General features: G+C 64.2%; 116 protein-coding genes, 1 tRNA gene, 2 pseudogenes and 1 riboswitch (2 of these 120 only partly in view). Of the genes and pseudogenes, 52 read left to right on the top strand and 67 right to left on the bottom strand.

What is annotated here, in order from left to right; genetic code table 11:
• The 3 genes from CBI38_RS05735 to CBI38_RS37735 all read right to left on the bottom strand — a co-directional run.
• Positions 1–774: the 5' portion of a sensor histidine kinase gene (locus CBI38_RS05735; RefSeq protein WP_109334880.1), read on the bottom strand. 609 nt of this gene lie to the left of the window's left edge; the window shows 774 of its 1,383 coding nt (coding positions 1–774); it begins with the start codon at positions 772–774; its stop codon lies off the left edge, out of view.
• Positions 775–842: 68 nt separating this feature from the next.
• Entirely contained in the window at positions 843–1,559 is a 717-nt protein-coding gene (locus tag CBI38_RS05730; RefSeq protein WP_204164947.1) for a response regulator transcription factor, read from the bottom strand.
• Between the two features lie 117 nt (positions 1,560–1,676).
• Entirely contained in the window at positions 1,677–1,907 is a 231-nt protein-coding gene (locus tag CBI38_RS37735) for a hypothetical protein (protein WP_204165009.1), read from the bottom strand.
• A gap of 571 nt (positions 1,908–2,478) precedes the next feature.
• Positions 2,479–2,543, top strand: a riboswitch (guanidine-III (ykkC-III) riboswitch).
• A gap of 10 nt (positions 2,544–2,553) precedes the next feature.
• On the opposite strand from CBI38_RS37735, the gene CBI38_RS05725 reads away from it, so the two are divergent.
• From CBI38_RS05725 to CBI38_RS05695, 7 genes are all read left to right on the top strand, one after another.
• Positions 2,554–2,868, top strand: a complete 315-nt coding sequence (locus CBI38_RS05725; protein WP_109327112.1) for a DMT family transporter — start codon at positions 2,554–2,556, stop codon at positions 2,866–2,868.
• Positions 2,869–2,915: 47 nt separating this feature from the next.
• On the top strand, positions 2,916–3,719 hold the full coding sequence (locus CBI38_RS05720; protein WP_109327111.1) for an ABC transporter: 804 nt from the start codon (positions 2,916–2,918) through the stop codon (positions 3,717–3,719).
• A gap of 209 nt (positions 3,720–3,928) precedes the next feature.
• The gene (locus tag CBI38_RS05715; protein ID WP_109327107.1) at positions 3,929–4,279 is read left to right on the top strand and encodes a PadR family transcriptional regulator; all 351 of its coding nucleotides are present in this window, start codon (positions 3,929–3,931) and stop codon (positions 4,277–4,279) included.
• Between the two features lie 2 nt (positions 4,280–4,281).
• On the top strand, positions 4,282–4,674 hold the full coding sequence (locus CBI38_RS05710) for a DUF1048 domain-containing protein (RefSeq protein ID WP_109327106.1): 393 nt from the start codon (positions 4,282–4,284) through the stop codon (positions 4,672–4,674).
• Positions 4,671–5,465 carry an ABC transporter ATP-binding protein gene (locus CBI38_RS05705; RefSeq protein WP_109327105.1) on the top strand — a complete coding sequence of 265 codons (795 nt, stop codon included), beginning with the start codon at positions 4,671–4,673 and terminating at the stop codon, positions 5,463–5,465. The genes CBI38_RS05710 and CBI38_RS05705 overlap by 4 nt, the downstream gene beginning before the upstream one ends.
• A complete protein-coding gene (locus CBI38_RS05700) occupies positions 5,462–6,226 on the top strand; it encodes an ABC transporter permease (RefSeq protein WP_109327102.1) in 765 nt (254 codons plus the stop codon). Before CBI38_RS05705 ends, CBI38_RS05700 begins: the two co-directional genes overlap by 4 nt.
• Before the next feature lie 91 nt (positions 6,227–6,317).
• Positions 6,318–6,668 carry a hypothetical protein gene (locus CBI38_RS05695; RefSeq protein ID WP_109327101.1) on the top strand — a complete coding sequence of 117 codons (351 nt, stop codon included), beginning with the start codon at positions 6,318–6,320 and terminating at the stop codon, positions 6,666–6,668.
• A 58-nt stretch (positions 6,669–6,726) separates the two neighbouring features.
• Here the strand turns inward: CBI38_RS05695 and CBI38_RS05690 are convergent, their stop codons facing one another.
• The 17 genes from CBI38_RS05690 to CBI38_RS05605 all read right to left on the bottom strand — a co-directional run bounded on the left by CBI38_RS05690 (position 6,727) and on the right by CBI38_RS05605 (position 25,054).
• The gene (locus CBI38_RS05690; protein ID WP_109327100.1) at positions 6,727–7,689 is read right to left on the bottom strand and encodes a hypothetical protein; all 963 of its coding nucleotides are present in this window, start codon (positions 7,687–7,689) and stop codon (positions 6,727–6,729) included.
• A gap of 697 nt (positions 7,690–8,386) precedes the next feature.
• Complete coding sequence (locus CBI38_RS05680; RefSeq protein ID WP_109334879.1) at positions 8,387–8,707, bottom strand: MerR family transcriptional regulator; 321 nt, start codon at positions 8,705–8,707, stop codon at positions 8,387–8,389.
• 119 nt (positions 8,708–8,826) lie between these two features.
• Positions 8,827–10,470: an FAD-dependent oxidoreductase gene (locus tag CBI38_RS05675; protein WP_109327097.1), complete on the bottom strand. Its 1,644-nt coding sequence runs from the start codon at positions 10,468–10,470 to the stop codon at positions 8,827–8,829.
• Between the two features lie 4 nt (positions 10,471–10,474).
• A complete protein-coding gene (locus CBI38_RS05670) occupies positions 10,475–11,191 on the bottom strand; it encodes an enoyl-CoA hydratase/isomerase family protein (RefSeq protein ID WP_109327096.1) in 717 nt (238 codons plus the stop codon).
• Between the two features lie 87 nt (positions 11,192–11,278).
• Complete coding sequence (locus CBI38_RS05665; RefSeq protein WP_109327095.1) at positions 11,279–12,856, bottom strand: ABC transporter substrate-binding protein; 1,578 nt, start codon at positions 12,854–12,856, stop codon at positions 11,279–11,281.
• A 220-nt stretch (positions 12,857–13,076) separates the two neighbouring features.
• Complete coding sequence (locus tag CBI38_RS05660; RefSeq protein WP_109327094.1) at positions 13,077–13,721, bottom strand: TetR/AcrR family transcriptional regulator; 645 nt, start codon at positions 13,719–13,721, stop codon at positions 13,077–13,079.
• Positions 13,722–13,742: 21 nt separating this feature from the next.
• Complete coding sequence (locus CBI38_RS05655) at positions 13,743–14,177, bottom strand: nitroreductase family deazaflavin-dependent oxidoreductase (RefSeq protein WP_109327093.1); 435 nt, start codon at positions 14,175–14,177, stop codon at positions 13,743–13,745.
• A gap of 7 nt (positions 14,178–14,184) precedes the next feature.
• Positions 14,185–15,441, bottom strand: a complete 1,257-nt coding sequence (locus CBI38_RS05650) for a cytochrome P450 (protein ID WP_109327092.1) — start codon at positions 15,439–15,441, stop codon at positions 14,185–14,187.
• Entirely contained in the window at positions 15,438–16,223 is a 786-nt protein-coding gene (locus CBI38_RS05645) for an SDR family NAD(P)-dependent oxidoreductase (RefSeq protein ID WP_109327085.1), read from the bottom strand. The genes CBI38_RS05650 and CBI38_RS05645 overlap by 4 nt, the downstream gene beginning before the upstream one ends.
• Before the next feature lie 45 nt (positions 16,224–16,268).
• Entirely contained in the window at positions 16,269–17,492 is a 1,224-nt protein-coding gene (locus CBI38_RS05640) for an amidohydrolase family protein (protein WP_109327084.1), read from the bottom strand.
• Positions 17,489–18,955, bottom strand: a complete 1,467-nt coding sequence (locus CBI38_RS05635; RefSeq protein ID WP_109327083.1) for an aldehyde dehydrogenase family protein — start codon at positions 18,953–18,955, stop codon at positions 17,489–17,491. The genes CBI38_RS05640 and CBI38_RS05635 overlap by 4 nt, the downstream gene beginning before the upstream one ends.
• Before the next feature lie 62 nt (positions 18,956–19,017).
• Positions 19,018–20,220, bottom strand: coding sequence for a thiolase family protein (locus CBI38_RS05630; protein ID WP_109327082.1), 1,203 nt, complete (start codon positions 20,218–20,220; stop codon positions 19,018–19,020).
• Positions 20,217–20,636, bottom strand: a complete 420-nt coding sequence (locus tag CBI38_RS05625) for a Zn-ribbon domain-containing OB-fold protein (protein ID WP_109327081.1) — start codon at positions 20,634–20,636, stop codon at positions 20,217–20,219. Before CBI38_RS05625 ends, CBI38_RS05630 begins: the two co-directional genes overlap by 4 nt.
• Positions 20,633–21,862 (bottom strand): CaiB/BaiF CoA transferase family protein, encoded by a 1,230-nt coding sequence (locus tag CBI38_RS05620; protein ID WP_109327079.1) that lies wholly within the window; start codon positions 21,860–21,862, stop codon positions 20,633–20,635. Before CBI38_RS05620 ends, CBI38_RS05625 begins: the two co-directional genes overlap by 4 nt.
• Positions 21,852–23,438 carry an AMP-binding protein gene (locus CBI38_RS05615; RefSeq protein WP_109327075.1) on the bottom strand — a complete coding sequence of 529 codons (1,587 nt, stop codon included), beginning with the start codon at positions 23,436–23,438 and terminating at the stop codon, positions 21,852–21,854. Before CBI38_RS05615 ends, CBI38_RS05620 begins: the two co-directional genes overlap by 11 nt.
• A gap of 72 nt (positions 23,439–23,510) precedes the next feature.
• Positions 23,511–23,939: a cupin domain-containing protein gene (locus tag CBI38_RS05610; protein WP_230990091.1), complete on the bottom strand. Its 429-nt coding sequence runs from the start codon at positions 23,937–23,939 to the stop codon at positions 23,511–23,513.
• 62 nt (positions 23,940–24,001) lie between these two features.
• Positions 24,002–25,054, bottom strand: coding sequence for a phosphotransferase (locus CBI38_RS05605; protein ID WP_109327071.1), 1,053 nt, complete (start codon positions 25,052–25,054; stop codon positions 24,002–24,004).
• Between the two features lie 278 nt (positions 25,055–25,332).
• Here CBI38_RS05605 and CBI38_RS05600 point away from each other — a divergent pair, with 278 nt between their 5' ends.
• The 6 genes from CBI38_RS05600 (at position 25,333) to CBI38_RS05575 (ending at position 33,843) form a co-directional block, all read left to right on the top strand.
• Complete coding sequence (locus tag CBI38_RS05600; RefSeq protein WP_109327070.1) at positions 25,333–28,602, top strand: protein kinase domain-containing protein; 3,270 nt, start codon at positions 25,333–25,335, stop codon at positions 28,600–28,602.
• 254 nt (positions 28,603–28,856) lie between these two features.
• Complete coding sequence (locus CBI38_RS05595) at positions 28,857–30,401, top strand: AMP-binding protein (RefSeq protein WP_109327069.1); 1,545 nt, start codon at positions 28,857–28,859, stop codon at positions 30,399–30,401.
• A gap of 29 nt (positions 30,402–30,430) precedes the next feature.
• On the top strand, positions 30,431–31,612 hold the full coding sequence (locus CBI38_RS05590) for an amidohydrolase family protein (protein ID WP_109327068.1): 1,182 nt from the start codon (positions 30,431–30,433) through the stop codon (positions 31,610–31,612).
• The gene (locus CBI38_RS05585; protein ID WP_109327067.1) at positions 31,609–33,048 is read left to right on the top strand and encodes a FadD3 family acyl-CoA ligase; all 1,440 of its coding nucleotides are present in this window, start codon (positions 31,609–31,611) and stop codon (positions 33,046–33,048) included. Before CBI38_RS05590 ends, CBI38_RS05585 begins: the two co-directional genes overlap by 4 nt.
• Positions 33,049–33,132: 84 nt before the next feature.
• Positions 33,133–33,363, top strand: coding sequence for a DUF3263 domain-containing protein (locus CBI38_RS05580; RefSeq protein WP_109327066.1), 231 nt, complete (start codon positions 33,133–33,135; stop codon positions 33,361–33,363).
• A 27-nt stretch (positions 33,364–33,390) separates the two neighbouring features.
• On the top strand, positions 33,391–33,843 hold the full coding sequence (locus tag CBI38_RS05575; protein ID WP_109327065.1) for a MaoC family dehydratase: 453 nt from the start codon (positions 33,391–33,393) through the stop codon (positions 33,841–33,843).
• 567 nt (positions 33,844–34,410) lie between these two features.
• Here CBI38_RS05575 and CBI38_RS38830 read toward each other — a convergent pair.
• From CBI38_RS38830 to CBI38_RS05520, 12 genes and pseudogenes are all read right to left on the bottom strand, one after another.
• Positions 34,411–34,920: pseudogene (locus CBI38_RS38830) on the bottom strand (protein kinase domain-containing protein); the annotation flags it as partial.
• A gap of 200 nt (positions 34,921–35,120) precedes the next feature.
• Positions 35,121–36,128, bottom strand: coding sequence for an ABC transporter ATP-binding protein (locus CBI38_RS05565; protein ID WP_109327064.1), 1,008 nt, complete (start codon positions 36,126–36,128; stop codon positions 35,121–35,123).
• A complete protein-coding gene (locus tag CBI38_RS05560; protein ID WP_109327056.1) occupies positions 36,118–37,131 on the bottom strand; it encodes an ABC transporter ATP-binding protein in 1,014 nt (337 codons plus the stop codon). The genes CBI38_RS05565 and CBI38_RS05560 overlap by 11 nt, the downstream gene beginning before the upstream one ends.
• Before the next feature lie 52 nt (positions 37,132–37,183).
• Positions 37,184–38,755 (bottom strand): ABC transporter substrate-binding protein, encoded by a 1,572-nt coding sequence (locus tag CBI38_RS05555; protein WP_418328315.1) that lies wholly within the window; start codon positions 38,753–38,755, stop codon positions 37,184–37,186.
• 62 nt (positions 38,756–38,817) lie between these two features.
• A complete protein-coding gene (locus CBI38_RS05550) occupies positions 38,818–39,714 on the bottom strand; it encodes an ABC transporter permease (protein ID WP_109327053.1) in 897 nt (298 codons plus the stop codon).
• Positions 39,711–40,664: an ABC transporter permease gene (locus CBI38_RS05545; protein WP_109334876.1), complete on the bottom strand. Its 954-nt coding sequence runs from the start codon at positions 40,662–40,664 to the stop codon at positions 39,711–39,713. The genes CBI38_RS05550 and CBI38_RS05545 overlap by 4 nt, the downstream gene beginning before the upstream one ends.
• Before the next feature lie 5 nt (positions 40,665–40,669).
• Positions 40,670–41,617: an NAD(P)-dependent oxidoreductase gene (locus CBI38_RS38825; protein WP_257792482.1), complete on the bottom strand. Its 948-nt coding sequence runs from the start codon at positions 41,615–41,617 to the stop codon at positions 40,670–40,672.
• Between the two features lie 24 nt (positions 41,618–41,641).
• Positions 41,642–42,073 (bottom strand): annotated as a pseudogene (locus CBI38_RS38820) (carboxymuconolactone decarboxylase family protein); the annotation flags it as partial.
• Positions 42,070–43,239, bottom strand: coding sequence for a thiolase C-terminal domain-containing protein (locus tag CBI38_RS05535; protein WP_109327051.1), 1,170 nt, complete (start codon positions 43,237–43,239; stop codon positions 42,070–42,072). The gene CBI38_RS05535 and the pseudogene CBI38_RS38820, both read right to left, overlap by 4 nt.
• On the bottom strand, positions 43,236–44,432 hold the full coding sequence (locus CBI38_RS05530) for an OB-fold domain-containing protein (RefSeq protein ID WP_109327049.1): 1,197 nt from the start codon (positions 44,430–44,432) through the stop codon (positions 43,236–43,238). The genes CBI38_RS05535 and CBI38_RS05530 overlap by 4 nt, the downstream gene beginning before the upstream one ends.
• 16 nt (positions 44,433–44,448) lie before the next feature.
• Positions 44,449–45,654 (bottom strand): CaiB/BaiF CoA transferase family protein, encoded by a 1,206-nt coding sequence (locus CBI38_RS05525; protein ID WP_109327048.1) that lies wholly within the window; start codon positions 45,652–45,654, stop codon positions 44,449–44,451.
• The gene (locus CBI38_RS05520; protein WP_109327047.1) at positions 45,651–47,165 is read right to left on the bottom strand and encodes an aldehyde dehydrogenase family protein; all 1,515 of its coding nucleotides are present in this window, start codon (positions 47,163–47,165) and stop codon (positions 45,651–45,653) included. Before CBI38_RS05520 ends, CBI38_RS05525 begins: the two co-directional genes overlap by 4 nt.
• Before the next feature lie 200 nt (positions 47,166–47,365).
• Between CBI38_RS05520 and CBI38_RS05515 the strand changes: the two genes are divergently transcribed.
• From CBI38_RS05515 to CBI38_RS05460, 12 genes are all read left to right on the top strand, one after another.
• Positions 47,366–48,175, top strand: a complete 810-nt coding sequence (locus tag CBI38_RS05515) for a TauD/TfdA dioxygenase family protein (RefSeq protein ID WP_109334875.1) — start codon at positions 47,366–47,368, stop codon at positions 48,173–48,175.
• A complete protein-coding gene (locus tag CBI38_RS05510; protein WP_109327046.1) occupies positions 48,172–48,876 on the top strand; it encodes an SDR family NAD(P)-dependent oxidoreductase in 705 nt (234 codons plus the stop codon). The genes CBI38_RS05515 and CBI38_RS05510 overlap by 4 nt, the downstream gene beginning before the upstream one ends.
• 63 nt (positions 48,877–48,939) lie before the next feature.
• A complete protein-coding gene (locus CBI38_RS05505; RefSeq protein ID WP_109327045.1) occupies positions 48,940–49,800 on the top strand; it encodes a mycofactocin-coupled SDR family oxidoreductase in 861 nt (286 codons plus the stop codon).
• Positions 49,801–49,879: 79 nt separating this feature from the next.
• Positions 49,880–50,071, top strand: coding sequence for a ferredoxin (locus CBI38_RS05500; protein WP_109334874.1), 192 nt, complete (start codon positions 49,880–49,882; stop codon positions 50,069–50,071).
• Between the two features lie 57 nt (positions 50,072–50,128).
• Positions 50,129–51,496: a cytochrome P450 gene (locus CBI38_RS05495; RefSeq protein ID WP_109327044.1), complete on the top strand. Its 1,368-nt coding sequence runs from the start codon at positions 50,129–50,131 to the stop codon at positions 51,494–51,496.
• On the top strand, positions 51,489–53,192 hold the full coding sequence (locus tag CBI38_RS05490; protein WP_230990090.1) for a thiolase C-terminal domain-containing protein: 1,704 nt from the start codon (positions 51,489–51,491) through the stop codon (positions 53,190–53,192). The genes CBI38_RS05495 and CBI38_RS05490 overlap by 8 nt, the downstream gene beginning before the upstream one ends.
• Positions 53,189–54,112, top strand: a complete 924-nt coding sequence (locus tag CBI38_RS05485; protein ID WP_109327039.1) for an alpha/beta hydrolase — start codon at positions 53,189–53,191, stop codon at positions 54,110–54,112. Before CBI38_RS05490 ends, CBI38_RS05485 begins: the two co-directional genes overlap by 4 nt.
• Positions 54,112–54,621, top strand: coding sequence for a DoxX family protein (locus CBI38_RS05480; RefSeq protein WP_109327038.1), 510 nt, complete (start codon positions 54,112–54,114; stop codon positions 54,619–54,621). Before CBI38_RS05485 ends, CBI38_RS05480 begins: the two co-directional genes overlap by 1 nt.
• 28 nt (positions 54,622–54,649) lie before the next feature.
• Positions 54,650–55,468, top strand: a complete 819-nt coding sequence (locus CBI38_RS05475) for an NAD(P)-dependent oxidoreductase (protein ID WP_109327037.1) — start codon at positions 54,650–54,652, stop codon at positions 55,466–55,468.
• Entirely contained in the window at positions 55,465–56,277 is an 813-nt protein-coding gene (locus CBI38_RS05470) for an NAD(P)-dependent oxidoreductase (protein WP_109327035.1), read from the top strand. Before CBI38_RS05475 ends, CBI38_RS05470 begins: the two co-directional genes overlap by 4 nt.
• Before the next feature lie 127 nt (positions 56,278–56,404).
• Positions 56,405–57,166 carry an SDR family NAD(P)-dependent oxidoreductase gene (locus CBI38_RS05465; RefSeq protein WP_109334873.1) on the top strand — a complete coding sequence of 254 codons (762 nt, stop codon included), beginning with the start codon at positions 56,405–56,407 and terminating at the stop codon, positions 57,164–57,166.
• 155 nt (positions 57,167–57,321) lie between these two features.
• Positions 57,322–58,587 (top strand): amidohydrolase family protein, encoded by a 1,266-nt coding sequence (locus CBI38_RS05460; protein ID WP_109327033.1) that lies wholly within the window; start codon positions 57,322–57,324, stop codon positions 58,585–58,587.
• 79 nt (positions 58,588–58,666) lie between these two features.
• Here CBI38_RS05460 and CBI38_RS05455 read toward each other — a convergent pair whose 3' ends face one another.
• From CBI38_RS05455 to CBI38_RS05440, 4 genes are read right to left on the bottom strand one after another with little or no spacing between them, the layout of a single operon-like run.
• A complete protein-coding gene (locus CBI38_RS05455) occupies positions 58,667–60,091 on the bottom strand; it encodes an aldehyde dehydrogenase family protein (protein WP_109327032.1) in 1,425 nt (474 codons plus the stop codon).
• Between the two features lie 19 nt (positions 60,092–60,110).
• Entirely contained in the window at positions 60,111–61,082 is a 972-nt protein-coding gene (locus tag CBI38_RS05450) for an aldo/keto reductase (RefSeq protein ID WP_109327031.1), read from the bottom strand.
• Positions 61,083–61,101: 19 nt separating this feature from the next.
• Complete coding sequence (locus CBI38_RS05445) at positions 61,102–62,514, bottom strand: acyl-CoA reductase (protein ID WP_109327030.1); 1,413 nt, start codon at positions 62,512–62,514, stop codon at positions 61,102–61,104.
• A gap of 10 nt (positions 62,515–62,524) precedes the next feature.
• Positions 62,525–63,823, bottom strand: coding sequence for a hypothetical protein (locus tag CBI38_RS05440; protein WP_109327029.1), 1,299 nt, complete (start codon positions 63,821–63,823; stop codon positions 62,525–62,527).
• 116 nt (positions 63,824–63,939) lie between these two features.
• Here CBI38_RS05440 and CBI38_RS05435 point away from each other — a divergent pair, with 116 nt between their 5' ends.
• The gene (locus CBI38_RS05435) at positions 63,940–64,620 is read left to right on the top strand and encodes a TetR/AcrR family transcriptional regulator (protein ID WP_109327028.1); all 681 of its coding nucleotides are present in this window, start codon (positions 63,940–63,942) and stop codon (positions 64,618–64,620) included.
• Positions 64,621–64,647: 27 nt separating this feature from the next.
• Here the strand turns inward: CBI38_RS05435 and CBI38_RS05430 are convergent, their stop codons facing one another.
• Positions 64,648–65,265, bottom strand: a complete 618-nt coding sequence (locus CBI38_RS05430; protein WP_109327027.1) for a TetR/AcrR family transcriptional regulator — start codon at positions 65,263–65,265, stop codon at positions 64,648–64,650.
• 4 nt (positions 65,266–65,269) lie between these two features.
• Complete coding sequence (locus CBI38_RS05425) at positions 65,270–65,575, bottom strand: hypothetical protein (RefSeq protein WP_109327026.1); 306 nt, start codon at positions 65,573–65,575, stop codon at positions 65,270–65,272.
• Positions 65,576–65,683: 108 nt separating this feature from the next.
• Here CBI38_RS05425 and CBI38_RS05420 point away from each other — a divergent pair, with 108 nt between their 5' ends.
• Genes CBI38_RS05420 through CBI38_RS05405 form a run of 4 tightly spaced genes read left to right on the top strand, consistent with a single transcriptional unit; the run spans position 65,684 to position 69,744 of the window.
• Entirely contained in the window at positions 65,684–66,985 is a 1,302-nt protein-coding gene (locus CBI38_RS05420) for an acyl-CoA dehydrogenase family protein (RefSeq protein WP_109327024.1), read from the top strand.
• Positions 66,982–67,998: a phosphotransferase family protein gene (locus CBI38_RS05415; RefSeq protein WP_230990089.1), complete on the top strand. Its 1,017-nt coding sequence runs from the start codon at positions 66,982–66,984 to the stop codon at positions 67,996–67,998. Before CBI38_RS05420 ends, CBI38_RS05415 begins: the two co-directional genes overlap by 4 nt.
• Positions 67,995–68,762: an enoyl-CoA hydratase-related protein gene (locus tag CBI38_RS05410; protein WP_109327009.1), complete on the top strand. Its 768-nt coding sequence runs from the start codon at positions 67,995–67,997 to the stop codon at positions 68,760–68,762. The genes CBI38_RS05415 and CBI38_RS05410 overlap by 4 nt, the downstream gene beginning before the upstream one ends.
• Positions 68,763–68,769: 7 nt before the next feature.
• Positions 68,770–69,744 carry an NADPH:quinone oxidoreductase family protein gene (locus CBI38_RS05405; RefSeq protein WP_109327008.1) on the top strand — a complete coding sequence of 325 codons (975 nt, stop codon included), beginning with the start codon at positions 68,770–68,772 and terminating at the stop codon, positions 69,742–69,744.
• A gap of 61 nt (positions 69,745–69,805) precedes the next feature.
• Here CBI38_RS05405 and CBI38_RS05400 read toward each other — a convergent pair whose 3' ends face one another.
• The 9 genes from CBI38_RS05400 to CBI38_RS05360 form a co-directional block, all read right to left on the bottom strand.
• Complete coding sequence (locus CBI38_RS05400) at positions 69,806–70,306, bottom strand: hypothetical protein (RefSeq protein ID WP_109334872.1); 501 nt, start codon at positions 70,304–70,306, stop codon at positions 69,806–69,808.
• Positions 70,303–70,908, bottom strand: a complete 606-nt coding sequence (locus tag CBI38_RS05395; RefSeq protein WP_109327007.1) for a TetR/AcrR family transcriptional regulator — start codon at positions 70,906–70,908, stop codon at positions 70,303–70,305. The genes CBI38_RS05400 and CBI38_RS05395 overlap by 4 nt, the downstream gene beginning before the upstream one ends.
• Positions 70,909–71,014: 106 nt before the next feature.
• Positions 71,015–72,163, bottom strand: a complete 1,149-nt coding sequence (locus CBI38_RS05390) for an acyl-CoA dehydrogenase family protein (RefSeq protein ID WP_109327006.1) — start codon at positions 72,161–72,163, stop codon at positions 71,015–71,017.
• A 13-nt stretch (positions 72,164–72,176) separates the two neighbouring features.
• Positions 72,177–73,322 carry a thiolase family protein gene (locus CBI38_RS05385; protein ID WP_109327005.1) on the bottom strand — a complete coding sequence of 382 codons (1,146 nt, stop codon included), beginning with the start codon at positions 73,320–73,322 and terminating at the stop codon, positions 72,177–72,179.
• Entirely contained in the window at positions 73,315–74,163 is an 849-nt protein-coding gene (locus CBI38_RS05380; RefSeq protein ID WP_109326999.1) for an enoyl-CoA hydratase/isomerase family protein, read from the bottom strand. Before CBI38_RS05380 ends, CBI38_RS05385 begins: the two co-directional genes overlap by 8 nt.
• A gap of 23 nt (positions 74,164–74,186) precedes the next feature.
• Complete coding sequence (locus CBI38_RS05375) at positions 74,187–75,413, bottom strand: CaiB/BaiF CoA transferase family protein (RefSeq protein ID WP_109326998.1); 1,227 nt, start codon at positions 75,411–75,413, stop codon at positions 74,187–74,189.
• Positions 75,413–76,180 (bottom strand): SDR family NAD(P)-dependent oxidoreductase, encoded by a 768-nt coding sequence (locus CBI38_RS05370; RefSeq protein WP_204164876.1) that lies wholly within the window; start codon positions 76,178–76,180, stop codon positions 75,413–75,415. The genes CBI38_RS05375 and CBI38_RS05370 overlap by 1 nt, the downstream gene beginning before the upstream one ends.
• The gene (locus CBI38_RS05365; RefSeq protein WP_109334870.1) at positions 76,180–77,346 is read right to left on the bottom strand and encodes an acyl-CoA dehydrogenase family protein; all 1,167 of its coding nucleotides are present in this window, start codon (positions 77,344–77,346) and stop codon (positions 76,180–76,182) included. The genes CBI38_RS05370 and CBI38_RS05365 overlap by 1 nt, the downstream gene beginning before the upstream one ends.
• A gap of 95 nt (positions 77,347–77,441) precedes the next feature.
• Positions 77,442–77,756 (bottom strand): hypothetical protein, encoded by a 315-nt coding sequence (locus CBI38_RS05360; protein ID WP_109326997.1) that lies wholly within the window; start codon positions 77,754–77,756, stop codon positions 77,442–77,444.
• 371 nt (positions 77,757–78,127) lie between these two features.
• Between CBI38_RS05360 and CBI38_RS05355 the strand changes: the two genes are divergently transcribed.
• Genes CBI38_RS05355 through CBI38_RS05325 form a run of 7 tightly spaced genes read left to right on the top strand, consistent with a single transcriptional unit; the run spans position 78,128 to position 83,772 of the window.
• Positions 78,128–78,661, top strand: a complete 534-nt coding sequence (locus CBI38_RS05355) for a carboxymuconolactone decarboxylase family protein (RefSeq protein ID WP_109326996.1) — start codon at positions 78,128–78,130, stop codon at positions 78,659–78,661.
• A gap of 4 nt (positions 78,662–78,665) precedes the next feature.
• Entirely contained in the window at positions 78,666–79,934 is a 1,269-nt protein-coding gene (locus tag CBI38_RS05350) for an aromatic ring-hydroxylating oxygenase subunit alpha (RefSeq protein WP_109326995.1), read from the top strand.
• Entirely contained in the window at positions 79,918–80,241 is a 324-nt protein-coding gene (locus CBI38_RS05345; protein WP_109326994.1) for a hypothetical protein, read from the top strand. Before CBI38_RS05350 ends, CBI38_RS05345 begins: the two co-directional genes overlap by 17 nt.
• 4 nt (positions 80,242–80,245) lie before the next feature.
• Complete coding sequence (locus CBI38_RS05340; protein WP_109326990.1) at positions 80,246–81,478, top strand: metal-dependent hydrolase family protein; 1,233 nt, start codon at positions 80,246–80,248, stop codon at positions 81,476–81,478.
• Complete coding sequence (locus CBI38_RS05335; protein ID WP_109326987.1) at positions 81,465–81,881, top strand: nuclear transport factor 2 family protein; 417 nt, start codon at positions 81,465–81,467, stop codon at positions 81,879–81,881. The genes CBI38_RS05340 and CBI38_RS05335 overlap by 14 nt, the downstream gene beginning before the upstream one ends.
• Positions 81,878–82,975, top strand: coding sequence for an acyl-CoA dehydrogenase family protein (locus CBI38_RS05330; protein WP_109326986.1), 1,098 nt, complete (start codon positions 81,878–81,880; stop codon positions 82,973–82,975). The genes CBI38_RS05335 and CBI38_RS05330 overlap by 4 nt, the downstream gene beginning before the upstream one ends.
• On the top strand, positions 82,972–83,772 hold the full coding sequence (locus CBI38_RS05325) for an acyl-CoA dehydrogenase family protein (RefSeq protein WP_109326985.1): 801 nt from the start codon (positions 82,972–82,974) through the stop codon (positions 83,770–83,772). The genes CBI38_RS05330 and CBI38_RS05325 overlap by 4 nt, the downstream gene beginning before the upstream one ends.
• Positions 83,773–83,797: 25 nt before the next feature.
• Here the strand turns inward: CBI38_RS05325 and CBI38_RS05320 are convergent, their stop codons facing one another.
• The gene (locus tag CBI38_RS05320) at positions 83,798–84,229 is read right to left on the bottom strand and encodes a nuclear transport factor 2 family protein (RefSeq protein WP_109326983.1); all 432 of its coding nucleotides are present in this window, start codon (positions 84,227–84,229) and stop codon (positions 83,798–83,800) included.
• 138 nt (positions 84,230–84,367) lie between these two features.
• Here CBI38_RS05320 and CBI38_RS05315 point away from each other — a divergent pair, with 138 nt between their 5' ends.
• Complete coding sequence (locus tag CBI38_RS05315; protein ID WP_109326982.1) at positions 84,368–85,135, top strand: SDR family NAD(P)-dependent oxidoreductase; 768 nt, start codon at positions 84,368–84,370, stop codon at positions 85,133–85,135.
• A gap of 71 nt (positions 85,136–85,206) precedes the next feature.
• Here CBI38_RS05315 and CBI38_RS05310 read toward each other — a convergent pair whose 3' ends face one another.
• The 3 genes from CBI38_RS05310 to CBI38_RS05300 are packed head-to-tail and all read right to left on the bottom strand — an operon-like array spanning position 85,207 to position 88,157.
• Positions 85,207–85,989, bottom strand: coding sequence for an enoyl-CoA hydratase (locus tag CBI38_RS05310; protein ID WP_109326981.1), 783 nt, complete (start codon positions 85,987–85,989; stop codon positions 85,207–85,209).
• A gap of 10 nt (positions 85,990–85,999) precedes the next feature.
• On the bottom strand, positions 86,000–87,175 hold the full coding sequence (locus CBI38_RS05305) for an acyl-CoA dehydrogenase family protein (RefSeq protein WP_109326980.1): 1,176 nt from the start codon (positions 87,173–87,175) through the stop codon (positions 86,000–86,002).
• Positions 87,159–88,157, bottom strand: coding sequence for an acyl-CoA dehydrogenase family protein (locus CBI38_RS05300; protein WP_109326979.1), 999 nt, complete (start codon positions 88,155–88,157; stop codon positions 87,159–87,161). The genes CBI38_RS05305 and CBI38_RS05300 overlap by 17 nt, the downstream gene beginning before the upstream one ends.
• A gap of 172 nt (positions 88,158–88,329) precedes the next feature.
• Here CBI38_RS05300 and CBI38_RS05295 point away from each other — a divergent pair, with 172 nt between their 5' ends.
• From CBI38_RS05295 to CBI38_RS05285, 3 genes are read left to right on the top strand one after another with little or no spacing between them, the layout of a single operon-like run.
• Positions 88,330–88,983, top strand: a complete 654-nt coding sequence (locus CBI38_RS05295) for a TetR/AcrR family transcriptional regulator (RefSeq protein WP_109326978.1) — start codon at positions 88,330–88,332, stop codon at positions 88,981–88,983.
• A gap of 46 nt (positions 88,984–89,029) precedes the next feature.
• A complete protein-coding gene (locus tag CBI38_RS05290) occupies positions 89,030–89,845 on the top strand; it encodes an acyl-CoA thioesterase (protein ID WP_109326977.1) in 816 nt (271 codons plus the stop codon).
• A gap of 42 nt (positions 89,846–89,887) precedes the next feature.
• Positions 89,888–90,967, top strand: a complete 1,080-nt coding sequence (locus CBI38_RS05285) for an NAD(P)H-dependent amine dehydrogenase family protein (RefSeq protein ID WP_109326973.1) — start codon at positions 89,888–89,890, stop codon at positions 90,965–90,967.
• Here the strand turns inward: CBI38_RS05285 and meaB are convergent.
• Genes meaB through CBI38_RS05270 form a run of 3 tightly spaced genes read right to left on the bottom strand, consistent with a single transcriptional unit; the run spans position 90,956 to position 94,528 of the window.
• Positions 90,956–91,927, bottom strand: a complete 972-nt coding sequence (meaB, locus tag CBI38_RS05280; protein WP_109334869.1) for a methylmalonyl Co-A mutase-associated GTPase MeaB — start codon at positions 91,925–91,927, stop codon at positions 90,956–90,958. The genes CBI38_RS05285 and meaB overlap by 12 nt on opposite strands.
• Positions 91,928–91,956: 29 nt before the next feature.
• The gene (locus CBI38_RS05275) at positions 91,957–93,096 is read right to left on the bottom strand and encodes a thiolase family protein (protein WP_109326972.1); all 1,140 of its coding nucleotides are present in this window, start codon (positions 93,094–93,096) and stop codon (positions 91,957–91,959) included.
• Entirely contained in the window at positions 93,089–94,528 is a 1,440-nt protein-coding gene (locus CBI38_RS05270; RefSeq protein WP_109326971.1) for a class I adenylate-forming enzyme family protein, read from the bottom strand. The genes CBI38_RS05275 and CBI38_RS05270 overlap by 8 nt, the downstream gene beginning before the upstream one ends.
• A gap of 53 nt (positions 94,529–94,581) precedes the next feature.
• On the opposite strand from CBI38_RS05270, the gene CBI38_RS05265 reads away from it, so the two are divergent.
• Positions 94,582–95,346 (top strand): SDR family oxidoreductase, encoded by a 765-nt coding sequence (locus tag CBI38_RS05265; protein WP_109326970.1) that lies wholly within the window; start codon positions 94,582–94,584, stop codon positions 95,344–95,346.
• A gap of 73 nt (positions 95,347–95,419) precedes the next feature.
• On the opposite strand, the gene CBI38_RS05260 is transcribed toward CBI38_RS05265, so the two are convergent.
• Together CBI38_RS05260 and CBI38_RS05255 are read right to left on the bottom strand one after the other, a co-directional pair.
• A complete protein-coding gene (locus tag CBI38_RS05260; protein WP_109326966.1) occupies positions 95,420–95,980 on the bottom strand; it encodes a nuclear transport factor 2 family protein in 561 nt (186 codons plus the stop codon).
• Positions 95,981–96,046: 66 nt separating this feature from the next.
• Positions 96,047–96,880: a TauD/TfdA dioxygenase family protein gene (locus CBI38_RS05255; protein ID WP_109326965.1), complete on the bottom strand. Its 834-nt coding sequence runs from the start codon at positions 96,878–96,880 to the stop codon at positions 96,047–96,049.
• A gap of 139 nt (positions 96,881–97,019) precedes the next feature.
• On the opposite strand from CBI38_RS05255, the gene CBI38_RS05250 reads away from it, so the two are divergent.
• Positions 97,020–97,943 (top strand): TIGR03564 family F420-dependent LLM class oxidoreductase, encoded by a 924-nt coding sequence (locus CBI38_RS05250; protein WP_109326964.1) that lies wholly within the window; start codon positions 97,020–97,022, stop codon positions 97,941–97,943.
• Between the two features lie 52 nt (positions 97,944–97,995).
• Here the strand turns inward: CBI38_RS05250 and CBI38_RS05245 are convergent, their stop codons facing one another.
• The 5 genes from CBI38_RS05245 to CBI38_RS05225 are packed head-to-tail and all read right to left on the bottom strand — an operon-like array spanning position 97,996 to position 102,981.
• Positions 97,996–98,778, bottom strand: coding sequence for an enoyl-CoA hydratase/isomerase family protein (locus tag CBI38_RS05245; protein WP_109326963.1), 783 nt, complete (start codon positions 98,776–98,778; stop codon positions 97,996–97,998).
• Between the two features lie 6 nt (positions 98,779–98,784).
• Complete coding sequence (locus CBI38_RS05240; protein WP_109326962.1) at positions 98,785–99,552, bottom strand: enoyl-CoA hydratase/isomerase family protein; 768 nt, start codon at positions 99,550–99,552, stop codon at positions 98,785–98,787.
• Between the two features lies 1 nt (position 99,553).
• Complete coding sequence (locus CBI38_RS05235; protein WP_109326961.1) at positions 99,554–100,642, bottom strand: acyl-CoA dehydrogenase family protein; 1,089 nt, start codon at positions 100,640–100,642, stop codon at positions 99,554–99,556.
• Positions 100,629–101,534, bottom strand: a complete 906-nt coding sequence (locus CBI38_RS05230) for an acyl-CoA dehydrogenase family protein (protein WP_109334868.1) — start codon at positions 101,532–101,534, stop codon at positions 100,629–100,631. Before CBI38_RS05230 ends, CBI38_RS05235 begins: the two co-directional genes overlap by 14 nt.
• Positions 101,512–102,981: a class I adenylate-forming enzyme family protein gene (locus CBI38_RS05225; protein ID WP_109326960.1), complete on the bottom strand. Its 1,470-nt coding sequence runs from the start codon at positions 102,979–102,981 to the stop codon at positions 101,512–101,514. The genes CBI38_RS05230 and CBI38_RS05225 overlap by 23 nt, the downstream gene beginning before the upstream one ends.
• Positions 102,982–103,054: 73 nt before the next feature.
• Between CBI38_RS05225 and CBI38_RS05220 the strand changes: the two genes are divergently transcribed.
• Positions 103,055–104,056, top strand: coding sequence for a ferredoxin--NADP reductase (locus tag CBI38_RS05220; RefSeq protein ID WP_109326959.1), 1,002 nt, complete (start codon positions 103,055–103,057; stop codon positions 104,054–104,056).
• Here the strand turns inward: CBI38_RS05220 and CBI38_RS05215 are convergent.
• The 4 genes from CBI38_RS05215 to CBI38_RS05200 all read right to left on the bottom strand — a co-directional run bounded on the left by CBI38_RS05215 (position 104,047) and on the right by CBI38_RS05200 (position 108,160).
• Positions 104,047–105,099, bottom strand: coding sequence for a CaiB/BaiF CoA transferase family protein (locus CBI38_RS05215; protein ID WP_109326958.1), 1,053 nt, complete (start codon positions 105,097–105,099; stop codon positions 104,047–104,049). The genes CBI38_RS05220 and CBI38_RS05215 overlap by 10 nt on opposite strands.
• A complete protein-coding gene (locus CBI38_RS05210; protein WP_109326957.1) occupies positions 105,096–106,052 on the bottom strand; it encodes an LLM class F420-dependent oxidoreductase in 957 nt (318 codons plus the stop codon). The genes CBI38_RS05215 and CBI38_RS05210 overlap by 4 nt, the downstream gene beginning before the upstream one ends.
• Before the next feature lie 87 nt (positions 106,053–106,139).
• Positions 106,140–106,541 (bottom strand): cobalamin B12-binding domain-containing protein, encoded by a 402-nt coding sequence (locus CBI38_RS05205; protein WP_109326953.1) that lies wholly within the window; start codon positions 106,539–106,541, stop codon positions 106,140–106,142.
• The gene (locus CBI38_RS05200) at positions 106,541–108,160 is read right to left on the bottom strand and encodes a methylmalonyl-CoA mutase family protein (RefSeq protein ID WP_418328328.1); all 1,620 of its coding nucleotides are present in this window, start codon (positions 108,158–108,160) and stop codon (positions 106,541–106,543) included. Before CBI38_RS05200 ends, CBI38_RS05205 begins: the two co-directional genes overlap by 1 nt.
• 43 nt (positions 108,161–108,203) lie before the next feature.
• On the opposite strand from CBI38_RS05200, the gene CBI38_RS05195 reads away from it, so the two are divergent.
• Positions 108,204–109,034: an SDR family oxidoreductase gene (locus tag CBI38_RS05195; RefSeq protein WP_109334867.1), complete on the top strand. Its 831-nt coding sequence runs from the start codon at positions 108,204–108,206 to the stop codon at positions 109,032–109,034.
• 192 nt (positions 109,035–109,226) lie between these two features.
• Positions 109,227–109,613 carry a hypothetical protein gene (locus CBI38_RS05190; protein WP_109326944.1) on the top strand — a complete coding sequence of 129 codons (387 nt, stop codon included), beginning with the start codon at positions 109,227–109,229 and terminating at the stop codon, positions 109,611–109,613.
• Positions 109,614–109,661: 48 nt separating this feature from the next.
• Here CBI38_RS05190 and CBI38_RS05185 read toward each other — a convergent pair whose 3' ends face one another.
• Entirely contained in the window at positions 109,662–109,979 is a 318-nt protein-coding gene (locus tag CBI38_RS05185) for a MerR family transcriptional regulator (RefSeq protein WP_109326940.1), read from the bottom strand.
• Positions 109,980–110,469: 490 nt separating this feature from the next.
• Here CBI38_RS05185 and CBI38_RS38335 point away from each other — a divergent pair, with 490 nt between their 5' ends.
• The 4 genes from CBI38_RS38335 to CBI38_RS37725 all read left to right on the top strand — a co-directional run bounded on the left by CBI38_RS38335 (position 110,470) and on the right by CBI38_RS37725 (position 112,202).
• Complete coding sequence (locus CBI38_RS38335; protein WP_204164875.1) at positions 110,470–110,613, top strand: hypothetical protein; 144 nt, start codon at positions 110,470–110,472, stop codon at positions 110,611–110,613.
• A gap of 229 nt (positions 110,614–110,842) precedes the next feature.
• Entirely contained in the window at positions 110,843–111,019 is a 177-nt protein-coding gene (locus CBI38_RS37730) for a hypothetical protein (RefSeq protein ID WP_162603143.1), read from the top strand.
• Positions 111,020–111,109: 90 nt separating this feature from the next.
• Positions 111,110–112,012, top strand: coding sequence for a SigB/SigF/SigG family RNA polymerase sigma factor (locus tag CBI38_RS05180; protein ID WP_230990088.1), 903 nt, complete (start codon positions 111,110–111,112; stop codon positions 112,010–112,012).
• Between the two features lie 31 nt (positions 112,013–112,043).
• Positions 112,044–112,202, top strand: coding sequence for a hypothetical protein (locus CBI38_RS37725; RefSeq protein ID WP_162603181.1), 159 nt, complete (start codon positions 112,044–112,046; stop codon positions 112,200–112,202).
• A gap of 45 nt (positions 112,203–112,247) precedes the next feature.
• Here CBI38_RS37725 and CBI38_RS05175 read toward each other — a convergent pair.
• Positions 112,248–112,319: transfer RNA gene (locus CBI38_RS05175), tRNA-Thr, on the bottom strand.
• Positions 112,320–112,391: 72 nt separating this feature from the next.
• On the opposite strand from CBI38_RS05175, the gene CBI38_RS05170 reads away from it, so the two are divergent.
• Both CBI38_RS05170 and CBI38_RS05165 read left to right on the top strand, forming a co-directional pair.
• The gene (locus CBI38_RS05170) at positions 112,392–112,772 is read left to right on the top strand and encodes a nuclear transport factor 2 family protein (RefSeq protein ID WP_109326936.1); all 381 of its coding nucleotides are present in this window, start codon (positions 112,392–112,394) and stop codon (positions 112,770–112,772) included.
• 22 nt (positions 112,773–112,794) lie between these two features.
• On the top strand, positions 112,795–113,288 hold the 5' portion of the coding sequence (locus CBI38_RS05165) for a threonine/serine exporter family protein (protein ID WP_109334865.1). It continues 940 nt past the right edge of the window; only the first 494 of its 1,434 coding nucleotides appear in the window; it begins with the start codon at positions 112,795–112,797; the stop codon falls past the right edge of the window.

Genomic DNA, 113,288 nt, shown 5'->3' with positions numbered 1-113,288 from the left:
AATTGTGGTCAGCGGGGTACGCAATTCGTGGCTGGCGTCGGCGACGAATTGCCTCATCTTCTCCTCGGAGCGGCGGGCCGACTCCTCGGACGCTTCTGTTGCGGCGAAGGCATGCTGAATCTGGGCGAGCATCCCATTCAGGGCAACCGACAACCGTCCGATCTCGGTGCGGTCGTCGCGCGCGGGGACACGCCGATGGAGGTCGCCGGCGGCGATCGCGGCGGCGGTCTCCTCGACTTCGCCGAGCGGACGCAGGCTGCGGCGGACGACGAAGTACGCGACGACGCCCAACGCAATGAGCACCACCGCGCCGATGCCGAGTTGCAGGACCACCAATTGGTTCACCGTGTCGTCGTTCTCGGTGAGTGTCACCGCCACCGTCGTCTGGGTGCCGCTCGCCGCGGTGGTGGTGAGCACACGCCAGCGGACATCGGATCCGTCGGTGGAGCCGACCGTCATGGGACCCGAAGAGGGATCGGCAGGAATTGCGGGCGCGCTGGTCTCGTCGTTGATCTGGAAGAGCACCGTTCCGTCCGGGGACACGGCGCGGACATAGAACGGGCTGGGCGGTCGTCCCGGGTTCGGCTCGTCCGGGGGCGGGAGCGGACGCATTTCCCGCGGCTTGGCCCACCCTTGCGCGGCCTCGCGGAGTTGGTGGTCGATTCGGCTCGTCAAAGAATTCTCGAGCGCCGACGTCACCGCGACTCCCGACGCCAGGAGACCGAGTGCCGCGAGCAGCAGCACCGCACTTACCAAGCTGACCCGCAACGGCATCGACCGCACCCACCGCCGACCCGCGTGCCCGGCCGGCGCGACAGAATTCTCTAGTGCGGGTGGGGCGGTCATCGCCGCGGTTCGCGCATCACGTACCCGACGCCCCGAAGGGTGTGAATCAGCGGCTTCTCCCCGGTGTCCACCTTGCGACGCAGGTAGGAGACGTACGACTCCACCACCCCGACCTCACCGCCGAAGTCGTAATTCCACACGTGGTCGAGGATGCGCGGCTTGCTGAGAACCGTGCCTGCGTTCACCATGAAGTACCGCAGCAGGGTGAACTCGGTGGGCGACAGCGATACCAGTTCGCCCGCTTTCCATACCTCACGTGTGTCGTCGTCGAGTTCGATGTCGGCAAACGTGATGCGCGCCGACTGTTCCTCGACCGACACCTTGCCGGATCGACGGAGGATCACACGCAGCCGTGTCACTACTTCTTCGAGACTGAACGGCTTGGTGACGTAGTCGTCGGCGCCGAGTGTGAGGCCGCTGATCTTGTCCTCGACCGCGTCCTTTGCGGTAAGGAAGAGAACCGGCGCGTGCACGCCATCCGCGCGTAGCCGCTGGAGCATCCCGAACCCGTCCATCCCCGGCATCATGACGTCGAGAATTACGGCGTCGGGCCGAAAGGTGCGCGCCGTATCGAGACCTGCCGCGCCGCTCGACGCGATCGCGACCTCGAAACCCTGAAAACGCAGGCTGACGGACAGCAGTTCGAGGATGTTCGGTTCGTCGTCGACGACGAGAACTCGGGCTTCGACGGGCTTCTCATTCACGGAACCCATCATCACGCGGAACGCTGGATCATCGCTGTCGGTTCCCTGGGAAGTTCCTGTGAGCGTCCCAGGGAACCGAGCGGGCGGGCGGTGCGCCCGTCGTCAGCAGACGACGAAGCCCCCTTGTCAGTTGACGACGATGTTGAGGTTGAGGACTACGCCACCGAACGTCAGAATCGTGTTGGCCAGACCGAGCGTGACACCGCTGTTGAGTGCGCCGAGTAATCCGAGCATCATGTTCTCCATCATCTCCCCCTGTGCCAGGGCGGACTTCCGTGTCGAGCCGATTACGCGCGTTGCTTGCACGTTGTCGAGAACAATAGGTGAACCGTCGCAAATCTGTGGCGACACTCGCATTGGATTTTCCCGAAATTTCTCACCGAGACTTTTTCGGCGAAAAGAGCCGAGATTCGAGAGCGATGAGCAAGGATGGGAAAGTTGTGCCTTCCGCAGGCTGGGGCGCCCCGGGTACACTGCGGCCCCGCCGCAGGAGACGCGGCGGGGCCGTCGATCGCAGATGTGGTGAAAGTAGGTGTCCTGCTGTCGGTCCGACAGCTGTCGACGTCGACCGGTTTCTCAGCCGACCACGTTCAGGTTGAGAACCACTCCCCCGAACGTCCCGATAGTGTTGGCAATCCCGAGTGTGAACGCGCTGTTGATTGCGGCAAGCAGTCCGAGCATCATGATATGCCTCGTCATCGTCGGTGGAGTGCGCACGGAATTCACGCATTGTGCTCGACAATAAACAAGCAGGCCGCGATCCGCTGAGTTATTCGGCGCATTCGCCGGCGTGAACCCGAACCGATAACAATGCGTTTCCCCGCCGTGTCACAAAAAGGAAATCCGCCGAGACGAGGGAGACTTATCCGGCGTTTTCCTGCACGCGCCGACCACTGCGTTCAGCCCGCGGCACGGGCTTTCGGTACCGTGAAGGTCGTCGATACGACACCCGGACGAGCGCACCGTACCCGGCCAGCGACAAGACGGTGCTCGGGAGAGTGTCATGGCGTGGATCGTGCTGGTGCTGTCGGGCGTGCTGGAGGCCGTTTGGGCCACCGCTCTCGGTCGGTCCGAGGGGTTCAGCAAAATCAGCCCCAGTGTCGTATTCGTCATTGCGCTGGTCCTCAGCATGGCGGGGCTGGCCTTCGCGATGCGTACTCTGCCGACCGGGACGGCATACGCAGTGTGGGTGGGAATCGGCGCTTCCCTTACCGTCGGTTTCGCGATGGCGACCGGCGCCGAAAACACATCGCTCGTCAAGATCCTGCTGGTCGCCGCCATCGTGGCATGCGTCGTGGGACTCAAAGTCCTGCACTGAGTGCCCGAGCCGCGAAATGCTTGTGTGTCGCGGGTTACAGTAATCGTATGAACGTGGTCTCGTTGCTGGCCCTCCCGGTGCGCGCCGGACTTGCGGCGGCCGATGTCGGACTCGGAATCGCCGAGGCCACCTTGGCGACGGTGCGCACAGCGGTAGCAGGCACCGGAGTGGTCACCGGCATGGGCGCTTCCGGCAGCCCGCTGCAGATGATCAGTCAGCTGTCCTCACTGGCGGCGAACGACAGGCCACTCGGACAAGCACTCCAGCCCGGAGGACCCCTCGATCGACTGCTTGCGCCGGGTGGCCCGGTCGACCGGCTGACCTCCGAAGGTGGCACCCTCGAACGGCTCCTCGAACCCGGCGGACCGCTCGACCGGGTGCTCGCGAAGGACGGCCCACTCGACCGCGTTCTCGCCGAGGACGGCACGCTCGAGCGTCTACTCGCCAAGGATGGACTGCTCGACCGCCTCACCGCCGAGCAAGGCCCCCTCGAACGACTCACAGCCGCCGACGGCGCCGTCGAGCGACTCACCGCGCAGGGCGGCATCGTGGACCGCGCCCTGGCCGAGAACGGGATCCTCGACACGCTGCTGTCGGAGGGTGGCGCTTTCGAACGGCTGATCGCCGAGGGCGGACCGCTCGACCAGATCGTCGCGCTCTCGGAAACCTTGACCGCACTGGCGCCGAATCTCGAGCGGATGAGCGCGAGCATCGATCTGCTACAGGACACAGTCGCGGTTTTGAGCGCAGCCGTCGGCCCCCTCGGGGAACTCGCCGGCCGCCTTCCTGGACGCTGGCTCAAGGGCAAGGGCGATCGACCGGGCATCGATTACACGCTGGGTCCTGCCTGACGCGTTCGTGAAAACATCTCGCCCTGCCATCTGACAGGTGCCCGCAGCCGGGCTGCTCTGCGCGTCGAACGTCAACGCCCGCAGCTGCCGGAGCCTCAACGCTCCGAACCCCCTTCTGAATTCGTTGCATCAACCCTCTTGCGCAAACGGTATTCAGCGTTACTATCTAGTGGTAGTCATTAACACTGAGTAGCCGGAAGGAGGGTCCGATGGGCAAGCAGATGACCGAGATGCTCAAGGGCACGCTCGAGGGCATCGTCCTGGCGATCCTGGCCGCGCGGCCGGCGTACGGCTACGAGATCACGGCGCGACTTCGCGAGCAGGGTTTCTCCGAGATCGCCGAGGGCACCATCTACGCCCTGCTGGTCAGGATCGAGCAGCGAGGTCTCGTCGACGTGGAGAAGGTCCCGTCCGAGAAGGGTCCGCCGCGCAAGGTGTACTCGCTCAACCCACACGGTGGCGGGTACCTCCAAGAATTCTGGAAGACGTGGACCTTCCTCGCAGAGCGGATCGACCAGCTCCACCAGCACATCGAGCACCCACGAAGCGAAGGAGAGTAATCATGGCCGCACGATGGATCGAGCAGATCACAGGTTTGTTCGAGGACAAGAAGCGCTGGCGCCGGTACAAAGCTCGCAAGGAACAGCTTCCCACGAGCTACCGAACCGGGATCGACGGGATCGAACGCTACTTCATGTACGCCGGATCGATCGTCAAGGGCGATGTGCTCATCCAGATGCTCGAGGACCTCGCCGACCTGATCGAGCGCGCCGCCGCCGACGGCACCCCGATCCGCGGCATCGTCGGGGACGACCCAGTCGAATTCGCAGACACTTTCATCCAGAACTACTCGGACGGCCGATGGATCAACAAGGAGCGCAAGCGCCTGACGGACGCCCTCGACAAGGCCGCCGACGAGGGCGTGAACGCGCCGGAAACGGAGAACCGGCCATGACCGCCGATCAGGCGCTCGAACCGGCGATCCGAGTGCGGGGCATCGTGAAATCGTTCAAGGACTTGCAGGTGTTGCGGGGAGTCGACTTCGACGTGACCGCGGGGAGCATCTTCGCGCTTCTCGGCTCGAACGGTGCGGGCAAGACCACGCTGGTGCGAATCCTGTCAACGCTGTTGAAGGCCGACGCGGGCACCGCCACGATCCACGGCTTCGACGTCGCTGCGAAGCCCGGCGAGGTACGCGAGTCGATCAGTCTGACAGGCCAATTCGCCGCGATCGATGAAGTGCTCACCGGCCGGGAGAACCTCGTGCTGGTCGCCAAGCTGCGCCACCTGAAGAATCCGGGTGCGATCGCCGACGACATGCTCGCCCGCTTCTCGCTCACCGAAGCGGGGAACCGCAAGGCGACGACGTACTCCGGTGGCATGCGACGCCGGCTCGACATCGCAATGAGCCTGATCGGGAACCCGCCGATCATCTTCCTCGACGAACCCACCACTGGGCTGGACCCGCAGGCCCGGATCGAGGTGTGGCAGACGGTCAAGGAACTCGCCAGGACCGGCACGACCGTACTGCTGACCACCCAGCACCTCGACGAGGCCGAGCAGCTCGCCGACCGCATCGCAATTCTCCACCAGGGCATCATCATTCAGAACGGCACCCTCGCCGAGCTCGAGCAGCTCCTTCCGCCCGCCAAGGTCGAGTACATCGAGAAGCAGCCCTCCCTCGAGGACGTCTTCCTCGCCCTCGTCGGTGACACCACCGTCCCAGCAGGAAAGGAAGCCCGATGACCACCCATGTCCTCGGCGACACCGGCGTCCTCACCGGCCGCTCGCTGCAGCACATCCTCCGCAGCCCCGACACGATCGTCGCTACCGCGGTCACCCCGATCGCGCTGATGCTGCTGTTCACCTACGTCTTCGGCGGCGCGATCAACACCGGATCCGACCAGTCGTACGGCACCTACATGCTCCCCGGCATCTTGCTCATCACGATCGCGTCCGGCGTCGCGTACACCGCGTACCGACTGTTCCTCGACATGCAGGGCGGCATATTCGAACGCTTTCAATCCATGCCGATCGCGAGGTCGAGTGTGCTGTGGGCGCATGTGCTCACGTCCGTGGCCGCGAACCTGGTCTCGGTCACGATCGTCACCGGTGTCGCGCTGATCATGGGGTTCCGCACCGGAGCATCCGTGGCCGCCTGGCTCGCGGTCGCGGGCATCCTGATTTTGTTCACCCTCGCGCTGACCTGGATCGCCGTGATTGCCGGACTCTCGGCGAAGACGATCGACGGCGCGAGCGCGTTCAGCTACCCGCTGATCTTCCTGCCGTTCATCAGCTCGGCCTTCGTGCCTACCGACTCGATGCCCGGACCGGTCGCATGGTTCGCCGAGAACCAGCCCGTGACTTACGTCGTGAACACCATCCGAGCACTGTTCGCCCAGCAACCCGTCGGCACTGACATCTGGATCGCTCTCGGGTGGCTGGTCGGCATCCTCGTTGTCGCCTACGCCTTCGCGACCGCCATCTACCGGCGCAAGATCAGCTGAGCACGAGGTCTTCCGCGGAAGACGCGCCCGCTCCCCGATCGTGGCGAACCGGACGACACGGCGTGGTCGGCAGCTCTGGTATGTATTTCGCATGACCCGAACCATCGTTGCGCTGCTGATCCCTGCCGTCCTGTTCCTGGGAGCGTGCAGTTCCGAATCGACCGACACCGACACCGACACCGAGGTGAGCGCAACCACCGAGGCGGCGGAGGCAGCGGCCGCCGACCTTCCCGCCGTCGCTGACCTGTGCGCGGGCCTGCTCCAGTACGCGAACAGTGCCGAAGCCCGAGCGCAGCAGATCGGCGAACCGTTCGACCGCACGAAGGCTCTGAGCGACCTCTTCGACCAGTCGGCCCTCACCCCGGAATGGAAAGACGCCCCGCAAGAACGTAAGGATCAGATGGTCAGGGCGTACGACGCTGCCAAAACCGGCACCTGCTGACCTCACCGACAATTCCGCCGGCCCCCTGTGGGGACCGGCGGAATTCTTCTACGAATCGTCAGCGGATGCCGGCGACTTCCTGCGCGATGGACGCGAGATGGGTTTGGGCGGCGGAGACGATGCCGTGCCGATTCTTGTGCGCTTCCTCGTAGGCGACGACCGTGCGCACATCGGCGGGATCGGTGAGTTCCCTGACCGCAGCGACGGCCTGCGACACGTTCAGGTCGTCGTAGTCGTCGATCGGAAGCTCGCCCGGATCCACGACACCACCCGCGGCGCGAGCCGAATGGATGGCGTCGGCGACACCGCTCGCGCCTTCCCGGCGGGTCACACTCTCCGCAGTTTCGAGGGCGGCATCCCGCGAGGCGGCCAACGTCTTGACTGCGACATCGCCGGCGTGAGCGCCGCGGCTGAGCAACGCACTGAGCAGGGGCGGTGTGGTGCGGGCCGTGTCCAATGCTCGATCGATTCCGCGCGCCGACCAGGTGACCGGGACGTTGAGCAGCCGAATCGTGCTTCCGGCAGCGGCCTGGAACGGCGTGCGCCGCAGCGCTGCCGGGCCGCCGAGCGCATCCTCGGCCAGAACGGTCGAAAGCCAGTCCACGGTTGCGGAATGCGCTGTGATCAATCGGTCCGCTAGACCGATGACTGCCGGCTCCTTCGCGACGGTGGCGAGCGCCTTGATGTAACGCGCGCGGTCGAGGAGTTGATGTTCGAGGGCCAGGTCGCCCAGCAGTGCCTCGTCGAACGGCTGCGCTTGCTCGGCCATCGCCTTGAGCACGGCAGCAAGCCGACCGAGGAAGGGCCCGATAACCTCGGGAACACCGCCGAGGTCGCGAATTGCGCGTTCGATTACCTCGGCGCGCTGACGTCCGTTTTCGGCGTTCTCCGTGAGTTCGCGGCGAACAGCCTCGGTGCGTGCCTGGGCGATGCGGGTCTCTGCTACCTGGATTTCGGTGTTGGTGAGGTCGAGAACGGCACGCAACTGAGTGATCAGCGTTGCGGTGGTGGTGCTGGTCATATATTTCTCCTTCGATAGCTGATGTGGCGGACGAATATCGGTCAGATCACGCTCGAGATGAGAAATGCGGCCAGAATCACTCCAATCAGTACAGAGGTGGCAGTAGCGGCGGCAAGTACCACCGAACCAGTCACAGTCGCCGCGGGTACGGCTGCAATGAGGCCTGCGGTCAACGCGGTTCCCACGGAGAAGCGCCGGTCGGGCGTTCCGTTAGCAGTCTTTGCGTGCCGGGGAGTATGAGGGCGGAAAACGTCATGTGCGGCGAGAGTCATGGTTCAGGTCCCGTCTTGCGTCGAGTCTGGGCCAGAGGTCTTCGGGCTGACGCACCGGAACTGGCGTTTCCGGTGCGACGCCGGCCGCGGCCTTCTGCAAGGCCAGCGTGTCGCTGTTTCACCGCCGACGCAGTGTTGCTCAGCAATTTATCTGCTCCGGCGGGTATAGATTTTATCGTATCGGTTAACGACAGAAGTTCAACCCCGCGACGCAAACCCAGCGCGACGCCCGGCTGGAGTCGACTCCGAAAACACTGAGTGACCAGGCAGAATAGACAACCCCAGACATCTCAGAATTCGAGATGTTTTTGTGATCTGCAGTGTCATGCATAACGAAAGGGCCGCTGCACGCTCGGAAGAACGCGCCCGCAGAACCGGCCAGTGACGATACTGGTTGTCGATTCGATCGATCGCGTACCGCCTTGTCAGGCGGTTGCCTCTTCACGTTCGACCTTCAGGCGGTCGCCTCCATGTTCGGCCGAGTGCAGACGACCCAGAAGTTCAGCGTTCTCCGCTTCGAGGTCGAGAATCCGCTGTATGCCCGGCAGGTTGATGCCAGCTTCGATAAGTTCGGCGATGCGTCCGAGGCGAACCAGATCTTCCTCGCTGTAACGACGGGTTCCGCCGCTGGTCCGCGCAGGCGTCAGCAATCCGCGCCGTTCGTACAGCCGCAGTGTTTGCGGCCCGATTCCGGTCAACTCCGATGTGACCGCTATTCCATACACCCCACGACGCGACCGGGGCATGACATCGAACACCACGAGTGGCTCCCTTCTTCTTAAGGAACCACACGATGTTAACAGACGAATGAAATGAATCTGCGACCGAGAGCATAGATTTCTGCGCTCCTACGCGTTGCCACCTGTCAATCGTTCGTCGAAGCGACGTCGATGACAGGAAGTTTGACGCGGGGCCGGCCTGCAATTCTTCCTGCGGCCTTCTCCGCGGCGTCGATCTCCCGCCAACGCTCCTTGTCGATCACCTGCGGCCCTCGCCGCTTCACCAACTCTGCCAACGCGGCGCGATCCGCTTTCGGCGCGGGAAGGATGCCGGCCTCGAAATCTTCGAGCAGCATCGCGACGGTCTCCTCGGCATCTCCTCGATTGGTGCCGATGATGCCCCGCGGTCCGCGCTTGATCCACCCCGCGGTGTAGACACCGACCGTTCCGGTCACGCGGCCACGGTCGTGGGGAATGACTCCGCGCTGCTCGTCGAACGGCACGTCGGCGACAGGCTCGCCGCGGTAGCCGACCGACCTCAGAACAAGGGACGTGTCCACACTCGTGGTGGACTCCGTGCCCACCGCATTGAGGTCGCCATCGAGAATGTTGTGGACGAGTTCGACCGATTCCACACGGTCGCCGCCGCGAATATGGCGCGGTGACACAAGGTACCGGAAAACGATTTGTTTGTTACCGGTCGTGCGGGCGCTGTGTGCGTACTCGCGAGCCAGGTCCAGTGCGAGCTTGCGCGATGGCTCGATATCTGGATCGTCATATATCGCCTGGCTGACCGGGTCGAGCGTCAACTCGGCGTCGTCGATGACGACATCGACCCCGGGCAGGTAACCCAGAGCCAAAAACTCCGGCATCGAGTACGCCGCTTGCATGGGCCCACGGCGCCCGAGTACGACGACCTCTCGAATGTTACTGCTACGCAAAGCTTGCAGCGCATGGTCGGCAATATCAGTCTTGGCCAGCTCGTCCGGATCGAGGGTGAGGATGCGCGCGACGTCGAGGGCGACGTTGCCATTACCGACGATTACCGCGCGCTCCCCCGACAGATCGAATGTCCGGTCGGCATAATCGGGGTGACCGTTGTACCAGGCTACGAACTCCGTCGCGGAGTGGCTGCCGGGCAGATCCTCCCCGGGTATGTCGAGACGCCGGTCTCCGGATGCACCGACCGCATACACCACGGCGTGATGGTGCTCGCGCAGATCGGCGAGGGAAACGTGCTTGCCCACGTCGACATTGAGAAAGAACTGCAGGGAGGCGGACCTGAACTCCGATGCGAACATGTCCGCGACGCCTTTGGTTTTGGGATGATCGGGTGCGACACCCCCGCGTACCAGACCCCAAGGTGTGGGCAACCGGTCGAACATATCGATCTCGACCCCACCGCGCCGCAACAGTGCTTCAGCCGTGTAACACGCCGAAGGCCCGGTGCCGATGATCGCAACGCGCAGTGTGACACCCTCTTTCGACGGACGCTTCTTCTTGCCCGGCGAGGGGGTGGTGTCCGTATCGAGTGGGTGCCGCTCGAAGTAGCCCCGATTGACGTCGGTGTACCGGGTCATCGTGGCGGCAAGGTCGAACTCGGAGAAGATCGCATCCACCGGGCACGCACTGACGCATTCACCGCAGTCGATACAGGTGTCGGGGTCGATGTACAGCATTTCGGTAGTGCTGTATTGCGGATCTCCCGGACGCGGGCGGATGCAGTCGACGGGGCACACCGGAATGCAGCTCGCGTCGCTGCAGCAAGGTTGCGTGATCACGAACGTCATGGGTTCACCTGCTACGGCTCATCACTCGGTCTGCCGCCTGCCAGTGTTCGTCGGCAACCCAGAGCCGCGCGAACGCCGTGACCGCCTCGGCTGCGGAGGCGCCCGCCATGACACGCTTGATTTCGCCGGCCGAGCTGTTGGCCAGCGACAGGGCCAGCGAACGCCAACCATCCTCGAAGGACGCCCTGGGCAGGACCAGGTCCACCAATCCGAGACGTTCGGCTTCTGCCGCGTCGAGTACGGCACCCGAGCCGGCCAGCATGAGGGCCTTGCCCGGGCCGACGAGCGCGGCGAGCCGCTCGGCGCCACCCCATGCGGGCATGATCGCCAGTGCGACTTGGTTGAAACCGATTCTGATGTCGTCGGCGGCTACCCGGATGTCGGCGGCCACGGCCACCTCTGCCCCACCGCCGAGAGCGTGGCCGTTCAGCGCGGCGACGACCGGCGCCGGGAAGTTCGCGATCTGGTCGCAGACCGTCCGCATCCGGCGCGCCATGTCCGCCGCCTGCTCCTCGGTTCTCAGCTTGCTCAGCTCTTTGAGATCTCCGCCCGACACAAACGCCCTGTCACCGGCTCCCCTGATCACCAGTGCCTTGGCCCCGGCCGCCGCGTCGAGCGCCTTCTCCAACTGATCCATGGTCTCCGGCGCGATGGCGTTGCGAGCATGTGGTCGATCGATGGTGATGACCGCCAACTCCTGTTCCAGCTCGAGGTCGACCATGCGCTGTTCTCCATTTCGATATTGGCGTTCTTGTCCAGCGAGAATACCATATTCACAACTGGCAGGGGCCGTCGGCCCCCTGAGCCTTCAGCTCACCCAAAGCTCCTCGGGCAGTGGTGAACCCAGCGTGTACATCTCGACTCCCCGTAAGTTGTTTCCGTAGACGACCGCGGGGACCGCGCGGATATACCAGACCCCAGGGATCACCTCTTTGATGCGTTTCTGCGCGGTGTCGTACGCCTCGATACGCTCGGCTTCCGACTCGGAGACCCGCCCCTTGTCGAGCGCTGCATCGAGCTCGGGATCATTTATTCCGACCCAGTTGCCGGGCGACTTGGAGTGAAAAGCTGTCCACAGTGGAAAGTCGGGATCCTGGATGATCGAGGAGGAGATCGTCATGTCGAAGTCCCGACTCGCCGCCGCTGCTGTCGCACGCGAGATATCACGCACGTCGACCTGCACGTCGACGTTCTCGTATCCGCTCAACTGCGCCTGAACTGCCTCGGCCAACATCTTCGATTCACTCGTGGGATAGGCCATGAAAGTGAACGAGACCGGCCTGCCCTCTGCCGCCAGTTCGTTGAACAGTCTTTGAGCTTCCTCCGGATCCGAGTCCTGGAGCTGTACGTCGGCGTGGAAAGGTGAATCCTCGGTGAACAAGGTCTGGGGAACCTCCCCTTCGCCGTTATAGACGGTGGTGTTCAGACTGCCGGTGTCCAACGCCAACTGAACAGCACGACGTGCCCGCACATCGTCGAACGGTGCCCGGCGATGGTTCATGGCGATGATCTGCCCGCCACCGGTGGGGACGATCTCGTAGTGCAGCCCCTGTGCGTCCGCCTTCGCAATACTGGCCATGGTCGATTCTGACGCCAGGTCGGCACCGCCGGTGGCCACTGCATTCAGGCGCTGGTTCGCATCGTGGACGGTAGTGATCGTGATCCGATCCAGGTACGGCTTCGGCGCGTCCCAGTAGTCGGGGTTCTTCTCGAGCTCGATCGCACCTTGTCGAGTCCAGCTGACCAACTTGAACGGGCCCGCACCCGCAGGCTTCTCGTTGAACGAGTCCGACCCTCGCTGCAGTGCGGTCGGCGAGGCGATCCAGTTCATCGCCCCGGCCACCAGCGACTCCGCAAACTGCGGATTCGGCGCGGCCAAGGTGACTTTCAGCTTGACTGGATCGACCACCTCGGAGTTCGCCACCTGCACCGCCTGACGGATCGAGGTCGACCCCAACTGCGGGTCTTTCAGCCTGTCCCAGTTGAATTTGACCGCCGCCGCATCCAGGGGTGTGCCGTCGGTGAAGGTCAGCCCCGGCCGCAGCGTCAGATCGAATGTCGCACCTCCATCCGATGTCGAGAAGTCGGAGGCCATCTTGAACTCGGTGTCGAAGGTTTTGATGTCATTGATCATCAAGGTCCCGTACAAGGCGTTGCCGAGCGATGCCATGTGCGCCCACGTGTTCGACAGGCTTGCGGGATCGAGAGAACGGGGCTCGGCGAGCTGCAGGATGCGCGCAGTTCCACCGGCGACCGGATCACCCTCATTGTCGGGTGCGCCGCCGCTCGTGGTGACGCCTCCGCTTCCACAGGCGGTGAGCAGTACCATCGCTGCCGTGGCAAGGGCCGCGGCTAGGAGCTTTGGGGTACGTGTACGGCGGATCATGTGGACCTCTCCGTGGATGTGAATGGTGGCGGTTAGTGCTCCCGCTCAACGTCGTAGCCGATGCCCGAACATTACGAGCCCGAGTTGATAAAAGGTTCTGGGAGCGAACAGGTTCCGCTGATGCCTACCTGCTGTGATCTACACCATATGCAGAATCGGATATTGAGGACAAGAGCGAATATGTCAGCAAAAGCTTTGAAACATTCATTCTTGCAACGGGCTACGGTTTTGCCACTCCGCCGAGCGCCCTGAGAACGAACTCCCACAGTCGGTCTTGAACATCCTCGGCGTCACCGGGTGCGTAAGCCCAGTAGTGGTAGACCGACCGCACCAGCTCGGAGACGAACCAGGCGTCCCCCGCTGTGTTGGCGGTTTTCAACTGCCCTCGTTCGACGGCCGCCCTGATCTCCGTGTGCAAGAGGTCGACGAACGGCTGCTCGGCTTTGGCGAGTTCTTCCGGAAACACGCGGTGCAACCGCCAGTGGGTGGTGACGATGAACTGGGCGAGTGCGTCGCGGCGAGGCTCCTGCCCCAGCCCGCCCAGAATGGATGTGATGTAGAAATGAAGCCGCTGCAGCGGATCATCGAGATTGGAAGCTGCCGCTGTCCACCGTAAGCAGGCGGTCTCCATCGCGTCGCCCAGCACGGCGAGCAACAACTCGTCTTTGCTCCCGAAGTATCGGTAGAAAGTCTGCAGCGCGACGCCGGCTTCCTTGGTGAGTTCCTGGGTTGTGAACGCGTCGCCCTTGATCTCGATGAGCCGTTGTGCCGCATCGAGAATCGAACGCACCTGATCCGCGATGCGGCTGCGGGAGCGCCGTACCGCCGGTGACCGTTCCGCGGCTCGTTCCTCAGCCCAAGACATGGTGCTCGAGTCTAGTTGGTGTCATGTCGGTGAGAGCACGACGACTGGAATCTGCCTCTCCGTCCGCGACTGGTAGACGTCGTAGTTGGGCCAGAGCTCAGTCAAGATCTTCCACAGTCGCGTCCTCTCCTCCGGCCCGGCGGTATGCCCACGTACCGCGAGCTTCTCGGCTTTGACCTGCACCTCTGCCTCTGGATTGGCACGCAGATTCCGGTACCACTGAGGGTGGGCGGGTGCCCCTCCTTTGGACGCCACCACGAGGTAGTCGTCGCCGTCGCGGGCGAAGATCAGCGCCGACGAGTGCGAACGGCCGGAGCGTCGTCCCGTCACGGTGAGCAAGAGCGTCGGTACGCCGTTCCAGAGATAGCCCACTTCTCCCCCGGTTTCCCGATACACCCGGATGTGGTCGTCGCCCCTCAGGGAGAGGTCGGGTGCTGTGTAGTTCGTCTCGGACATCCCTAACTCATTTCACATCGAACAGCACGGGTATGGCGGTGGCTCCGCGTTCGTACATCCCGACGAAGCTGGGTGGCTCGGCGTCCGGGTCGAGCCTGAGGCCGGGCAGCCGGTCGAGCAGCGCGTTGATCCCGGCGGTCATCTCACCGCGGGCCACATGCATGCCCAGACAAATGTGCGAGCCCTGCCCGAACGCCAACGTGGATTTCAGGGGACGCATGATGTCGAATTCGTCGGGACTGTCCCACCGCGCGGGATCACGATTTGCCGCAGCCACACAGAGATGCATGACGGCGCCCTTCGGGATGCGCTGACCGTGAAACTCGATGTCCTCGGTGACCCATCGGGAGAACATCGGATCGGTCGGCATCCATCGCAACGTCTCTTCGATAGCCGGCCGCAGCAGCTTTCGATCCTCGCGTACCGCGTTCAACACGTCCGGGCGTTGCAGCAGCGCGGTGATCGTCGTCCCCATCTGCTTCCAGGTGGTGCCGGAGCCCGCCGCCAAGAGCAGTAGCGAGAAAGTGTAGATCTCCTCGTCTGTCAGACGCTGCGCGACACCCGCCTCGTCGGTGAGTTCCGCCTGGACCAGGATACTGATCAGGTCGTCCCTCGGCTCCGCACGGCGGGCCGCGACGACCGGCGTGAGGATGTCGATGATCTTCTGGTGATCTCGCGTCAATGCGGCTCGAATGTCGAGTGCTTGCTCCATCGGGATGCCGAAACTGCCCGTGATGGTCAACACCGGAATGGCCGCACAGAAATCGACATTCAATTCCGCGTGCCCGTCCCCAGCGAATCCGTCGACGAGCAGGTGGACCGTCTCCTCGATCCAATTCTTCATCCACCACTCGGCGTTCGAAGGCAGGAACGAGGGCTGGACCAGTCCGCGGTAGCGTCGGTGCTGAACACCCCCCATCGACAACATGCTCTGATGCCCCAGCGAGCCCGCCTCCGGATCCGCGTCCACCGCTTCCGGCGAGGAGGCGAACACCGCTGGATCGCGAAACGCCTCCATACAGGCGTCGTAGCTGAACGCCGAGAAATGCGGCCGGTCCGGGAACGGAAGACCCTGGAAGTACAGAGTCTCCGGCCGGCCGGTGAGCTCGTGGACGGTCCCCGGATGAACCGGACCTTCCTCACGAAGCCGATGCCACGTGGGGTACGGGTCACCGTCGTAGTGGCCACCCGTGAGCTCGTTGTAGGACCCGCGTAGATCGAACAACTCACGCATACGAACACGATCGAGCGATTCGGTGGTCATCGCGCCACATACCCCCCGTCGATCGGCAGCGACACCCCGGTGACGTTCCGGGCGTGATCGGAAGCCAGATACAAAATCGCTTCCGCACAGTCCTCGGCCGTGATGAAACGCCCGAGCGGATGCTGCGCGGCCATCCGGTCAGTGAGGTCGGGATGGGCGTCGAGCGACGCGTCCATCCCCCCTGCCGACATGAAACCCGTCAGCGGCATCGCGGCCGGGCACACCGCGTTGACGCGGATCTGGTGCGGAGCGCCCTCGACGGCCAGGGCTCGAGTCAATTGCAGCACACCACCCTTGGTCGCCCCGTACACCGAACCACCCCAGGCGACGAGACCGGCGACCGAGCCGGTATTGACGATGGTTCCTCCGCCACCCTGCTTCTTGAACTGCAGCACTGCATGCTTGCAGCCGAGAAACACACCACCGAGGTTGACCGCGACAAGCCGATTGAAGTCGTCGAGCGTGTGGTCCTCGAGCAGCGCACCCAGACGGGGCGTCGGAATGCCGACGTTGTTGACAACGATGTCGAGTCGGCCGAACTGCTCGACAGCCGCATCGACCATTCCTACGACCTCGTCCTCACGGGAGACATCGCTCCCGACGGCGACGGCGACGCCGCCGTCGGACTCGATGATGCGCACTGTCTCCTTCGCATGTTGCAGATCGATGTCGGCGCAGACCACGCGGCTGCCCTCGCGGGCGAAGAGGACGGCAGTCGCACGCCCCACACCAGATCCGGCACCTGTCACGATGGCAGTTCTGCCCTCGAGCAGTTCGGTCATCACACACTCCCTTCGGTGGCTCTGCTGGCGGACTGGTACACGAGGTCATGCATTGGCGGTCACCGGGACTTCGGCCGGGGTGAAGCGGTACAGCCGCTCCGCGTTTCCTCGCAGGATCTTGTACTGCAGTTCGGGGGCAAGGTGCCCGATCCTGCTCTTCACCACAGATATGCAATTCGGCCACGTCGAATCCGAATGGGGATAGTCGGTTTCGCACATGATGTTGTCTTCGCCGATCTCGCCCAGGCTCGCGATCCCGTGCACATCGTCGATGAAGCACCCGAAGATGTGCTTGCGGAACACCTCGCGGACGTCGAGTGCATCGAGGTCGAGGTCGGAACCGGCATGCCCGGAGAACTTGGCGCCCCGCTGCACCCAGTAGCGCTGCTTGTCGAGCACTTGCTCGGCACGCTCGAGGAAATAGGGCATCCAGCCGATCTCGCCTTCCGACAATGCGATCTTCAGGTTGGGATAGCGTTGGAACATGCTGCTGAACAGCCAGGTCAGCATCGCGCCCGAGGTTCGCGTTGCCCCCCAGGCCAGATTGGCCATGAACGGTGCATCGGCGGAGATCCGGGGAACGGTGGACGAGGAGCCGACGTGCATGGAGACGACCATCTCGAGGTCATTGGCGGCGGCCATCACCGGATCCCAGAAGCGATCCTTGTCGTGGATGGTGGGCAGTCCGAGCGGTTCCGGGTTCTCGGAGAAACAGAACGCGGTGGCGCCCTTCGCGGCGCAACGTTCCATCTCCTTGGCGGCGAGCGCCGGATCCCACATGGGAATGAGGATCAACGGGATGAATCGGCCCGGCGCGGCGCCCGCCCATTCTTCGAGGTGCCAGTCGTTGTAGGCCTGGAGGCAGGAGAAGCCGAACTCCCGGTCGCTCGCCTCCATGAAGAGCTGCCCGCAGAACCGGGTGACCGTCGGAAATGACAGGGATGCGAGGATTCCGGCTCGATTCATGTCCTCGACTCGGGCCAGGGGGTCGTAGCAACCCGGTCGCATCTCGTCGTAGTTGAGCGGCTCGGGGCTGAATTCCTCCTTGGACTTGCCAGCCACGGCGCTGAGGCCGCTACTCGGCATCCGCTTGCCGTCGTAGACCCAGACGTCCATCCCGCTGTCGTCCTTGATCATGTGGGGAGCACGATCCCGATCCTTGCTCGGCACCCGGTCTACCCAGAGGTTGGGTGGTTCGAGAATGTGGTCGTCCACGGAGACGAGCCAATCAAGGTTGTAGTCCGATGTCGTATTCGTTGTCTTCGTCATTTCAGTTCTCCAATCGACATGTGTTTGACTTCCTGAAACTCTCTGATTCCGTCCGGACCTCGCTCGCGTCCGAGACCGCTCTGTTTGTATCCACCGCTCGGTGCGTACGCACTGAAGACGGTGGTGTTCACGTTCACTGCACCCGTACGGAGCCGTCGGGCGACGGCTACCGCCGCCGCGGTGTCGCCGCCATACACCTGCCCGGACAGCCCATAGTCGCTGTCGTTCGCGATATTGACCGCCTCGTCTAGGTCGCGGTAACCGATCACGCCGATGACGGGGCCGAAAATCTCCTCTCGCGCCGCGGAATTGGTGTTGTCGGGAAGGTCCAGCACGGTGGGCTCGAAGTAATATCCGCGGTCGAAGCCCGCGGCACGGCGACCACCGAACAGGACCTTTGCGCCCTCTTCCTCGGCCAGTCGTACGAACTGTTCGCACTTGTCTCGTTGTGCCGCGCTGATGACCGGCCCCATCATGGCGGATGGATTGGTCGGCAAACCCACCTTGATCGAGTCGTATGCGGCGGACACTGCTTCGAGGACTTCGTCCTTCTTCTCCTGCGGCACCAGCATTCTGGTAGCGGCGACACAGGCCTGTCCGGCGGTACGCGCGACCACGGCGAGCGCACCCGTTCCCACGCGATGGACGGCGTCCGGGAGGTAGATTTGAGCCGACTTACCGCCCAACTCGAGCGAAAGCCGCTTCACCGTCGGTGCGGCCTGCTCGATGATCTTGCGGCCGGCCGCTGTCGAACCGGTGAAGGACACCATATCGATCGCCGGGTGGGTGGTCAGCAGCTGTGCACCGGCGGTACCCGACTCGGCGACGACACTCAGCACGCCGGCAGGCAAACCCGCTGCATCGGCAGCCGAACCGAAGATCAGCGACGAGATCGGCGTCAGCGGGCTGGGACGCAAAATCACCGAATTACCGGCCATCAGTGCAGGAATCAGCTTCTGCAGCCCCATGATCACAGCGGCGTTGTACGGGGTGATCGCAGTGACCACGCCGACCGGTTCGTGCCGCCTGATGCTCAGCGCAACGCGGCCGCGGACGAGGTCGTCGACCGGGACCGGGTTGGACTCCTCGTGTGTCATCGCGAGGTAGAGGTCGATGGTGTGACGTGCGATCGCCACCCCGGCGCGGCATTGTGTTTCCTCCGCGAAACGGGTCGGCTGGCCTGCTTCGGCGACCACAGTGTCGACGAGCGTATTCCGGTTCGACTCGAGGTGGTCCACGAAGGCGTGGAGCGCTTCCGCGCGTGCGCGCGGTGTTCGGTCTGCCCAGTCTCCGTCGTCGAAGCTGCGGCGCGCTGCCACAATGGCACGCTCGATTTCGCGGATCGGCGTGCCGGTCACCTCCGCCACGTGGGTCTCGTCGGCCGGATTCTCGACGGCAATCACATCGTCGCCGGTGATCCAGCTTCCCGCCACGTAGGTGCGGCGTTCAGAAAGGATGCTCACATTTACTCCTATATCCCTGGTGAAAGTAGAACATAGTTCTCGCGTAAGGAATAGTGCTGTTCTCAAAATTGGGTAGCTGAGTACATGACTGCGCCGCCGTAGTGCGGAGACGAGTGGCACGCCAGCGCGGTGACGACTTTTTCCCGTTGTCGTTCGCCTGCCCGACCCGCCAGCTGGAGATAGCATTCGAGCATCTGGGGGATCCCGTGCATTCGACCGTTGCCCAGCGCACCGCCCCCGGACAGCGCCGGGATCGCCCCGGGGCGGTCGCTGTCGATCCCGCCGTCCACCACGAACCGGTGCGCATCGCCCGGCGCGCACAATCCGAGCGCCTCCAGCCAGAACCACACGAACGGCGAGAAGCCGTCGTACACCTGAGGGAGGTCGACCTCGCTCAGGTCGATTCCGGAGCTCGCTCGTAGCCGGCGCACCAGATCCTTTCCGCCGTCGAGGATGTCGTCCAAAGGCCAGTGCAGCGGAAGTCGCCTACGGGACGGTGTGCTGCTTGCGTAACCGGAAACGTAGACGGGGGCATGCGGTAGATCCCGCGCCCGTTCCGCAGTGGTGAGGAGGAACGCCCCGACGCCGTCGACGGGAAGGTCACAGTCGTAGCGGCAGACCGGGTCGAAAAGCTTCGGCGCCGCCAGATACTCGCTGCAATCGAGTGGCTTGCCGTGCCAGTGCGACCACGGGATGCGGGCGCCGTTCTTGCGGGCCTCGGCCACCACGGCGGCCATCGATTCCGGATGCGCGCCGTACCGCTGCAGGTACTCGTTGTACGGCAGGGCGATCATGGCCAGAGGCCCGAAGAATCCCTGCGGAGCCGTCCATTGTTGAAGTCCGTGAACTTCCTGCATCGGGTTGGCGTGGTAGCTGCCCGACGGATTGTGCAACGCACGGTGGAGGAGGACGTAGTCGGCTGCTCCGGCGGCCACAGCGTTGACCGCCATCGCCACCGACCCGGTGAGCTGGCCGATACCATCGAAACCTGCTACGTACCGCGGGTTGCCGCCCAAACGTTGTGCGAGCCAGGCGGAAGACACGACATCGACACCGTCCTCCGTGGCTCGCCCGCTCGAGCTCGGCAAGAGGCTGGAACTGACGTAACCGTCGATCTGATCGACGTCAAGCCCCGCGTCGTCGATCGCGGCGCGTGCCGTATCGAGCGCCAGCGCACCGAGCGTTCGAGGACTGCGGCGCCGAATATCGCTGTGCGCGTATCCGACGAGGGCAACCTTGTTGCGCGCGGCGAACCCGCCGCTCATGGGGCGAGCCCGAACGCCGGAATCGAGACACCGGGTGCCACGTCCTCGAACGAGGCGACGACGGGTAGCCCGATCCGAAGGTCGAGTTCGACGTCGTCGAGCAGCCGGCCGATCATCCGGAGCTCGGCCTGTTCGACGAGTTCGACGTCGACCAGCACAAACGGCAGCATGTCGTCGAAGCCTGGAAGAAAGGATTGCCGGGCTGTCGTCCAGGACCGCACGGTACCCCGCCCACTCGCCGGGACGAACTCGAATTCCGGGTTCGTGGAACCGCAGTGCGGGCACACACTGTCCGGAGGAAGCGCAAAGCTGCCGCAACGGCGACACCGCGCCAGAACGAGCACGTGCTCGGCCGCTGCGGCCCAGTAGGCCTCGGACGCAGCGTCCGGCACCGGCACCGGTCGTCGAGCGTTCACGGGATGACGCCCGCTTCTCCAAGGCCGGTGATCTGCTCCCAGTCGTATCCGAGTTCGAGCATCATCATCTCGGTGTGTTCACCGTGCTCAGGGGCGGGGAGCAGCTCCGGCGGACGCTGGCCGAGCTGAACGGGCACCGTGGGCAGTCTGTAGGTGTTCCCGTCACCGAGCACGACCTCGCCCACGTAACCGTTCGCGCGTACTTGGGGATCGTCGATGAGGTCATGGACGGATTGGACGGGAGCCCACGGCGCGTCGAGGTCGGCGAGGATGGCCTTCCACTCCTCGAGCGTGCGTTCGGCGAACACCTCGTCGAGGACCGCGACGCAGTCGGCACTGTTGGCGCGCCGAGCCGCCATGTCCGCGAAACGCGGATCATCGATCAGATCTTCCCGGCCGACAAGCCGGGCGAAATCCGGCCAGTAGCGGTCACCCTGAAGAAGCATGAGCTGAACGTGGCGGTGGTCCTTCGTCCGATATGACCCGGTCAGCGGATTGACCTGTGGACCTCGATCACTCACCTGCGTCACTTCTCCGCCGTTGAGAGCAGCCAGGACGTCCGAGGACAGCATCCACATCGCGGTGGCGAGGAGTGAGACGTCCACCACGGTGCCGACACCCGTCTTGTGTCGTTCGAGCAGTGCGGTGGCGACGCCGAAGGCCAAGGCCATGGCCGCGTTTCGGTCGCCCATCGCACCGCGCTGGCTGATGGGGTAGTTCCGCTCGCTCGGCGTCAGGGTGTGTCCGACTCCCCCACGCGCCCAGAAGGCCGAGCTGTCGTAGCCCGGCTTCTCGGCGTCCGGTCCACGCATACCGAAGCCGTGACCGCGTGCGTAGATCAACGTGGGATACCGTTCCCGCAGCGTGTCGGCGTCGAGCCCGAGCCGCGCGAGAGCCCCGGGTCGCAGGCTGGTGAGGAACACGTCCGCCGTGTCGAGCAGTTCGTGCAGGATGCGGGCCCCGTCGGGGTGACGCACGTCCACCGCGACCGATCGCTTTCCCCGATTCGCCAGTGTCACCGAGAGATTCGGGCCGGCCGCACCTGCTCCGATACCTTGAGTCGTCAGCGCACGGTAGGGGTCTCCGTCCAACGGCTCCACCCGGATGACGTCCGCTCCCCATTCCGCCAGAAGCGCGCCGGCCACGGGCACGAATACCCATTGGGCCAGTTCGATCACGCGTACTCCGTCGAAGGCCCGTGCCTGGTGTGATCCGTCATCGACCATCGGGGGCGCTCCCTTCATGTGTTGACGTCGTACTCGCACCCACAGCCGGCGACGTGAGCCATGCGCGGACCTGATGCTTCTGCACCTTCCCCGATGCGGTACGGGGATAGTCCTCGACGATGTGCAGTTCCGCGGGCCACTTCTGCCTGGCAGTGCCTGCCGCCTCGAAGTGCTTCCATACCTGGTCCAGGGTGGGCAGGTCCCGTCCTGGCCTGAGTCGGACCACGGCAGCGGCATGCTCGCCGAACCGTGCATCCGGCGCGGCGACGACGACTGCCTCCGCGATCATGGGCATCTCCAGCAGGACATCCTCTACCTCGGCGGCGCCGATGTTCTCGCCTCCGCGAATGATGATGTCGGACTTACGGTCCGTGATCGTGAGGTACCCCTCTTCGTCGATGACTCCGACGTCGCCGGTGCGGTACCAGCCGTCGTCGTCGAAGGCATCGGCCGTCAACGCGCCATCGGTGTACCCGAGGCAGAGATCGGGGCCGCGACTGAGAATCTCACCGTCGTCGCTCAGCCGGATCTCGACCCCGAGTCGCGGGCATCCGTCGGTGAGGAGCCGCTTGTCTTCGGCAGCGTCGTTTCGGGAGCCGGTGATGGAGGGATGCTCCGTACTCCCGTACGAACGTGTCACGATGATGCCCAGATCGGACAGGCGCCGGGTGACCGCGGACGGAACCGCGGATCCGCCGAGCCCGATGTACCCGAGATGCCGTAGGTGATTGTCCGTGAAGTCGGGATGATCGAGGAGACTGGTCACGAAGTACGGTGGCCCACCACCGATCACCACTCCGTGCGACTCGATCAGCGCGAGTACCCGACTGGGATTCCACTCGTCGCACATGTCCACGGGAGTGCCTTCGAGGAGTGGCACGAGGAACGCGCCCAGCATTCCGATGAAATGCCCGACCGGGAGTGCGGTGAGCTGCCGCCCACGATCCGACTCGTAATTCGCGAGCAGTTGCCTCGTTTCGAATGCGAGCGTCTGGTGCGTGTGGATGACACCCTTCGGCTCGCGAGTGGTCCCCGAGGTGTAGGCAATCACGGCCGGATTCCGCGGGTCCACATCGAGCAGACCGGTCATCGGTTCCGGGGCTAGAAGATCGTCGAAATCGACACCGACCACCCCGACGATCTCGACGTGCTCACTGATGACGGGATCATAGGTCATCCGGCCGAAGCGTTCGGCCGTGATGAACACCCGCGGTTGCGCGCCGGCCAGGATGAACGACAGTTCCTTGGGACCGTAGAAATGCACGATCGGCACGACGACGGCGCCGAGAATGGACGAGGCCCAGAAGGTCGCCGCAGCTTCCATCCAATTGGGCAACTGGAACGCGATGACGTCACCCGGACCGACTCCGCGTGCGCGCAACCCTCCTGCAAGTCTTCGGGCTACCAGCTCGACATCGGAAAAAGTCCCGGAGTAGGGATGGGTCACCGAGTGGACTCGGAACTCCAGGTCGGGATGCTCGCACAATCCCTTACTCAGAATTGCGCCGAGCGATTCCTGTGTCCACCAGCCCTTCTCCTCGTAGTGACGACGCAGTGCGTCCGGCACCGTCCGCAATGTTCGAACGTGGATACTTGTAGTCAATGGTCTCACAACACCTTCCAGATCTGAGAGTGACGGAGGCCGACATCACTCCGACGGATAACTCGCCGTCCGCAGAGCGTCCGCCGAATCGGCGAGGCGCTGTATCGCATCCATTAACTGCTGGAGCGCGTACGCCGGGTTGAATTCGAGGTGCGTGGTCGGTTCCGTGTATTTGAGAATGTGGCCCGCCGGGAAGAAGTAGACCTCACCGACGGTCACGACCTCATCCTCCCAACCGGTATTCGGGTAGCAGGCAGTGATCGCCCCGGCGAGGACGTAACCATAGTGGGGGCACATGCAGACTCCCCCCGGAAGTCCACCGGCACGGTACATTTCGGTGCAGTCACGCGGTCCGGCCGTGGTGGTGTAGCCAACCTCGAGGTCCCCCCACTGCACCGAGCGGAAGTGGTTCAAGGCGGCCGGCCAACGGCCGCCCCCGCCGTTGGGGAGATCGGTGGGATTTGCGTGGGGCATAGCGCGCTCCATTCCGATTCGATCGATACTCGCTCAGTCACACGGCATCGAACATCATTGAGCTACAGGGCGTCGTGGTCGGCGACCGCGGTCCCAAGGCGGTGCAACAAGATTTCGATCAAATGTGGTGCAACCTTGGCGGTGATACCCCAGAGAAAGAAGCCGCGCACAATGCCCCGGCTCAGCGCCCGCCACGCCGCGTCCCGCGACGGTAGCGCGATACCGTGCGACGCCAGGCAGTCGAGATAGTGCCAGAGGAGGTCCTTCTCGCTTCGTCGACGATCGTCGACGGTGAGCGCGGTGGCAATATGCGTGCCCACGTCGAGATACCACATGCCGCGTTGCACGAGCTGCCAGTCGACGAGACTCGGCGCGCCCATCGGATCCAGGAAGAGGTTTCCGACGTGAGCGTCGCCGTGAATGACACACCAATCCGAGGACGCGTGCTCGGATTGCAGGGTGCCGACCAGCGCGCTGTATGCCTCGGTGAGCCGGCGAGCGTCGCGAACTTCTGCGGGGACGCGTAGACCGTTGGGCCCGTTCAAATTCTCGTCGATTCGCGCCGTGATCGTGTCGGCTCCCCAGGCCCGGAGCGCACCGTCCAGTTTAGGTTTCAGCCAGGTGGTTTCTGCCCATTGCGCCCTGCCCCAGGTTGTGGCGTGGAGCCTGGCGAACTGGCTGAGACTCTCCGCAGCCTGGTCCGGCGTGAAATGACTGTCCGCATCGAGAAAGACCCCACCCTCGGCGACGACGTCCTCGGTGATCACCACGCCGTGATGGGTGGCGGGGTCGAAGTCCGCGTAGACCCCCCGAAGCGTCCGCACGCCACTGCCGGCAGCGAGATCGCGGTAGAAGCACGCCTCGCGTTCCCCCACCGACCGCGCTTCGCGCCCCTGGTCGTTGAAATATCCTTTGACGCACAGGCTGGACGACAGACCATCCGGCGTGTCCCGCTCACACACGATCGTGAAGCGCGCGTTGGTGGACACGCGGTCCACGACTGGGCCCGGGATCACCTCCCGCACCTCGATTCCCGCGTACCGGGGTTCGAGTGCCGCCGTCAGCCATTGCGGAGACAGTGCCTCTTCCAGAGTGTCCGGGACAGCGATGGTCATGACAGATCCCATCGTCGAGGGCCCTCCGCAGGCATGGAAACCTCGCCGAGATTCGGATCCACACCTTCATATGCAGTGCATACGGTAGAACGTCGTTTCACCATGGGGAGAATGTAATACTGTTCACACAAGAACTCCATAGTTAATTTTCGATTTCGAGGAAGAACCTCTGCGTTACCAACAAGGTCGATGTATCGCCTTCCTGGTCCAGCCGCGGGAAGTGGCAGTATTGGAGGCGGCTCTACCGACGATTTCGGGCTTCGTTCCGGAGGGACGCCATGGCTGACCTGGACCCGCTGGCAACTCAGCGCGCCGTGACTTCTTCACTCACGGCGGAGCTGGAGGCGGCGGGGTTCGAGGACGCCGTCGAGATCGGTCGCGGTGGTTTCGGCGTCGTCTATCGCTGTCGGCAGCCCGCGTTGGATCGGTCAGTGGCTGTCAAGGTCCTCACCGCCGACCTGGACGACGAGAACCGGGAACGGTTTCTCCGCGAACAGCGTGCAATGGGACGGCTGACGGGGCACCCCAACATCGTCAACGTGCTGGGGGTCGGTACGACCAGCAGCGGTCGCCCCTACCTCGTCATGCCCTATTACGCGCAGGACTCCCTGGACGCGATGATCCGCAGGCAGGGACCACTCTCGTTGGAGCAGGTTTTGAGGCTCGGAGTGAAGGTGGCCGCCTCGCTGGAGACTGCGCATCGAATCGGCATCGTGCACCGCGACGTCAAACCCACGAATATCCTCCTCACCGACTACGGTGAGCCGGCTTTGACCGACTTCGGCATCGCGCACATCACCGGGGGTTTCGAAACTGCTACCGGCGTCGTCACCGGTTCCCCTGCGTTCACCGCTCCCGAGGTACTCGCCGGCCGGTCTCCGAGCCCCGCGGCGGACATCTACAGCCTCGGCGCTACATTGTTCTGCGCCGCCACCGGCCACGCTGCCGTCGAGAGACGCCGTGGTGAGCAGGTGGTTGCCCAGTTCATCCGACTCAGGAGCGAACCCATCCCGAACTTGCGAGAGCAGGGACTCCCCGGCGATGTCAGCGCTGCGATCGAACAAGCGATGTCGGCGGTTTCACATCGCCCGTCCGCCGCGGGGCTCGGCGAACAGCTGCAGGAGGCCCAGTCCCGTCATGGATTCCAGGTCGACGACATGGCGTTACAATCGCGAACCGGAGAGCGGCCGGGACTGTATGCGAGCTCGCGCAGTGCACGACCTTCCGCAATGAATCGTGAGGATGACCGCTTGGGAAATCTTCCTGCGGAGTTGACCAGTTTCGTCGGCCGCCGGCGCGAACTCGTAGAGACGAAAACCTTGTTGTCACAGTCGCGACTGGTCACTCTCACCGGGATCGGGGGCGCGGGGAAGACTCGCCTGGCCCTTCGAGTGGCAGCGCAGGCACGGCGTGAATTCCCCGATGGGGTGTGGCTGGTCGAACTCGGCGAATTGCGTGACGGATCACTGCTGATCGATGTGGTGTCGGGGGCGCTGGGTTTGCGGGATCAGTCGGCGCGGCGGGTACAAGACGTGCTTGTGGACTTTCTGGGTTCGAAGCAGTTGCTGATGGTGTTGGACAACTGCGAGCAGGTCGTGGACGCGGTTGCAAAGATGGCGGAGACTCTCCTGCGCACCTGTCCCAAGCTGCAGATCCTCGCTACGAGTCGCGAGGCTCTTGCTGTCGGCGGGGAATCAGTGCTACGGGTGCCTCCGCTCCCCGTCCCGGATACCGATCGGTCCACTTCCCGGGAAGGTTTGTCGAACTCCGAGGCAGTGACATTGTTCGTCGAGCGAGCGAGAACCGCCGTTCCGGGGTTCACACTCACCGAGGAGAATCAGGCGGCGGTGGCTGGAATCTGTCGACGACTCGACGGCTTGCCCCTGCCCATCGAGTTGGCGGCGGCGAGGTTGCGGATGATGTCAGCCGAGCAGATTCTCCAGCGGCTTTCCGATCGCTACGCTCTTCTGACCGGCGGTGCCAGGAGTGCATCGACGCGACAACAGACTTTGCGGCTCTGCGTCGACTGGAGTTACGACCTGTGCACTCCTCTCGAGAAGGTTGGATGGGCTCGACTCTCCGTGTTCGCCGGCAGCTTCGAATTGGATGCTGCAGAGGCCATCTGCGGGTACGACCTCACCTCGCCCAGCCTGCTCGATGTCGTGACCTCGTTGCTCGACAAATCGATCCTGATCCGGGAAGGATCAGCCGATGGGGTGCGATTCCGACTACTCGAGACGCTTCGCAGTTATGGCCGGGAGAAGGCCCAAGCGAGCGGACACTACGACGATCTGAGGACACGTCACCGGAATTGGTATCAGCAGTTGGTAATTGATGCTGCGGACGACTGGATCAGTCCTCGCCAACTCGAGTGGATCGATCGACTCGAACGAGAGAAGTCCAATCTGCGAGAAGCGATGCAGTTCTGCGCGTCCGCGGACCCCGCAACAGGTCTGCGGATCGCGGACGCTCTCCTAGATTTCTGGAACACGCGATCCATGTTCAGGGAAGGGCGGTACTGGCTCGATCGCCTTCTCGAAGGCGCCGACAAGCAGCCCACTCCGGAACGGGTCAAGGCGTTGTACGCCAACAGCTTGTTGGCGGAAACGCAGGGCGATGTCATGAGGGCGAACGAACTGGTCGAAGAAGCACGCCGGCTCGGCAACCAGGGTACGGACCCGAGGATGAGTTCCTATGTCACGTTCGCGGACGGCCTGAATGCCATGTTCAATGGTGATATTGCCCGGGCCTGCTCACTCCTGGAAGTCTCGGTAACGGACTTCGCCGAACAAAAAGACCTCACTGTTCAGATCAAGGCCATGACGCTACTGGGTCTTGCATACGAATCGCGAGGTGATATCGAGAAGGCGATCTCGTGCTTCGAGGGAGTCCTGGCGATCACCCGGTCACGCGGGGAATCGGTTCACCAGGCGTACGCCCTCTGGTCCCTCGGTGTCGCGTTGTGGCGGCAGGGCGATCTCCACCGGTCAGCGATGCAGTTGCAGCAGGCCCTACGCTTGGCTCAGCTAGCGAACAACCAGGTCAGTGCGGGCGCTTGCCTGGAAACGCTCGCCTGGATCGCAAGTGGGGAGGAGGACTTCCACCGTGCTGCAGTGCTTATGGGCGCGACAGAGACGCTCAGTCGGGCAGTGGGAGGTTCCTCGGTCTACCTACCCAAACTCCTCGAGTACCACAATGACTGCGAACAGAACACGCGACGGGCGCTCGGTACGAAGGCATTCGACGCCGCGCGAGAGGAGGGTAATGCGCTGCTTTTCGACGACGCGATCGACTACGCCCTGGGAACTGTCCGATCCGGACGAGCCGACCCGTCTCGAACGACGTCCGGTCTGACCAAGCGTGAACAACAGGTCGCCGAACTAGTGACGCGAGGATTGACCAACAAAGAGATTGCGGCGGAGCTCGTCATCTCCCCGCGGACGGCTCGAGGCCACGTAGAGCACATCCTCGCCAAACTCGGATTCACCTCGAGGGCGCAGATCGCAGCCTGGACCGTCGACCGGTCACGCTCGAGCTGGCGGGGATGAAGCCGTTGTTGCACTCGCTGGTGTCGATTCCGATCAGTCCAACGAGACCGCAAAGCGACCGAGTCGGCTTCGCCTTCTGATCGGACACCAAGCTCCAGCTCGAGGTCGACCGAGCGCTGTTCTCGATTCCGATATTGGCATTCTTGTCTAGCGAGAATATCATGTTCACAGCTGGCAGACGCCGGCCGGAGCGAGTCCCGACGCCGCGGTGCCGACCTCGGCGCGGCTCCGTCCACGGGTATTGGAGCTCTCACATGCGGCACGTCCCCCCCGAACTGATCACGCGCTACGAAGAGGAAGGATGGTGGACGCGCGACACGATCGGAGACCTGCTCACGCGCGGTCTCGACGCGGCCCCGGACGTCGAGTTCCGGATTCACTCGACCGTTCGTCCGTGGTCGGGAACCTTCGGTGACGTCGAGCGTGTTGCCCGTCGGCTGGCGGGCGGATTGCGTTCTCGGGGAGTCGGTCCCGGAGACGTGGTCGCCTTCCAGTTGCCCAACTGGATGGAAGCGGCCGCCGTGTTCTGGGCGTCAGCCTTTCTGGGCGCCACCGTGGTCCCGATCGTCCACTTCTACGGGCGCAAGGAACTCGGATACATCCTCAGCGAGACCAAGCCGCACGTCTTCGTGACCGCCGAACGATTCGGGCGGACCGAGTACCACGCCGATCTGTGCTCGGACGTGCCCGTCGTGGGTGTCGTGGGCCGCGACTTCGACGACCTGCTCGATGAGCACCCGATGCCGGGTACCGTCGAAGCCGATCCGGCGGGTCCGGCGCTGATTGCCTTCACCTCCGGCACCACGAGGGCCCCCAAAGGTGTCATTCACAGTCATCAGACACTGGGTCACGAGACGCGACAGCTCGCGGGCCTCTACCCGCCGGACCGGGGCAAACAGCTCACTGCCGCTCCCGTCGGCCACTTCATCGGCATGGTGAATGCCTTCCTGATCCCCGTTCTGGACGGCACGGCGATAAATCTCACCGACACGTGGGATCCGGCTCAGGCGCTGGCGCTGATGGAGAGCGACGGGCTCACCGTCGGCGGCGGGGCCACCTACTTCGCCACCAGCCTCCTCGACCATCCTGATTTTTCGCCCCGGCATTTGCCGCACATGAAGTACGCGGGCCTCGGCGGGTCTTCGGTCCCCTCGGCGGTGACCACTCGGCTGGCAGAGCTGGGCATTACCGTGTTCCGCTCGTACGGCAGCACCGAACATCCGTCGATCACGGGCTCGCGGTACACCGCACCCGAGGACAAACGGCTGTTCACGGACGGGGACGCCCTGCCCGGAGTGGAGGTCCGGTTGGCGGCCGACGGTGAGATCCTCAGTCGTGGCCCCGATCTCTGCGTCGGCTATACCGATCTCACCTTGACCGAGGCAGCGTTCGATTCGGACGGCTGGTACCACACCGGGGACATCGGCACGATAGACGAAGACGGTTACCTGACGATCACCGATCGCAAGGCGGACATCATCATTCGCGGCGGCGAGAACATCAGCGCCCTCGAAGTCGAGGAAGTTCTACTCGCCATGCCCGAGGTCGCGGAGGCGGCAGTAGTTTCGGCGCCCGACGCCCGCCTCGGGGAGCGGGCGGCCGCCGTACTGCGCCTGCGGCCCGGACACGCCATGCCCTCGATGGACGCCGTCCGCGCTCACTTCGAGCGGGCTGAGATCGCGCGGCAGAAGTGGCCGGAGGAACTGCACCGAGTCGACGACTTTCCACGGACCGCCAGCGGCAAGATCCAGAAGTTTCTGGTGCGTCAGGACATTGCGGCACTCGGCAGAAGAGAATAGTATTCTCGTAAATCGATAAGGAGGATCTCATGCCAGTGAACGACTTGCCGTATCCGCTGTTCGACGCGGACAACCACCTGTACGAGACCGAGGAGGCCCTCACCAAGTTCCTTCCCGAGAAGTACAAGGATGCGATCAAGTATGTGCAGGTCGACGGCCGCACCAAGATCGCTATTCGCGGCCAGATCAGCGATTACATCCCCAATCCCACCTTCGACGTGGTCGCTCGGCCCGGCTCGATGGAGGACTATTTCAAGAACGGCAACCCCGAGGGCAAGAGCCGGCGCGAGATCTTCGGCAAATCGATGAAGTCGATCCCGGCCTTTCGTGAGCCGGCCGCTCGCCTCGAGCTGCTCGACGAGCTGGGCGTGCAGCGGACACTGATGTTCCCGACCCTGGCCAGCCTCGTCGAGGAGCGCATGCGTGACGATCCGGACCTGATCCATGTTGTCGTCCACGCGCTCAACGAGTGGCTCTACGAGACATGGAATTTCAACTACCAGGACCGCATCTTCACCACACCCGTGATCACGCTGCCGAACGTCGACAAGGCGATCGAGGAGCTGGAGTGGGTGGTCGAGCGAGGCGCCAGGGCGATTCTCATCCGCCCCGCACCGGTCCCCGGCTACAAGGGTTCCCGCTCGTTCGCCCTCCCTGAATTCGACCCCTTCTGGAAGCGTGTCGTCGAACTCGACATCCTGGTGGCGATGCATTCCTCAGACAGCGGCTACGCCCGGCACGACGCAGAGTGGGAGGGCAGTGACGGCGAAATGCTGCCGTTCCAGACGAACACGTTCCGGATGGTCAACGAATGGCGGCCCGTGCAAGACACGGTGGCCTCGTGGGTCTGCCACGGCGCGCTGTTCCGCTTCCCCGATATCAAGCTCGCTGTCATCGAGAACGGCTCGAGTTGGCTGAAGCCCCTGCTCGACGTCCTGGCCGACACGTACAAGAAGGCCCCCGAGGGCTTCGGTATGCAAGATCCGGTGGAGGCGATCAAGCGCAGCATCCATGTCAGCCCCTTCTATGAGGAGGGCGTGACCGACCTGATCGAACTGATCGGTGTCGACCAGGTGTTGTTCGGGTCCGACTACCCGCACCCGGAAGGTCTGGCACAACCGCGGCACTTCGCCGACATGCTCGGACACCTGGAAGAGAAGGACCAGGCCAAGATCATGGGTGGCAACCTCGCGAGGTTGATGAATCTATGACGTGGGAGACCATCCCCCAGATGGTCCTGAGCGCGGGCGACCGCTTCGGCACTGCCGAAGCGGTCGTCGACGGGCCGCTTCGGATCACCTTCGCCGAACTCGCCGGCCGAGTTCGGCGAGCCGCAGGGGCATTCGCGTCGGCCGGCATCGACAAGGGTGACCGGGTGGCCCTCTGGGCACCGAACTCGGCCGAATGGATCGTCGCCGCGTTCGGTCTGCTGACCGCCGGCGGCGTGCTCGTTCCGGTGAACACCCGGTACAAGCAGGACGAGGCCGAAGACATCATCCGGCGCAGCGGCGCGAAACTTCTGCTGGTCGAGCAGGGTTTCCTCGGTGTCCAGTACTCGGGACCCGATGGTGTGCCCGTGATCGATCTCAAATCGGGCTTTCTCTCGGACGGCCAGCCCTTCGAGTGTGCGGTCAGCGGCGAAGACATCGCCGACATCATGTACACGTCCGGTACGACGGGCCGCCCGAAGGGCGTCATGATGAACCACCGCCAGACGCTCCGCCTCTTCTCGGAGTGGTGCGATCTGGCGGATCTGCGGGAAGGTGACCGCTATCTGATCGTCAATCCGTTCTTCCACATGTTCGGTTACAAGGCAGGTGTGATCGCCTCCCTTATTCGGGGCGCCACCATCCTGCCCGTGCCCGTGCTCGACGTCGATCGGGTACTCGAACTGGTGGAGAAGGAGAAGGTGACCACGCTGCCCGGTCCGCCGACTCTCTATCAGTCGCTTCTGGCAGCGCAGGGGAACTGGGATCTTTCGTCCTTGCGTGCAGCGGTGACCGGTTCAGCGGACATCCCGGTCGAACTCATCCGGCGAATTCACGACGAACTGCCGTTCGAGACCATCATGACCGGGTACGGCCTCAGCGAGGGTGGGACGGCAACCGCCTCGCGGCCCGGCGACACCTTCGAAGAAATTGCGACGACCGTCGGCACACCCTGCGAGGGAGTCGAATTGCGGATCGCAGCCGACAACGAAGTTCTGATCCGGGGTTACACCGTCATGCAGGGTTACCTCGATGATCCGGCCGCGACCGCGGAAGCCATCGATGCCGACGGTTGGTTGCACACCGGGGATCTGGGGACCCTCGACGACCGGGGCCGGTTGCGCATCATCGGCCGCAAGAAGGACATGTACATCGTCGGCGGTTTCAATGCCTACCCCGCCGAGATAGAGGGATTCCTGCTCGAGCATCCCGCAGTCGACCAAGTAGCGGTGATCGGCGTTCCCGACGAGCGGCTCGGCCAGGTAGGGAAGGCGTTCGTGGTCGCGAAGAACCCTGTCACCGCGGAGGAGCTGATCGCCTGGAGCCGTGAGCGAATGGCGGGGTTCAAGGTGCCGCGGACCGTGAGATTCGTCGACTCTCTCCCGTTGAACGCCACCGGCAAGGTCATGAAGGAGCACTTGAAAGATCTGGTGGGGTAACACCCTCCCGAACCACGCCGGCCGCGCGAAGACTGGGCCCGGCGTAGACGCACAGAACTCACCCTTCGACGTAGGAGGTTCGTAATGGACACCGACAGCGCGATGATCGATTTCGCCGTCAAGTGGCGACATTGGGACGGCGGACCCGACGAGGACATCTTCGTCGAGTTCGGTATTCCCGCATACCAGTTCTTCTTCCGACTGCGCCGGCTCCTGTCTACTCACCGATGGCATCAGCTGACGCCCCACCTCATCACGCAACTGACTGATATCTGTGAGCGCAGATTGCATGTGCCCCAGACCCGAGCGGGATGATGTGGGCGACGCACGAAAGGGTCATACATGAGAGACTTCACCAACTTCGACATGCTCCGCGCGGCCGCCGGAACCGAGATCGGCACCAGTGACTGGATCACCGTCGACCAGGAACGTATCGACCGCTTCGCGGCCGCCACCGATGATGATCAATGGATCCACGTCGACACCGAGCGCGCCGCGAGCGGTCCTTACGGCTGCACCATCGCACACGGATTTCTGACACTCTCTCTGCTTGCTCCGATCATCCAGCAGGTCATGACGGTCAGTGGCGCCCGTATGGCGCTCAATTACGGGCTCGGCAAGACACGGTTCATCACTCCAGTGCCCGTCGGTAGCCGAGTTCGCGGTACCGTCGTGCTCACCTCCGTAACCGACATCCCCGGCGGTGTGCAGGTCGCACGAACCGTCACGATCACCACCGAGGGTGCGCAGCGCCCAGCCTGCGTCGCGGACAGTCTTGCGCGATACCTGGTGTGATGCACCAGAAGGGGTCGGCCCATTCCACGTCGATCTCGGTCAGCAGGTGCTCGACGTGCCCCTGAGCGGTGCGTGGCGAAATCACAAGGCTGGCAGCGATGGCCCTATGGTAAGCCCCTCCGCGACGAGTGCGGCGAGTGCGGCGACCTGACGTTCTCGCTTCGTCAATGTGAGTGATCTTGCGGTCGAAGGCTGCGCCTTATCGTTATCCACAGCTTGTGCGCGGAGCGCGTACGCGAATGAAGCTACCCATCGACCGCGCCAACTCCTCGGCCGCGCCCATCAGTACTGCGGCTCTCTTCACGTCCGATCCAGTTTCCGCGGCCCAGGCAGAAACCTCGAGACACGATGCGGTAGTAAAAGATTCGCTCCTCTTTCGGGTCAGTTGTAAAGACTGCTCGAGTAGCTCTGCCGCGCGACTGGGATTTCCCTGCCGCCCAGATGGCAACGGCCATAGCCCTCAGAGCGTACGACCGATACAGCACTTCGCCGCGGGTTTCGGTGACCGCGAGTATCTGCTGACACCATTCGATCTCTCGCTGCCGAGGTGTCCATACGTCCTCCCCCAGTAACTGCAGCGTAGCGAGGCAGGCCCCGCAGCGACGGTTCCTGATCCAGCTTCGGCGCAGCCAGCGGCGGTACCCGCAATGCGGCATTGCCACCGATCCCGAGAGGCTCGCGGCTTGTCGCGAAAATCCGTAGATGCGGACAGTCTTCAACAGCGTCTCCGCCGACTCCGCACTCGTGTCCAGCACTTGCTCACAATTATCGAGAATTAGCAGCAGCTCCCGCGTCGCAGGAACTCGACCAACCCATCACCCAACAACTCCACCAGCCACACCCCGTCGCGGTACGCACGTTGGCGCTCTCTCGCCCACGCGCCGCGCCAAACGGGCCTTGCCAACACCGCCTACCCCGGTCAAGGGTTGCGAGATGTGACACCGAGAGGATGTGCTTCACGTCGCCGGTTTCAGTACGGCGACTGACGAAACTGGATAGTTCGCGCGGAAGATTTCGCCTCGTACCCCGCGTAGCGTTCGCGGACGACGAGTAGTGCACTAGGTCAGCTTCCTCCACGGAGTCGAGACCGGAGCTGACGGTGTCCTCTCCGGCAGTATGGCCGGCGTGGCGGGCAGCGCCATTTCGTCAATCGCGCAGCCGTTCTTGCGCTTCCCGAAATCTGCAAGCGCCGGCTCACCGTCCCGACCGGACGCTGTAGACCGTGCCCGACAGCGTCCCCTGAGATGTTGCACGGCAGGTGCCGGAGGCAGGTCACCTCATGCGAAAGCTACTTCGTCGGTGCTTGCGGGTAACGGATAATGGCAGGCGACGAACTGGCCGGGGCGCACTTCCCGTACCTCGGGCTCCTCGGTGGAGCACTTTTGTTGAGCTTGTGGACAACGGGTACGGAACCGGCAACCCGTCGGCGGCGCAAGCGGGGAGGGCACATCACCTTCCAACGCCGGACCGGCGAACCCCTTCTCAGGGTCGGTCAGTGGCACGGAGTCGAGGAGAGCGCGGGTGTAGGGATGGGCGGGATCGTCGTAGATTTCGATCGAGTCACCGAACTCGCACACCTTACCGAGGTACATGACCATCACATTGTCGCTGACGGTCCGCACGACACCGAGGTCATGGGCGATGAAGACGACCGTCAGATCGAACTCGGCCTTCAGTTCCTCGATCAGGTTGAGAATCTGGGCTTGGACCGACACGTCGAGCGCGGAGACCGGTTCATCACAAATCAGGAGTCGGGGGCCGAGGGCCAACGCCCGGGCGATGGCAACCCGCTGTGCCTGTCCACCCGACAGCTGACGGGGCAGCATGTCGGCGAACCGATTTCCGGCCAGGCCGACCTGTTCGAGGACGGCAGCGGAGGTGGTGGCACGCTCGGACGATGGTGCACCGGCCACTGCCAATCCCTCGACCACGATGTCCTTGACGGATCGGCGCGGATTGAGCGAGCCAACCGGATCCTGGAAAATCATCTGCATGTCGCGTCGCAGCGCGCGCATGCGTTTCTCGTCCACTTCTTCGATCCAATCGTCACCGAAGCGGATGCGTCCCGCAGTGAGGCGGTCGAGCCGCAGCACGGCCCGCCCCGTAGTGGACTTGCCGCATCCGGACTCTCCGACGATGCCGAGGGTTTCTCCGGGCAGCACGTCGAAACTGATCTTCGACACTGCCTGCACGGTGCCCGCACCTGTCGGGTACTCCACGACGAGATCCTGCACACTGAGCAGTGCCTGCTCGCCGCGGAGGTGAGCGCTACCGCTACCAGCCATGATTTCCACCTCCGGAAGGTACGGATGCCGCGGAGGCAACCGGGTGCACACAGAACACGTGATGGTCCACACCCACGGACTGCCGCTCCGGACCGGAGCTTCGACATTCCTCATCGGCATGTTCGCAGCGGGGTGCGAATCGGCAACCCTCCGGGGGTTGGGTGGGATCTGGAAGTGAACCCGCGATCAGTCGCAGCGGCGCATGCCGTTCGTGGTCGATGGTGGGGGTCGCGCCCAGCAACGCTTCCGTGTAGCGATGCCTCGGGTCCTCGAATATCTCGCGGGTAGAGCCGATCTCGGCGAGCCGACCTGCATACATTACCGAGACGCGGTCGGTGCGGCCCGCAACCACGGCGAGATCGTGGCTGATGAGCATCATCGCCATGCCACGTTCGCGCTGAATCCGGCGGAGCAGATCGAGGATCTGCCGCTGGATCGTGACATCCAGCGCCGTGGTCGGCTCGTCGGCGATCAGAAGGTCCGGTTCGCACGCCAAGGCGATGGCGATCATCACCCGCTGACGCATGCCACCGGACATTTCGTGCGGGTAGTTGCGGAGCCGTCGTTCCGGGTCGGGCACCCCGACCTCCCGCAAGAGATCGAGGGCCCGTCCGTGTGCCTCGGATCGGGTGATGCCCAGGTGCCGGCGCATCCCTTCGGTGAGTTGCCGTTCCACTCGCACTACCGGGTTCAGGGATCGGCCGGGGTCTTGGAAGACCATGGCAATCTGCTTACCCCAAATGTCGAGACTCTCCTTCTTGCTCAGAGCCAGCAGATCTCGGCCCTGGAAGGTCACCTCACCCGAGCGGGCCGAGCGCGGAGGCATCAGGCCCATCACGGCCCGGGCCAAGACGGACTTACCGGAGCCGGACTCACCGACGATCCCCAGTGCCTGTCCCGCGTCCACCGTGAACGACACGTCGTCCACTGCCCGCACGGTCCCACGAGGCGTGCCGATATAGGCACGCAAATTCTTCACTTCGAGCAACGACTGAGTATTCATGACGAGTCCGGCTCCATCCCTTCGGTTGTCAGCTGTTTCCCTCTGCTGCCGACTACTTTGTGGTCCACAGCTCTTCGGGTAGCGGCGAACCCAGGGTGTACAGGTCGATACCGTTCAGAGATTTACTCGCGGTGACAGAAGGCACCGCCCGGACGTACCAGAGGCCTGGATTCAGTTCGACCAATCGCCTCTGCACCGTCTCGTATGCCACCTTGCGCTCCTCCACCGATTCGGCGTTGCGACCGGCGTCCAGCGCTGCGCTGAGTTCGGGGTCATTGATGCCGACGAAATTGCCCGGAGAAGCACCGTGGAAAGCGGTCCATAATCCGAAGTCGGGATCCTGGACCACAGCAGACGAAATGATCATGTCGAAATCCCGCGCGCCGGCCCGGGCCGTCGCGACCGCGAAGTCCACTACCTCGACCTTGGCTTCGACGTTGTCGAAGGCACTCAGCTGAGCCTGCAAACCTTCGGCGAGCGTCTTGCTCTCCGTGGTCGGGTAGGAGAGGAAGGTGAACGAGACCGGCTTGCCCTCGGCTGCCAGTGCATCGAACAATTTCTGCGCCTCCTCACTGTTCGGCGTAGGCAGCGGGATATCGGCGTAGTACGGCGAGGATTCCTCGAACAGCGTCTTGGGAACGACGCCCTCGCCGTTGTAGACGATCGTGTTGATCGCATCCAAGTCCACTGCCAGCCCGATCGCCCGGCGCGCCCGCTCGTCATCGAATGGCGCACGGCGGAAATTCATCGCTACGAACTGACCACCACCTGTCGGTACGACCTCCGTGGGATAACCAGCGGCTTCTACCTTGTTCAGGCTCGCCCAGTTCGTCTCCGACGACAGATCCGCACCACCGGTCATGATGGTGTTGACCCGCTGATTACTGTCACTCACCGTCTTGATCGTCAGACCTTCGAGATAGGGCTTGGGTGCATCCCAGTAACCGGGGTTCTTCTGCAGTTCGATCTTGTCCTGCCGGACCCATTCCACCAGGGTGAACGGTCCCGCGCCCACAGGGTTCGCATCGAAAGCCGCTTGCCCCTTTTGCAGAGCCGACGGTGATGCGATCCAATTCAATGCACCGGCGACCAAGGACTGGCCGAAATGCGGATTCGGCGCGACCATGGTTACCTTCAGCGTGGTGGGGTCGATGACCTCCGACGACGCGATTTGGACTGCCTGACGGATGGTCGTCGATCCCAGGGCGGGGTCGCGCAACCGGTCCCAGTTGAACTTGACCGCAGCCGAGTCGAGCGGGGTCCCGTCGGTGAACTTCAGTCCGGGCTGCAGCGTGAGCGTGAACGTGGCTCCGCCGTCAGTGGTGGAGAATCCGGTCGCCATCTTGTATTCGAGATCGAAGTTCTCGAGATTGTTGATCATCAACGTTCCGTAGAGAGCGTTGCCGAGCACGGGCTGGTGGGCCCAGGTATTGGACAGGCTGGCGGGGTCGAGGTTCCGCGGCTCGCCGGTTTGCAGGACGCGAGCCACACCACCGGCGACGGGTTCACCACCCTCGGACTGGCCGCCGGCGGCAGAACCCGTGCCACCGCAGGCGCTGAAGAGCAGTGCTCCGGCGCATGCCGCGACCATCGCGGTCAGAATACGTCTGGATCGAAACATCATGGACCTCTCGGGAAGGTGGAAGCTGGTAATGCAGATATGGTGTGGCGAAGGACCTCGCCGGTTCAGTCGTGCATGGTCCGGTCGAACTTGGTGCGGAGATGATCGCCGACCTGGTTTAGGGCAAAAACGGTGAAAAAGATGACCAATGCGGGGACGAACACAAGGTGTGGTGACGTGGCGATCGCGTCCTTGCCGTCGTTGATCATTCCTCCCCAGCTCGGTTGCGGCGGAGGAATTCCCAGACCGAGAAAACTCAACGATCCCTCCGCCACGATCAACGCCGCCATCACGATCGGCAGATACGCCGCCAACGGAGCCAACAGGTTCGGCAGGATTTCCCGAAAAAGTATCCGAAAATTACCCGCGCCGATATTGCGGGCCGCCCTGATGAATTCCCGCGACGACCACGACATCGTGTTGGCCCGCGACAACCGAATGAAAGCAGGGATCACCAACAACGTGAGCCCCAGCAATATCGTCGGCACGCTGGGTTCGAGGATCGACGCCAATGCCAGCAGGAGGATCAAGGGCGGGAACGCCAGCATCGCATCGGCCACCAGCGACACGCCGGCATCGAGACGCTTACCGAAGTAGCCAGCGAACAGTCCGATCAATGACCCGATCACAAACCCCACCAATCCGGCTACCGTACCCACCACGAGCGAGACGCGGGCTCCGTAGATGATGCGTGACAACATCGACCGACCCAACGTGTCCGTGCCCAGCAACAGTTCGAGTGAGCCGAATTGCGGTCCCAGTCGCGGTGCCGCCACCGGAGTGGCGAACGGAGCCAACGGCAGTACGCCGGCCAGCAGCGCCGCCGCTATCAACACCACCAGCCACAGCACCGACAGATACACCAGCAACGACCGGCGCTTGCGAACTACCGGAACCGCCGGCAACTCCACCGCCGGACCTGGATCCGTACGTACTGTCTGATTTACCGCCACATCGGTCATGCTCCGGCCACCTTTCGCACCCGCGGGTCGATCACTGAGTAGCTCAGATCGACGACCGTGTTTATCCCCACGTAGACCACCGCGATGAACACGACGATGCCCTGCACCATGATCACGTCACGGGAGGTGATCGACGATGCCACCAGCTGCCCCAAACCCGGTAGTCCGAACAATGTCTCGACGATGACCGTCCCTCCGATCAACCGCCCCAGATTGATCCCCGCCACGGTGATCAGTGAGAACGAGGAGGGCCGCAGCGCATGCCGGAACATCACGTATCCGCGAGGCATTCCCTTCGCCCGCGCCGAGGCGATGAAGTCTTCCCGCAACGTCCCGATCAGGTCGGTACGCAGCAACCGGTGAAACGATGCGATCTCCGTCAACGCGATGGCGATCGCGGGTAACATCGCGCTCTGCAGATTCGGCCCCAGCCCGTCACTGATCTGCGACCACCCCATCACCGGGAACCACTGGAACTGAATCGCGAAGAAGTAGATCAGCACCGGGCCCGCGATAAATGCGGGCACCGACAAGAACACCGCTGACACTGCGTTCGTGCCCCGATCGAGCGCACTGCCCGGCCGCGACGCCGACAGAACACCCATGATGAGGGCCACCGTCAACGCGATGGTCAAGCCCATCGCCGCGAGCTGCAACGTTACCGGCAACCGCTCCACGATCGCCTCTCGCACCGACTGCCCGGTCAACGGTGATGCTCCCAAGTCACCCCGCACCGCGTCGGAAAGCCAGGACACATACTGTGACCACAGCGGGACATCCAGACCGAGCTCGGCATTCATCGCCGCCACCGCCTCGGGTGTCGCATTCTCGCCCAGAATCACCTCCGCCACCGACCCCGGCGCCAAACCGAGGAGCGCCACCACGGCAAATGTCACCAGTAGCACCACCGACACGCTGCGGCCGATCCGCTTCGTAACCGTGAGAACCATGGAACTCACCTTTCGGACAGGGAAGGGAGGGCGTTCTCGTCCAGCGTTACCGCGCTGAGCTTTTCGAGATAGCGCACTACTTCCGTTTGGTCGGCTGCCGGATCGAGATCCTCGACCGCTTCTCCCCACACACGCCCCAGAGCGTCACCGAGGACCGTGGAGGCATCGAGCTGCCGCGCCAGATCGAGGGCAATTCCGATGTCCTTGCGCATCAACCGGGCGCTGAACCCCGACGCGAAGTTTCGGGAGAGGACGAAGTTTTCGTACTTGGTCTCCGTTGCCTGATTTCGACCGCTGCCGGCGTTGATCACGGACAGCAGTGTCGCGGGATCGATGCCGAACTTCCGTCCCACGAGAAGTGCCTCTCCGGCGGCCACCAAACCGTTGGCGGCGAGGAGGTTGTTGAGCGCCTTCGCAGCGTGCCCCGATCCGACCGGCCCGACACGGATGATCTGTCGACCCGTCGATTCGAGCAACGGCAGTACGGTGTCGATCGCCGACTGGTCGCCTCCGACCATCACAGCGAGATCCGCGTTTCTCGCGCGCACTACCCCACCGCTGACCGGGGCGTCCACGACATCAATTCCTCGGACTGCCGCGGCCTTCTCGATCGCCTGGGTGCGGGCGGGAACGCTCGATCCCATGTCGACGAGGATGCTCCCCGGCTTCAGGCAGGAAAGCAGGCCCCCGTCAGCGAGTACGACCTGGTCGACGATGTCGCTGTTGGGCAGGACGAGGACGACTATGTCGCAGTCCGCCAGCTCGGCGGTGGTCGCTGTACTAGTAGCGGTGGGATTGTCGTCGATGAATCGTCGACGGACCTCCCGGTCGGCATCGTGCACGACGATCGGCTGTCCGGCGCTGACGAAATTGCGTGCGATCGGACTGCCCATGGCCCCGAGCCCGACGAAGCCCACCTTGCTGTGTGGCAGCGGAATCTTCGGAGCGTCCACCTCGTCTTCGGCGTTCAAGGGGTCTTCGGCGTTCAGGGGACCGAGATGGGCGTCCAACGCTTCCTGGACGACGCGCATCGCTGCGACTCCCGCCGGTACACCGGCATACGCGGTTCCGTGAATCACGGCTTCCGTGATCTCCTCGCGTGTCAACCCGTTACGGATGCCGGCGCGCACATGAACGGCGAGCTCTCGCGGCTGGTTGAGCGCGACCAGCATTCCGAGAGTGATCAGACTTCGGCTGCGACGGTCGAGACCGGAACGGGTCCACACAGAGCCCCACACGGTTTCGCTGACATATTCCTGCAATGGTGCTCCGTCGGAACCCGCATTCCGGGTGATCGCAGCGTTGACGTAGTCATCTCCGAGCACCTCCCTGCGAACGGCGAGGCCCGCGTCGAAGAGGGTGCGGTGGGCGTCCTCTATCGAGCTGGTATCTGACAGCGTTTCTGTCATCGGTTGGTTCCTCCGGGACCCTCGAGAATGGTGACGGCCGATACCGCCGTCGGACCGCCGACGTTGTGTGCCAATCCGATCCGTGCTCCGTCGACCTGGTTGACCGAGCTGCCACGCAGCTGTTCGAACAACTCCACACACTGTGCGACACCGGTTGCGCCCGGCGGATGTCCCTTGGCGATCAGCCCGCCACTGGGGTTCACCGGTAGTGATCCGCCGACGCTGGTGACGCCCGCCTCGAGGAGTTTGAAACCTTCGAACCGGTCCGCGAATCCGAGGTCCTCGTAGCTGATGAGTTCGATGCCCGTGAAGAAGTCGTGCACCTCCGCGACGTCGACGTCTGATGGAGACAGTCCCGCCATCGCGAAAGCCTGCTTCGCGGCCCGTACCGTCGACGGAAACGAAGTCATGTCCCGCTTGTGTTGCGCCATCACGGAATCGAGGCCGGAGCCGACGCCGCGAACCCATACCGGGCGATCGGTGAACCGGTCGACCACGTCTTCGGATACGAGAACGAGTGCCGCAGCTCCATCGCTTTGCGGGGCGCAATCATAGAGCCCGAAGGGCGTCACCACCGTCGGCGCGTTCAAAGCCTCCTCCACGGTGATCTCGAAGCGCTGCCGTGCCTTGGGGTTATTGATGGCATGGTGGTGGTTCTTCACCGCCACCATCGCCATGTGCTCACGGGTGGCGGGTGACTCGTGCAGATACCGGCGAACGTGGAGCGCGAATCCTGCCGGTGCGACGAGGCCCAGTGGGTAGTCCCAGGCCATGTCGCGCGTCATCGCCTCCCACTCCCAGAGCATGTCCTTCGACGCGGTTTCGCGGAGCTTGTCTGCGCCCATGACGAGTGCCACGTCGAACGCTCCCGAGCCTATCCCGAACAAGGCGTTCCGGATGGCGTCATGACCTGTGGCACAGGAATTCTCGACCCGTGTCACCGGAATGTCGGAGATGTCGAGCGTGTCGGCGAGAATTCCGGACGGAAATCCGTCCGTGGTGCCCATCGAGCCGAACCACGCGGCCTGCAGATCGGACTTGTCCAGCCCTTTGTCGATGCTGCCGGCGCATTCCGCGAACGCCATCGGCAAGAGATCCTTGATTCCCAGAGTGAAGTGTTCGGCGAACGGTGTCATACCGGCGCCGACGATCGCAACGTTTCTCATGCTGCCGCCTCCAGGGCGCGATCGGATGTGGGATCGGGTTCGAATGCATAGCCGTAGTCCGGAACCCCGGACCGCACGGCAACCCGGCGCAGCACCATGCGACCGCGATCGCCGATGTCGACGGTGCCGGGCTCGATACCGGTTACCTTCGCCAACGCGCGAACGCCCACGTCGTCGAGTTCGACGATCACCAGCGAGTACGGGGTCCGGAGGCCGGGTACCGGTACGTGCACGGTCACCTCGGTATAGACGGTTCCAGTGCGGGGCAGGGGCACGAAGGAGTAGTCGGTCCTGAGCGTTCCATCACGGTCGACGCGGTATCGGGGCGGAAAGTCCAACTCGTCGCTGTCGGAGTATTTTCCGGCTTCCCAGCGGACTTTCGCCTCAAATGCCCTCTCGTAGGCGGCGAGGGAAATCGGGATGTCCGCACTGGGGATGTACGCACACTCCGGCTTGGCACGCGCTCGCGGTTCCCTGCGGTTGATGTGCGCCGCACCGTCGGCGACCGTGATGCCGGAGAGGCTGGCCTGCTCAACCCCCACGAGCGGGCCGGTAGACCCCGACTCCACCATCGCGGCGAGTGCGAACAGTCCGGAACTCGCTCCGGTTGTCGGTAATGGCAGTGGAGGGCCCGCGCACAGAGCCGCAGCCTGCTTCTCCTCTACACCTGCCACCGCGACCGGAGTGTCCACCCACGCCGCTGCCAGTGAAGCCAGGAAGCCGCGCTCCTTCAGTAGGCGCGGGTCACCGTAGTCGTGTACCAGACCGTTCGCGGTGCGGGTGCGGACCGGCAGGCTGCGGGCGATACGCGCAGCGGTGCGAACCTGCAGTCCACGCTCCGCGGTCAGCGCCGCTGCCGCTCCTGCTGCATCGATGTCAACACCGATGACCAGCGTGCGCGGACGGGCCGAGCCCAGGGCATCGAGCGTCGCCGGTGCACCACCGAGCCGCTCCGTCACCTCGAGCTCAGGGTCGAGCCCCAGGCCGGCGAGCAGCACAGCAGCGTTGCTGCTTTCCATCAACGGCAGGTCGCGGCTGACGAGCACGACACACTCGACCGAGCCGCCGCTGTCGAGGGCGGCTCGACCAGCTTCGACAGCGAGGGTGATCGCATCCTCGTCGTCACCCGGCACACGGCGCCCGGGTGTTCCCCAGCACGGCAGGTACGTACCTATCGAAGTGATGTATGACATGTGAACTCCCAGCAATCTAGGTAACAGCGCCCGCCGTTTTGAGCGCGATGATGCGATCCCAGTCCAAGCCGAGCTCGGCCAGGATCTCGTCGGTGTGGGCCGCGAACTCGGGACCCGGGCCAAGCTCGGGGGCAGCGACGTCGAACTGCACCGGGTTGGCAGCAAGTTCGAGTTCGCCCGCCTCGACCAGGTATTCGTTGGCGCGGACCTGCGCGTCGACGGACACCTGGAGTGAATCCTGCACCGGCCCCCACGGACCGGACAGCGTGGCGAAGCGCTCCGTCCACTCCGCGAGGGTGCGGGTGGCGAGCACCTCCCCGAGAATCGCCACGGCCTTGTCGGTGTTGGCGGCGATCTGGGCGGCGTCGGCGAAGCGCGGATCATCCGCGAGTTCGGGGCGGTCGATGTGGCGACACACATCTGCCCAGTACTTCGCAGGCTGCAGCATGACGAATGCCAGGTAACGTCCGTCGCCGGTGGCGTATATCCCCGACAGCGGATTGGTCGGCGCGCCGTGGGCGCCAGGGACGGGTGCCACCATGGCCTTGCCGAGATGAGCTGACAACGCAATGCCGTGTCCCATAGCCCACACGCCACTGCTCAGCAGCGAGACGTCGACGATCGACGGTGTGCCCGTGCGCTCGCGGGCCAGGAGCGCCGCTGCGACACCCCCGGCAAGATTCGTCCCCGAAATGGTGTCGCCGAAGGCAGGTCCCGGCGGACTGATCATGCCTTCCACTCCTGGAGGTGTGAGCGTTGCGGCGATGCCTCCCCTCGCCCAGAAAGCGGTCATGTCGTAACCGCCTTTGTCTGCCTCGACACCACGTGGACCGAGGGCACTGCCTCGCGCATAGATGATGTTCGGGTTCACTGCGCGGACGTCGTCCACGTCGATCCCGAATTTGGTGCGGGCCTGGGGAAGGAAACTGGTCAGGAAGACGTCCGACCGACGGACCAGGTCGTCGAGGACCGCCTTGCCCTCCGGTCGGCCCATGTCCAGTCCGATACTTCGCTTGCCGCGATTGGCATGCTCGACATTGGGATTGGGATCACCCTCGACCCGGAGGGGCCCGATCTGGCGGAGCCCCCTCTGCGGGTCCCCGGTGACGGCGTGCTCGACCTTGATGACCTCCGCGCCCCAATCGGCGAGCACGGCACCCGCTGAGGGCACGAAGCCGTACATCGCGACCTCGAGCACGCGGATACCCGCAAGCGGCTTCACGGCTTCACCACGACCGCGAAGGCCTTGGTTTCGAGGAACTCCTCGAGTCCTTCTCGGCCGCATTCACGTCCGATACCCGACTGCTTGTAACCACCGAACGGGACGTCCGGACCGAAGTAATTCCCGCCGTTGATACCCATCGTTCCGGTACGGATGCGCCGGGCTATCGCGATTGCACGTTCGTCGCTCGCGCTCATCACAGCGCCGGACAGACCATAGATCGAGTCGTTGGCGATCCGCACAGCGTCGTCGTCGTCATCGAACGGGATGATCGCGAGCACCGGTCCGAACACTTCATCTTGTGCGATCTCGCTCTTGGGGTCCACGCCCGCCAAGACCGTGGGCTCATAGAAGAAACCTGGATCGACCTTCGTGCCACCCGCCAGCAACTCGGCACCGTCAGCGATCGCGCGCTGCACCATCGCGTCGACCTTTTCGCGCTGACGACCACTCACGAGAGGGCCCATGTAATTCTGTGGGTCAGTCGGATCGCCGAACGGGATGCGGCGGATGATCGCCGCCACCATCTTCGCGATCTCGTCGTGGTGCGCTCGCGGCACGAGTAGCCGCGTGGTCAGCGCGCACCCCTGACCGGCGTGCGAACAGACGGTCCCGGCCGCGAATTTCGCAGCCATCGCGAAATCGGCGTCTTCCAGCACGATCATCGCGGATTTCCCGCCGAGCTCCGTGAACACTTTCTTCATCGTGTCTGCCGCCGCCGCCATGATGCGGCGTCCGGTCGGGGTCGACCCGGTGAAGGTGACCACGTCGACGTCGGGGTGCGTCGTCATCAGCTCACCGGGGGCAATCTCGGAGGAACTGATGACGTTCACGACGCCCGCTGGAATGTCGGTGTGTTGCGCGATTATCTCGCCGAGAGCCAGCGTGACGAGCGGCGTGTCGGGCGCAGCCTTGAGCACCACTGTGCATCCCGCGGCAAGCGCGGGAATGATCTTGGCCAACGCGAGCTGCGTCGGGTAGTTGTACGCAACGATCGCGGAGACGACGCCGGCCGCTTCCTTCTCCACCCACCGCTTGTGGCGCTGTCCGGAAATGTCGATTTCGCCGAGGTCTTCGCTCAGCGGGTACTCGCGCAGGAGGTCTGCGTAGTAGCGCACGATTCGGATAGGTGCCTCCAGCTGGTTGGCGCGTGTGAGCTGGACGGTGGCACCCACATCAGCGATCGTCAGTTCGCGGAGCTCCTCGAGATTGTCGAGCAGCGCCTGGTGGAACTGGTCGAGACACTTGATCCTGAACGCCACGTCGGTAGACCAGCTGGTCGTGTCGAAGGCCCTCCGCGCTGCAGCGATACTCGCTTCGGCTTCCGCGACCCCGGCATCAGGCGCATATCCGACGATGTCACCCGTCGCTGGATTGATCGATGCGAACGTCCGCTCGGTCGCAACAAGCTGCCCGTCGATCAGCAGGCGCTTGTCGACGTCCAGCACGGTCGCAGCCTCCCGGCCTCCGTGACCACCGTTCGCGGCCGACACCGTGTCCTGAGATGACATTCCGTTCTCCTCGCTCAAAGTGAAAATACAATTCTCGCATTTGAGAATTATGCATTGGCTCTGCAGAGAATGTAACAACATGTGAGCCGCGGGGATACCCCCAATTGAGATCGGCGCCACACCTCACCTGGTTGCTGATCGACTGTTGCCACACCGTGTTCTCCGAGAGTATGGTTCTCAAAAACGGAAGGGAGATTCTTGTGATCCAGACTACAGCACTCGGTCCATCGCTCGGAGTGGAAGTCACCGGCGTCGAGAGCCTGGAGGATGAGGCGGTCATCGCCCGGTGCCTGGAGGCTCTGAAGTGGCGGGGCGTGCTGCTCATTCGCGGCCTGCATCTCGACGACGATGCTCAGCTGGCGTTCAGCCGAAGGCTCGGAACGGTGCGCATGACGGCACCAGGCGAGGAGCTCTTCACGGTCTCCCTCGACCCGGCCAAGGCTCCGTCCGCCGAGTACCTTAAAGGGACCTTCTACTGGCACATCGACGACACCACCAATGATGTGCCGGCGAAGGCAACCATGCTCACCGCCCGGCACGTCGCCATGGTCGGTGGCGGAACCGAGTTCGCCAGTACCTACGCGGCCTACGAGAACCTGCCCGAGCACGAGCGCAAACGCTACGAGGGCCTGCGGGTAGTACACAGCTTCGAGGCGGCCCAGCGGCTGGTCCATCCAGACCCTTCCGACGAGATGCTGGCGCACTGGCGTCGACTTCCCACACACGAGACTTCACTCGTCTGGACGCGCCGCGACGGTAGAAAGTCACTCGTCATCGGTGCCACCGCTGACCACATCGTCGGAATGCAGCCCGAGGAAAGCCGGGCACTGCTGGACGAATTGCTTGGTTGGGCGACCCAGGAACGCTACTCGTACACCCACGAATGGAAGGTCGGCGACGTGGTGGTGTGGGACAACACCGGGATGCTGCACCGAGCGCTCCCCTATGACCCTTCCTCGGAACGCCTGATGCGGCGCACCACGATCTCGGGCGACGAGGCCTGGTCGTGAGAACAGCTGTCGTCACCGGAGGTAGCTCCGGCATTGGACGCGCCATCGCCGAACGCCTGCGCAAGGACGGCTACCAAGTCGCCGTACTCGATCTTGCACCGACCGACTCCGCGTTCGAGTACAAGGTCGACGTGACCGACCCTGCCCAGATCGATAGCGCTCTCACCGAGGTTCGAAAAGAGTTGGGCCCGATCACCGTCCTGGTCAACGGGGCAGGACTGGAGCTGTACAAGCGGTTCGGCAACATCGCATTCGACAACTGGCAGCGAGTGATCGACGTCAATCTGAACGGCGTCTTCCACTGCGTCCAGGCGGTGCTTCCGGACATGGTCGATGCGGGCTGGGGTCGCATCGTCAACATCTCGTCGTCCAGTGCGCACTCAGGCCAGCCGTTCATGTCGGCGTACGTATCCGCAAAGTCGGCGGTCAACGGACTCACCAAATCGCTGGCTCTGGAATACGGGCCCAGCGGCATCACGGTCAACGCGGTGCCTCCCGGCTTCATCGACACACCCATGCTGCGCCGGTCCGAGGAGAAGGGCCTCCTCGGCGGCTCGATCGACCAGCACATCAGCAAGACACCGGTCCGGCGCGTCGGCCAACCGGAGGACATCGCCGCCGCTTGCTCCTTCCTCATCTCCGAGGAAGCCGGATACATCACCGGCCAGATCCTCGGCGTCAACGGCGGTCGCAATACCTGAGGCGCATCGCGCACCGCATCGGACGCAAGCACTGACGCCGGCCAATCAACGAAGGGATTCTCAGTGGGACGAGTAGAAAGCAAGGTCGCGTTCGTTACCGGCGCGGCGCGAGGCCAGGGTCGCAGCCATGCCGTGCGACTGGCCGAAGAGGGAGCCGACATCATCGCTGTCGACCTGTGTAGCGACATCGCGGCGATCGGCTATCCGATGGCGACCCCGGAGGATCTCGAAGAGACCGCACGCTTGGTAGAAAAGCACGGTCGACGAATCGTCGCTATACAGGCTGACGTTCGGCAAATCGACCAGTTGCGGGCCGCGGTGGAGCGTGGCATCGCCGAACTCGGCTCTCTCGACATCGTGGTCGCGCAAGCCGGTGTCGCGGGTATGAAGGGCGAACCACAGATCGATGCCTGGTGCGCTGTGGTCGACACCAACCTCATTGGGACGATGAATGCCATTCAGGCTGCGTTGCCCCACCTGGGAGATGGTGCCTCGATCATCGCAACCGGATCGACCGCCGCACTCATGGACGTGAGCAAGGTGGACGTTCCCGGCAAGGACCTCGGTGGCGTCGCCTATGTCTTCTCCAAACGTGCACTTTCCCAATACATCCACGAACTTGCGACACATCTCGCCCCGCGCGGCATTCGTGCCAACGTCGTGCACCCGACGAACTGCAATACCGACATGCTGCAGAGCGAGCCGATGTATCGATCGTTCCGGCCAGATCTGGAACACCCGACGCGGGCGGACGCCGAGCCCGCTTTCGGGGTTCAACAGGCCATGCCGATCCCCTACGTCGAGCCCGAGGACATCAGCAACACCGTCCTGTTCCTCGCCTCCGACGAAGCCCGATACGTCACCGGCATGCAGATGCGTGTCGACGGCGGCGGCTACCTCAAGTGGTACGACTACCACACCTGACCTGCGGCCGGACCGCGGCTCGACGGGATCGAAACAGTATGTGCTCGAGATGGATTCACCTGCGATCAGGAGGAATAACGTGAAGGTGAAGGTCGACCCAGAACGCTGCCAAGGGCACACCCTGTGCGCAATGGCAGCTCCAGACGTATTCGAACTGAGCGACATCGACGGCCACGCGTCGGCCGTCAGCGAATCGGTGTCCGCCGAACACGAAGAGAAGGTGCGCGAAGCCGCCCACTCCTGCCCAGAGCAGGCTATCTCCCTTTTCTGACACGGCTGCCGGTCGGAACTCGCCAATTCACCTCGAACCGCAAGAGAGGACGACGCGATGAGCGTTGATGACGTCGTAGACGACGACAGTCGGAAGAAGAACACCTACGACTTCGACCGGCACGCACCGGAGTACCGCGACAATTTCCTACCGATCACGGAGGAAATGCACGCGAAGTGTCCGATGGCCTGGTCCGATACTCACGGCGGCCACTGGGTCGCCGCGGGCGGCCGCGAGGTGTTCACCTTCGCCCGGTCCGCCGACGTGTCGAACGATCACGACCTGAAGGGCATCCGTCGTGGATACAAGGGCATAGCTATCCCCACAATGGAACGCGCGAGCGGCGTCCGAGGCGGCATCCTCGAAATGGACGAGCCCGAGCATCGTGAATTTCGTTCGCTTCTCAACCCGTACCTGTCGCCCGCTGCAGTCAACAGGTGGATCCCGTTCATCGACGAGGTGGTGCGCGCGTCCATCGACGAGAAAATCGAAACGGGCAGGATCGACTTCGTAGACGAGCTCGCGAACATCGTCCCCGCCGTCCTCACACTGGCGATGCTCGGAATCCCCATCAAGAAATGGACGATCTACAACGAGCCGGTCCACGCCGCGGTCTACACACCACCGGACTCCCCCGACATCCCGCGAATCGGGGAACTGCACCGCGCCATGGGATTGGACCTCCTCACCAATCTCATGGAGATCCGTGAGAATCCCCGTCCAGGACTGGTGGACGCGCTGGCACGCGCCACAGTCGACGGCGAGACACCGGACGATATGGAACTGCTCGGCATTCTCAGTCTCCTCATCGGCGGTGGGTTCGACACGACGACGGCACTCACGGCGCACTCGCTCGAGTGGCTGTCTCAGCATCCCGAGGAGCGCGACACTCTCAGCCGCGAACGCGACACCCTGTTGAACTCCGCGACCGAGGAATTCCTGCGCTACTTCGCCCCTGCACCGGGCGACGGGCGCACGATCTCCGCCGACTGCGAGTACGACGGAATCCAGTTGAAGGAGGGCGACCGCCTCTGGCTGTCCTGGGCGATGGCCAACCGCGACTCGTCGCTGTTTCCGGAGCCGAACCAGATCGATCTCGAGCGCAAGGGAAACCGCCACTTCAGTTTTGGTCTGGGAATTCACCGTTGCATCGGATCCAACGTCGCACGAACCGTGTTCAAGCGGATGCTCGTCGCCGTGCTCGACCGGATGCCCGACTACCGCTGCGACCCGGAAGGCACCGTGCACTACGACTCCATCGGTGTCATTCAGGGTATGCGTCATCTTCCGGCGACGTTCACTCCCGGCCCCCGCTTGGGCGCCGGCCTGGATGACACGCTCGAGAAGCTCCAACTGATCTGTGACGAGCAGGGACTCGCCGAACCGATCACGGCACGAGGTAAGGATGCGCAAGCACGTGGCTGATTCCACGGTGGTCGATCCGGTGGTAGGGGGGAAGGCGGCCGAAGAGTCCGGCCGTCCCCTCCCCCAGATCACGCCGCAGAACCGCTTCTTCTGGACGTCCGGCGCGGATGGCCGCCTGCGGCTGCAGGAGTGTGAGTCGTGCTCGGCTCTCATCCATCCGCCGCAACCGATCTGCCGGTACTGCCGAAGCCATCAGTTGGGTGTCCGGGTGGTGTCCGGTTCCGCGACTCTCATCGGATTCACGGTCAACCACCGCTTCAGCCTGCCCGGGTTGCCGGCACCCTACGTGGTGGCCCAGGTCGCGATCGACGAGGATCAGCGGGTTCGCTTGACGACCAACGTGGTCGAGTGCGACCCTGCACAGCTCGCACTCGGTATGCGGATGGAGGTCGTCTTCACGCAGGACGGCGATGTGTGGCTCCCGCTGTTCCGGCCTGCGGCCGAACAGCCTGCGTCTCTTCCCCTGCCTACGGACGACGTCGATCCGGGCCAGATCAGGAAGTCCGTGCGCCCCATGGTGACGCGCGAAAAGTTCGAGGACAAGGTAGCTCTCACCGGCATCGGGATGTCGGAAATCGGTCGACGGCTGATGGTGTCGCCGATGGCGCTGACACTGCAGGCCTGCGAGCGTGCCGTGGCCGATGCCGGCCTCACGATGGACGATATCGACGGCCTCGCAAGCTATCCCGGCGCCGGCCAGGTCGGCGGTTTCGGCGAGGGCGGCGTGACCGGAGTCGAGGCAGCCCTCGGACTCCGGCCGACGTGGCACAACGGGGGCATCGAAACCTTCGGTCCCGGCGGATCCGTGATCGCCGCGATGCTCGCGGTCGCCAGCGGCCTGGCACGTCATGTGCTGTGTTACCGGACCCTCTGGGAAGCGACCTACAGCGAGCAGATGCGTCGCGGCGAGATCTCCCCACCGGCCACCGGCCGCACTCCCAGCTGGATGGTGCCGTTCGGGGCCACCTCGGCAGCACATACGCTGGCCCAGAACGCGCAGCGGCACTTCCACCGATATGGAACTACCCGGGAAACACTCGGATGGATCGCACTGAACCAGCGGGCCAACGCCGCACTCAATCCCACGGCTGTATACCGCGATCCGATGACGATGGACGACTACCTGTCTGCCCGGACGATCACCACACCGTTCGGTCTCTACGACTGCGACGTTCCCTGCGACGGCTCGATTGCCGTCATCGTCTCGGCGGTGGACGCCGCCCACGATCTCGCGAAGCCGCCCGTGCTCGTCGAGGCCGTCGGCACCCAGATCGTCGAGCGGATCGAATGGGATCAGAGCACGCTGACGCACGAACCTCAGGTTCTCGGCCCCGCCGCCCACCTGTGGTCGCGGACTTCGATGAGCCCCAGTGATGTCGACGTGGCCGAGCTCTACGACGGGTTCACGTTCAACTGCCTGTCCTGGATAGAGGCCCTGGGCTTCTGCGGCATCGGTGAAGCGAAAGATTTCCTCGACGGCGGCACGAACATTGCCCGGGACGGCGTGCTCCCCCTCAACACGCACGGCGGTCAGCTCTCACACGGCCGTACCCACGGCATGGGACTGATCCACGAAGCCGTCACCCAATTGCGCGGCGATGCCGGGGCACGCCAGGTTCCCGGCGCCCGCGTCGCCGTCGCCGCCACCGGAGGCCTCTCCCCCGGCGGCGCCCTGCTCCTCAGGACGGATGCATGACCACCACGGATCCCGATCTGTCGCTACCCGCCGACTTCGACGGCCCTGAAACCACCACGCCGTGCGCGCGCGTGGCCGACATCGACGGAATCCCGATGTCGGCGTTGTTGTCCGAGGCCCCGAATCCGCGCGCGGTGATCGTCGCGCTGCACGGTGGAGCAACGAACTCGGCCTACTACGACTGCCCGGGCCATCCCGAACTGTCGCTGTTGCGATTCGCGTCCGCGCTCGGGTACACCGTGCTCGCGCTCGATCGGCCGGGCTACGGCACTTCTGCACCGTTCGCGGTCGAGATCGCCCCCCACCAACGACGCGTCGACCTCACCTATGCGGCCATCGACCACCACCTCGGGTCGCGTCCGCGCGGCGCCGGCGTCTTCGTGTGGGCGCATTCGGCCGGTTCGGAGCTCGCAGTCCGCATGGCCGCCGACGAACGAGGCACCGACTTACTGGGTATCGAGCTTGCCGGCACCGGTCGCGAACACCAGCCCGTGGCGGCCGAAATCCTGGGCACGCCTCACCAGCCGGCACCGCCGGAGGCAGTGCGCGAGTTGCTGTGGCAACCGAGTCACCTGTACCCCACCGAACTGATCGGGGGCGCACCTATCGCCTCATCGACTCCCCGTTACGAGTCAGGTGTCCTGGCGACCTGGGCGCGAATCGACTTTCCGGCGCTCGCGGCACGGATACGAGTTCCCGTCCACTTCACCGCCGCCGAGTTCGAGAAGGTGTGGCGAATCGACTCCGCTGCACTGCAAGACATCGCAGCCATGTTCACTGCTGCGCCCAGCGTCACCGTCAACGAACAGGCCGGCAGCGGGCACAACCTCAGCCTCGGCCATGGAGCCCCGGACTACTACGCGAAGGTGTTGTCCTTCGTCGAGGACTGCACACACAGCACAACGGGAAAGGACGACTGATGCACGCCGTCGATGTTGCACTGCTACTTGTCAGACTGGTTATCGGAGCGACCATGATCGCGCACGGGCTGAACCATTGGCGCGGCGGTGGCCGTATCGAAGGGACTGCCCGCTGGTTCAGCGGACTGGGTCTGCGGCAGGGCAAGCTGCAGGCGTGGCTGAGCGTAGTCACCGAAATCGGTGCGGGCTTACTTCTCGTCATAGGCCTCCTCACGCCGCTCGCCTGCGCGGCGGTCATCTCGGTGATGCTCGTGGCGGGACTCCTCGCCCACCGGCCCAACGGGTTCTTCGTCTTCAAGGAAGGCTATGAATACGTCCTGGTGCTATCGATAACCGCACTGGCGTTGGCAATGCTCGGCCCGGGAGAGTTCTCGCTCGACGCTGTCACAGGCATCGACATCGCCGGCTGGGCCGGTGGGGGCACCGCACTGGGTCTGGGCGTCGCCGCAACGGCAGGACTGCTTGCACTGTTCTGGCGACCGCAACCGCGAGAGGTCGTGGCCGCATGATGCCCAATCTCGAATCGGAGGAACACTGATGCGCGTCGGATTCATCGGACTCGGCAGCCAGGGCGCACCCATGGCACGCCGGATCATTCACGCGGGCTACGACGTCACACTGTGGGCGCGCCGTCCCGACGCTTTCGTGCCCTTTGCCGACACCGCCGCGACGTTCGCCGACTCCCCGGCCGACCTCGGCGCGGCCAGCGATCTCGTGTGTATCTGCGTGGTCAGCGACGACGACGTTCAGGAGGTGGTCGCCGGTGAGGACGGTGTACTCGAAGGAATGAAGGACGGCGGCGTGATCGCCATCCACAGCACGGTGCACCCGGACACGTGTCACGACCTGGCTGCCAAGGCGCGGGAGCGCGGGGTCTCCGTCGTCGATGCTCCGGTGAGCGGCGGCGGATCGGCGGCTACCGAAGGGCGTCTGCTGGTGATGGTGGGAGGAGCGGTCGACGACTACGACCGCTGCCGGCCGGTGTTCTCGATGTATGCGAACCCTGTCGTCCACCTAGGTCCGCTGGGCGCCGGACAGGTCACGAAACTGCTCAATAATCTGCTCTTCACCGCCAACCTCGCCACGGCGGCCAGCACCCTGAGCCTCGGGCAGTCACTGGGTGTCGACCCCGCCAGACTCGGTGAAGTCATCACCCACGGAACCGCTGACAGCTTTGCACTCAGCCGAATCGTCTCTGCCGGAGGAACTCTCGATCGCATCGCGGCGCACGCCGGCGAGCTGCTCCAGAAGGATGTCGGGCTGGTGGCCGGGCTCGCGGCCGCGGCGGAGGTCCCGACGGGCATCGCGATGGCCGCCGCAGACACCACGCTCACCCTGATGGACCACCTGCGATGAGTCGCGTCGGATTCATCGGTGCCGGGCGCATGGGACTCCCCATGGTGCGGGGGCTCGCCGAAGCCGGTCACGAAGTGCGCGCGCTGGGCCGCTCATCCGAAAGCCGGGCCGCTATCTACGCGTCGGGGGCGGAGGCATTCTCCGATCTTTCCGAGGTCGGCGAGGGAGCCGATCTCGTGACGGTATGCGTATTCAGCGACGACCAGGTTCGGCACGTGTGCCTCGACAGCCCGTTGCTGGCAGCCATGCCGAGCGGCGCCGTCCTGGCGGTGCACACCACGGTGAGTCCCCGCACGGTCGAGGCCGTCGCGGAACGTGCAGCGGCACATGGCATCGACGTGGTCGACGCCGCGGTCAGCGGCGGGCCACCCGACATCGCAGCCGGGTGCTTGACCCTCTTCCTCGGCGGACCCGAGGGCGCTGTGGCACGAATTCGCCCGATACTGCAAAGCTACGGCGATCCCATTCTCCACGTCGGCCCCAGCGGCAACGGGCAACGCGTGAAGCTGGTGAACAATGCACTGTTCGCGGCGCAGATCGGACTCCTCGCCGAAGCCGCCGACCTCGGCAGGCAGCTCGGAATAGACGAGTCCGTGCTGCTCGAGGCCCTTCCCCACGGAAGCTCCGCCAGTCGGGTCATGGGCAGTGTCGCGGCGCGAGGCTCGGTGAGGTCCTTCCGAAGCGCGGTCGGTGAGTTCCTCGACAAGGATGTGGCAGTAGTCCGTAAAACCGTCGCCGAACTCGGCGGTGACCTGGGCATCCTCGACAGTGTCATCAGCGGTGGGCATCCGGTGCGGTACCCCCGATGAGCACTTCCGTACCGTCGGCGCGGCAGGAGGCGTTGTCGATGAACGACGCCGACCCCCCCATTTCGCATATCCGATTGCCGCGGATCTCCCCCACGGACCGCGGAATGACGTCACCAAGGAGGTCCTCGTGGAGGGTCTGACAAATAAGGTAGTCCTCGTCGCCGGTGCGGCCACCGGCCTGGGCGCCGCCTCTGCGCACCGGTTGGCACAGTACGGAGCACGGGTTGTGGTCGGCGACCTGAACTTTCCCGGAGCCGAGAAGACCGCTGCAGCCATCAGCGAGGCCGGTGGTCAGGCGGTCGCCGCACAGTTCGACATCTCCGACGACGAGTCCGTCAAGGAACTGGTCGTGTTCTCCGTGCGGACCTACGGACACCTGGACGCAGTCCACATCAACGCCGGGGACATGGCGGCGGTGTCCAAGGACACGAATATCGTCGATATCGACCTCGAGATATGGGACCGCACCATCGCCGTCAATCTCCGCGGCCACATGCTCGTCACCCGCCACAGCATTCCGGAGCTTCTCGCCCGAGGTGGTGGGACCATCGTGTACACCTCGTCCATTGCGTCCTTCACGGGTGATCCCGAACGCCCGGCCTACTCCGCGACCAAGGCGGGTATCAATGCCCTGGCGCGGCACGTTGCCTCTCGCTGGGGCCGGGAGGGCATCCGCGCCAATGCCATTACTCCCGGATTGATCCTCACTCCTGAGATCGAGCAGGGTGCCTCTCCGGAGTTGCTGCAATCTTTGATCGCCCGATCCCGCAGCCCGCGCGCGGGCAGGCCGAGCGACATCTCGGGAATGGTCGCCTATCTGATGTCCGACGACGGGGCGTGGATCAACGGCCAGGTCGTCAACGTCGATGGCGGCACTGTCCTGCGCTGAACGGTGTCGCTCGGTTCCCACGCCCGACCGGCCCACCGACCGCAAAACGGCCGATTCGAACGCGGGATCTAGATTCTCACAAATGAAAGTACTATTCTCATTAGTGACTGGCGCCACTGCCGGATATTTCTGCGCAGTGCAGGAGAGGATTTCCAATGAACATTGACGACATGGTGATGGTCAGCATCGACGACCACGTAGTCGAACCAGCCGACATCTTCGAAAAGCACTTCCCGAAGAGTCTCATGGACCAGGCTCCCAAGCTGACAGCCCACCCGCGCAACCCCAACGTGCAGGCCTGGATGTTCCAGGACGTCGTGGTCGGCAGCTCGGGGCTGAACGCCGTGGTCTCCTGGCCCAAGAGCGAGTGGGGATTGGATCCGACGGGCTACGCCGAGATGCGCCCCGGTGTCTACGACATGGGCATGCGGGTTCGGGACATGGATGCCAACGGCACCCTGGCCGCAACACTTTTCGCCACCTTCCCGGGATTCGCCGGCACCCATCTGGCCAGCCTGCCGGACAAGAAGCTATCTCTCGCTGCCTGCCAGGCGTTCAACGACTGGGTCGTCGGCGAGGTCCCCAGCACCTACCCGGGCCGCTTCATCCCGCTCGGCATCATCCCGTTCTTCGACATGGACGCGTCGGTCAAGGAGATCCACCGGCTCGCGGCGATGGGCTGCCGATCCATCAGCATTCCCGAAACCCCCTACGGTGTCGGGTTTCCCGACTTCAAATCAGGTCATTGGGACCCGGTTTTCAAAGCGTGCGTGGAGCACAACATTGTCCTCAGCCTGCACATCGGCGGCGGCTTCGGCCTCGTCAAGCGGCCCGAGGGTTTCAACATCGACGACATGATGGTCTTGACGCCGCTCATCTCGACGATCGCGGCGAACGACATGATGCTGAGCGGGGCTTTCCAGAAGTTCCCCGACCTCAAGGTCGCCATGAGCGAGGGCGGTGTGGGCTGGGTGGCGCCGTGGCTCGACCGGCTGGAGCGGCATATCGAGAACCAGTCGTGGACGGGCATGAGCTTCCTCCCCAAGGGAATGGGCCCTACGGACGTGTGGCGAAAGAACTTTCTGGCGTGCTACATCACCGAGCCGAGCGGTCTGAACAACCGTGAGCGGCTGGGCATCGACACCATCGCGTGGGAGTGCGACTTCCCGCACTCCGATTCCACCTGGCCGAATTCGCCGGAGATGCTGATGGAGGAGCTCGCCGCCTCCCGCTGCACCGACGAGGAGATCGATAAAATCACCTGGAAGAATGTTGCCAGGTTCTTCGATTGGGATCCGTTCGAGCACACTCCTCGCGAGCAGGCCACCGTGGGAGCCCTGCGTGCCCGCGCCACCGACGTCGACGTGAGTGAGACGTCCAAGGAGGAGTACCGCCGACGCTACGAACTCGCGAACTCGTAGGTCAGGAAACTTTTACACGCATGATGCCCGCCGACCGGAGTCGGCGGGCATCATGCGTAGAGGGTCGATCCGCTTCACGTCAGAGTTTGACAACAACCGTCTTGGTGGCGGTAAAGGCATCGAGGGCCTCGCACCCTTTCTCACGCCCGTATCCGGACTTCTTGAAGCCGCCGAAGGGAAGTTCCACACCACCACCGGCGCCGTAGGTGTTGACGTACACCTGACCTGCCTCGATGTCCGCGGCCATCCGGTGCGCCCGAGAAAGGTCGGCGGTCCACACCGAGCCGAGCAGCGCATACTCGGTGCCGTTCGCCAGTGCGACCGCCTCCTCTTCTCCGGCGAAAGAGTTGACCACGAGAACGGGCCCGAAGATTTCCTCCTGAGCGATCGGTGAGACCGGATCCACGTTGTCGATGAGGGTGGGCGCGAAGTAGGCGCCGCCGGCGAGCGATTCGTCCTCAGGGACGGTGCCCCCGCACACTATTTCACCCTTGGTGAGATCGTCGACCATGGATTTGACCCGGCCCTGCTGCTTGGCCGACACCAGCGGACCGAGTTCTTTGTCGTCGACACCGGCTCCGATGGTCACGCGGGAGAAGTGTTCGGCGACCCGATCGACCATTTCGGCATGGACGGACTCGTGAACGAGCAGACGCGAACCTGCGGAGCAGGTTTGCCCCGCGTTCTGCAAGATTGCCTTCGCCACCGCCGTGGATGCTGCGTCCAGATCGGCGTCCGGGAAGACGATCTGCGCGGACTTACCCCCGAGCTCGAGTACCACGGGAACGACACGGTCGGCGGCCGCACGCGCGATCACCGCGCCGATCCGGGTCGACCCGACGAACCCGATGTGGTCGACCCCGGTATGCGTGGACAGTGCCGCACCGGTTTCGGCGCCGATCCCGGTGACGACGTTGAACACACCGGGCGGTAAGCCTGCCTCGATAGCCAGCTGCGCGAACGCCACCGCGGTGCGGGGTGTTTCGTCCGCCGGTTTGGCCACCGAGCAGTTGCCGGTCGCAATGGCGGGTGCCACCGCGCGCGCGAGGAGCTGCATCGGGTAGTTCCAGGCCACGATGTGGGCGGTGACCCCGAACGGCTCACGCCGGGTGTACACGTGCAGGTCGGCCGAGAGCGGAATCGACTGACCGTAGTAGGTGTCGATCGCGTGCCCATAGAAGCTGAAGTAGCGTGCCGACACGTCGACGTCGTTGCGCGCCTGGCTGAGAGGTTTGCCCGAATCCTCGCTCTCCATCCGTGCAAGGTGTTCCTTGTCGCGCAGGATCAGGTTCGCGATGCGGGTGAGGATGTCTGCACGATCCTCGGGCTTGGTGCGCCGCCACGACCTGTTCGCCGCACGGGCCGCGGACACCGCGGAATCGACCTGCTGCGCTGTGGCACGTGCGACGGTGCCCAGGGAACGGCCCGTGGACGGGTCGATGTTCTCGTACCATTCGGGGGAATCGACAGATTCTCCATTGATGAACGACCGTGTAATCGCCATGATCGTGGTTCCTTCCCAATCAGGTTGCAGTGTCGGCATCCGACGAGAACATCGCCCGACGCTCGTGCAGGAAGTCGTGCGGATAGCCGAGCCGCACACGTGTGGCCGCGTCGAGCCGCTCCACGTGTGAGTCGTCCAGATGGATACTCAGTGCGCCGAGATTGTCGTGGATCTGGGTCACGGTACGTGCGCCGATCGACGGCATCAGCCCCTGGCGCAGCACCCAGGCCAGCGCTACGCGCGCGGACGTGGTTCCGAGTTCTTCAGCGATTTCGACGGCAGCGTTCACACCCCGTTGGTGAGACGGGGACAGTCGCTCGATACCACCGGGAAGCTTCCCGGCCAGTATCCCGCGTGCGAGCGGACTCCACGCGTAGACAGCCAGGCCGAGTGCTCTTGCCATGGGCAGGAGCTCTCGGTCCGGAGTACGTGCGACGAGAGAGTATTCGACCTGCATGCCGCAAAACGCGGACCAGCCCCTCAACTCGGCAATGGCGGCCGATCGGGAGACGACCCAGGCGGGCGTGTTTGTCACGCCGATCGCGAGGACTTTGCCGGATCGCACCAGGTCGTCGAGTGCACGCAATGTCTCTTCGACAGGAGTGCACTGGTCCCACGCATGTACCCACAACAAGTCGACATAGTCGGTGCCCAGCCGTCGCAGGCTCGTCTCGACGCTGCGACGCAGGCTCTTGCGGTGGCTGCCGCCCGAGTTCGGATCATCCTTGTGGGTCGGCAGTGTGAATTTGGTACTCAGGACGACAGAATCGCGCTCGCCCGCTACCAGTCGCCCGACAATCGATTCGCTCGCGCCTTCGGTGTAGTTGTTGGCCGTGTCGACCACGTTGCCGCCCGCGTCGCGGAAGGCACTGTAGATTTCCCGCGACGTCTCCTCATCCGCGCCGAACCCCCACTCCGTCCCGAATGTCATTGCACCCAGGCAGAGCTCGCTGACACGCAGGCCGGACGAGCCCAGCACACGCATCCCCATTCCCCTCCTGCGATCCGAGTCAGGCATCGTCGTCCACCACCCAGTTGACGAATCGATGGAGGGGATACATACCGTCGTGAGGGCTGCCCATGCTGCCGGTGAGTGCGCTGCCCAGTTTCACGACACGCTGCACGCCCGCCGTAGCGAGATGATCGCGAACCTCGGCCTTCCGGTGTGTCGGGTAGATGCCTACCGTCTGCGTCGCCACCGTCGCGAAGGCGGCGGCGTCGCCCATCGACGCGACCGGCACGACGTTGACAGTCTTGTTCGTCGGGTGGAAGTCGACCGGCTCGGGCGAGCGCACAACCAGGCCGCTACCGTCGTAACCTCCCCAGACCCGATAGTCGGGTTCGAGGAAGCGCATTCCCTCCACCTCCTCACGAATGTCGCTGGGAGTCTTCGGCCCGGTTGCCTCCGCGAAGTCCCGGTCGACACCGAGTCGTGCGGTGAGCGCGGCACAGAACCGGTCGACCTGCCCGATGTCACCCTCGACCGCGATGTGCCGAGCGGCGACGCACGCGTCCTGGTTGAAGATCGTGGCGTCGGCCGCGGCGAGTTCGGCCACCTGCTGCAGGGTCTCCTCCGATGCGAACGCCTCCCTGCCGACGATGGACATCGACACCTTGGGGTCGAACGAGATCAACTGGAACCCCGGCCCGGCGTACTTCGCGGCGTTCGCGATCGCGGAGCCGCCACCCCAGGCCACCAGCTTGTCGAAGTACTGGGAGCGGTACAGCACGTTCTCGACCTGCGCGTCGCCCCCGCGCCAGTAGACAGCCGACATCGACCGGAGAATCGGATGATCGGGCTCGATGTCCGACATGGTTCGAAGTACGGCAACCGTGGTGAAGGGATCAGCAGAAGGCATCTTGAAGACGTTCACCGCCTTGACAAGTGCTGCGTCGGCGATCGAGGTCATGGCTGCGCTCGGTGAGTTTCCTGCGAGCATGTGGACGAGCCGGGGTGGGAAGGCCCGAATCCGGCTCACCCTTCCGTTCGGATCGGTGCGCTCGACCCATCCGTCGAGTAGATTCCGGTCACCGAACGTGCGGTCGAGCCGGTACTCGAGCGCCTCCCTGGTCAGGAACTGCCCGGGCCTGGCGAACGTATTCTCGATGATTCGCCGCGGCAGCGCGCTGACCTGCAGGGTCATCTCTAGCGACTCCTGCAGATATTCGTTCGTTTCGAGCGTGAGATGTTTGGCGGTCTCGACGAGAAAGTCGATGATCTCCGAGAGTGGAACCTCGAATGCCGGGCCCTGCTGGGTGCGCGGAACGAACAGTTCGTCGAGCTTCAGGCGCGGCGTGGCAAAGGGCACGCCGAAGTCGCGGGAGAGATATTCGGTGTCGTCACCCCAGATCAGCTTGCCGCGCACGAAATGGGGTACACGGATCTTGGACGTACTCGGGGTGAGAGTGGTTGTCGTCGTCATGGTTTCGTCCTCAGTCCTCGATGAATCCACGGACGTAAGCATCCGTGGTGCCGGCACAGGTGATCTTGTCGTCGTCGACCAGATCCGAGTACCGAGTGATGTCGGGGGCGATCGAGGGCCCCGATCGGCCGCAGGCGCACGCGTCGAGGTCGACGCTGATCTTGTCGCCGGTGATCGTCCCGCCCCAGCGCCCGTCGACGGTCGTGTCGAAGAATGCGGCACGACCCTCGACCTGTCCGTCCGATTCCGGTGCCGGCGCCTCGCCGTTCTTGTCGAGTACGAAGAGTACGAGTCCGGACGGCACGTGGTAGCGCTCGGCGGAACATCGGGGAAGACGCAGATTGAGCTCCTGCATGGAGTAGTAGTGGAAGAACCTGCTCGGTGAGATATTCAGCATCCGGTAGATCTGCGCTTGATAGTCGGCAGGCAAGGAGTGGCCCTTCAATCCGCCGCCCACCGTCAGCGCATTCTCGCCGGTGATGTCTCCGTCTTTCGCTCCGAGCTCGCGCAGTATCTCCGTGAGCCGAAACAGGCTTGCGAACTGGGAGCTGAAGAAGATTCGCTCCGAACGATGTTCGAGTATCTGCTCTGCCCAGTAGTGCAGGCGCCGCTCGTTCTCCGCCTGCCGCTTCGCGGCCTCTGCCTCGTGCGCCGCGAGCTCGTCCGGTGTGGCGGTCCCGTCGGCCATCGCCTTGCGCACCGCGGACAGGCGCGCCATGTAGGCGTGGTGCCCGGCGGCGGGGGGCGCGGCCGGAAAGAGTGGGATGCCGTCCGGTCGGCCGTAGGAGCCGAGGAGCAGGTCGCGCATGGCATTGTGTCCGCTGAGCCCGGTCTCCGGACCGACAGGAATGAAATGCCACGTGCGTTCCGGCGGCAGACCGAGATCGGTCAGGCCGTCGAGCATGTTCTGCAGCGACACTTCCCGGTCACGCGGAGACTTGTTCAAAAAGGAACTTTTCCCGCTGGTGCCGCTCGAACTCGACACCAGATGTCCAGCAGCTTCCAACCTGTCGATCAGGCCGTCGACGTCCGCGACGCCGGACAGGTCGACGTCGGTGACCCGGTGGGTCGAGAGGGAATCGAGCCAGCGAGTGAGCTGCCTCCAATTGCCCTTCGCGATCAGCGATTCGGGGTAGCTCTTGTAGGCGGTATGCGGGAAGAGCAGGGGAATCATGTCCTCGCGGTACGCGATTCTCTCGATTCCCTCCGCATCGGCCCGCTGCGCGAGAAAGGGCACCTGCCGGCGCCGCTCCTGAAAAAGCGCATCCAGTGTCTCGATGACATTCCGCTGTTTCGTCGTTCCTGACATGGTGCCTCCGGCGTCGTCGCAAATAACTTTACCCTCGGTCAAGTTTCCTTAACTTTACCCACGGTATAGTTATTTTGTCCACAGCAGTCCCGGACTCGGCTGGCAGACTTACCGGCATGACGTCGCCGAAGTCCCGCTCTCGTACAGACGACTCCACGCCTCACCGCGGCGGCCGTCCCACCCGGGAGCAAGCCACGCGGATTGATCGAAGCGTCCGCGAAAGCGCGCTCGAGCTCTTCCTCCAGTACGGCTACGAGGGCACGTCGATGAATGCGATCGCCGAGGCGGCCGGCACCACCAAACCGTCCCTATACGCTCGCTTCCCCACCAAGGAGGCAGTCTTCCGCTCGGTACTCGAATGGGCGATCCAACGCACCGACTGGCCGGTTCCCGAACCACCCGCGCCGAGCCTCGACGACTTGGAGGAGGCCTTGACCGCGATCGCGTCCGCCGCGCTGAGTCGGGCGCTCGAACCCTCGATGATCAGGCTCGAACAGATCGCTATTGCCCATGCTTCGCACTACCCGGAGCTCGCCCGCCGGACTTTCGGGACCGGGTTCTGGCCGCGCAAGCAGCTCGTGGTCGACCTACTCAACCGCCACGCGGCAGACGGCTCGATCGTGGCCGAAGACCCCGACCTGCTCGCGGAACACTTCCTCGGGATGGCCTCGGTCGCGCCGGCGCGCCTCGCGTCCTTCGGCATCGTGCACGACGCTGAGGAGCGGGCACGCCACACCCGTTCGGCGGTGCAGCTCTTTCTTCGCAGCCTGCGGCCCGTCGACGACGAACGGACGTGAACCGGCGAGCCACGGCCGGCCGGCGCATTACCGCCCGGCTGCTCCGGCTCTCAGGCAGAACACGGTGATGCGATCGATGTCGGTCGCGGTCGGCTGAACCCGCCGCCAGAGGTAGTCCGACAACGTGCCGATCATCGCGTGCGCTGCAAGGGAGGCATCGAATTCGGGCGCCTCGATTCCCAACTGCCTGAACGGTTCGTGCAGCAATCCGGCCAGCGGATCGCTGGCCGACCGCAGACCCGACGCCGCGTCCTCGCCAAGACTGCCGGCATTCCACAGGACGGCGCGCGTGGTTTCCGCGACCTCACCGGTGGCCTGGGAGATCACACCCTCGACCCAGCGACGAACCTTTGCCTCAGGCGTGGACTCCTTGTTCATCTGATGCGCAACGTAATTCCGCAGTCGCTCCGTTCCGTCCTCGAAGAGCGCTGCCACCAGCGCATCCTTCGACCGAAAATGACGATAGAACGCCTCGTTCGACAGGCCGGCCGCAGCGACAATGTCCGCGACCCGCGGGCGGGAGGTCGTTCCACACGCCCGCATCACCTCGAGCGCGGCGTCGAGCAACCCACGGATTTCCATGGCATAGATCGCGCCGCGTTTGGCCAACGCGCGCTGGGCAATACGGCTCGCAAGATCCTCCATCGCGTCAGTGCGCTTCGGCTGGGCCGCGCGAAGGCCGCTCGGGGCGGGACCAACACCGCTGAAGCCCTGGCTGTGCCACACGACTCACCAGTTCGATCCGAAGGCCCGTCGTCGTGCTGCGATGGAAAGTGAAGAACGGCTGCCCGTCGGAACCCACCCGGGTCGCCTCGGTCACGACCGGCACAGCCACCGCGATCGGACCACCTATTTCGTCGCCCCACTCGTACCCGAACAGGGCGCGGAGCTCCATCCGGGTCGCTTCCGGTTTGTCGGTGACGATGCCGAGATGAAAGAGATCCTCAGCCTTCATCGGCCGGCCTCGCCCAACTCTCCGCGGCTTCAAGAAGCAAACTCCGAAAAATAAGAATTGCATTTGTGTTCACGAGAACGATATTCTCATGTCGACGAAGGAGGCGCAATGGCATGGGATTTCGAGACGGACGCTGAGTACCAAGCGAAACTGGACTGGGCGGATACGTTCGTACGCGACGAGGTCGAGCCACTCGATCACATCTGGGAGCACCAACAGTTCGTTCCCCTCGACGGGGCGCGACGCAAGGCTATCGACCCATTGAAAGACCAGGTTCGGAAACAAGGCCTCTGGGCCACCCACCTCGGACCCGAACTCGGCGGCCAGGGATACGGAGCGCTCGAGTTGGCGCTCCTGAACGAGATACTCGGCCGATCTTCGTGGGCACCGATCGTGTTCGGGTGCCAAGCGCCGGACACCGGCAACGCCGAGATCATCGCCCATTACGGCACCGAAGCACAAAAGGAGCGCTATCTGCAGCCGCTGCTCAACGGCGAGTTGTTCTCCACCTATTCGATGACCGAGCCCCAGGCAGGCGCCGACCCAGCCCAGTTCACCACGCGAGCGGTCAAAGATGGGGACCACTGGATCATCGACGGCTGGAAGTACTTCTCCTCCAACGCCAGAACCGCATCCTTCCTGATCGTCATGGCCGTCACGAACCCCGACGTCAGCGTCTACAAAGGCATGTCGATGTTTCTGGTCCCGGCGGATACGCCCGGAATCGACATCGTTCGCAACGTCGGCCTGTATGGGGAAGCCATGAACGACGGTACCCACGCCCTCATTCACTACGACGGTGTCCGGGTTCCCGAAGAGGCAATGCTCGGTGGAGAAGGTCAGGCTTTCGCCGTCGCTCAGACCCGCCTCGGCGGCGGCAGGATCCACCACGCCATGCGGACGATCGGTCTCGCGCAGAAGGCCCTCGACATGATGTGCGAGCGCGCCCTCAGCCGCGAAACCTCAGGTAGCCGCCTCGCGGACAAGCAATTCGTCCAGGGCTATATCGCCGACTCCTACGCCCAGTTGGCCCAGTTCCGGCTCTTCGTGCTGCACACGGCCTGGAAAATCGACAAGTACAACGACTACAAGAAGGTTCGAAAAGACATCGCCACCGCCAAGGTCATCATGCCGACAGTTCTACACGACATTGCTTGGCGCGCAATGCAAGTGCACGGAGCACTGGGCGTGACCAACGAGCTGCCGCTGTTCCAGATGATTCACGGCGCCGCCGTCATGGGCCTCGCGGACGGCCCCACCGAGGTGCACAAGACCACAGTCGCCAAGCAGGTACTTCGCGATTACAAGCCCAACGACGACCTCTGGCCCTCGGAATGGATCCCGAAGAAGCAAGAAGCCGCCAAGGCAAAGTTCGCCGAGTACCTCGAACTGGAAGTAGGAAATTTGTGATCGACTTTCAACGCCTGTCGGACTGGATGGACGGTCAGGGGCTCGGCAAACGGGCCCCGCTCGAACACCGATACCTTTCCGGCGGAACACAGAACGACATCTACGAACTGACCCGCGAAGACCTCCGCTGCGTGATCCGAATACCACCGCCCGAAGCTCCGGCGAATCGCGACAAGGGAATTCTGCGGGAGTGGCAGATCATCCAGGCACTCGAGGGCACCGACGTGCCACACACCGAGGCCATCGCCGTGTGCGAAGACGCATCGGTCCTCGGCCGGCCGTTCTACCTGATGGGATTCGTCGACGGTTGGTCACCGATGGAGAACAGGAACTGGACCACCCCCTTCGACACCGACCTCGTGGCCCGCGCCGGACTCGGCTACCAATTGGCCGAAGGCATCGCCCTCCTGTCCGCGGTCGATTGGAAGTCCAGGGGTCTCCAAGACCTGGGCCGCCCCGAGGGCTTCCACGAACGCCAGGTCGACCGCTGGACCGGCCTTTTCGCGAAGATCAAGGGCCGCGAACTCGACGGTTTCGATGTAGCTACCGACTGGCTGCGCAACCACAAGCCGCTCGATTTCGTCCCCGGCATCATGCACGGCGACTATCAGTTCGCGAACGTCATGTTCCAGGACGGTGCACCGGCGAAACTGGCCGCGATCGTCGACTGGGAAATGGGCACGGTCGGAGACCCCAAGCTCGACCTGGCTTGGATGCTCGAGGGCTGGCCTGCGGACACCAGCACCCCGGAAGCTGCCACCTGCAGCTACGTCAATCTGCAGGGGATGCCGTCAATGGATCAGCTGGCAGGACACTATTCCGACGTCTCGGGACGCCAGGTCGACGATCTCGACTATTACCGGATCCTTGCCAAATGGAAGTTGGCGATCATCCTCGAACAGGGATACCAGCGTGCGGGCGACAACGAGAAGCTCCTCGCCTTCGGGCCTATCGTCGTCCAGTCCATGATTGCGGCCGCCGAGCTCGCCGAAACGACGGAGTACAAGTTATGACCGACATCGCAGAACTCGTACAGGAACGCCACGGCGCCATTTTGGTACTTCGCCTCAACCGGCCGGAGGCACGGAACGCACTCACCGGCACGCTGATGCGTGACCTCGGCACCATCGTCGTGGAGGCCGAAGCGGATCCGGACATTCGCGCCATCGTCCTCACCGGCGCGGGCGACCGCGCATTCTGTTCAGGGATGGATCTGCGCTCCTTCGCGGAAGAAGGCGAGGGTGGCTTCAGCTCCGAGGGTTACGCACGATTGGCTTCGGGGCAACTGACCCTCCCGGTTATCGGTGCGGCAAACGGCACCGCCATCGGCGGCGGACTCGAGCTGCTGCTCGGGGCCGATGTCATCGTCGCTTCGTCGACCGCTAAATTTGGCTTCCCGGAGGTCAAACGGGGTTTGTTCCCCGGTGGCGGCGGAACGACCATCGGGACGAGACTCCCGTTGCACGCCGCGCTGGAGATGACGCTCACGGGCGACTTCATCACCGCAGACCGTGGCTACCAGCTCGGTTTGATCAATGCTGTGGTCGAAGCTGATGCTGTGTTGGACACCGCCCTGGGATTCGCCGAGCGAATCGCCGCTAATGCACCCCTCGGACTCGCTGCCTGCAAGGAACTCGTCCGCCTCTCGGTCTCCGATGCGGACAGGGCCGCGGAACGACTCACCGACTGGCAGTCCATCGTATTCACCAGCGCAGACGCCAAAGAGGGCGCCGCGGCGTTCATCGAGAAGCGCGCACCGATCTGGCAGGGACGGTGATCTGACAGTGCGTGCCGCAGTCTGTTCCTCGTACGGGCCCCCCGAGGCTGTCACAGTTGAAACGCTTCCCTCACCTCTCTTGGAACCGGGTCAGGTGCGGATCAAGATCGGAGCCGCAGCCGTCAACTTCTCAGATGTGCTACTGATTGCCGGCAAGTACCAAGTCAGTGTCCCACCACCGTTCACACCCGGGAGTGAGTTCGCAGGCGTCGTCGAGGAAGTGGCCGAAGGAGTCAGCGCAGTCTCAGTGGGCGACCGGGTCACCGGAACCGGGTTTGTCGGTGCCTTCGCCGAGGAGATCGTCGTGGCCTCCGACAAACTCACCCTCAAGCGGATCCCGGACGGCATCGATGCACGCGTCGCCGCTGCCTTCGGCGTCGCACACCGCACGGCCTATCACACACTTCGCTCGGTGGCCCGCGTGCGGCCCGGGGACGAGCTGATCGTTCTCGGAGCGGGCGGCGGAGTCGGCATCGCCGCTGTTCAACTCGGTATCGCACTCGGTGCGTCCGTCACCGCGGTCGCGTCGAGCACCGACAAGCTCGTAGTCGCCGCTTCATATGGAGCCGGCCACCTCATCGATCACCGATCCGGGGATCTGCGCTCCCGGCTGAAAGAGGCACTTCCCCAGGGCGCAGACGTCGTGGTGGACCCGGTGGGAGGCGACCTCTCCGAGCCTGCACTCCGCGCGCTACGCCCGGGCGGCCGCTTCGTTACGGTCGGCTACGCCTCCGGCGTCATCCCGTCCATCCCGCTCAATCTGGTGCTGGTCAAAGGCATTCACATTTCCGGATTCCAGTTCAAGGACATCCCAGCCGACGAATTTCATCGTAACGAACAGGAACTGACCGACCTGCTACTCGAGAATCGTGCAGTCCCCCACATCGGCGCGTCGTATCCGCTCGAGGACACGGCCGACGCTCTCCGGCTCGTCGCCGACGGCAACGCCATCGGCAAGGTACTCATCGACTGCGAATCGTAGTGCGGTGTTACTCCTCCGACGCAGCCGGAGGAGTAACACTTATGACCACGAACCCCGACGGTCAAGCTATGTCGGATATCGACCACGACGGCCAGTTGAGTAGCTCGTTGTGGCGGAAGGTCTCCGTGGCACCGATCGAATCGACCGAAACGGCAGCCGCCGCGAGGGCATGGGCCTTGAAAGCTCTGGCAGCCATACTCAGCCGGTGGCTGCCGGAGCCGAATCTCCCATCGAGATCGTCTGGGAACGTATCGCCGAGCAGCATCACCTCGGTTTCGCCCTTGTCCAAGTTGTCGAGCACACCCCGCCGCACGCGGGAGTCGGTTTGGTACAGATCTGCCGACACTGCGATCACCTGTGGGCAGGGACCGTGAGGACCCGCGAGCGCCGATTCCAGGTCGAGTGTGATCGCTCCGAGGATCTGGAGTGGCCGTGCATCAAGGTGGTCCGCGACGATGACCGAAACGTCCCACCCCGCCATCGTCTGGTCGAACAGCCAGCCTCCAGCGAGCCGCACCACGTCGACCACGTTCGGTGCGACGACGGCAACCCGATACCTCAGGCTTCGCTGTCGGGCGCGAGCTGTCGAGTCAGCGATCGTGCATACCCCCTGAATACGTCGGTCACGGGGATCGAAGGGTCGAGTAGCCATGAGGTCTCCATTCCTCTGAGAAACGCCATAATCTCTACGGCCTTGAGTGCCGGGTCTACGTCGGTTCGGTATCGGCCGGCGCGTTGACCACGCCGGATGCCTTCTGCCACGGCCTCGACAGAGGCCCTGGCTCTGCCGAGGAGGCGGTCGTGCAGCGGCGCGTTGGAATCGAGGTTTTCGATCTGGAGGGCGGCGAACATGCCGAGCAGCTCGGGTGAGCGCTGGAATCGCTCAGCGACCCGCTCGATCTGCTCGATGAGATCACCCGAGCGGTCTGCGTGAGCGTCGTCGTCGGCATCGCGGGCGTCGAGCACCGCGTGCAACAGCTGCTCCTTCGACTCGAAGTGATGCAGCAGTCCAGCAGGGCTGACCCCGACCTCCTTCGCGATCTGAGCCAACGTCGTGTTGCGCCAGCCGTTTCGCGCCAACAGCCGCTGAGCGGCCGTGACGATCAATTGCCGTCGATCCTCACCCTTCGCCAGAAGCGTGTCATACGGCCGTGGTTCCGACACCGGACTCCTTCGTTGGACCAACCTACTGAACACACAGTAGGTCAGTTCGTCCGGTGTGACAAGGATCTCTTTTGTTGTTACGCGCGGCTACAGTCACATCCGGTCGTCACAGTCCTAGAGACTTGGCGATGATTACCTTCATCACCTCGCTCGTCCCCGCGTAGATTCGGGCGACGCGCGCATCCGTGTAGAGGCGGGCTATCGGGTATTCGGTCATGAAGCCGTAGCCGCCGAACAGTTGCAGGCACCGATCGACGACACGCGCTTGCATCTCGGTGCAGAACAACTTGACCCTCGCAGCGTCGGCACCCGACAACTCGGCGTCCACGAGATCGAGCACCGCCCGGTCGATCATCGACTGTGCTGCCTCGACCTCGGCGGACATGGCTGCCAGCTCGAACTTGGTGTTCTGGAACGACGCGACGGGCGTGCCGAACGCCTTACGTTCCTTGACGTACTCGATCGTCGTCATCACTGCCGCCCGCGCCTGGGCGACCGACCCGACCGCGACTGTCATTCGCTCCTGCGGCAGATTCCGGCCGAGGTAACCGAAGGCGGCACCCTCCTCGCCCAGCCGGTTGGCCACCGGAACGCGGACGTCATCGAACGACAGCTCGACGGTGTCCTGCACCTTGCAGCCCATCTTGTCGAGAATTCGACCCCGCGTGAACCCGGGCATGCCGTCCTCCACGACCAGCAGGGTCAGTCCCGCGCGCCGATTGTCCGGATCGGTCGACGTCCGAGCGACGACGATCACGAGGTCCGCGAGCAATCCCCCCGTGATGAACGTCTTGGCACCGTTGACGACATACTCGTCGCCGTCCCGCACTGCGGTGGTGCGAACCCCCGCGAGGTCGGAGCCCGTACCGGGTTCGGTCATCGCGATGGCCGTCAGCAGCGTGCCTGCCGCCAGACCGGGAAACCAGCGGCTCTTCTGCGCGTCGTCGGCATAGGCGAGAAAGTACGGAAGGATGACGTCGAGTTGGGTGCGGACCGTACTCAACGTGACCAGTGCGCGGGCCGCCTCCTCCTGCAGGATGACGTTGTAGCGATAGTCGGGCAGCCCCGCTCCCCCGAACTCCTCGGGGATGGCGGTACCAAGCAATCCCAGGGATCCGAGCTGCTCGAAGACCGCACGTGGCATCCGCCCTGCCTTCTCCCAGATCGGATAGTCGGGGACCACTCGCTTCTCGATGAAGTCGCGGGCCAGTTTTCGGAAAGCTTCGTGGTCTGCGGTGAAAACGTCTCTGCGCATGTCGATTCCTTCCTTACGCCGACAGCTCGACCAGGGTGGCATTGGCGGTGCCGCCGCCCTCACACATCGTCTGGAGGCCGTAGCGGATCCCGTTGTAGCGCATGTGATGGATCATGCGGGTCATCAGAATGGCGCCCGATCCGCCGAGCGGGTGCCCCAGCGCGATCGCGCCACCCCACGGGTTGACCAGAGCGGGATCGGCACCGGTCTCCGCGAGCCAGGCCAGCGGCACCGAGGCGAAGGCTTCGTTCACCTCGAAAACGCCGACCTCCGGGAGGTCGATGCCCGCCTTGTTCAGCACCTTCTCGGTCGCCGGAATCGGTCCGGTCAGCATGAGGACCGGATCTGCCCCTGTGACGGCACCGGCGCAGTACCGCACGATCGGCGTCAACCCCAGTTCGCGCGCCCTGTCCGGTGTCGTGACGAGCAGAGCGGCTGCCCCGTCGGCGATCTGCGAGGAGTTGCCTGCGTGGATCACACCGTCGTCCTGGAACACCGGCTTCAGTGCAGCGAGCTTGTCGACGTTGGTGCCCCGTCGCACGCACTCGTCGACGGCGATCACGCCCGACTCAGTGGATACGGGAACGATCTGGTTGTCGAAGGCACCGTTGTCCAGAGCGGTTGCCGCGCGGTCGTGTGAAAGACTGGCGAACTCGTCGAGCCGGCTCCGGGACAGACCCCACTTCTGGGCGATCATTTCCGCGCCGACACCCTGGTTGAACTGGAAATTGTCGTACCGGGCAAGCGCTTTGGGCCCGTATGGCGCGCCGGAAGCTTTCGCCGCTCCGAGCGGCACCCTGCTCATGACCTCGACACCGCCTGCTACGACGACGTCCTGCTGCCCCGACATCACCGCGTGCACCGCGAAATCGAGCGCCTGCTGGCTCGACCCGCACGCTCGGTTGATCGTCGTTCCGGGAACGGTTTCGGGCCACCCCGCGGCGAGTACGGCGTAGCGGCCGATGTTGCTCGACTGATCTCCGACCTGGGAGACGCACCCCCAGATCACATCGTCGACGATGCCGGGATCGAGCCGGGTGCGTTCGGCGAGCGTTGTGAGAACCATTGCCGACAGGTCTGCCGGGTGCACGCCGGACAGTCCGCCGTTCCGCTTCCCCACCGGGGTACGGACCGCCTCGACGATTACTACCTCACGCATTGACTTCTCCTACTGTCGGTCTGTCCATGGTTCGAAGGTCGGTGGCGTCGCGCGCACGGTCGACCGCCCAGCGACCCGTGAAATGTGGTTCGCGTTTCTCTGCGAAAGCGGCGTATGCCTCCGGAGCGTCGGCGGTGGCGAAATTGACCATCTGCGCGCGGCCCTCGTTCGCCAGCGCATCGCGCATCGTTCGGTCGGCTCCCTCGTTGAGCAGCGCCTTGCTCTGCGCGAGTGCAACCGGCGGGCCTGCCACCAGTCGCTCGGCGAGGTGGGTGACGAAACCATCGATGTCCTCGGCCGGCACGACCCAGGTCACGAGATTGAGGGCGTAGGCTTCTGCTGCGTCGATCATCTCGGCCAGCAGGGCAAGTCGCTTCGCCTGCTGTAGTCCCACCAGTTTCGGCAGCAGCCAGGAGCCGCCCAGATCCAACGACAGGCCGCGCCGCGTAAAGATTTGGGAAAACCTCGATTCCGGCGTGGCAACCACGAAATCGCATCCCAGTGCGAGGTTCCACCCCGCGCCGACAGCCACGCCGGTCACCTTGGCAATCGTCGGTTTCGGCAGCTCGTGCAACAGCAACGCTACGTCGGTCAGGCGCCGCATCTTGTCTGCCGGGTGGTCGTCGCTCGGGGAAGAGATGTCAGCGCCCGAGCTGAATGCCCCACCGGCCCCGGTGACAACCACCGCACGTACCGCACGATCGGTTCCGGCTGCGACGAGCGCATCCCGCAATACGGCCCACAATTCCGCGTTGATGGCGTTCTTGCGTTGCGGCCGGTTGAGCGTCAGAGTTCGCACGCCGTCGCGGTCCCGGCACAACAGTATGGAACTGTCAGTCACAGTGTTTCCCCTTCACAGGCACATCAGCGGTAGACCGGCCCCACGGCGCCCTGCTCCCGCAGCCGGGCGAGGTCGGCTTCAGCGATCCCGAACTCGGTCAGTACGGAGTCGGTGTGCTCCCCGAGACCCGGCACCGCCGCCATCGGAGGGTCGTAACCGGCGATGATGGGCGGCGGCAGCAGTGACGGGATCGGACCTGCGGGTGTCTCGATCTGCCGCCAACGGTCGCGCGTAGTGAGCTGCGGATGCCCCAGAACCTCACTCGGGAGGTTGTACCGAGAGTTGCCGATACCCGCGGCGTCGGCAGTCTTCTGCACGTGGGCGAGGTCGTGGAGCGCACACCATGCACCGATGGCCTCGTCGAGCTCGGCACGGTGCGTGACCCGGCCGGAGTTCGTCCCGAATCGGTCGTCGTCGGCAAGGTCGCTGCGCTGCAGTATGTCCCGCGCCAACCGCTGCCATTCCCCGTCGTTCGTGGTGCCGAGTACCACGGTTTGTTCATCGGCGGTCCGGTAGGCGCCGTACGGCGCGACCGCAGGCGACGACATTCCGAGCGGCTGCTGATCTACCCCGGAGTGCCGTGTGTAGGTGAGGGGGTAGCCCATCAGTTCCGTCATGGTGTCGAACATGCTGACCGTGACCGCGCCGAAGCGAGCACCCAGTTCAGGACGACGCCCCTTCGCGCACAGCAGAGCGAGGATCGACAACGCGGCGTACAGTCCAGAACTGACATCGGCTACCGGGGGGCCCGGTTTGGCCGGCTCACCCGGAAATCCGGTCACCGCACATGCGCCCGACTCCGCCTGCACGAGAAGGTCGTACGCCCGCTTGTGCGACAGCGGCCCGCCCGACCCATAGCCGTCGATCTCGACCGCGACGAGTTCCGGGTAACGCGTTGCCAGATCTGCGGGCGCGATACCGAGGCGGGAAGTGGCCCCCGGCGCGAGGTTGGACACCAGTACGTCGGCATTTCCGAGTAACCGGTGCAGCATCTCGATCCCGTCATCGGTTTTCAGGTCGAGTGTCACGGATTCCTTACCGCGATTGGCCCAGACGAAATGGGCCGCAAGACCGCCGACGACGTCGTCGTAGTGGCGGGCGAAGTCACCACCTCGCGGATTCTCCACCTTGATCACGCGGGCACCGAAGTCCGCGAGCGTCTTGGTGCACATCGGGGCGGATACGGCCTGCTCGATCGTGACGACCGTGATGCCTTCGAGTGGGCCACCCCACGCCGCAGGTTCGGCCATCACATCACCATGCCGCCGTCCACCGGCAGCACCTGCCCGGTGACGAAGGAGGCGGCATCGGAGGCGAGGAAGACGAAGGCACCGGCGATCTCTTCGGGTTCAGCCCAGCGTCGCAGTGGGATGCGGTTCAGCATCTGGGCGGCGAACTTCTCGTCCGTACGTATGGTTTCCGTCATCGGGGTGGCAGCAAGTGGTGCCAGCGCGTTGACGAGGATGTTCTTGCGGGCCAGTTCACGCGCCAGCGACTTTGTCATGCCGATGATGCCGGCTTTGGCGGCGGAGTAGTTCACCTGACCGAGCGTGCCGGTGATGCCGGCCGAAGAGGTCACGTTGATGATCCGTCCGGTCCCATCGGTGGCAAGGAACGGCAGTGCTGCCTGGGCGCAGTGGAAGGCTCCGAGCAGATGGATGTCGAGCATCCGCTGGAAGGACTCCTCCTGCAGATCGGCGAACATGGCCGGTGCAGTCACTCCTGCGTTGTTCACGAGTACGTGGAGAACGCCCTCGGTGAAACCGGCCGCCCTGGCCACCGCTGCGTCGGCGGAGTCCTTGTCGCGAACGTCCAAGGCGATGCTGTCGGCCTTACCCCCGCGCGCCGAAATCTTCTCGGCCACAGCCGCGGCGGCGGTGGCATCGACATCCGTGACGAGCACGGCAGCGCCCGCGGCAGCGAGTGCCTGCGCAACTGCCGAACCGATACCCCCGGCGGCACCGGTTACCAGCGCAGACCGTCCGGTCAGATCGAACAACCCAATATTGTCGGCCATCAGTAGCTCCTCGGCAATCCCAAAGTGTGTGATCCTAGATAGTTCAAAATCATTTCCTGACTGATCGGTGCAATTCGCATCAGCCGGGCCTCGCGGAAATAGCGGGCGACATGATATTCCTCCGAATACCCCATTCCCCCATGGGTTTGCAGCGCTCGGTCCGCAGCCGCGAACCCGGCCTCCGCGCAGAGATACTTGGCGGTGTTCGCCTCACGCCCGCACGGCTGACCGTTGTCGTAGAGCCAGGTGGCCTTTCGAAGAACCAGTTCGGCCGCATCCAGATGCGCCAAAGCATCGGCGAGTGGAAACTGGATGCCCTGGTTCATTCCGATCGGCCTGCCGAACACTTCGCGTTCCTTGCCGTACTTCACTGCCTTCTCGAGCGCTACCCGGCCGATCCCCAGCGCTTCGGAGGCGATGAGCATCCGCTCGGGGTTCAGCCCGTCGAGCAGATACTTGAAGCCCATGCCTTCCTCACCGACGCGGTCCTCGACGGGAATACGGAGATCGTCGATGAACAACTCGTTGGAGGTGACCGCATTTCGCCCCATCTTTGCGATCGGACGGATGTCCACCCGGCTGCGATCGAGATCGGTGAGAAACAGCGTCATGCCATCGGTCTTCTTGGATACGTCGTCGTAGCGTTGGGTGCGGGTCAGCAGGAGAATTTTCTCCGACTCCATCGCCTTCGAGATCCACACCTTGCGGCCGTTGACGACGTAGTGGTCGCCTTGCCGCCGCGCGAAGGTCGAGATGCGCGAGGTATCCAGCCCCGCGCCCGGCTCGGTAACCCCGAAACAGACGTGGAGGTCGCCGGAAGCGATGCGCGGTAACGTCCGCTGCTTGAGTTCTTCGGATCCGTGCACCACAACTGGGTGCATTCCGAAGATCGACAGATGAATGGAGCTCGCGGCGTTCATACCACCGCCTGATCGGGCGACTTCCTCGAGCAGCAAGGTTGCCTCGGTGATGCCGAGCCCGTGCCCGCCGTACTCCTGCGGCATCGTCATTCCCAGCCATCCACCGTCCGCGATGGCGTCGTAGAACTCCGTGGGGAATTCGTGTGCGCGGTCCTTTTCCATCCAGTACTGGTCGTCGAACCGTTTCACCAACTCGCCGACCGATTTCCGGATCAGTTCCTGATCCTCGGTCAGCTCGAAACTCATGCCACCGGGCACAGCCATCACTCTGCTCTCTCTCATTTCAGCCGGCCGCCGACGGGACCGTCGGACACGTCTCTGCGTGCCCTGACCGTTTCCGCTCAGTCGGAGGCGGGAAGGGCTTTTGCGGCCTTGATGGTCATGGGGACGCCGTCACAGCTCAGCTCTCCCACGCCGGGGGACGTGCAGAGCACCTCGAGGGTTTCGCTCGCATCGACATAGCGTTTGCCGAGGAGTGTGCGGGGATCGGTCATTCCGGCTGTGGAAGGCCGACCGCCGGTAGCGGGGACCATCGGTGTGCCACCGCAGGCGATGAGCGGTGCACCCTCGGCCGGGGCGCGCACGACGATCACTCGAGTGGAGCAGACGGCACTGGCGAGCTGCTCACCGGGACGCAGCGGTGCTGATGTGGTCACGATGAATCTCCCTTTCGACGAAGCGGTCAGCGGGCAGGTCGAGGACATGGGGACCGCAGATGTGAAGCGGAAGCATCACCGGGCGTCTCCGCTTTCCGACGGGGACACCCCACGATGGTCGCTCTCTTACTAGTTGGAAACTATCCTCTCCATTACAGAGAATCAAGCTATACAGAATCGGATGCACCCGAGGAGGAGGCTGCCGGCCGGGCGGTCACGTCAGCCGGGATCGCACTGCCCGCCCCTCGGCGAGGGGTGCCGTTGACCGCGGTGGACGACACTTTTTACCGCAGAGATTGACTATCGGAGCAACCCATGGAAACCTAGTGCTCATATTTGAGAATGTTATTCTCATCGAGAGGAGGTTACGAATGCCCTTACTGCCCCCGCTGCCCGCAGACCGCTGGGACGACAAAGCACGATTCGCCTTCGCCGGGATGCTTCCCAGGGAACGGCAGAATCCGGAAGGGGCGGGCACAGCGTTGGCGACACTCGCTCGCCACCCTGACCTGACAAAGGCATTTCTCGGCTTCAGCGTTCACCTGCTGTACCGGTCGACCCTGCCCGCACGCCTGCGCGAGCTGGCAATCCTGCGGGTCGCGTATCGCCGCGACTGCACGTACGAGCTGACACACCACACGGAACTCGGCAGAGAAGTAGGACTGTCCGCGGACGAGATCGCCTCCGCGCAGCGCGGCGAAGCCGCCGACGACTTCGAGCAGAAGTTGCTCGCGGCCGTGGACGAACTCGACGAGACGTCCCGCCTGTCGGATCGGACCTGGGCCGCTCTCGGTGAACGTCTCGATGAACGGCAGCAAATGGACCTGGTCTTCACGATCGGCGGCTACACCATGATGGCCATGGCTTTCAACACATTCGGCATAGAGCTCGAACAGGAAAGGTAGACCCGTGCCCCACTTCACGAAACCAGCTGCGGGAAGCTGGACAGAGAGTTTCCCCCAACTGGGTACCGAGCCGGTCGATTACACCGACTCCACTGATCCCCAGTTCTACGAAGACGAGCGGGTCGCAATCTTCAAGCGCACCTGGCTGCTGGTCGGGCGCGTCGAACAGGTGCCGAAGACCGGTGGTTACTTCACCAGAGAACTGAAGGCTGCCGACACCTCACTGATCATCGTCAAGGGGGCCGACGGCACGATTCGCGCCTTCCACAACGTCTGCCGCCACCGCGGTAACAAGCTGGTGTGGAACGACTTCCCGCAGGAAGAAACGTCCGGCACCTGCCGTCAGTTCACCTGCAAGTACCACGCGTGGCGCTACAGCCTCGAAGGCGAGCTCACGTTCGTTCAGCAGGAGGGCGAGTTCTTCGACCTGGACAAGAGCAACTACGGCCTCAAGGACGTGCGCTGCGAGGTCTGGGAAGGCTTCATCTTCGTCAACCTCGATCCCGAAGCAGTATCACTGGAGGAATACCTCGGCGACTACGGCCAGAGCCTCAAGGGTTACCCCTTCCACGAGATGACCGAGGTCTACAGCTACCGCTCCGACATCGCGAGTAACTGGAAGCTGTTCATCGACGCGTTCGCCGAGTTCTACCACGCGCCTGTGCTCCACCAGAAGCAGGCAACCAAGGACGAGGCCGACAAGCTCATCGGCTACGGCTTCGAGGCACTGCACTACGAGCTGCAGACTCCCCACTCGATGATCTCCTCCTGGGGTGGCATGTCGCCGCCGAAGGATCTCAACATGGTCAAGCCGATCGAGCGAGTCCTGCGCAGTGGTCTCTTCGGTCCGTGGGATCGTCCGGACATCGAGGGGCTCGATCCGTTGCCGCGCGGCATCAACCCCGCCGGCGCAAAGCCCTGGGGCATCGACGAATTCGAAATCTTCCCCAACTTCTCGCTCCTGTTCTGGGCACCGGGCTGGTACCTCACGTACCAGTACTGGCCGACAGAGGTCGGTCGCCACACCTTCGAGGCGAACCTCTACTTCGTTCCCCCGAAGAACACGCGCGAACGCCTCGCGCAGGAGCTGGCTGCGGTGACTTTCAAGGAGTACGCACTCCAGGATGCCAACACCCTCGAGGCAACCCAGTCGATGCTTGCCACCGGCACCGTCACCGACTTCCCGCTCTGCGATCAGGAAGTTCTTCTCCGCCACCTTCACAAGACCGTCAAAGATTACGTCAAGGAGTACCGTGATGGCTCTGCCAACTGAGTTCGTCGACCTCGAGCCGTACGCCGGCTGGGCCCTGCAGACCGAACCCGAGCGTTATGCAAAACGCCTCGCCTCCACCATGCCCGAGATGCAGGAGTTCTACGACGCCGCGTTCGGCCGCCTCGAAGACGCGATCACGTATTGCGACAAGTTCGACTTCGACGACCTGCCCGACGACGCCCGCTCCCTCGTGCACCTGATGCAGTCGCTCGTCATGGTGTCGTTCCCGATCGAGGTGTGGAAGCAGGCCCGGGTGCCCGACAGCGGCGCGGCGTGGGTCGATCTCATCAAGGAACCGGTGGTCTGACATCATGCTGACACTGAAGGCGGCCGGGCTACTCGACATCGATTCCGGCGAGATCATCCGACCCGGCATCCTCCACATCGAGGACGATCGCATTGTCGGTGTCGGCTCTGACGCCGGCAATGCCGGCGACCACGCGGAAGGGGAGGTACTGGATCTCGGCGACCTGATCCTCCTTCCCGGCTTCATGGACATGGAGGTCAACCTCCTGATGGGTGGGCGGGGAGAGAAGCCCGTGTACTCCACCGTGCAGGACGATCCTCCGCTGCGCATGCTGCGTGCGGTGGGCAATGCCCGCCGCACGCTGCACGCCGGTTTCACCACCGTCCGCAATTTGGGACTCTTCGTCAAGACGGGCGGTTACCTACTCGACGTCGCGCTCGGCAAGGCGATCGACGCCGGCTGGGTGGACGGTCCCCGGATCGTGCCGGCCGGACACGCGATCACCCCCACCGGTGGACATCTCGACCCCACGATGTTCGCGGCGTTCGCCCCCGGTGTTCTGGACCTCACCATCGAGGAAGGGATCGCCAACGGGGTCGACGAGGTACGCAAGGCCGTCCGCTATCAGATCAAACACGGCGCACAGCTGATCAAGGTGTGCGTCTCGGGCGGGGTCATGTCACATACCGGACTTCCAGGTGCGCAGCACTATTCGGATGAGGAACTACGGGCCATCGTGGACGAGGCTCATCGGCGCGGGTTGCGCGTCGCGTCGCACACACACGGCGCGGATGCGGTACGCGCGGCGGTGGAAGCAGGCATCGATTGCATCGAGCACGGCTTCCTCATCGACGACGATGCCATCGACCTCATGGTCGAGCGCGGTACCTACCTGGTGCCCACCACCCGGCTCGCGGATGCCATGGACGTCTCGCATGCCCCTGCCGATCTGCAAGCCAAGGCAGCCGAGATGTTCCCCCGCGCACGCACTTCGGTTCTTGCGGCATATAAGGCAGGCGTGAAGATCGCCGTCGGCACCGATGCACCCGCGATTCCCCACGGCAAGAACGCCGACGAACTCGTCGCCCTCGTGGAGCGAGGTATGCCACCCTTGTCGGTGCTGCAGGCAGCGACCACCACCGCCGCCGATCTGATCGACGTGACCGACCGGGGACGGCTCGCGGAGGGCCTGCTGGCCGACATCATCGGTGTTCCCGGTGACCCGGTGGACGACATCACCGTGACCCAGAATGTGCGGTTCGTCATGAAAGGCGGCAAGGTCTATGTCAACAAATGACGACCTGATGGAAATTCAGCAGTTGCTCGCCCGCTATGCGGTGAACATGACCAAGGGCGACGTCGAGGGGGTGATCGGTGTCTTCACTGCTGACGGCACCTACAGCGCCTTCGGTGACGCATTTCCCCTCGACCAGTTCCCCGAACTGGTTGCTGCCGCACCCAAGGGTCTGTTCATGACCGGTACGCCCCTCATCGAGTTGTCCGGCGACACGGCAACCGGGACACAGCCACTGTGCTTCGTCGACGAGGCGACGCACGACATGCGAATCGGGTACTACAACGACACCTATGCCCGGACCACCGACGGCTGGCGGCTTCGGACACGGGCCATGACGTTCATTCGCCGTAGCGGAGCGCATGATTCGGGGCGCCCGCACGCCTTCGAACGTCCTGGCGCATGAACGTCACAGAATTTCGGGCAGGTCTGCGCGGCTGGCTCGAAGACAACGACCTGTCCGCCGGGCCCGATCATTCGCTCGACGGACAGGTCGCGCAGTTGGCCCGGGTGCGTGGCGCCCTCTACGACGCCGGTTGGATGCGCTACGGCTGGCCCACCGAGGTCGGCGGTGTAGGCGGGCCCGCGGTGCTTCGCGCCGTCCTCGGCGAGGAAGTGGCGACCCGCGACCTGGCCGAGCCCGGAATCTATTCGATGATCGAAGTACTCGCTCCGACCATGATCTCGTACGCCCGCCCGGAGTTGGCGGCCGAGATGGTGCCGCTACTCCTCAGCGGCCGCGAGCAGTGGTGCCAGGGCTTTTCCGAACCCGGTTCGGGAAGCGACCTCGCTTCGCTGACCACCCGCGCGGATCCCCGCGGTGACGACACATGGGTGATCAACGGGCAAAAGGTCTGGACGAGCCTCGCCCAGTACTCCACCCGCTGTGTCCTACTCACCCGCACCGCGCCGGGCCATGGCGGTATCACCGCCTTCTTCGTCGACATGAACACACCAGGCATCACCGTCAGGCCGTTGCGCACGATGCACGGCGTCGACGAGTTCGCAGAGGTGTACTTCGACGATGTGGTCGTTCCCGAGGATCGCATGCTCGGCCGCCCGGGCGACGGATGGCGGGTGGCCATGGACCTACTCCCTCACGAACGGTCCACCTGCTTCTGGCACCGAATCGCCTATCTGTTCACCCGTCTCGATCGATTGCTGACGGAATCGAATACCGCGACGTCGGACGACGGCGATCTCGGTGCGGCATACCTTGCGCTCCACACCGCTCGGTGTCGCTCCCACGCCACCCAGCAGCGACTGGCAAACGGTGCCCAGCTCGGCCCGGAGACCTCCATCGACAAGGTATTGCTGGCCACCGCCGAACAGCGACTGTTCGACACCGCCCGAGACCTGCTCCCCGGGGTGCTCGAACTCGGCGAGAACGAGTGGCGCACGGAATTCCTGTATTCCCGCGCCGCAACCATTTACGGCGGCACCGCGGAAATACAACGCAACATCATCGCGCGCCGGCTACTCGACCTGGGGGCGGAATGACCGTGTACGACGTGGAGCTCACCCTCCTCGAGGACACACTTCGCAAAACGATGACCACCCGATCGGGCGCAGATCTCGATACCGCCCTCACCGAACTCGGGTGGCACGACATGCTCACCGAAATGCCAGACCTCGCAGTGCCGATCGTGTTCCGGCTCCTCGGGGAGACCGGCGCACACGGACCCTTCCTCAATGACGTGGTGCTGGACGAGGCGGGACTCCCCGTCGGTGGCGCCGTCCCCCTGCCGTACACCGGAGGCTCCTGGGTTCTGTGGGACCGCACCGACAAGGCGCCCGCACCGCAGTACAGCACACTGGACAGTGAACTACCGCTGGCGATCGTCGACCCCGGAAGTCCGGTCCCGCTCGCTGCGGGCCGCCGAGCGCTCGGTTGGTGGTTGACCGGTACCAGCCGAGCCATGCTGTCCCTGGCTCGAACACACGCGCTGGGTCGTACACAGTTCGGCAGGCCGGTCGCCGCATTCCAGGCCGTACGGCATCGGCTCGCGGAGACCCTCGTCGCCATCGAGGGCGCCGAGGCAACCCTGGCCGCCGCCACCGACGACCTCGGTTCCCTGCTCGCCAAGGCCGCGGCCGGCCAGGCGGCGCTCATAACAGCTCGTCACTGCCAGCAGGTGCTCGGTGGGATAGGTTTCACCGCCGAACACGATCTACACCGGCACATCCGGCGCGCGCTGGTGCTCGACGGCCTCCTCGGCAGTGCGCGAGAACTCACCCGCGAAGCCGGCGCGATGATCCGGGCCGAAGGATCGGCGCCGCGCCTCGTCCAGCTCTGACACCGGCTGTGACCGAGCGGCCTCGTCAAGGGCCGCTCGGCCCGGGATGATTCGAGAACCAGAGACTCTCTTCCCGGAGTCGGGCGCTCTTCCAGCCGTCCGGGGTGCGCACCACTTCATGGTGATAGTTGCCCCCGCAGTAGGTCATGCCGCTTACGCCGGGTAGTTGCATGGGATTGAAGAACATTGCCCGCACCTTCGCGGTGGCGCCATCGAGATCGACCTCGATGTTCGTGACGAAGTGCTGCGTCATCGGAACCTGGGTCAGCGCATTCCGGAGGAGGGCGACCACCTCGTCGCGCGGCCCGGGTGGATAACCGACCGAGCTGTAGTCGAGGTGAGCGTCCTCCGTGAACACTGAAGTCAGCAGCGCCCAGTCTTTCGTGTCGACCGCTCGCGCGTACCGATACATCAGCTCCGCGATCTCGGCCTTGTCCTCTACCACTTGCATATTCATGTGGTTCCTCACCTCTCGACAAGCACAATCGACCCCGCACGTAGCTCACCACACGAGCACTCCGCCGCCTGCAGAATGTGATTCTCGAATGCCAGAACGTCCTTTCCAAAGGGCACTCGACTCGGGCATAATTCACGGATGACCACTAGTGCTTCCCTACATGACCTGACCGGCAAGGTTGCCGTCGTCACCGGCGGATCCCGCGGCATCGGAAGAGCCATCGTGCAGGCTCTCGCCGAGGCGGGGGCCGACGTCGTCATCGCCTCACGCAAGCTCGATGCATGCGAGCTCGCGGCCAAGGAGGTAGAGACGTCCACCGGCAGTCGAGCGTTTCCCGTAGCCTGTCACGTCGGACGCTGGGACGAGTGCGACCAGTTGATCGAACAGACCCTGGAACATTTCGGAAGGCTCGACGTACTGGTGAACAACGCCGGAATGTCACCGCTGTACGAGAACCTCGACGACATCACCGAAGAGCTGTATGACAAGACGTTCGCTGTCAACCTCAAGGGACCGTTTCGGCTCGCCGTTCGAGCCGCCACCCACATGGCCGAAAACGACGGTGGCTCCATCATCAATGTCGGTACCGCGGGGTCCCTGGTGGCGAGCGCGCGTCAGTTGCCCTATGCCTGTGCCAAAGCAGGGGTCAATGCACTCACGGTCGGCCTGGCCGATGCGTTTGCGCCGAAGGTCCGGGTGAACGCGATCCTGCCGGGCCCCTTCCTGACGGACGTCTCGAAGTCGTGGGCGCCGGCTGAAGGTGAGGAAGCGTCGTTCGTGCCGCTGCGTCGCATGGGGAAGCCGGAGGAACTCGGACCACTCGCACTCCATCTCGCGAGTGACGCATCGAGTTTCACTACCGGCGCTATCATCCGAGTCGACGGCGGCGTGACCAAAAAGGTCTGACGACTTACCGCCCGATGGTGGGCCCCGCTTACGGGACCCACCATCGGAGTCGAAACTTCTACTGGATCCTCTTACTGGATTTTCGCCTTCATCTCGTCCAGCTTCATCAGAATCGGGTAGCCACTGACACTCAAGGCGTTGCCGTGTCCGGACTGATGGATGTCGAACACCGACTGGATTGCAGCGTAGAAGCCTTGCACGTCCAGCGTCTGGTTGACCGCACGCTTGGCCTGGCGCAGCCCGAACGAGGGCATCGTCGCGATATGTTCGGCAAGGGCCCGAGTCTCCGCGTCGAGCTGATCGCGCGGCACTACCTTGTTCACCATGCCGACCTGCTCGGCTTCCGCGGCAGTCACCGGACGACCGGTGAAGAGAATTTCCTTCGCCTTGCGGGCGCCGAGTTCCCAAGTATGCCCATGATATTCGACTCCACCGATGCCCATCATCACCACCGGGTCGGAGAAGGAGGCATCCTCGGCAGCGACGATCAGGTCGCACGGCCAGCACAACAACAGTCCGCCCGCGATGCAGCGCCCCTGGACGGCCGCGATCGACGGCTTCGGAACATTGCGCCAACGCAGCGAGTACTCGAGATAGCGACGGGTCTCCGCCCCGTAAATCCATTCCAGGGTGATCTCCGCGGGAGCCGGCCACCGATCGTTGAGGTCGTGACCGGCGGAGAAGTGTTTCCCCTCGGCACGCAAGACGATCACCGCCACATCAGGGTCCTCTGCCGCCTTGGTCCAGGCTGCGTCGAGTTCGTCGAGGAGCGCGCCGTTCTGGGCATTGGCGGCCTCGGGGCGATTGAGTGTGATGGCCGCGATCTTGTCGGCGACCTCGTAGTCGATATACATGTCGGACTCCTCAGCTTCGGGGTAGGCCGAGCACGCGCTCGGCGACGATCGTGCGCTGAATTTCGGACGTGCCGCCGGCAATGGTGCCGGCGAAGCTCCGCGCATAGCGTTCGAACCAACTCGACGCGAAATGGTCGTTGTTCCAGGGCGTGTACGGTGCCGTCAGCGCGGGGTGGACCAGACCGTCGAACCCGGCGCCGTCCAGCGCGTGCTCCGAAGCGGTCTGCACTGCCTCGGATCCGAGGATCTTCAGAACCGACAGGGCCGCTACGTCCTGCTCACCCCGGTCCGCACGGGCCAGCGCCGCAGAACCCAGCAGCCGCAGTGCCTGATTGTCCATGGCGAGCGTGGCATAGTGATCACGGTCGAGAACTGTGACAGGCCGGAAATCCTCGACGAGATCCTGTAGTCGGTCGGCGAAACCCAGCCACAACAGGGTGCGTTCGTGGCCTAGGGCACCGTTCGCAACGCCCCAGCCCTGATTCAGCCCACCGACGAGGTTCTCTGCGGGCACCCTGACGTCCGTGAAAAACACTTCGTTGAAGTCGAAGTCGTCCTCGGCACACACGGAGGCGAAGGGACGGCGCGTGACCCCCGGGGTGTCGGTGGGAATCAGAAGCACGCTGATTCCCTTGTGCTTCGGAGCGTCGGGATCGGTGCGGACGAAGGTGAGCAACACGTCGGCCTCGTTGGCACCGGACGTCCACACCTTCTGGCCGTTCACCACGAAGGAGTCACCGTCGCGCACCGCGCGTGTACGCAACGACGCGAGGTCGGAGCCCGCACCGGGTTCACTCATGCCGAGCGCAGCAGTGATCTCGGCGCGCAGAATCGGTGCAGCCCAACGTTCCTTCTGTTCCGGCGTACCGAACGACAACAACGAGGCGGCGATGATGCCGAGGCCCTGGGGATTGAAGCTGTGATAGATCCGGCGCCGGGAAAGTTCCTCGAGATGCACGTACTGCTGCAGGATACTGGCATTCCGGCCGCCGAACTCGGGTGGGTTTCCGGGGAGCAGCCAGCCGTTGTCGAACTGCTTCCGCTGCCAGCGGCGGGCCCACTCCGGAACATCCGCACTGGAGCGCGGTCGTTCCCCCGCCTCGGCCTCGTCGGGCAGATGTTCGGCGAGGAAGGCCAGGAACTCGCCCCGGAATTCTTCGACGTCGGCATCAAAGGTGAGTTGCACGGTACTCCTCGGCGATGAGCGCCCGATGTTCGGCCGCGCCGCCGAGCAGGAGCTCGCCGGCTTTGGCGCGCTTGAGCGCGAACTGAAGGTCGTTTTCCCAGGTAAATCCCATGGCCCCGAACAGCTGCAGGCCGTTGCGGAAGACCAGCGACTGGCACTCCCCTGCCGCGGCCTTGGCCATTGCCGCAGCCACACGGCGGCGGGGATCGTCGGCGGCGATCGTGAGGGCGGCATAGTAGGCGAGTGCGCGGGCACGTTCGACGGCCACGTGCATGTCCGCCGCTTTGTGCTTGACCGCCTGGAAGGAGCCGATCGGAGCACCGAATTGATTGCGGCCCTTCACATGAACGAGCACCGAGTCGAGAATGCGTTGACAGGCCCCGACCATCGTCAGCGCCATGCCGGTCAGGGCCAGCTGACGAGCGCGCTCCGGATCGGCGGCACTGCGGTCGCTTTCGCTCACGCGAACCCCACTGAAGGTCACCTCGGCAAGGTGCAGCACGGGATCGAATATCAGACTGCGCGTTGCGGTCACCCGTTCCGCGGGAACCACGAAGACGCCGGCGCCCGTCACCACAGCCAGCAGATCTGCGCGATCTCCGTCCATGACCCGGTGGGCGGTGCCGTTCAAGAGCCAGCCACGACCGTCGCGGTGGGCGCTCACACCGTCGAATACCGCCGCGCCGGACTGCGCAGGATCGGCACTCCCCACGGCCAGAGGAGCGAACTGGGTCATCGTCGCAAGGTAGGGCGTGGGATCGGTAGCTCGGCCCAGCTCCTCCAGGACGATCGCCAATTCCACGGCGACGTCGGCTTCCGCCAGCTCGGTCCAGCCAAGGTCGACGTACACCTTCCACAGAGGACCGGGGTCGCCGCCGTCGTCGACGATCGTGCGGATCAGGGTGGGCGGGCACTCCTTGGCCATGACCTCTCGGACGGTTTTCTGCCACAACCGCTGATCTGAGTCGAACTCGAAAAGCATCCCGGCTTGCCTCCTTGCCAGAGCTGCGAATGGTCTAGCGAGAATAACATTCTCGCTAGACGAAAGTAAGAGTTCCACTTTTGCCCGTAGCTCGCAGGCTGGCGACCCAACGCCATACTCCTCTCCGGTACAGTGGATACATGTTTGCTACATACAGAGGGGGGGTCCGGCGGTGACCGAAATCAGCGAAGAGCCGGCCTGGAAGCAGCGCGCGGTCGAACGCTCCATCAAGACCGCCAAGCTTCGCGCCGAGCAGCGAGTGCAGAAATTCCTCGATGCCGCGCAGGCGATCATCACCGAAAAGGGCAGCACCGACTTCACGGTGCAGGAGCTCGTCGACCGGTCCAAGCAGTCGCTGCGTAGCTTCTACCTGCAGTTCGACGGTAAACATGAACTCCTCCTCGCCCTGTTCGAGGAAGCATTGACCCGGTCTGCCGATCAGATCCGCGCCGCGGCAGCCAACGAGACCGACCCACTCGACCAGCTCCGCGTCGCCGTCGAGTTGCTGTTCGAGTCGTGCCGCCCCGACCCGGTGGCGCATCGTCCGCTGTTTACCGACTTTGCCCCGCAGTTGCTGATTTCCCATCCCGCCGAGGTGAAGGTCGCGCACTCGGCGCTGCTCTCGCTGTTTACCGAGCTGATGGAGCAGGCCGAAGCCGCAGGTGAATTGCGCGCCGAGATCAACCCGCGCCGAATGGCTGCCATGACGATGCAGACCGTCATGTTCATCGCTCAGTCCAGCGGCGGCAACGACGACGCAACTGTCCGTCCCATTTCCGCCGACGAGGTCTGGGCTTTCTGCTCGCGGGGTTTCGCACACTCCTGACGAGAACGGTATTCTCAACGAGGGAAACATCGATTACAGTCGGTGTGTGCCCGAGCTATGGAACGACCTTCTCGCCTGCCTCGATCTGCGCCCCTACCCACCCGACACCGACCCCACGGTCGCGGTGTTCGAGGGAAGCAACCAGAAACTGGACTACCACCGACTGTTCGGTGGACAGATCCTGGGCCAGTTCCTGGAGGCGGCTCGTCTCACCTGTCCGAGCAAGAGCGTCAAATCGATGCATGCGCTGTTTGCACGGGAGGGCCGCGCCGACGAGCCGGTCCGGTACGAGGTCACGACTCAACACGAAGGCCGATCGTTCGCAACCGTGGCGGTCGTCGCCCGGCAGTCGGAACGGGTGGTTGCGACTGCCGCGATCTCCCTGCATTGCGGTGAGGACGGACCCGAACATCAAAGCACTCCCGCGGTTCCGGCCGTCCTTCCGGAAGAATTCCGGGTACACCTCGACCTTCTCCCGTGGGAGACCCGCGCCGCCGCCGACCTGAACGCAACGGCGGCCGCAACCCCCGATTTCGAATTCTGGATGCGCACACCGGAAGTCGCTGGCGAGTTGGCCCAGGCGCTCACTGCGTACGCCACCGACCTGAACCTTATCGGCACGGCGCTGCGCCCACTTCACGGGCTCAGTCAACTCGGTAACGGCACGGAATTCACCTCTGCCGTCACCTCGCACAGCCTCTGGTTCCATCGGCCGTTCCGCACCGACAGGTGGCTCCTCCTTCGCCAGCACAGTCCACTGCTGGCGCACGGCCGCTGCTTCGGCCGTGGCGATGCTCTCACCGAGGACGGGAGCCTCGTCGCGTCCTATGCGCAAGAAGCCCTCCTCCGCATCCACCCGTGACGCCCGTTCCGTGGTGGCACGTCGACCGATCAAAGGTGTGACATGAGTGTAAATCCCTTGTCCGAGAACGCTGTCGAATCGACTCTTGCCACCCGGCCGTATCGGGTCGTGCAATGGGCGACAGGAAACATCGGCACCCGTGCACTCCGGGCGGTGATCGAACACTCGACGCTGACCTTGGCCGGTGTGTACGTCCACGCAGACGACAAGATCGGCCGCGATGCAGGCGAACTGTGCGGGCTGCCCGCTACCGGCATCACCGCCACCCGGAGCATCGAGGAGGTCGTGGACTCCGGAGCGGATTGTGTGCTGTACATGCCGCGTGCGTGCGACTTCGACGAAGTGTGCTGGTTGCTGGCGTCGGGGATCAATATCGTGACAACCCGCGGTGAGTTCCACTATCCGGCGGGCATGGACCCCGAGGTACGCGCACGGGTCGAGGCCGCGTGCGCGCTCGGCAACACCTCGATCCACAGCACCGGCAGCAGTCCCGGGTTCATTACCGAAGCCGTTCCGCTCGTGTTGACCTCGATCCAACGACAGCTCGACAACCTGACGATCGACGAGTATGCCGATCTGTCACAGAGGGATTCACCAGACCTTCTGTTCGAGATCATGGGATTCGGACGCGCTCCCGGCGCTTTCAGCGAAGCCCGGTTGTCGCATGCTCGTACGAGTTTCGGGCCCTCGCTCCAACTCGTCGCCGACGCCCTCGGGCAGCCGCTCGATTCCGTGGAGGCGAGTGGCGAGGTTGCCACCGCCCGCCACAGAACCCACATCGCCGCCGGGGTCCTGGAGGCGGGTACTGTGGCGGCCCAGCGAATTACCGCCGCCGGGATGCGGAACGGCCGGGCACTGTTGCGCTTCCGCGCTACCTGGTACTGCACAGCCGACGTCGACCCGGCCTGGGACGTCCGCCCCACCGGGTGGCATGTCACTGTCGATGGGGACGCACCCCTCGACGTCGACATCACAATGCCGGTGCCGCTCGAACGGATGGGTGCGGTGGCGCCCGGTTACACGGCACACCGCGCTGTGAACGCGGTGCCCTTCGTGTGCGCTGCCGCCTCGGGAATCCGCTCGACCACCGACCTTCCCCAGGTCATTGCCTCACTCGGTTGATCCGCCCGCATCACAGAAGGCCGGGTCTTCCGTCTCGTACCGGAAGGCCCGCATGTCGTGGGCAGCCTCGGACGCGGGAGCGAGCAACAGATCAGCCGCCGTGTAGGGGTCGTGGCGGCCGGCCGCGACCGAGGCGGCAAGATGCGCCAGTCCGGGATGAGTCCGCAGGCGAGTGTGCGCAAGGGAGAGGACTTGTGCCCGCGCCCGTGCTGTCCGGCGCGCGAGTGTGTCGGCGCGACGGTGGGCCTCGATCACCTCCACCAAGGTGGACACTCCCTCGGCTCGTGCGGCGACGAGGGTGAGGATCGGCACGTGGAACTCGGCTCGGAGGTCTCGTACGGTCTGGTCGGCGCCATCGCGATCGGCCTTGTTGACGACGAGGATGTCTGCGACCTCCAACAAACCTGCCTTCGCGGCTTGAATAGCGTCACCCGCACCGGGGTTGAGTATCACGATCGTAGGGTCAGCGATGGCCGCGATCTCGATCTCGGACTGCCCCACCCCCACCGTTTCGAGCAGGACGAGGTCATACGACAGCGCCCCGAGCAAGCGGATGGCCGCGGGCACCGCCGCGGCCAGGCCGCCCAGGTGGCCGCGCGTTGCGACCGACCGTATGAGCACGCCCGGGTCGTTGATGTGCGCGGCCATCCGGATTCGGTCGCCGAGAAGCGCACCGCCGCTGTACGGCGAGGACGGGTCGACCGCCAGTACCGCCACCCGCAGGCCCCGCTGCCGATACTCTGCGACGAGGGCTCCGATGGTCGTCGACTTGCCGGCACCGGGCGGCCCCGTCACACCGACCACCCGGGCGGGCGCCGCGGCCGGCGAGTCGACCACCGAGGCCAGCGAGTCGAGCACTTCGGAGCGACGGCTACTCTCTACCAGGCTGAGCAACCGTCCCGCCGCACGCACGGAGCCTGCACGCGCTGCCGCGACGAGGTCCGAAACACTGGATGACACAGGGGAATCACTGACGGGTCGGCTCACAGTCACGGCGCTGGAACCTCGATCACCGTCGCCGACCCCATTCCCCCGCCCGCACACATTGCCGCCACACCGATACCGCCACCGCGACGGCGCAGTTCGTGCACCAGCGTCACCAGCATCCGGGCACCGGTCGCTGCAACAGGATGTCCGAGCGAACAACCACTTCCGCTCACATTGACCTTGTCCGGGTCGATCTCGAGCAGCTTGATGGTGGCAACGCACATCGCGGCGAAAGCTTCGTTGATTTCGAACAGGCCGACATCGGCAAGAGAGATACCCGCTCGGGTAAGGGCTTTCGGGATTGCCCTGACCGGCGCCAGACCGGTGAGTGCGGGGTCGATCCCGACGGACGCCCACGACCGAACGGTGGCAAGCGCAGGTAATCCGAGACGGTCACTCGCGATCGTCAGGACGGCAGCGCCGTCGTTGCCACCGCACGCGTTTCCCGCTGTGATGCTGAACCCCTCGATCTCCGGATGCAGCGGCTTCAGTGACGCCAGTTTCTCCAAGCTCGTCTCGCGCCGCGGATGCTCGTCGACCGAGAAGAGTCCGTGGGGCGTGTCGATGGGAACGATCTCTTCCTTGAACCTGCCCTCATCGATGGCCTGCACGGCGTTGCGATGTGAGCGAAATGCCCACTCGTCCATCTCTTGCCGGGTCACGCCCGCCTCGACGGCCGCGTTCCATCCGACCGTGATCGACATATCCATCGTGGGGGCATTGGCCTGTTCGGGATGGGTGGGCGGGAACCACGGCACCCACTCGCCGTCCACCTTGAACAGTGATTTCGGCGAGGTGGACGCCGAATTGACTCCGCCGGCTATGACCAGCTCGTCCATACCCGCCCGGATGCTCGCGGCCGCGCTCTGCACCGCGGCCTGGCCGGCGGCGCAGTGCCGGTTGTGCGCCAGCCCGGGAACCTCGGTCAGTCCTGCGGTGAGTGCGGCGTGCCTGGCAACCACCCCGCCGCCGTACAGGCCTTCACCGAGGATCACATCGTCGATCAGGCCCGGGTCGAGATCTTCTGCTGCTGCGGCGACGACGTGGTGAGCAAGGTCGTGAGCGGTGGTGTCGCGCAACGTTCCCTTCACGGCAGTGCCGATGGGAGTGCGCAGCGCGGAGACGATGACGGCTTCAGGCATGGGAGTTCTCCAGTTCGGCCACAAGGGTGCGGCGCAGTAGTTTTCCGGTCTCAGTTTTCGGGAGTTCATCTCGGAACACGACGGTGTCCGGGGTTTTCGAGGAACGCAGCCTGTCTTTGACCCACTGCCTGATTTCGGCCGGGTCTGCGTCTCCGACGAGAACAGCGACTATTCGCTGTCCCCATTCGGTGTCGGGTATTCCGATCACTGCTGCCTCGGAAATCGCGGGGTGGCGGAGCAGCACGTCTTCAATCTCTGCCGGTGCGATGTTCTCGCCGCCGCGGATGATCGTGTCGTCAGCCCTGCCCTCGACGAACAGGTAGCCGTCCGCATCGAGGTGACCGAGGTCCCGGGTCGCGAACCAGCCGTCCGCGTCGAGCACACTGCGTCCGCCGTATTCGCCGGAGATCTGCTCGCCCCGCACGAAGACCAGGCCGGTCTCGCCTGCCGCGACCGGCTCACCGGTTTCCGTGCGGACCTCGATCTCGATCCCGGGCAGCGGCCGCCCGACCGACCCGAGCCGGTCCCGCACAGCCGGATCGCTCGACGCGAACGCCGCCCGGTGATCTTCGGGGGACAGAACGGCCACCGACGACGCCGTTTCGGTGAGACCGTAGGCGTTGACGAAACCCGTATCCGGAAATGCGCGCAGCGCGTGCTCCAGAACGGGCCTCGGAGTACGGGATCCGCCGTAGGCAAGGCTCTGCAGCGTAGGCGATTCCGCGTCGGCGTCGCCCAGTTCGGCGACGACGCGGGCCAGCATCGTGGGCACGAGCATTGCGTGGGTGATGCCCTCGCGCCGGACGGTGTCAAGCCACACGGTCGGGTCGAACCCGGCCAGATAGACCACGCGACGGCCGGTGTAGAGGTTCGAGAGCAGGTTCGTCAGGCCGGCGATGTGATAGGGCGGAACTGCCACCAACGCGGCATCGGTGTCCGCGGCGGATGCGAACTCCATCGTGTTCAGGACGTAGGCCAGCAGGTGCCGATGCCGCAGCACAGCAGGCTTGGGATCGGACGTGGTTCCGCTCGTGTAGATGATCACGGCGACGCTGTCACCGTCCCACTGCGGGGAGGGCACCTCCGCGGGCTCGTCCTGCACAACGTCGACATCGACGAGGGCGTCGAGATGTTCGGGGCGGAGGATCACGGCGCCGGCATGGCGATCCTGCAATGCAGTCAACTGCTGATCACCGAGCCGGTAGTTGAGCGGCACGAACGGGACGCCGGCCAGGGCGGCCCCGAACAGGGCGACCGGATAGCCGAGATGATTGGCACCGAGATAGAGCACGGCCGGGTGATCCCGGAACCGGTGGGCGGCGCGGTGGGCGAGGTCGAGGAGCTGCGCGGCGGTCAACGAGCGCTCGTCGACGGTCACAACCGCCTTGTCGCTGTCGGTCGCGGCCATCTCTAGAATCATGTTGATGTTCATGAGAACATGATTCTCTCAGTACAAGAGGCTTACTTGCAAGAAGGGAAATTGCGATGCAGATCATGGGTTGTTCCGCGATAGTCGTCGGAGGCACGGGCGGGTTGGGCCAAGCCACCGTTCGCCGTCTCCATGAGGCGGGAGCCAAGGTGGTCGTCGCCGACGTCGCCGACGACAAGGGCAAGGAACTGGAGGAGGAGCTGGGAGTCCGCTACGTGCGTACCGACGCCTCGGACGAGGAATCCGTCGGGGCTGCGATCGCCGAGGCGGAGTCGCTGGGGCCGCTGCGCATCTCGGTGGACACACACGGCGGCCCAGCCGGGGGCGGGCGGCTCGTCGGTAAGGATGGAAGCCCCATGGATCTTGCTGCGTTCCGGACGACCATCGAGTCCTACCTGATCTCGTCCTTCAACGTCATGCGATTGGCCGCGGCCGCAATCGCCAAACAGGAGCCGATCGACGACAGCGGCCGAGGCGTGATCATCAATACTGCGTCCATCGCGGCCTACGAAGGCCAGATCGGACAACTCCCCTACTCCGCAGCGAAGGGCGGCATCGTCGGCATGACCCTCGTGGCCGCCCGGGACCTCTCCCCCCTCGGTATCCGGGTCGTGACAATTGCACCGGGCACCATCCTGACTCCGGCCTATGGCAAGGCCGGAGATCAGCTCGAGGCCTACTGGGGACCCCAGGTTCCCCATCCCAAGCGCATGGGCCGGCCATCCGAGTACGCGACTCTCGCCGCATCGATCGTCGAGAACGACTATCTCAACGGCGAGGTCATCCGGCTCGACGGTGGCCTGCGATTCCCGCCGAAATAAGTGCGAATGCGGCGGAGGTCTCGGGACCGTCGGTCCCGAGACCTCCGCCGCACTCATTCCGGCCGCACGTCGGTCACCAGCGTGCTGGTGCCGGTGTGTCGATGCGCAGCGGGCGCTGGTAGGACAGGTCGTCCTTGGCTCGCGTGCCTCTCAGGAACGCCTTCTCGGTGAAGAAGCGCGATTGCAACATCGACGCGTCAGCTTTCGCGCTCCATTCGACGGTCGAGCGCCGCACCGCGATCCGCCACCCACCGTCGCGTCGTTCGAGTCGGTCGAGATAGCGGCCGTTGAGTAGTTGCACCGTGACCCCGTCGTTGAGGAGTAATCCCACCAACACGTAGCTCTCGCAGTGGGCGGTATCGCCGTCGATTTCGCACGTGTGGGTGGTGATGTTGTGTGTATGCGCCAGCGAGGTGGCCGCGTGTGCGGCATTCGCCCAGTTCGCGTAGTCCGGTCCTCTGTTGGTGCTGGTGCCGTGCTCGTCGATTCCGTCGTCGTGGTAAGTGCCACACAGGAGATCGGAATCGTGGCGATCGCAGCCACGAGAATGCCTGGCAACGCAGTCGAGGATTTCGCCGCGGTCCATCAAGTACCGCACGTCACGCTGGAGCCTTGCGACATCGTCGGTGGTCATCTGCCTCTCCTTCAAAGATGGTCCTGTGAGCGTGGATGGTGGCCGATGCATGCCGGCTGCATGCGCTCAAGCGACGGCTTCCTCGCCGATCAGGGTGGTCCGGTGAAGCAACCGGGGTGAGGTGGGCGCATAGGGGACGGCGCGGTGCAGCATTCCGGTGTTGTCCCATAAGACCAGGTCGCCGCGACGCCAATGATGTCGCAGAGAAAATCGAGGTTGCGTCGACCAGTCGAGCAGACGGTCGAGAAGTGCCCGCCCCTGCTCCTCGGGCCAGCCGACCACATGCGCGGCGGTCGCGCCGAGCAGAAGCGACTTCCGTCCGTTGCGACGCGTCCAGATCAGGGGGTGCTCGCGCGTCGGCACCCGCGCCCATGCTGCCCGTTGCTTGTCCGACGGATCAGGGTTGGCCAGGAGTTGCGCCGCTGCGAAGCTGTGCACCACGCGCAGATCGGCGAGGGACGCCTTCTCATCCTCGGTAAGGGCTTCGTAACTGGCGTAGGTGTTGGCGAACTCGGTGTCACCGCCCTCTTCTGACACCTCGAGCGCGGTGAGGAGCGTCGACTTCTGCGGGACCGCGTCAGTGGCGCCGTCGATGTGCCAGTGGAAGGTGCCCTTGTTGTAGGAAGCCAGGACAGTCGTGGCTGGATCCAGACTGATGGCCGAGATTTCCGGGTGCTTCTCCTGACCACCTACCGGCGCCACGACGACGTCGCCGAGCATGCGACTCAGGGCTACCAGGTCGGCATCCGCGATGTGGGCGTCACGAAAAACCACCACACCGTGCATGTCGAGCAGGGCTCGGCACCGAGCGGCGGCCTGCGCGTCGGCGAGTCGGCTGCCCTCGATTCCCGTGATTTCGACACCGATGGTGTCGGTGATCGGGGTGACATTGGCAAACATCAGTTCCTCCTTGGAAATATGATTCTCATAGCAAGCTATCAATATTCTTATTTCGACACTACAGTTCTCTCATACGGAGATCTGTACTTGATCGACAAGGCATAAGGCACGGCTATGTCCGTGCGGCAAGGAGATTCACATGCGTATCGGATTGACCGGCGGCGCATCGTCGACCGACAAGATCGTGCACCAAGCGGTACAAGCCGAGGCGGATGGCTTCACCTCACTCTGGTACGCCAGCACCGTCGCCGGTGATCCACTGGCGGCGGTGACGGTTGCCGGTCGCGCCACGACATCGATCGAACTCGGAACCGCTGTCCTGCAGACCTATCCGTGCCACCCCTTGCTGCAGGCGAATCGGGTCGCCGCCGTTGCCGAAGCAATGGGCCGTCGCGGATTCACTCTGGGTCTGGGCCCTTCACACGAGTCCCTGGTGCATGAGGTGTACGGACTCTCCTACGACCGGCCCGGTCAGAACACCGAGGAATACGTACGGATAGTCGCCGCACTGCTCCACGGTGAAGAGGTCGACATCCGCGGTCAGGAGTGGACCACACGGAGCGCCGGCCGCATGGTGCCCCTGGCCCACGAGGTGCCTGTCCTTCTTTCAGCGATGTCCCCGCGCATGCTCCGGGTGGCAGGGCAGTACGCCGACGGCACCATCCTGTGGATGGCTTCCGCGAAGGTGATCGAATCCCGCGTCGCGCCCGCGATCCATGCCGCCGCGACACGCGTGGGCCGTGCCACTCCCCGGATAGTCGCCGGGCTCCCCGTTGCGGTTCACGACGACGCCGATGAAGCCCGCGAAGCCGTTGCCGCAACCGCCACCATGTACGCGGGAATGCCGAATTACCAACGCATTCTGGAGGTCGGCGGTGCATCGAGCCCGGCCGACGTTGCCATCGTCGGCGACGAGACGTCGGTGCGCACCCAGCTGCAAGGTCTCCTCGACGCGGGTGCCACCGACATCTGGGCTGCGGTCTTCCCCGTCGGCGCCGACGCGAAAGCGTCGGTCGGTCGCACCAAGGACCTTCTTCGAGAACTGGCGACCACCGACGGGTAATCCCCGGGTTACGCCTCACACGACAGAGGCCTGGTTTCCACCTCCTCTCGAGTCAGGTCGGAAGATCCGCCGGGATCCAGTTCGGGTTGCGCTTCTCCATGAATGCCCGCATACCCTCGCGGGGCTCCGGTGAACTTTCGAGTGCGCCGAACATCGTTTGATAGTCGATGAATCCGTAACGCTCGTTCAACATTCGCTTCACCTGGGCGCGGGCCTCAGGGGACGTCTGCAGCACCTCGCGGGCAGCCTCCAGCGCGGCGGCCCGCAGATTCTCGTGGGGTACCACGCGGGAGATCACCCCCAGGCGCTGCGCCTCGGCGGCATCGAAGCGGCGCGCGGACAACATGAGGTCCCGCGCTGCGGCTATGCCGATGTGCGCGGGAAGAGCCGCTGCAAAGGTCGCATCGGGGATACCGCGGAGGAGCTCGGGCACCCGGAATGTCGCCCGATCGCTGGCTACTGCGATATCGGACATCATCGCGACCAGCAGACCGCCCGCCTGACAGATGCCGTTGACGGCCGCGATCACCGGTGCCCGACTGTCCCGGATCGTGAGGAACGGGACCACGTCGTTGCCCGCCAGTCCCTCGGGGAGCGAGTCGCCCGGCTCTGATCGGCCACCGAGATCACCGCCCGGCGCGAACACGTCGTCGACACCGGTGATGATGAGCGCAGCAAGGTCGGGATCGGAATTCACCAGCCGGACAGCCCGCTTCAGACCGAAATACATCGCGGGCGTGAACGCGTTCCGCGCCGCCGGCCGATCGATGACGCACCAGCCGATCGAACCCTCACGCTCGAACCGCAGACCACTCGTCCCCAAGGCGTCGCCCATACCTTCTCAGCTCTTTCCCGCTGTGAGCCTGGCGATGTTGGTCTGGAAGTCGTCGGATTGGAACGTCAGCTCCTCGGCGGTCATCGCATAGTCCAGCGTGGCGAGTACGGCCCGCTCGATATGCATGTTCAGCAACCGCTTCGTGCTCTCGACAGCCTGCCGGGGCTGTTCCGCAATGCGTTTGGCACAAGCGAGGGCCTCGCTCAGCGGATCGGCAACCATGTGGTTGGCCAATCCGAGCGCGCATGCTTTCGCCGCGGGTATGCGTGCGCCGGTGAGGGCGTACTCCTTGGCTTGCAGCAGACTGATCTGCAGCGGCCAGGTGAGCGGTCCACCGTCGGCCGCGACCAACCCGACCTGTACATGAGGATCAGCGAGGTAGGCCGTCTCGGCCATGTAGACGATGTCACTGAGCGCAACCAAGCTGCAGCCCAGTCCCACAGCCGGTCCGTTGACCGCCGCGATCACCGGAATACGGCAGCGTGCCATCCCGAGGACGAGTTCGCGGCCGTGAGCGATGGTCCGGGCGCGCAGTTCGCGGTCTGCCGCGAGCTCGGCGAGGTAGGTGAAGTCGCCACCCGCAGAGAAGGCTTTGCCGCTTCCGGTGAGTACCGCGGCGCGGGCATCCCGATCTTCGCTCAGCTGAGGCCACAACCGCGCCAGTCCGGTGTGCAAGCCGTCGTTGACGGCATTGAGCGCGTCGGGCCGGTTCAGCGTGATGATGCGCAGGGCACCGTCCGCGCGGACGTCGATCTCCTCGGGCATGTCGTACATGTCAGACTCCCAATCCAAGAATTCGCGAGGCGATGATGTTCTTCTGAATCTGCGACGTTCCACCCATGACGCTCTGTGCGCGGCTGTACAGGTAGGCGCCCAGCATGTCGGTGTCGCGAGTGCCGGCCTCGGACACCGCTGCGTGCCCGACCGATTGTTCGACCCAGGTCATGAGCAACTTGTCGAGCGACCCCTCAGAACCGTGCGACACACCGTCGAGCTGTTCGGACAGCCTGCGACGGACGTGCAGGCGCAGCATCTCCGTCTGCACCGCAGCCCAGGCCAATTCCGCAGAGGGGGTCCCTTCCGACCGGGCGACGAGATCGCGTACGAGCTTGTCGTACCTCGCGGCGAAACCGAGCGTGGAGGGCTCTCGTTCGTGCCCGACCACCGTCATCGCCAGCGCCCACCCTTCCCCCGGCGCACCGACCATGTTCTCCGCAGGCACCGTTGCCCCGTCGAAGAGAACCTGACCGAACTCTTTGGTGACGCCACTCATCATCTGCAGCGGTCGCTGCTCGATTCCCGGTTGCTTCATCGGGACGATGAACGCCGACAAGCCGCGGTGACGGGGCTTGTCAGGTTCCGTACGGGCAAGCAGGAGACACCAGTCGGCCACATCCGAATAGCTCGTCCAGATTTTGTGTCCGTGAATGACGTAGTTGTCGCCGTCGCGGGTGGCAGTGGTGGTGAGTGCTGCGAGATCCGATCCGGCGCCCGGCTCACTGAATCCCTGACACCAGCGCTCGGTCCCGTCGATCATTCCGGGCAGGAAAGTGCGGCGGAGTTTCTCGCTGCCATGCCTGCCGAGTCCGATCACCAGGTACCCGAGGCTCGGCCGGGCGGGTGCGCCCGCGATGGCCAATTCTTCGTCCAGGATGACGTCGTAGACGGGCGGTAGCTCCTGACCACCATATTCTGCGGGCCATGACAACCCGAAGAATCCGGCGCCGTAGAGCGCTCGGTGCCATTCGGGCTGCCGTTCCCAGTACTCGTCACCCGAAGTCGGGAACGTCTTGGCCGTGTCCGCCAGCCAGGACCGCAGTCGGTCCCGGAACGCGGCTTCTTCCGGCGAGTCACGAAAGTCCACGGTGCATCTCCTCCAGGCGTACGGGGAACAGTTCGGTCGACGTCAGTGCCCGCCGAAGGTAGACGTGCGCAAGGCATTCCCAGGTGTTACCGATGCCGCCGTGTACCTGAATCGCCGTCTCGCACACGGTTCGGGCAGCGCGCGCGCAGTAGATCTTCGCGACTCGCGCAGCCTGCTGCGCCTCGCCGGGAGGCAGCTGGTCGAGCGCCCAGGCTGCATGGCGGAGCACGCTCACCGAACCCTCGATCAGCGCCTGGCTCTCCGCGAGCAGATGCGCCACGGCTTGATAGGAACCGATCGTGTTGCCGTACTGTTCGCGCATCTTCGCGTAATCGACGGCGAGCGCCTGGGCTCCGCGTGACGTCCCGACCAGATCGGCGGAGGTGACGAGGACGGCGAGAGCATGCCAGCGCTCGACGTGCTCGGTAGACAGTTCGCCGAGGGGTTCGAACGGCTCGAGTATGTCCGCGAATCCTCTGGTCAGGTCCGCTCCCGGCACGACGGCTCCCACTTGACCGGCCGAGATCCGGTTTCCGCTCAGAACGAGAGCGCGCTCCAGTCCTCGCGCGTCGGTCGCTTCCCCGTCGAGGGCCACCGCCCAAGTCTGCTGATCATCGGAGACGTGCCGGTGTAGATCATCGGCGAGGACGGGTCCGAGGAAGGGAATATCGACCAGGCCCCGACCGAATTCCTCGGCGACGATGGCGACTTCCACACCCGACGCCCCGTCGGATCGCAGCGATCGCCACCCTGTTGTGGCCACCGCCTTCTCCAACCGTGCGAGCCGAGTGTCGTCGGCCAGGTCCTGGACCGATCCCGGTCCCAGGTCGTCGGCCAATTTGGCTGCGGCATCGCGCAATTGTTGCTGTTCACTTGTCAGACGTACGTCCATAGCGCTCCTTGAGTTCTCGGCGCAACACCTTGCCGGAAGGCAGGCGAGGGATGTCGGATACGAAGACCACCCGGCTGGGCCTCTTGTAGGACGCCAACCGGTCTCCCACGAGGGTGATGAGTTCTTCGGCTTCGGTCGTGCCGGTCCGTGCGACCGCGGCGATCACTGCTTCCCCGCTGACCGGGTCGGGGACCCCGAACACCGCACAGTCCACCACGCCGGGGTGCCCGTGCAGCACCGCCTCGATCTCGGCGGGCGCAACCTGAAACCCCTTGACCTTGATCATCTCTTTCGACCGGTCGGTGAGCAGAAGCCAGCCGTCCTCGTCGAGGTAACCGACGTCCCCGGTCCGGTACCACCCGTCCACGAACGCCTCGGCATTCGTCTCCTCGGGCAGGTAACCTGCCATCAGCGAATTCGCTCGAGCCTGAATCTCGCCGGGTTCTCCCACGCCCAGCGGCTCACCGGTCTCGAGCGACACCACCCGGATGCTGACGCCCGCAACGGGGCGTCCGACACTGTCCAGACGGGCCCCTTCGATCGGGTTGCAGGCGATCACCGGCAACTCGCTGGCGCCGTACGCGGGTACCCACCCGACCCCGGCGCGCCGGGTGACGGTCTCGGCGACGCTCGGCGTGACCGGAGTGGCGCCCCACATGATGTAGCGCAGCGACGACAGGTCGAACGATTCGAGGTCCGGATGCTGGGCGATGGCCAGCGCAATCGGCGCGACGGCCATCTCCACCGTGATCCGATCGGTCTCGATGTGCCTCAGCATCCGGTCCACGTCGAACCGGCGGTGCAGCCGCACCCATGCGCCGACCTCGAGTGCGGTCATGATGTTGAGGACGCCCAGGATGTGTGAGGGCGGAGTAAGCACCTGCATCCTGTCCGTCGACGACAGTTGCAGCGCGTCACACCACTGCCCCACGGCGGCACCGAAAGACGCGTGCGTGTGCCGCACGGCTTTCGGCATCCCGGTGGTGCCCGAACTGAACACGAGCACGGCCTCGGCAGCCGGATCGGGTGGCGGAAAGGAGCATTGCGCGGGGTCGACCGGATCGTCGAGGCTCAGCATCGGCAGAAGTTCGGCCAGTACCGGACTGTCCCCGACCGCGAGCGTCGGATTCGTGAGCGCCAGCGCGTGCGCGACTTCGTCATGCTTGTACGCCGGGCTGATCAGCACGACGGCGGCGCCGAGCCGCCAGATCGCTCGAACGGCCACGACGAATTCCGGCCGGTTCGACGACATCAGAGCGACACGGTCACCTGCCTTCACGCCGCGACCGGCCATCTCGGCAGCCAACCCGTCGGCCAGAGCGTCGAGTTCACTGAGGCTGTATTCGCGCGCCTCGAACACGAGCACGGTCGGCTCGGTCGCTTCTTCTTCCTCGTCGGGGGCCCGGTATCCGATGCCTGCCCCGTCTCTCGTGTGGGAATTCACCATTGAGAAGTCCTATCTCGTCAGAGAGAATGATATTCTCTCACAGTTAGAATCTCAATATCAGGAGGCGACGGGCATGTCGAGACCACCCTTGTTCCAGCGCGCGACCGTGACGCGAATCGTCAAGGAGAGCTCGGACGCACGCACGTTCGTGCTCGCACCGCACGACGGTCCGTTCTCCTATCGGGCCGGGCAGTTCTGCACATTCCGGGTCGACGTGGACGGAACCGAACTGTTCCGCTCCTACTCCATGTCGAGCGCACCGGAGACCGATGGCGAGCTGATGACGACGGTCAAACGGGTCCCCGGCGGCAAGGTGTCGAACTGGCTGCACGACAACGTCGCCGAGGGTGACGCGGTCGAACTGACACGGCCCGCGGGAACCTTCTGCCTGCGTCCGACCTCGGCGCCGTTGCTCGGGTTCAGCGGTGGCAGCGGGATCACCCCGATCCTGTCACTGGCGAAGAGCGCGCTGGCGACCACGGACCGGCATGTCCGGCTGCTGTGCGCCGACCGAGACCACGCATCGGTGATGTTCGACGCCGTACTGAACGAACTCACCGAGCGCTATCCCGACCGGTTCTCGTTCGTACGGCACCTCGACGACCGGGGCGGATTTCTCGACGCGGCAGCCGTGCGCCACTTCGTCGGCGCCGAAGGAGAGGCCGACTCCTACCTGTGCGGGCCCGAGCCCTTCATGGCTCTGGTGGAGTCGGCATTGCCAGGGCCGGGCAGGATCTTCAGTGAGCGGTTCGGTGCAGTGGCCCCGACGGTGCCATCGGCCGACGCACCCGATTCCGAGGTCGAGGGAACCGTCTCGATCGTTCTGGGACGGAAAAAGGTGTCGGTGCCCAGAAAAGCGAACGAGACCCTCCTGGAAAGTGCCCGGCGCGCCGGGCTCACACCACCGTTCTCCTGCGAATCGGGCAACTGCGCCACCTGCATCGCCACCGTGACCGAGGGCAGCGCGACCATGCGGGTGAACGACGCGCTGAGCGACGACGAGGTGGCCGAAGGCTACGTCCTCACCTGCCAAGCAGTGCCCGACACCGGGTCGATCAAGGTCCGCTACGAGTGAACCGGCAGGCCGCCGTGCTCGCCGAGGCGCGGCGGCGGCCCGTAATTCGGGTCGAAGCCGGCCACGCGGATGGGACTTCCGACCAACCGGAAGTCACCGGCAGTGGCGATCATCTCCGGTGTGGCTGCGAGTGCGTCGGGCAATGAACGCACCGCTGCCGCAGGCACTCCCAACGGTCGCAGCCGAAACTCCCAGCCCGTCGCGGAGTCGGCCGCCAGAGCCGCGGTCACAACCGCGAGGACCTCGTCACGACGTTCCGCGCGCTCGGCCATCGTCGGAAATCCTTCGATCCCCGCCTCCGCAGCGAACTTCCGCCAAAAACCGTCATGTGTGATGAACAGGGCGAGATGGCCCTCCGCAGTCGGAAACAACTGCGCCGGCACGTAGTACGGATGGGCACCGAACGGCATACGCCGCGGCTCGGTGCCTTCGTTGAGATACGCCGACGCGCGGTAGTTGAGTTGCGACAGCATGACGTCGCGCAACGACACCTCCACTTGACCGCCGCGTCCGGAGATGATCTGGGCCAGCAATCCGAGTGCGGCTGCAAGTCCGGTCGAGTTGTCGGCCGCGGAGTACCCGGGCAGCGTCGGCGGCCCCGCCGGGTCACCGGTGAGTGCGGCGACACCCGTGACGGCCTGAATCACGTAGTCGAAAGCTGGGTCGTCTCCCTCGTCGAGACCGTAACCGGTGAGCGCGACACAGACTATTTTGTCGTTCCATCGACGCAGAGCGTCGTAGGTCAGGCCGTACCGGTGAATGGCGGACGGCTTCAGGTTGACCAGCAGGGCATGGGATTCGGCCGCAAGTTCTCCGAGACGGGCCTGTCCCTCGGTGGTCGTCAGGTCTACGCAGATACTGCGCTTACCCCGGTTCAGGCTGGCGAAGTAGGCGTCGCTCACCTGCCGCGAGAGGTCACCGCTCGGCGGTTCAATCTTGGTGACCTCTGCGCCGAGGTCGGCGAGCATCATGGTGGCGTACGGACCCGCGAGGATATGGCCGACCTCGAGGATCCGGATGCCCTCGAGTGGCCCCGCAGTCACCGCAGCTCCTTGACGAGTTCCGCGACGACGTCCCGGGTACGACGCTTCGAAGCGATCAGCTCGTCCCGGTTGTCGCCGATCGGCAGCAGCCTCATCGACAGGTCGGTGACCCCCGCGTCGGCGTATCGGCGGAAGCCCGCAAGGATGGCGTCCTCGTCTCCGGCGACGCACAGATCACCGATGTCCTCGGCGTCGCCGTATCCCAGCAGCCGCTGATAGTTGGGTGAGATCTCCGCTTCCCCGAGGATCCGGTTGGCGCGCTCACGCGCGGTGTCGACTTCCGAAGGCCGGCAAAGACAGACCGGGACACCCGCGATGATGCGTGGAGCCGGACGCCCCACATTGTCGGCAGCCTTGGTAATTCGCGGGACGACATGGTCGGCGACCGCCCGCTCGTCGGCCATCCAGAGGATGGTCCCGTCGGTTCGCTCGCCTGCGATCGTCAGCATCACCGGGCCCAGGGCGGCCACCAGGACCGGCATCGGGGCCACCGGTCCGATCTCGAGCGGGTTGTGCACGGTGAAGGTGTTGTTCTCGATCTCGACCGGGCCGGGTGCGAGCAGTGCGGCGTCCAGTACGTCCAGGTAATCGCGGGTGAACGCGGCCGGCTTCTCATAGGGGAGACCGAGCATGTCCTGAACGATCCAGTGGTGTGAGGGGCCGACTCCCAGCGCCAAACGTCCTCCGGTGGCGGCATGCGCCGAGAGCGCCTGTCGCGCCAGTGCGACGGGGTGTTGCGCCTGCAGGGGTACCACCGCGGTGCCGATTTCGATGCGGGACGTCCTCGTTCCCATCAACGCCACGGCGATCAGCGCGTCGAAGTCCGTGGGGACCTGCGGAACCCAGACGGAGTCCAACCCTGCGCTCTCCGCCCACTCCACGTCGTCCAGCATTCGGGCGACCTTCCGCGCGGAGTCCCCTCGCTCGGGCCCGATCATCACTCCGATACGCACTGTTCCTCCAGGTCCGAAAATTGTTCTCGCACGCGTGACCGGGTGGTCGACGCGGTGTAATCGCCTTTCGCCTTGTATGACGAAAGGTCAAGAGGGAGTGGGAGTGCCGGTGAGTGCGCGCACTCCGGTGACCAGATCCTCCAGGGGGGTGCTGGTGGGGAAGACGGCTGCCGCTCCCGCGGACAGCAGGCGCGGAACGTCCTCCTGGGGAATCGTGCCGCCGACCACCACAGCGATGTCACCGGCGTCCGCAGCGCGCAGCGCATCGACCGTTCGCGTGGTCAGCGCCACATGGGCGCCGGAGAGAATGCTCAGACCGACGACGGCAACATCCTCCTGGAGGGCAATCGACACGATGTCCTCGACCCGCTTGCGGATACCGGTGTAGATCACCTCGAAACCGGCGTCGCGGAGTGCGCGGGCGACGATCTTGGCGCCTCGATCGTGACCGTCCAGTCCGGGCTTCGCTACGAGTATGCGGGCGCTCATCAGAACACCACCGGCTGCTGAAATTCGCCCCAGACTGCTTTGAGCGCGGATACCATCTCGCCGACGGTGCAGTAGGCGTTGGCGCAATCGATCAACGGATGCATGAGGTTTTCGGTTCCTTCCGCGGCGCGGGACAGAGCGGTGAGGCAGGCATTGACCGCCTCGGGATCACGTTCGGATTTCACTTTCGCCAGCCGTTTGAGCTGCAGCTCGCGCCCTTCGGCATTCAGCTCGTACGTGGAGATCTCGGGCGGCGGCTCCGGCGAGACGAACCGGTTGACCCCGACCACCGGGCGTTCCCCCGATTCGACGTCCTTGTGCAGCTTGTACGCCTCGTCGGCGATGAGGCCTTGCAGGTACCCGTCCTCGATGGCGCGAACCATGCCGCCGTGCTGATCGAGATCGTCCATGATCTCGATCAGGCGGGCCTCGGTGGCGTCGGTCAGCGCTTCGACGAAGTAGGAGCCGCCGAGCGGATCCGCGACACGCGTCACTCCGGTCTCGTAGGCCAGAACCTGCTGGGTGCGAAGCGCCAGGGTCGCCGACTCCTCACTGGGCAGGGCGAACGGCTCGTCCCACGCCGCGGTGAACATCGACTGCACTCCCCCGAGAACCGAAGCCATCGACTCGTACGCCACTCGCACCAGATTGTTCTGTGCCTGGGGTGCGTAGAGGGACGCGCCGCCGGCAACACAACCGAACCGGAACATCGACGCCTTGTCCGTCACCGCACCGTAGCGCTCCCGCACGATCGTGGCCCATCGACGACGGCCTGCCCGGTACTTGGCGATCTCTTCGAAGAAGTCCCCGTGCGTATAGAAGAAGAACGAGATCTGAGGAGCGAACTCGTCGATCGTCATTCGCCCACGTTCGACCACCGTGTCGCAGTAGGTGACTCCGTCTGCGAGCGTGAAGGCCATTTCCTGCACCGCGGTAGCTCCGGCGTCGCGAAAGTGCGCGCCGGCGACCGAAATAGCGTTGAACCTCGGCACCTCGGCCGCGCAGAATTCGATGGTGTCGGCAATTAGCCGTAGCGACGGCTCCGGCGGCCAGATCCACGTGCCCCGGGAGGCGTACTCCTTGAGGATGTCATTCTGGATCGTCCCGGTGAGCTTTGCCCGCGGCACGCCTGCCCGCTCGGCCGCGGCCACATAGAACGCCAGCAGTATCGCCGCCGTCCCGTTGATAGTGAAGCTGGTGCTGATCTTGTCCAGCGGGATGTCGGCGAAGAGGACTTCGGCGTCGGCGAGGGTGTCGACCGCGACCCCGACCCGGCCGACTTCCTCGGTGACCTCGGGGTCGTCGGAGTCGTAGCCGCATTGGGTGGGCAGGTCCAGTGCCACCGACAATCCGGTGCCGCCCTGTTCGAGCAGGTACCGATAGCGCTGGTTGGACTCTTCCGCGGTGCCGAATCCGGAGTACTGGCGGAACGTCCACAACCGGCCCCGGTAGCCGGAGGCGAAGTTGCCGCGGGTGAAGGGAAAGGCGCCCGGGGCGGGCGGCTCTGCGCGCCTGTCGGTCGGCCCGTAGACCGGCTCCAGCGGGATGCCCGAAGAGGTTTCAGCGAAGTCGTTCACGATGGATACAGTACTTGCAGAAAATGAGAATGCCAATATCATCGTCGAGAACGCAATGATCGACAGTGTCGGAACAGGGAGAACGATGTCCAGCCAGCAGAACGCACTCAGTGACCGGACCATGATCGTTTCCGGCGGTAGCCGCGGGATCGGACTGGCGATCGCGATCGCCGCGGCCAAGCAGGGGGCAAATGTGGTTGTGCTGGCCAAGACGGCGGAGCCGCACCCGCGCCTTCAAGGGACGGTCCACACCGCCGTCGCGGATATCGAGGCCGTCGGCGGCAAAGCAGTCGCCGTGGTCGGTGACGTCCGCCGCGAGGAGGATGTGCAGCGCGCCGCCGACACCGCGGTGGAGCGGTTCGGTGGCATCGACATCTGCGTGAACAACGCCAGTGCCATCGCGCTCGAGGGAACCGAGGAACTGACAGCCAAGAAGTACGACCTCATGCAGGACATCAATTGCCGCGGGACGTTCCTGCTCACCCGCGCCTGCCTTCCCTATCTTCGGAGCTCCCCCAACCCGCATGTGCTCACCATCTCGCCTCCGGTGAACCTGAACCCGCGTTGGCTCGGCGCCCACCCGTCGTACACGTTGTCGAAGTACGGGATGAGCTTGCTGTCGCTCGGCTGGGCGGCCGAGTATGCCGACGCCGGGATCGCAGCGAACTGCCTGTGGCCGCAGACCTACATCGCCACCTCCGCGGTCGCGAACATGGAAGACGGCACATCCTTGCTCTCCTCGTCGCGCAGTCCGGAGATCATGGCCGACGCAGCAGTCGAGATTGTGTCCCGGCCGGCGAAGGAGACCAGCGGACACTGCTACATCGATGCGGACGTGCTCGCGGAGTCGGGCGTCTCGGACCTGTCCCGCTACGGCGGCGGAGACGCTCCCCAGCTCGATCTCTTCCTCGACTGACGGGACAGGACCCTACGAGGAAGCTTCCCCGCGCTCGACGGGTCGGCAAACGACCGACCGGCTGCGACAGGCCGGGAAACCAGTGCCGTAATCTTTGGTGCGAACCGACACGAACCTTTGCCTGGAAGCAGAGGTTCGTGAAGGTGTCGTGACCGGGAGTGTCACGGCCTCTGCGCCAGAGACGAGAGAACGGTGCCCCGCACTCAGGAACACGCCGAACGTTACCGCGACGCACTCACCGCGCTCGCTGCGGCAACTCAGCGCCCGGCAAACGTCGTCAACACCGGCGCAGGCTACGCAATTCGCGTCGATTTCGAGTACAACCGTTACCTGCTGGCATCGAACGGCACCGACGGATTGGTCGACCAGACCGACGCCGCCGCTCTGTGGAAGGTGAGCCTCCACCAGGGCACGGCCGACGGCACCGCCGACGAAGTGCTGGCGATCGCGGAGCATTCGTGGCTGGTCGACGCTTTCGACATCGCGTTCGCGGACATTCGTGCCAGCGGCAAGTGGCAAGCTGCGGATGCCTCGTTCGACGAATTCAACCCGACGAACGACGATCAGACCGCAAGCTGACGTGACGAGAAGTCACCCGCGGGCAGCTGCTGCGCGGGTGACGCGTGTTCACACCCCCGCGTGGGGCGACTTCTGAGATTCGACTGCCTGTTCCAATTCGGCGTTTCGCGCCGCCAACAGCGCGTTCTGCGCTTCCAGCTCGAGAATCTGGCGGATACCGATCAGATTGACTCCGTCGGCGACGAGTTCGGTGATCTTGTCGAGGCGCGCGATGTCGTCTTCGCTGTACCTCCGCGTGCCGCCACCGGTACGAGTCGGCGTGATCAATCCGCGCCGTTCGTACAACCGCAGAGTCTGGGGCCCGATGCCCGTCAGCTCCGACGTCACCGAGATCCCGTAGACACCTCGCTTCGAACGAGGTGGCATCTGAGAGGACGTCACCGGATCTCCCTTCTTCTCAGGGAATACCAATCCTATCAAGGATCGACAGACACAATGTGACGCGGGGGGTACAAATTCGGTCGAGGTGGACCCCTCGGCGGAGGAGCCCATCGACAATCTTCGTCACGATCGCGATGCCACACAACTTGACGACGCGCACTCCCGCCACAACCGCTAGGTCGGATCCCACTTTTCGGGCGACCCACGCCTGCGCTGGACGCACGTTCCGCACCGCCCAATCCCGCCGATAAACCGCAGGTAAACGCGCAATTCAACCGTGCCACCCTCCCTCCGACAAGGCCTCTCCGGCAGATACCGCGGCGCTCGACGAACAAAATTCTTGATCGGCTCGCTTGAACTTCTAGTTCCGGGGCTGTACAACAAAATCTATCTTCACCAACGCAGATAAGTTCTCGGTCAGACATCGAGCGGACATCGCACGACAGACTGCCGGGCGCGAGGAAAGGAGAAAACGATGGCCAGCCGACATGCGAACGCGACCCCCGACGACGGAGAGGTCCTGGTCCTTCGAGCGGGCAGCGGAGGAGCAATCGTCAGTGGCCTCCTCGCGACGCTCGCCCTCAGCACCCTCGCCGTCCTCGATTCGCTTCCGACCTGACCCGACTCGAAGCAACTCGCATCGCCGTCGAAAGAGAGACCAGGGTGATAGCGCGACCGTCCGTGATCGTCTCCGTCGCCGTCCAGTGCGTAATCGGAGTGTCGGTCATTGCCGGGTTCACGGCCGTTGCGACCGGTTCGATTCCCCTTGCTGCGTTGGTCAGCACAGCCCTCCTCGGGGTCGTCGGCCTCTTCGCTGCTACCCACCAATCCGCTCGAGAATGAGAACAATGCAGACCACACGACAGGACGCCATGATCATGCCCACTGCTTCATCGGTTTCCGCCCCCACTCGATTCGCCACCGGGCGGAGCGCGAGCGCGATGAGCACGGAGGAGATCAAGGCACGCATCGAGGCCATGTTTGCGGCCCGGGACGTCGACAACGCCCCGGCACTCGTGGATTAGGGCCGCACCGCCGCTTCACCACAACGAAGACTTTTGCCGACACCATCAGCGCTCCCGCTGATACCGGCCGGTCAGAGAAGGGCTGAGTACATGACCATGTCCATCCCGCTCGCCGAAGCACCCCGCGAGCTCCGCCGCACCACCCCGATCTCCTCTACGACGTGCCGGCAGCTGCCCCGGACACAGCTCTCCGTCGATGTCCCGCCGAATCCTCGCCCGGCGCGTACACCGGACAGCACCCACCGCGCTCGCGATCAGTACCGTGACGTACCCGCACAATGCGAAGCCATCGCTCAGCTCGACGCCTCTGATCCACGCCGGGAAGTGCTGCGCGAGAGGCTGATCGAACGATGCCTCCCGCTGGCCGAACACATCGCCCGCCGATTCCACGAACGTGGAGAACCGCTGGACGACCTGATCCAGGTGGCGCGTCTCGGTCTCGTCAAGGCCGTCGACCGATTCGACGCAAGCTACGGAGCGAACTTCGTGTCCTTCGCGGTCCCGACCATCACCGGCGAGGTGCGCCGCCACTTCCGGGATACCGGGTGGGCCATGCGCGTGCCGCGCAGTATGCAGGAGCTTCACCTCGCCCTCACGGGAGCCACCAAACAACTGACCACCACGCTCGGTCGGGCGCCTACCGCAAGCGAACTGGCGAAGGCGCTCGACATCGACAAGAGCGAGGTTTTGGAGGGACTGCGCGTAGCCAACGCCTACAGCACCCTCTCGGTCGACTACCCGCTCACCGACGACGAAAGGCCGCTGTCGGAGACGCTCGGTGATATCGATCCGGCGTTGTCCCGCGTTGAAAATCACGTGACCGTCCAACCGCTGCTGGACGCGCTGCCCGACCTCGAGCGCACCGTGCTCGTGCTGCGCTTCTTCGGGAACATGACGCAGTCACAGATCGCCGCGCGGGTGGGCGTATCGCAGATGCAGATCTCGCGACTGCTGGCCAAGACACTGAAGGATCTGCGAACCAAGCTCGAATGACGCATGTGTCGTCAACATGAAAGGAGTGCCGATGGTCAGTTTTCTCGACAAGGTCAGGGGACGAGCCCGAGCACATGGTCGGCGTGAGGACCTCACCGACACCGCAAGCCGCCCCGACCGTGGATCGACGGCGGACTCCGGGGAAAGCGCCGACCCCGCCGCCCTGCTGAGGGACACGTTCATTCCATAGGGGCCCCGATCCTCGTGCCACACTCGGCACGAGGATCGGTATTTGAGCCTCCTGTCAGGATTGAACTGACGACCGCTCGCTTACAAGGCGAGTGCTCTACCACTGAGCTAAGGAGGCGGACACGCGCGCCCATCATATCCATAAGGAGAACGCCGTCGTCCTCCGGCCATATTGGATAGCGTTGATGCCATGAGTACCTCGGAGATCGCCACTGTCCTTGCTTGGCACGACGCCCTCAACTCCGGCGACATCGACACGTTGCTATCGCTGTCGAGTGACGACATCGAGATGGGTGGACCGAAGGGTGCGACCCAGGGCCTGACGCCGCTGCGGGAATGGGCGTCGACCGCGAACATCACGCTGATCCCGAAGCGAATGTATTACTACGACGGCGTCATCGTCGTCGAACAGCAGGCCACGTGGGCGACCGCACCCGAGGAGACGAGTATTGTGGCGTCCGCGTTCCGAGTAGTCCACGATCAGGTCATCTCCACTTTCCGCCACGAGACACTCGATGCAGCGTTGAAAGCAACCGATTTGACCGAGAAGGATCGTGTCTCAGACACGTAGTATGGCGAAGCTCACAGAGGGTATGGCAAAGCTCACAGACACGCTCCAGCGTTTGACCGGCGACCGCCGGGCCACCGTCGACACGGTGACGGCGGCGCCGACACCACTCCAGCCGATCGACCTCACCGACGACGCGGTGGTTGCCGAGGTTCTCGACCTCGCCGTCCGGGTCGGTGAAGTTCTGCTCGCCTCGGGGACGGGCGCAATGGACACCGCCGAACAGGTGCAGTTCATCGCGGCGACCTACGGCCTCGCGCAGTGCGACGTGGACGTCACCTACAACTCGATCGTCCTCTCCGCCTACCGCGGGCCCACCCTTCCTCCCGCGAGCACGATGCGGATCGTGCACTACCGCTCCATGGACTTCACCCGCCTCGCCGCGGTCGATCGCCTCACTCGGCGTATTCGCCGCGAGGCCGTCACTCCGAGCGAGGCCCACGAGGCACTGACCGCTGTCACCACGGCGCCGCACCCCTACAACCGGTGGATCGCGACGTTGGCGTGGTCGTCGATGGC

This window comes from Rhodococcus oxybenzonivorans (assembly GCF_003130705.1).
GTDB classification, from domain to species: domain Bacteria; phylum Actinomycetota; class Actinomycetes; order Mycobacteriales; family Mycobacteriaceae; genus Rhodococcus_F; species Rhodococcus_F oxybenzonivorans.
The sequence above is the reverse complement of the archived record's forward strand: the minus strand, read 5'-3'. Positions and strand labels throughout refer to the sequence as shown.

Bases quoted from the DNA above. Each gene is read 5' to 3' on its own strand.
- CBI38_RS05180 (WP_230990088.1), top strand. From the start codon at position 111,110: ATGACCATGTCCATCCCGCTCGCCGAAGCACCCCGCGAGCTCCGCCGC.
- CBI38_RS05275 (WP_109326972.1), bottom strand. From the start codon at position 93,096: ATGCCTGAAGCCGTCATCGTCTCCGCGCTGCGCACTCCCATCGGCACT.
- CBI38_RS05255 (WP_109326965.1), bottom strand. From the start codon at position 96,880: ATGTTTGCCAATGTCACCCCGATCACCGACACCATCGGTGTCGAAATC.
- CBI38_RS05705 (WP_109327105.1), top strand. From the start codon at position 4,671: ATGACCGCCGATCAGGCGCTCGAACCGGCGATCCGAGTGCGGGGCATC.
- CBI38_RS05460 (WP_109327033.1), top strand. From the start codon at position 57,322: ATGAACATTGACGACATGGTGATGGTCAGCATCGACGACCACGTAGTC.
- CBI38_RS05470 (WP_109327035.1), top strand. From the start codon at position 55,465: ATGAGTCGCGTCGGATTCATCGGTGCCGGGCGCATGGGACTCCCCATG.
- CBI38_RS05730 (WP_204164947.1), bottom strand. From the start codon at position 1,559: ATGGGTTCCGTGAATGAGAAGCCCGTCGAAGCCCGAGTTCTCGTCGTC.
- CBI38_RS05220 (WP_109326959.1), top strand. From the start codon at position 103,055: ATGTCGAGACCACCCTTGTTCCAGCGCGCGACCGTGACGCGAATCGTC.
- CBI38_RS05550 (WP_109327053.1), bottom strand. From the start codon at position 39,714: ATGACCGATGTGGCGGTAAATCAGACAGTACGTACGGATCCAGGTCCG.
- CBI38_RS05170 (WP_109326936.1), top strand. From the start codon at position 112,392: ATGAGTACCTCGGAGATCGCCACTGTCCTTGCTTGGCACGACGCCCTC.
- CBI38_RS05425 (WP_109327026.1), bottom strand. From the start codon at position 65,575: ATGAAGGCTGAGGATCTCTTTCATCTCGGCATCGTCACCGACAAACCG.
- CBI38_RS05495 (WP_109327044.1), top strand. From the start codon at position 50,129: ATGAGCGTTGATGACGTCGTAGACGACGACAGTCGGAAGAAGAACACC.
- CBI38_RS05330 (WP_109326986.1), top strand. From the start codon at position 81,878: ATGAACGTCACAGAATTTCGGGCAGGTCTGCGCGGCTGGCTCGAAGAC.
- CBI38_RS05565 (WP_109327064.1), bottom strand. From the start codon at position 36,128: ATGGCTGGTAGCGGTAGCGCTCACCTCCGCGGCGAGCAGGCACTGCTC.
- CBI38_RS05535 (WP_109327051.1), bottom strand. From the start codon at position 43,239: ATGAGAAACGTTGCGATCGTCGGCGCCGGTATGACACCGTTCGCCGAA.
- CBI38_RS05195 (WP_109334867.1), top strand. From the start codon at position 108,204: ATGTCCAGCCAGCAGAACGCACTCAGTGACCGGACCATGATCGTTTCC.
- CBI38_RS05485 (WP_109327039.1), top strand. From the start codon at position 53,189: ATGACCACCACGGATCCCGATCTGTCGCTACCCGCCGACTTCGACGGC.
- CBI38_RS05700 (WP_109327102.1), top strand. From the start codon at position 5,462: ATGACCACCCATGTCCTCGGCGACACCGGCGTCCTCACCGGCCGCTCG.
- CBI38_RS37730 (WP_162603143.1), top strand. From the start codon at position 110,843: ATGCAGACCACACGACAGGACGCCATGATCATGCCCACTGCTTCATCG.
- CBI38_RS05300 (WP_109326979.1), bottom strand. From the start codon at position 88,157: ATGCTTTTCGAGTTCGACTCAGATCAGCGGTTGTGGCAGAAAACCGTC.
- CBI38_RS05420 (WP_109327024.1), top strand. From the start codon at position 65,684: ATGGCATGGGATTTCGAGACGGACGCTGAGTACCAAGCGAAACTGGAC.
- CBI38_RS05480 (WP_109327038.1), top strand. From the start codon at position 54,112: ATGCACGCCGTCGATGTTGCACTGCTACTTGTCAGACTGGTTATCGGA.
- CBI38_RS05690 (WP_109327100.1), bottom strand. From the start codon at position 7,689: ATGACCAGCACCACCACCGCAACGCTGATCACTCAGTTGCGTGCCGTT.
- CBI38_RS05645 (WP_109327085.1), bottom strand. From the start codon at position 16,223: ATGACCGAACTGCTCGAGGGCAGAACTGCCATCGTGACAGGTGCCGGA.
- CBI38_RS05675 (WP_109327097.1), bottom strand. From the start codon at position 10,470: ATGACGTTCGTGATCACGCAACCTTGCTGCAGCGACGCGAGCTGCATT.
- CBI38_RS05585 (WP_109327067.1), top strand. From the start codon at position 31,609: ATGACGTGGGAGACCATCCCCCAGATGGTCCTGAGCGCGGGCGACCGC.
- CBI38_RS05240 (WP_109326962.1), bottom strand. From the start codon at position 99,552: ATGTACGACATGCCCGAGGAGATCGACGTCCGCGCGGACGGTGCCCTG.
- CBI38_RS05600 (WP_109327070.1), top strand. From the start codon at position 25,333: ATGGCTGACCTGGACCCGCTGGCAACTCAGCGCGCCGTGACTTCTTCA.
- CBI38_RS05720 (WP_109327111.1), top strand. From the start codon at position 2,916: ATGAACGTGGTCTCGTTGCTGGCCCTCCCGGTGCGCGCCGGACTTGCG.
- CBI38_RS05270 (WP_109326971.1), bottom strand. From the start codon at position 94,528: ATGAACATCAACATGATTCTAGAGATGGCCGCGACCGACAGCGACAAG.
- CBI38_RS05575 (WP_109327065.1), top strand. From the start codon at position 33,391: ATGAGAGACTTCACCAACTTCGACATGCTCCGCGCGGCCGCCGGAACC.
- CBI38_RS05345 (WP_109326994.1), top strand. From the start codon at position 79,918: ATGGCTCTGCCAACTGAGTTCGTCGACCTCGAGCCGTACGCCGGCTGG.
- CBI38_RS05710 (WP_109327106.1), top strand. From the start codon at position 4,282: ATGGCCGCACGATGGATCGAGCAGATCACAGGTTTGTTCGAGGACAAG.
- CBI38_RS05665 (WP_109327095.1), bottom strand. From the start codon at position 12,856: ATGATCCGCCGTACACGTACCCCAAAGCTCCTAGCCGCGGCCCTTGCC.
- CBI38_RS05475 (WP_109327037.1), top strand. From the start codon at position 54,650: ATGCGCGTCGGATTCATCGGACTCGGCAGCCAGGGCGCACCCATGGCA.
- CBI38_RS37735 (WP_204165009.1), bottom strand. From the start codon at position 1,907: ATGCGAGTGTCGCCACAGATTTGCGACGGTTCACCTATTGTTCTCGAC.
- CBI38_RS05670 (WP_109327096.1), bottom strand. From the start codon at position 11,191: ATGGTCGACCTCGAGCTGGAACAGGAGTTGGCGGTCATCACCATCGAT.
- CBI38_RS05695 (WP_109327101.1), top strand. From the start codon at position 6,318: ATGACCCGAACCATCGTTGCGCTGCTGATCCCTGCCGTCCTGTTCCTG.
- CBI38_RS05545 (WP_109334876.1), bottom strand. From the start codon at position 40,664: ATGGTTCTCACGGTTACGAAGCGGATCGGCCGCAGCGTGTCGGTGGTG.
- CBI38_RS05560 (WP_109327056.1), bottom strand. From the start codon at position 37,131: ATGAATACTCAGTCGTTGCTCGAAGTGAAGAATTTGCGTGCCTATATC.
- CBI38_RS05450 (WP_109327031.1), bottom strand. From the start codon at position 61,082: ATGGGGATGCGTGTGCTGGGCTCGTCCGGCCTGCGTGTCAGCGAGCTC.
- CBI38_RS05660 (WP_109327094.1), bottom strand. From the start codon at position 13,721: ATGTCTTGGGCTGAGGAACGAGCCGCGGAACGGTCACCGGCGGTACGG.
- CBI38_RS05610 (WP_230990091.1), bottom strand. From the start codon at position 23,939: ATGCCCCACGCAAATCCCACCGATCTCCCCAACGGCGGGGGCGGCCGT.
- CBI38_RS05455 (WP_109327032.1), bottom strand. From the start codon at position 60,091: ATGGCGATTACACGGTCGTTCATCAATGGAGAATCTGTCGATTCCCCC.
- CBI38_RS05445 (WP_109327030.1), bottom strand. From the start codon at position 62,514: ATGACGACGACAACCACTCTCACCCCGAGTACGTCCAAGATCCGTGTA.
- CBI38_RS05250 (WP_109326964.1), top strand. From the start codon at position 97,020: ATGCGTATCGGATTGACCGGCGGCGCATCGTCGACCGACAAGATCGTG.
- CBI38_RS05355 (WP_109326996.1), top strand. From the start codon at position 78,128: ATGCCCTTACTGCCCCCGCTGCCCGCAGACCGCTGGGACGACAAAGCA.
- CBI38_RS05430 (WP_109327027.1), bottom strand. From the start codon at position 65,265: ATGGAGGATCTTGCGAGCCGTATTGCCCAGCGCGCGTTGGCCAAACGC.
- CBI38_RS05555 (WP_418328315.1), bottom strand. From the start codon at position 38,755: ATGATGTTTCGATCCAGACGTATTCTGACCGCGATGGTCGCGGCATGC.
- CBI38_RS05385 (WP_109327005.1), bottom strand. From the start codon at position 73,322: ATGCGTGAGGTAGTAATCGTCGAGGCGGTCCGTACCCCGGTGGGGAAG.
- CBI38_RS05390 (WP_109327006.1), bottom strand. From the start codon at position 72,163: ATGCGCAGAGACGTTTTCACCGCAGACCACGAAGCTTTCCGAAAACTG.
- CBI38_RS05310 (WP_109326981.1), bottom strand. From the start codon at position 85,989: ATGTATATCGACTACGAGGTCGCCGACAAGATCGCGGCCATCACACTC.
- CBI38_RS05590 (WP_109327068.1), top strand. From the start codon at position 30,431: ATGCCAGTGAACGACTTGCCGTATCCGCTGTTCGACGCGGACAACCAC.
- CBI38_RS05205 (WP_109326953.1), bottom strand. From the start codon at position 106,541: ATGAGCGCCCGCATACTCGTAGCGAAGCCCGGACTGGACGGTCACGAT.
- CBI38_RS05285 (WP_109326973.1), top strand. From the start codon at position 89,888: ATGAGTGTAAATCCCTTGTCCGAGAACGCTGTCGAATCGACTCTTGCC.
- CBI38_RS05680 (WP_109334879.1), bottom strand. From the start codon at position 8,707: ATGCCCCGGTCGCGTCGTGGGGTGTATGGAATAGCGGTCACATCGGAG.
- CBI38_RS05650 (WP_109327092.1), bottom strand. From the start codon at position 15,441: ATGACCACCGAATCGCTCGATCGTGTTCGTATGCGTGAGTTGTTCGAT.
- CBI38_RS05530 (WP_109327049.1), bottom strand. From the start codon at position 44,432: ATGTCATACATCACTTCGATAGGTACGTACCTGCCGTGCTGGGGAACA.
- CBI38_RS05620 (WP_109327079.1), bottom strand. From the start codon at position 21,862: ATGGTCGATGACGGATCACACCAGGCACGGGCCTTCGACGGAGTACGC.
- CBI38_RS05440 (WP_109327029.1), bottom strand. From the start codon at position 63,823: ATGTCAGGAACGACGAAACAGCGGAATGTCATCGAGACACTGGATGCG.
- CBI38_RS05520 (WP_109327047.1), bottom strand. From the start codon at position 47,165: ATGTCATCTCAGGACACGGTGTCGGCCGCGAACGGTGGTCACGGAGGC.
- CBI38_RS05725 (WP_109327112.1), top strand. From the start codon at position 2,554: ATGGCGTGGATCGTGCTGGTGCTGTCGGGCGTGCTGGAGGCCGTTTGG.
- CBI38_RS05365 (WP_109334870.1), bottom strand. From the start codon at position 77,346: ATGAGTTTCGAGCTGACCGAGGATCAGGAACTGATCCGGAAATCGGTC.
- CBI38_RS05640 (WP_109327084.1), bottom strand. From the start codon at position 17,492: ATGACGAAGACAACGAATACGACATCGGACTACAACCTTGATTGGCTC.
- CBI38_RS05265 (WP_109326970.1), top strand. From the start codon at position 94,582: ATGCAGATCATGGGTTGTTCCGCGATAGTCGTCGGAGGCACGGGCGGG.
- CBI38_RS05630 (WP_109327082.1), bottom strand. From the start codon at position 20,220: ATGAGCGGCGGGTTCGCCGCGCGCAACAAGGTTGCCCTCGTCGGATAC.
- CBI38_RS05340 (WP_109326990.1), top strand. From the start codon at position 80,246: ATGCTGACACTGAAGGCGGCCGGGCTACTCGACATCGATTCCGGCGAG.
- CBI38_RS05325 (WP_109326985.1), top strand. From the start codon at position 82,972: ATGACCGTGTACGACGTGGAGCTCACCCTCCTCGAGGACACACTTCGC.
- CBI38_RS05655 (WP_109327093.1), bottom strand. From the start codon at position 14,177: ATGTCCGAGACGAACTACACAGCACCCGACCTCTCCCTGAGGGGCGAC.
- CBI38_RS05410 (WP_109327009.1), top strand. From the start codon at position 67,995: ATGACCGACATCGCAGAACTCGTACAGGAACGCCACGGCGCCATTTTG.
- CBI38_RS05435 (WP_109327028.1), top strand. From the start codon at position 63,940: ATGACGTCGCCGAAGTCCCGCTCTCGTACAGACGACTCCACGCCTCAC.
- CBI38_RS05715 (WP_109327107.1), top strand. From the start codon at position 3,929: ATGGGCAAGCAGATGACCGAGATGCTCAAGGGCACGCTCGAGGGCATC.
- CBI38_RS05375 (WP_109326998.1), bottom strand. From the start codon at position 75,413: ATGGCCGAACCTGCGGCGTGGGGTGGCCCACTCGAAGGCATCACGGTC.
- CBI38_RS05225 (WP_109326960.1), bottom strand. From the start codon at position 102,981: ATGGTGAATTCCCACACGAGAGACGGGGCAGGCATCGGATACCGGGCC.
- CBI38_RS05370 (WP_204164876.1), bottom strand. From the start codon at position 76,180: ATGGCCGACAATATTGGGTTGTTCGATCTGACCGGACGGTCTGCGCTG.
- CBI38_RS05595 (WP_109327069.1), top strand. From the start codon at position 28,857: ATGCGGCACGTCCCCCCCGAACTGATCACGCGCTACGAAGAGGAAGGA.
- CBI38_RS05245 (WP_109326963.1), bottom strand. From the start codon at position 98,778: ATGGGCGACGCCTTGGGGACGAGTGGTCTGCGGTTCGAGCGTGAGGGT.
- CBI38_RS05230 (WP_109334868.1), bottom strand. From the start codon at position 101,534: ATGGACGTACGTCTGACAAGTGAACAGCAACAATTGCGCGATGCCGCA.
- CBI38_RS05335 (WP_109326987.1), top strand. From the start codon at position 81,465: ATGTCAACAAATGACGACCTGATGGAAATTCAGCAGTTGCTCGCCCGC.
- CBI38_RS05605 (WP_109327071.1), bottom strand. From the start codon at position 25,054: ATGACCATCGCTGTCCCGGACACTCTGGAAGAGGCACTGTCTCCGCAA.
- CBI38_RS05185 (WP_109326940.1), bottom strand. From the start codon at position 109,979: ATGCCACCTCGTTCGAAGCGAGGTGTCTACGGGATCTCGGTGACGTCG.
- CBI38_RS05315 (WP_109326982.1), top strand. From the start codon at position 84,368: ATGACCACTAGTGCTTCCCTACATGACCTGACCGGCAAGGTTGCCGTC.
- CBI38_RS05260 (WP_109326966.1), bottom strand. From the start codon at position 95,980: ATGACCACCGACGATGTCGCAAGGCTCCAGCGTGACGTGCGGTACTTG.
- CBI38_RS37725 (WP_162603181.1), top strand. From the start codon at position 112,044: ATGGTCAGTTTTCTCGACAAGGTCAGGGGACGAGCCCGAGCACATGGT.
- CBI38_RS05320 (WP_109326983.1), bottom strand. From the start codon at position 84,229: ATGAATATGCAAGTGGTAGAGGACAAGGCCGAGATCGCGGAGCTGATG.
- CBI38_RS05580 (WP_109327066.1), top strand. From the start codon at position 33,133: ATGGACACCGACAGCGCGATGATCGATTTCGCCGTCAAGTGGCGACAT.
- CBI38_RS38335 (WP_204164875.1), top strand. From the start codon at position 110,470: ATGGCCAGCCGACATGCGAACGCGACCCCCGACGACGGAGAGGTCCTG.
- CBI38_RS05200 (WP_418328328.1), bottom strand. From the start codon at position 108,160: ATGATATTGGCATTCTCATTTTCTGCAAGTACTGTATCCATCGTGAAC.